Origin of the sequence: Stenotrophomonas sp. GD03930, assembly GCF_029839665.1 — a bacterium.
GTDB classification, from domain to species: Bacteria; Pseudomonadota; Gammaproteobacteria; order Xanthomonadales; family Xanthomonadaceae; genus Stenotrophomonas; species Stenotrophomonas forensis.
The window spans coordinates 1,757,501-1,870,534 of record NZ_JAOCAV010000001.1; the positions used below are offsets into that span (position 1 = coordinate 1,757,501).

Annotated in this window: 99 protein-coding genes and 3 rRNA genes (2 of these 102 only partly in view); 56 read left to right on the forward strand and 46 right to left on the reverse strand. The window is 65.7% G+C overall.

Features of this window, described 5'->3' with window-relative positions:
• The 3 genes from N5C18_RS07870 to rrf (N5C18_RS07880) all read left to right on the forward strand — a co-directional run.
• A 23S ribosomal RNA gene (locus N5C18_RS07870) occupies positions 1-1,119 on the forward strand; it begins 1,761 nt to the left of the window's first position.
• A 125-nt stretch (positions 1,120-1,244) separates the two neighbouring features.
• Positions 1,245-1,359, forward strand: a 5S ribosomal RNA gene (gene rrf / locus N5C18_RS07875).
• A 133-nt stretch (positions 1,360-1,492) separates the two neighbouring features.
• Positions 1,493-1,607: ribosomal RNA gene (gene rrf / locus N5C18_RS07880) — 5S ribosomal RNA — on the forward strand.
• Between the two features lie 286 nt (positions 1,608-1,893).
• On the opposite strand, the gene N5C18_RS07885 is transcribed toward rrf (N5C18_RS07880), so the two are convergent.
• Entirely contained in the window at positions 1,894-3,603 is a 1,710-nt protein-coding gene (locus N5C18_RS07885) for a M28 family metallopeptidase (protein ID WP_279944190.1), read from the reverse strand.
• An 84-nt stretch (positions 3,604-3,687) separates the two neighbouring features.
• Positions 3,688-4,350: a hypothetical protein gene (locus tag N5C18_RS07890; protein ID WP_053448574.1), complete on the reverse strand. Its 663-nt coding sequence runs from the start codon at positions 4,348-4,350 to the stop codon at positions 3,688-3,690.
• 95 nt (positions 4,351-4,445) lie between these two features.
• Here N5C18_RS07890 and N5C18_RS07895 point away from each other — a divergent pair, with 95 nt between their 5' ends.
• Together N5C18_RS07895 and N5C18_RS07900 are read left to right on the forward strand one after the other, a co-directional pair.
• Positions 4,446-5,744 carry a peptidoglycan DD-metalloendopeptidase family protein gene (locus N5C18_RS07895; RefSeq protein ID WP_279944191.1) on the forward strand — a complete coding sequence of 433 codons (1,299 nt, stop codon included), beginning with the start codon at positions 4,446-4,448 and terminating at the stop codon, positions 5,742-5,744.
• Between the two features lie 108 nt (positions 5,745-5,852).
• Complete coding sequence (locus N5C18_RS07900; protein ID WP_053512091.1) at positions 5,853-7,301, forward strand: S41 family peptidase; 1,449 nt, start codon at positions 5,853-5,855, stop codon at positions 7,299-7,301.
• 81 nt (positions 7,302-7,382) lie between these two features.
• On the opposite strand, the gene N5C18_RS07905 is transcribed toward N5C18_RS07900, so the two are convergent.
• Complete coding sequence (locus N5C18_RS07905; RefSeq protein ID WP_004153881.1) at positions 7,383-8,075, reverse strand: rhomboid family intramembrane serine protease; 693 nt, start codon at positions 8,073-8,075, stop codon at positions 7,383-7,385.
• 225 nt (positions 8,076-8,300) lie between these two features.
• Here N5C18_RS07905 and N5C18_RS07910 point away from each other — a divergent pair, with 225 nt between their 5' ends.
• Both N5C18_RS07910 and pnuC read left to right on the forward strand, forming a co-directional pair.
• Positions 8,301-9,653 (forward strand): outer membrane protein transport protein, encoded by a 1,353-nt coding sequence (locus N5C18_RS07910; protein ID WP_053510551.1) that lies wholly within the window; start codon positions 8,301-8,303, stop codon positions 9,651-9,653.
• Positions 9,654-9,760: 107 nt separating this feature from the next.
• Positions 9,761-10,342, forward strand: coding sequence for a nicotinamide riboside transporter PnuC (pnuC, locus tag N5C18_RS07915; protein ID WP_164242719.1), 582 nt, complete (start codon positions 9,761-9,763; stop codon positions 10,340-10,342).
• Between the two features lie 55 nt (positions 10,343-10,397).
• Here the strand turns inward: pnuC and putA are convergent, their stop codons facing one another.
• Positions 10,398-13,616, reverse strand: a complete 3,219-nt coding sequence (gene putA / locus N5C18_RS07920) for a bifunctional proline dehydrogenase/L-glutamate gamma-semialdehyde dehydrogenase PutA (protein ID WP_164242718.1) — start codon at positions 13,614-13,616, stop codon at positions 10,398-10,400.
• Between the two features lie 274 nt (positions 13,617-13,890).
• On the opposite strand from putA, the gene N5C18_RS07925 reads away from it, so the two are divergent.
• The 6 genes from N5C18_RS07925 to N5C18_RS07950 all read left to right on the forward strand — a co-directional run bounded on the left by N5C18_RS07925 (position 13,891) and on the right by N5C18_RS07950 (position 18,750).
• The gene (locus N5C18_RS07925; protein ID WP_004153894.1) at positions 13,891-14,367 is read left to right on the forward strand and encodes a DUF2244 domain-containing protein; all 477 of its coding nucleotides are present in this window, start codon (positions 13,891-13,893) and stop codon (positions 14,365-14,367) included.
• Positions 14,368-14,378: 11 nt separating this feature from the next.
• The gene (coxB, locus tag N5C18_RS07930) at positions 14,379-15,329 is read left to right on the forward strand and encodes a cytochrome c oxidase subunit II (protein WP_279944193.1); all 951 of its coding nucleotides are present in this window, start codon (positions 14,379-14,381) and stop codon (positions 15,327-15,329) included.
• 59 nt (positions 15,330-15,388) lie between these two features.
• Entirely contained in the window at positions 15,389-16,996 is a 1,608-nt protein-coding gene (ctaD, locus tag N5C18_RS07935) for a cytochrome c oxidase subunit I (RefSeq protein WP_004153896.1), read from the forward strand.
• A gap of 110 nt (positions 16,997-17,106) precedes the next feature.
• Positions 17,107-17,274, forward strand: a complete 168-nt coding sequence (locus N5C18_RS07940; RefSeq protein WP_258011031.1) for a hypothetical protein — start codon at positions 17,107-17,109, stop codon at positions 17,272-17,274.
• On the forward strand, positions 17,271-17,861 hold the full coding sequence (locus N5C18_RS07945) for a cytochrome c oxidase assembly protein (RefSeq protein ID WP_053448582.1): 591 nt from the start codon (positions 17,271-17,273) through the stop codon (positions 17,859-17,861). Before N5C18_RS07940 ends, N5C18_RS07945 begins: the two co-directional genes overlap by 4 nt.
• A 13-nt stretch (positions 17,862-17,874) precedes the next feature.
• Entirely contained in the window at positions 17,875-18,750 is an 876-nt protein-coding gene (locus N5C18_RS07950) for a cytochrome c oxidase subunit 3 (protein WP_049457763.1), read from the forward strand.
• Between the two features lie 20 nt (positions 18,751-18,770).
• On the opposite strand, the gene N5C18_RS07955 is transcribed toward N5C18_RS07950, so the two are convergent.
• Positions 18,771-18,989, reverse strand: coding sequence for a twin transmembrane helix small protein (locus tag N5C18_RS07955; RefSeq protein ID WP_008264755.1), 219 nt, complete (start codon positions 18,987-18,989; stop codon positions 18,771-18,773).
• 57 nt (positions 18,990-19,046) lie between these two features.
• On the opposite strand from N5C18_RS07955, the gene N5C18_RS07960 reads away from it, so the two are divergent.
• The 4 genes from N5C18_RS07960 (at position 19,047) to cyoE (ending at position 22,512) form a co-directional block, all read left to right on the forward strand.
• Positions 19,047-19,763 carry an SURF1 family protein gene (locus tag N5C18_RS07960; protein WP_053448583.1) on the forward strand — a complete coding sequence of 239 codons (717 nt, stop codon included), beginning with the start codon at positions 19,047-19,049 and terminating at the stop codon, positions 19,761-19,763.
• 107 nt (positions 19,764-19,870) lie between these two features.
• Entirely contained in the window at positions 19,871-20,440 is a 570-nt protein-coding gene (locus N5C18_RS07965; RefSeq protein ID WP_040009144.1) for a hypothetical protein, read from the forward strand.
• A 10-nt stretch (positions 20,441-20,450) separates the two neighbouring features.
• Positions 20,451-21,614 (forward strand): COX15/CtaA family protein, encoded by a 1,164-nt coding sequence (locus tag N5C18_RS07970; protein ID WP_004153902.1) that lies wholly within the window; start codon positions 20,451-20,453, stop codon positions 21,612-21,614.
• 4 nt (positions 21,615-21,618) lie between these two features.
• Positions 21,619-22,512: a heme o synthase gene (cyoE, locus tag N5C18_RS07975; RefSeq protein WP_164087656.1), complete on the forward strand. Its 894-nt coding sequence runs from the start codon at positions 21,619-21,621 to the stop codon at positions 22,510-22,512.
• A gap of 159 nt (positions 22,513-22,671) precedes the next feature.
• Here cyoE and N5C18_RS07980 read toward each other — a convergent pair whose 3' ends face one another.
• From N5C18_RS07980 to rpsU, 6 genes are all read right to left on the reverse strand, one after another.
• Positions 22,672-23,643 carry a bile acid:sodium symporter family protein gene (locus N5C18_RS07980; RefSeq protein ID WP_053510529.1) on the reverse strand — a complete coding sequence of 324 codons (972 nt, stop codon included), beginning with the start codon at positions 23,641-23,643 and terminating at the stop codon, positions 22,672-22,674.
• Between the two features lie 28 nt (positions 23,644-23,671).
• Positions 23,672-24,172, reverse strand: a complete 501-nt coding sequence (locus N5C18_RS07985) for a protein tyrosine phosphatase family protein (protein WP_053448589.1) — start codon at positions 24,170-24,172, stop codon at positions 23,672-23,674.
• Between the two features lie 27 nt (positions 24,173-24,199).
• A complete protein-coding gene (gene dnaG / locus N5C18_RS07990) occupies positions 24,200-25,939 on the reverse strand; it encodes a DNA primase (RefSeq protein ID WP_053510526.1) in 1,740 nt (579 codons plus the stop codon).
• Positions 25,940-25,999: 60 nt separating this feature from the next.
• A complete protein-coding gene (locus N5C18_RS07995) occupies positions 26,000-26,944 on the reverse strand; it encodes a YihY/virulence factor BrkB family protein (RefSeq protein ID WP_049457757.1) in 945 nt (314 codons plus the stop codon).
• A 103-nt stretch (positions 26,945-27,047) separates the two neighbouring features.
• Entirely contained in the window at positions 27,048-27,491 is a 444-nt protein-coding gene (locus N5C18_RS08000; RefSeq protein ID WP_004153909.1) for a GatB/YqeY domain-containing protein, read from the reverse strand.
• Positions 27,492-27,624: 133 nt separating this feature from the next.
• The gene (gene rpsU, locus N5C18_RS08005) at positions 27,625-27,840 is read right to left on the reverse strand and encodes a 30S ribosomal protein S21 (protein ID WP_002808376.1); all 216 of its coding nucleotides are present in this window, start codon (positions 27,838-27,840) and stop codon (positions 27,625-27,627) included.
• A 166-nt stretch (positions 27,841-28,006) separates the two neighbouring features.
• On the opposite strand from rpsU, the gene tsaD reads away from it, so the two are divergent.
• Entirely contained in the window at positions 28,007-29,032 is a 1,026-nt protein-coding gene (tsaD, locus tag N5C18_RS08010; RefSeq protein WP_133936387.1) for a tRNA (adenosine(37)-N6)-threonylcarbamoyltransferase complex transferase subunit TsaD, read from the forward strand.
• Positions 29,033-29,088: 56 nt separating this feature from the next.
• Here the strand turns inward: tsaD and N5C18_RS08015 are convergent, their stop codons facing one another.
• A complete protein-coding gene (locus tag N5C18_RS08015) occupies positions 29,089-29,748 on the reverse strand; it encodes a hypothetical protein (protein ID WP_279944197.1) in 660 nt (219 codons plus the stop codon).
• 362 nt (positions 29,749-30,110) lie between these two features.
• On the opposite strand from N5C18_RS08015, the gene folB reads away from it, so the two are divergent.
• From folB to N5C18_RS08035, 4 genes are all read left to right on the forward strand, one after another.
• Positions 30,111-30,464: a dihydroneopterin aldolase gene (gene folB / locus N5C18_RS08020; protein WP_005407807.1), complete on the forward strand. Its 354-nt coding sequence runs from the start codon at positions 30,111-30,113 to the stop codon at positions 30,462-30,464.
• 90 nt (positions 30,465-30,554) lie between these two features.
• Positions 30,555-31,826: a mechanosensitive ion channel domain-containing protein gene (locus N5C18_RS08025; RefSeq protein ID WP_053448594.1), complete on the forward strand. Its 1,272-nt coding sequence runs from the start codon at positions 30,555-30,557 to the stop codon at positions 31,824-31,826.
• 128 nt (positions 31,827-31,954) lie between these two features.
• Complete coding sequence (locus tag N5C18_RS08030; RefSeq protein WP_279944199.1) at positions 31,955-34,129, forward strand: glycoside hydrolase family 3 N-terminal domain-containing protein; 2,175 nt, start codon at positions 31,955-31,957, stop codon at positions 34,127-34,129.
• 129 nt (positions 34,130-34,258) lie between these two features.
• Positions 34,259-34,828, forward strand: coding sequence for a hypothetical protein (locus N5C18_RS08035; protein ID WP_271262018.1), 570 nt, complete (start codon positions 34,259-34,261; stop codon positions 34,826-34,828).
• Positions 34,829-34,898: 70 nt separating this feature from the next.
• Here the strand turns inward: N5C18_RS08035 and N5C18_RS08040 are convergent, their stop codons facing one another.
• From N5C18_RS08040 to N5C18_RS08070, 7 genes are all read right to left on the reverse strand, one after another.
• Positions 34,899-36,068 carry a PQQ-dependent sugar dehydrogenase gene (locus tag N5C18_RS08040; RefSeq protein ID WP_279944200.1) on the reverse strand — a complete coding sequence of 390 codons (1,170 nt, stop codon included), beginning with the start codon at positions 36,066-36,068 and terminating at the stop codon, positions 34,899-34,901.
• Positions 36,069-36,213: 145 nt separating this feature from the next.
• Positions 36,214-36,555, reverse strand: a complete 342-nt coding sequence (locus N5C18_RS08045) for a hypothetical protein (RefSeq protein ID WP_180880632.1) — start codon at positions 36,553-36,555, stop codon at positions 36,214-36,216.
• Between the two features lie 108 nt (positions 36,556-36,663).
• Positions 36,664-37,965 carry an amino acid permease gene (locus N5C18_RS08050; RefSeq protein ID WP_053448599.1) on the reverse strand — a complete coding sequence of 434 codons (1,302 nt, stop codon included), beginning with the start codon at positions 37,963-37,965 and terminating at the stop codon, positions 36,664-36,666.
• The gene (locus tag N5C18_RS08055) at positions 37,962-38,723 is read right to left on the reverse strand and encodes a L,D-transpeptidase family protein (RefSeq protein ID WP_279944202.1); all 762 of its coding nucleotides are present in this window, start codon (positions 38,721-38,723) and stop codon (positions 37,962-37,964) included. Before N5C18_RS08055 ends, N5C18_RS08050 begins: the two co-directional genes overlap by 4 nt.
• A gap of 15 nt (positions 38,724-38,738) precedes the next feature.
• Positions 38,739-39,587 (reverse strand): MurR/RpiR family transcriptional regulator, encoded by an 849-nt coding sequence (locus tag N5C18_RS08060; protein WP_053448600.1) that lies wholly within the window; start codon positions 39,585-39,587, stop codon positions 38,739-38,741.
• A 265-nt stretch (positions 39,588-39,852) separates the two neighbouring features.
• Positions 39,853-40,947: a dipeptide epimerase gene (locus N5C18_RS08065; protein ID WP_164242833.1), complete on the reverse strand. Its 1,095-nt coding sequence runs from the start codon at positions 40,945-40,947 to the stop codon at positions 39,853-39,855.
• Entirely contained in the window at positions 40,948-42,384 is a 1,437-nt protein-coding gene (locus N5C18_RS08070; RefSeq protein WP_279944203.1) for an SH3 domain-containing protein, read from the reverse strand. It abuts the gene before it with no gap.
• A 132-nt stretch (positions 42,385-42,516) separates the two neighbouring features.
• Here N5C18_RS08070 and N5C18_RS08075 point away from each other — a divergent pair, with 132 nt between their 5' ends.
• From N5C18_RS08075 to N5C18_RS08115, 9 genes are all read left to right on the forward strand, one after another.
• Positions 42,517-44,007 (forward strand): transglutaminase domain-containing protein, encoded by a 1,491-nt coding sequence (locus N5C18_RS08075; protein WP_279944204.1) that lies wholly within the window; start codon positions 42,517-42,519, stop codon positions 44,005-44,007.
• Between the two features lie 51 nt (positions 44,008-44,058).
• Complete coding sequence (locus N5C18_RS08080; protein ID WP_279944205.1) at positions 44,059-47,058, forward strand: TonB-dependent receptor; 3,000 nt, start codon at positions 44,059-44,061, stop codon at positions 47,056-47,058.
• A 32-nt stretch (positions 47,059-47,090) separates the two neighbouring features.
• Positions 47,091-48,632, forward strand: coding sequence for a serine hydrolase (locus N5C18_RS08085; RefSeq protein ID WP_279944206.1), 1,542 nt, complete (start codon positions 47,091-47,093; stop codon positions 48,630-48,632).
• Complete coding sequence (locus N5C18_RS08090) at positions 48,565-49,278, forward strand: M15 family metallopeptidase (RefSeq protein ID WP_053511219.1); 714 nt, start codon at positions 48,565-48,567, stop codon at positions 49,276-49,278. The genes N5C18_RS08085 and N5C18_RS08090 overlap by 68 nt, the downstream gene beginning before the upstream one ends.
• Positions 49,279-49,345: 67 nt before the next feature.
• Positions 49,346-49,717: a hypothetical protein gene (locus tag N5C18_RS08095; RefSeq protein ID WP_053448606.1), complete on the forward strand. Its 372-nt coding sequence runs from the start codon at positions 49,346-49,348 to the stop codon at positions 49,715-49,717.
• 232 nt (positions 49,718-49,949) lie between these two features.
• Positions 49,950-50,360, forward strand: coding sequence for an EF-hand domain-containing protein (locus N5C18_RS08100; protein WP_004153928.1), 411 nt, complete (start codon positions 49,950-49,952; stop codon positions 50,358-50,360).
• A 95-nt stretch (positions 50,361-50,455) separates the two neighbouring features.
• The gene (locus N5C18_RS08105) at positions 50,456-51,208 is read left to right on the forward strand and encodes an HAD family hydrolase (RefSeq protein ID WP_008264489.1); all 753 of its coding nucleotides are present in this window, start codon (positions 50,456-50,458) and stop codon (positions 51,206-51,208) included.
• A 31-nt stretch (positions 51,209-51,239) separates the two neighbouring features.
• Positions 51,240-51,728 carry a hypothetical protein gene (locus N5C18_RS08110; protein ID WP_279944212.1) on the forward strand — a complete coding sequence of 163 codons (489 nt, stop codon included), beginning with the start codon at positions 51,240-51,242 and terminating at the stop codon, positions 51,726-51,728.
• 161 nt (positions 51,729-51,889) lie between these two features.
• On the forward strand, positions 51,890-53,254 hold the full coding sequence (locus N5C18_RS08115; RefSeq protein ID WP_279944214.1) for a VOC family protein: 1,365 nt from the start codon (positions 51,890-51,892) through the stop codon (positions 53,252-53,254).
• 72 nt (positions 53,255-53,326) lie between these two features.
• Here N5C18_RS08115 and N5C18_RS08120 read toward each other — a convergent pair whose 3' ends face one another.
• Positions 53,327-54,841: an acetyl-CoA hydrolase/transferase family protein gene (locus N5C18_RS08120; RefSeq protein ID WP_053511210.1), complete on the reverse strand. Its 1,515-nt coding sequence runs from the start codon at positions 54,839-54,841 to the stop codon at positions 53,327-53,329.
• A 365-nt stretch (positions 54,842-55,206) separates the two neighbouring features.
• On the opposite strand from N5C18_RS08120, the gene glnE reads away from it, so the two are divergent.
• Positions 55,207-58,002, forward strand: coding sequence for a bifunctional [glutamate--ammonia ligase]-adenylyl-L-tyrosine phosphorylase/[glutamate--ammonia-ligase] adenylyltransferase (glnE, locus tag N5C18_RS08125; protein WP_279944215.1), 2,796 nt, complete (start codon positions 55,207-55,209; stop codon positions 58,000-58,002).
• Between the two features lie 241 nt (positions 58,003-58,243).
• On the opposite strand, the gene N5C18_RS08130 is transcribed toward glnE, so the two are convergent.
• The 5 genes from N5C18_RS08130 to N5C18_RS08150 form a co-directional block, all read right to left on the reverse strand.
• A complete protein-coding gene (locus N5C18_RS08130; RefSeq protein ID WP_049412252.1) occupies positions 58,244-58,804 on the reverse strand; it encodes a queuosine precursor transporter in 561 nt (186 codons plus the stop codon).
• A 75-nt stretch (positions 58,805-58,879) separates the two neighbouring features.
• A complete protein-coding gene (locus N5C18_RS08135) occupies positions 58,880-59,395 on the reverse strand; it encodes a hypothetical protein (RefSeq protein WP_164242891.1) in 516 nt (171 codons plus the stop codon).
• A 35-nt stretch (positions 59,396-59,430) separates the two neighbouring features.
• Positions 59,431-60,282 (reverse strand): DUF2145 domain-containing protein, encoded by an 852-nt coding sequence (locus tag N5C18_RS08140; protein ID WP_279944217.1) that lies wholly within the window; start codon positions 60,280-60,282, stop codon positions 59,431-59,433.
• A 48-nt stretch (positions 60,283-60,330) separates the two neighbouring features.
• The gene (locus N5C18_RS08145; protein ID WP_008266793.1) at positions 60,331-60,558 is read right to left on the reverse strand and encodes a hypothetical protein; all 228 of its coding nucleotides are present in this window, start codon (positions 60,556-60,558) and stop codon (positions 60,331-60,333) included.
• A 154-nt stretch (positions 60,559-60,712) separates the two neighbouring features.
• Positions 60,713-61,672: a mitochondrial fission ELM1 family protein gene (locus N5C18_RS08150; protein ID WP_279944220.1), complete on the reverse strand. Its 960-nt coding sequence runs from the start codon at positions 61,670-61,672 to the stop codon at positions 60,713-60,715.
• Positions 61,673-61,798: 126 nt separating this feature from the next.
• Between N5C18_RS08150 and N5C18_RS08155 the strand changes: the two genes are divergently transcribed.
• Positions 61,799-62,389 (forward strand): malonic semialdehyde reductase, encoded by a 591-nt coding sequence (locus N5C18_RS08155; protein ID WP_049457907.1) that lies wholly within the window; start codon positions 61,799-61,801, stop codon positions 62,387-62,389.
• Positions 62,390-62,464: 75 nt separating this feature from the next.
• Positions 62,465-63,172, forward strand: coding sequence for a YceI family protein (locus tag N5C18_RS08160; protein WP_180880399.1), 708 nt, complete (start codon positions 62,465-62,467; stop codon positions 63,170-63,172).
• A gap of 248 nt (positions 63,173-63,420) precedes the next feature.
• On the opposite strand, the gene N5C18_RS08165 is transcribed toward N5C18_RS08160, so the two are convergent.
• Entirely contained in the window at positions 63,421-63,822 is a 402-nt protein-coding gene (locus N5C18_RS08165; RefSeq protein WP_164242888.1) for a hypothetical protein, read from the reverse strand.
• 150 nt (positions 63,823-63,972) lie between these two features.
• Here N5C18_RS08165 and N5C18_RS08170 point away from each other — a divergent pair, with 150 nt between their 5' ends.
• Positions 63,973-64,803 (forward strand): hypothetical protein, encoded by an 831-nt coding sequence (locus N5C18_RS08170; protein WP_279944223.1) that lies wholly within the window; start codon positions 63,973-63,975, stop codon positions 64,801-64,803.
• Between the two features lie 1,128 nt (positions 64,804-65,931).
• Here the strand turns inward: N5C18_RS08170 and N5C18_RS08175 are convergent.
• Both N5C18_RS08175 and N5C18_RS08180 read right to left on the reverse strand, forming a co-directional pair.
• Positions 65,932-66,729 carry a siderophore-interacting protein gene (locus N5C18_RS08175; RefSeq protein WP_053448618.1) on the reverse strand — a complete coding sequence of 266 codons (798 nt, stop codon included), beginning with the start codon at positions 66,727-66,729 and terminating at the stop codon, positions 65,932-65,934.
• 60 nt (positions 66,730-66,789) lie between these two features.
• Complete coding sequence (locus tag N5C18_RS08180) at positions 66,790-67,350, reverse strand: PadR family transcriptional regulator (RefSeq protein ID WP_279944226.1); 561 nt, start codon at positions 67,348-67,350, stop codon at positions 66,790-66,792.
• A gap of 544 nt (positions 67,351-67,894) precedes the next feature.
• Between N5C18_RS08180 and aceE the strand changes: the two genes are divergently transcribed.
• From aceE to N5C18_RS08200, 4 genes are all read left to right on the forward strand, one after another.
• Entirely contained in the window at positions 67,895-70,582 is a 2,688-nt protein-coding gene (gene aceE / locus N5C18_RS08185) for a pyruvate dehydrogenase (acetyl-transferring), homodimeric type (protein WP_111111222.1), read from the forward strand.
• Positions 70,583-70,694: 112 nt separating this feature from the next.
• Positions 70,695-72,233 carry a hypothetical protein gene (locus N5C18_RS08190; RefSeq protein ID WP_279944229.1) on the forward strand — a complete coding sequence of 513 codons (1,539 nt, stop codon included), beginning with the start codon at positions 70,695-70,697 and terminating at the stop codon, positions 72,231-72,233.
• An 11-nt stretch (positions 72,234-72,244) separates the two neighbouring features.
• Positions 72,245-72,526, forward strand: a complete 282-nt coding sequence (locus N5C18_RS08195; RefSeq protein WP_279944230.1) for a hypothetical protein — start codon at positions 72,245-72,247, stop codon at positions 72,524-72,526.
• Positions 72,527-72,585: 59 nt separating this feature from the next.
• Positions 72,586-73,047, forward strand: coding sequence for a very short patch repair endonuclease (locus N5C18_RS08200; RefSeq protein ID WP_279944232.1), 462 nt, complete (start codon positions 72,586-72,588; stop codon positions 73,045-73,047).
• Here N5C18_RS08200 and dcm read toward each other — a convergent pair.
• The 7 genes from dcm to N5C18_RS08235 all read right to left on the reverse strand — a co-directional run bounded on the left by dcm (position 73,026) and on the right by N5C18_RS08235 (position 84,345).
• Positions 73,026-74,537 (reverse strand): DNA (cytosine-5-)-methyltransferase, encoded by a 1,512-nt coding sequence (gene dcm, locus N5C18_RS08205; RefSeq protein WP_279944233.1) that lies wholly within the window; start codon positions 74,535-74,537, stop codon positions 73,026-73,028. The genes N5C18_RS08200 and dcm overlap by 22 nt on opposite strands.
• Before the next feature lie 383 nt (positions 74,538-74,920).
• Entirely contained in the window at positions 74,921-77,833 is a 2,913-nt protein-coding gene (locus N5C18_RS08210) for a Z1 domain-containing protein (protein ID WP_279944234.1), read from the reverse strand.
• Positions 77,826-78,836: a PD-(D/E)XK motif protein gene (locus N5C18_RS08215; protein ID WP_279944236.1), complete on the reverse strand. Its 1,011-nt coding sequence runs from the start codon at positions 78,834-78,836 to the stop codon at positions 77,826-77,828. Before N5C18_RS08215 ends, N5C18_RS08210 begins: the two co-directional genes overlap by 8 nt.
• A complete protein-coding gene (locus N5C18_RS08220) occupies positions 78,824-80,317 on the reverse strand; it encodes an ATP-binding protein (RefSeq protein ID WP_279944237.1) in 1,494 nt (497 codons plus the stop codon). The genes N5C18_RS08215 and N5C18_RS08220 overlap by 13 nt, the downstream gene beginning before the upstream one ends.
• Before the next feature lie 1,670 nt (positions 80,318-81,987).
• Positions 81,988-82,236 carry a hypothetical protein gene (locus N5C18_RS08225; RefSeq protein ID WP_279944239.1) on the reverse strand — a complete coding sequence of 83 codons (249 nt, stop codon included), beginning with the start codon at positions 82,234-82,236 and terminating at the stop codon, positions 81,988-81,990.
• A gap of 861 nt (positions 82,237-83,097) precedes the next feature.
• Positions 83,098-83,466: a hypothetical protein gene (locus N5C18_RS08230; RefSeq protein ID WP_279944240.1), complete on the reverse strand. Its 369-nt coding sequence runs from the start codon at positions 83,464-83,466 to the stop codon at positions 83,098-83,100.
• 453 nt (positions 83,467-83,919) lie between these two features.
• Positions 83,920-84,345, reverse strand: a complete 426-nt coding sequence (locus N5C18_RS08235) for an energy transducer TonB (RefSeq protein WP_279944241.1) — start codon at positions 84,343-84,345, stop codon at positions 83,920-83,922.
• A gap of 335 nt (positions 84,346-84,680) precedes the next feature.
• On the opposite strand from N5C18_RS08235, the gene N5C18_RS08240 reads away from it, so the two are divergent.
• The 3 genes from N5C18_RS08240 to N5C18_RS08250 all read left to right on the forward strand — a co-directional run bounded on the left by N5C18_RS08240 (position 84,681) and on the right by N5C18_RS08250 (position 88,466).
• Entirely contained in the window at positions 84,681-86,105 is a 1,425-nt protein-coding gene (locus N5C18_RS08240) for a GAD-like domain-containing protein (protein ID WP_279944243.1), read from the forward strand.
• Positions 86,106-86,367: 262 nt separating this feature from the next.
• On the forward strand, positions 86,368-87,513 hold the full coding sequence (locus N5C18_RS08245; RefSeq protein WP_279944244.1) for a YncE family protein: 1,146 nt from the start codon (positions 86,368-86,370) through the stop codon (positions 87,511-87,513).
• 98 nt (positions 87,514-87,611) lie between these two features.
• The gene (locus N5C18_RS08250; protein ID WP_053511361.1) at positions 87,612-88,466 is read left to right on the forward strand and encodes a hypothetical protein; all 855 of its coding nucleotides are present in this window, start codon (positions 87,612-87,614) and stop codon (positions 88,464-88,466) included.
• Between the two features lie 23 nt (positions 88,467-88,489).
• Here N5C18_RS08250 and N5C18_RS08255 read toward each other — a convergent pair whose 3' ends face one another.
• Positions 88,490-88,969 (reverse strand): DUF4440 domain-containing protein, encoded by a 480-nt coding sequence (locus N5C18_RS08255; RefSeq protein WP_279944245.1) that lies wholly within the window; start codon positions 88,967-88,969, stop codon positions 88,490-88,492.
• A 220-nt stretch (positions 88,970-89,189) separates the two neighbouring features.
• Here N5C18_RS08255 and N5C18_RS08260 point away from each other — a divergent pair, with 220 nt between their 5' ends.
• Both N5C18_RS08260 and N5C18_RS08265 read left to right on the forward strand, forming a co-directional pair.
• Positions 89,190-90,002: an alpha/beta hydrolase gene (locus N5C18_RS08260; RefSeq protein WP_279944247.1), complete on the forward strand. Its 813-nt coding sequence runs from the start codon at positions 89,190-89,192 to the stop codon at positions 90,000-90,002.
• Positions 90,003-90,011: 9 nt separating this feature from the next.
• A complete protein-coding gene (locus N5C18_RS08265) occupies positions 90,012-90,185 on the forward strand; it encodes a hypothetical protein (RefSeq protein WP_187299790.1) in 174 nt (57 codons plus the stop codon).
• Between the two features lie 27 nt (positions 90,186-90,212).
• On the opposite strand, the gene N5C18_RS08270 is transcribed toward N5C18_RS08265, so the two are convergent.
• Positions 90,213-90,893 carry a hypothetical protein gene (locus N5C18_RS08270; RefSeq protein WP_279944249.1) on the reverse strand — a complete coding sequence of 227 codons (681 nt, stop codon included), beginning with the start codon at positions 90,891-90,893 and terminating at the stop codon, positions 90,213-90,215.
• Positions 90,894-91,026: 133 nt separating this feature from the next.
• Here N5C18_RS08270 and N5C18_RS08275 point away from each other — a divergent pair, with 133 nt between their 5' ends.
• Both N5C18_RS08275 and N5C18_RS08280 read left to right on the forward strand, forming a co-directional pair.
• The gene (locus N5C18_RS08275) at positions 91,027-91,677 is read left to right on the forward strand and encodes a hypothetical protein (protein WP_279944250.1); all 651 of its coding nucleotides are present in this window, start codon (positions 91,027-91,029) and stop codon (positions 91,675-91,677) included.
• A 41-nt stretch (positions 91,678-91,718) separates the two neighbouring features.
• Positions 91,719-92,687 (forward strand): polysaccharide deacetylase family protein, encoded by a 969-nt coding sequence (locus N5C18_RS08280; RefSeq protein ID WP_279944251.1) that lies wholly within the window; start codon positions 91,719-91,721, stop codon positions 92,685-92,687.
• A 3-nt stretch (positions 92,688-92,690) separates the two neighbouring features.
• Here the strand turns inward: N5C18_RS08280 and N5C18_RS08285 are convergent, their stop codons facing one another.
• Both N5C18_RS08285 and N5C18_RS08290 read right to left on the reverse strand, forming a co-directional pair.
• Positions 92,691-93,533 carry an MnmC family methyltransferase gene (locus N5C18_RS08285; RefSeq protein WP_164242934.1) on the reverse strand — a complete coding sequence of 281 codons (843 nt, stop codon included), beginning with the start codon at positions 93,531-93,533 and terminating at the stop codon, positions 92,691-92,693.
• Positions 93,534-93,610: 77 nt separating this feature from the next.
• Positions 93,611-94,027, reverse strand: coding sequence for a hypothetical protein (locus N5C18_RS08290; protein ID WP_053511353.1), 417 nt, complete (start codon positions 94,025-94,027; stop codon positions 93,611-93,613).
• A gap of 90 nt (positions 94,028-94,117) precedes the next feature.
• Between N5C18_RS08290 and N5C18_RS08295 the strand changes: the two genes are divergently transcribed.
• Entirely contained in the window at positions 94,118-94,402 is a 285-nt protein-coding gene (locus N5C18_RS08295; RefSeq protein ID WP_006437851.1) for a hypothetical protein, read from the forward strand.
• Between the two features lie 88 nt (positions 94,403-94,490).
• Here N5C18_RS08295 and dmeF read toward each other — a convergent pair whose 3' ends face one another.
• A complete protein-coding gene (dmeF, locus tag N5C18_RS08300) occupies positions 94,491-95,474 on the reverse strand; it encodes a CDF family Co(II)/Ni(II) efflux transporter DmeF (RefSeq protein WP_279944253.1) in 984 nt (327 codons plus the stop codon).
• A gap of 51 nt (positions 95,475-95,525) precedes the next feature.
• Between dmeF and N5C18_RS08305 the strand changes: the two genes are divergently transcribed.
• Entirely contained in the window at positions 95,526-95,810 is a 285-nt protein-coding gene (locus tag N5C18_RS08305; protein WP_053511351.1) for a metal-sensing transcriptional repressor, read from the forward strand.
• 219 nt (positions 95,811-96,029) lie between these two features.
• Here N5C18_RS08305 and N5C18_RS08310 read toward each other — a convergent pair whose 3' ends face one another.
• Positions 96,030-96,404, reverse strand: coding sequence for a MerC family mercury resistance protein (locus tag N5C18_RS08310; protein WP_164242707.1), 375 nt, complete (start codon positions 96,402-96,404; stop codon positions 96,030-96,032).
• A 69-nt stretch (positions 96,405-96,473) separates the two neighbouring features.
• On the opposite strand from N5C18_RS08310, the gene N5C18_RS08315 reads away from it, so the two are divergent.
• A complete protein-coding gene (locus tag N5C18_RS08315) occupies positions 96,474-97,799 on the forward strand; it encodes a GTP-binding protein (RefSeq protein ID WP_279944254.1) in 1,326 nt (441 codons plus the stop codon).
• A gap of 103 nt (positions 97,800-97,902) precedes the next feature.
• On the opposite strand, the gene N5C18_RS08320 is transcribed toward N5C18_RS08315, so the two are convergent.
• The gene (locus N5C18_RS08320) at positions 97,903-99,510 is read right to left on the reverse strand and encodes an ATP-binding cassette domain-containing protein (RefSeq protein ID WP_279944257.1); all 1,608 of its coding nucleotides are present in this window, start codon (positions 99,508-99,510) and stop codon (positions 97,903-97,905) included.
• A gap of 163 nt (positions 99,511-99,673) precedes the next feature.
• Positions 99,674-100,573 carry a LysR family transcriptional regulator gene (locus N5C18_RS08325; protein WP_279944259.1) on the reverse strand — a complete coding sequence of 300 codons (900 nt, stop codon included), beginning with the start codon at positions 100,571-100,573 and terminating at the stop codon, positions 99,674-99,676.
• A gap of 229 nt (positions 100,574-100,802) precedes the next feature.
• Here N5C18_RS08325 and N5C18_RS08330 point away from each other — a divergent pair, with 229 nt between their 5' ends.
• Together N5C18_RS08330 and N5C18_RS08335 are read left to right on the forward strand one after the other, a co-directional pair.
• Positions 100,803-101,981, forward strand: a complete 1,179-nt coding sequence (locus N5C18_RS08330) for a serine hydrolase (RefSeq protein ID WP_279944261.1) — start codon at positions 100,803-100,805, stop codon at positions 101,979-101,981.
• Positions 101,978-103,162, forward strand: a complete 1,185-nt coding sequence (locus N5C18_RS08335) for an MFS transporter (RefSeq protein WP_279944263.1) — start codon at positions 101,978-101,980, stop codon at positions 103,160-103,162. Before N5C18_RS08330 ends, N5C18_RS08335 begins: the two co-directional genes overlap by 4 nt.
• A 313-nt stretch (positions 103,163-103,475) precedes the next feature.
• Here N5C18_RS08335 and N5C18_RS08340 read toward each other — a convergent pair whose 3' ends face one another.
• Complete coding sequence (locus N5C18_RS08340) at positions 103,476-105,092, reverse strand: EAL domain-containing protein (protein ID WP_164242713.1); 1,617 nt, start codon at positions 105,090-105,092, stop codon at positions 103,476-103,478.
• 228 nt (positions 105,093-105,320) lie between these two features.
• Between N5C18_RS08340 and cycA the strand changes: the two genes are divergently transcribed.
• Together cycA and N5C18_RS08350 are read left to right on the forward strand one after the other, a co-directional pair.
• Complete coding sequence (cycA, locus tag N5C18_RS08345; RefSeq protein WP_279944267.1) at positions 105,321-106,694, forward strand: D-serine/D-alanine/glycine transporter; 1,374 nt, start codon at positions 105,321-105,323, stop codon at positions 106,692-106,694.
• A gap of 194 nt (positions 106,695-106,888) precedes the next feature.
• Positions 106,889-107,665, forward strand: a complete 777-nt coding sequence (locus tag N5C18_RS08350; RefSeq protein ID WP_279944270.1) for a lytic transglycosylase domain-containing protein — start codon at positions 106,889-106,891, stop codon at positions 107,663-107,665.
• A gap of 7 nt (positions 107,666-107,672) precedes the next feature.
• On the opposite strand, the gene N5C18_RS08355 is transcribed toward N5C18_RS08350, so the two are convergent.
• Entirely contained in the window at positions 107,673-109,193 is a 1,521-nt protein-coding gene (locus N5C18_RS08355; protein ID WP_279944274.1) for a hypothetical protein, read from the reverse strand.
• 165 nt (positions 109,194-109,358) lie between these two features.
• On the opposite strand from N5C18_RS08355, the gene N5C18_RS08360 reads away from it, so the two are divergent.
• Complete coding sequence (locus N5C18_RS08360; protein ID WP_279944276.1) at positions 109,359-111,440, forward strand: gluconolaconase; 2,082 nt, start codon at positions 109,359-109,361, stop codon at positions 111,438-111,440.
• On the opposite strand, the gene N5C18_RS08365 is transcribed toward N5C18_RS08360, so the two are convergent.
• Positions 111,418-111,825, reverse strand: a complete 408-nt coding sequence (locus N5C18_RS08365) for a YciI family protein (protein WP_049428387.1) — start codon at positions 111,823-111,825, stop codon at positions 111,418-111,420. The genes N5C18_RS08360 and N5C18_RS08365 overlap by 23 nt on opposite strands.
• A gap of 707 nt (positions 111,826-112,532) precedes the next feature.
• Here N5C18_RS08365 and N5C18_RS08370 point away from each other — a divergent pair.
• Complete coding sequence (locus N5C18_RS08370) at positions 112,533-112,946, forward strand: YciI family protein (protein WP_053511527.1); 414 nt, start codon at positions 112,533-112,535, stop codon at positions 112,944-112,946.
• A 63-nt stretch (positions 112,947-113,009) separates the two neighbouring features.
• Positions 113,010-113,034, forward strand: partial view of a VOC family protein gene (locus N5C18_RS08375; RefSeq protein ID WP_043403337.1) — the beginning only. 398 nt of this gene lie beyond the right edge of the window; only the first 25 of its 423 coding nucleotides appear in the window; the start codon lies at positions 113,010-113,012; its stop codon lies beyond the right edge, outside the window.

A 113,034-nucleotide genomic window follows, 5' to 3' on the forward strand; every position in this document is an offset into this window, starting at 1 on the left:
AACACAGCACTCTGCAAACACGAAAGTGGACGTATAGGGTGTGACGCCTGCCCGGTGCTGGAAGGTTAATTGATGGGGTCAGCCGCAAGGCGAAGCTCTTGATCGAAGCCCCAGTAAACGGCGGCCGTAACTATAACGGTCCTAAGGTAGCGAAATTCCTTGTCGGGTAAGTTCCGACCTGCACGAATGGCGTAACGACAGCGGCGCTGTCTCCACCCGAGACTCAGTGAAATTGAAATCGCTGTGAAGATGCAGCGTTCCCGTGGCAAGACGGAAAGACCCCGTGAACCTTTACTATAGCTTTACACTGAACGTTGAGTTCGTCTGTGTAGGATAGGTGGGAGGCTATGAAACTGTGGCGCTAGCTGCAGCGGAGCCATCCTTGAAATACCACCCTGTCGTGCTTGACGTTCTAACCTGGGCCCATTATCTGGGTCGGGGACCGTGTATGGTGGGTAGTTTGACTGGGGCGGTCTCCTCCTAAAGAGTAACGGAGGAGCTCGAAGGTACGCTCAGCGCGGTCGGACATCGCGCACTGTGTGCAAAGGCATAAGCGTGCTTGACTGCAAGATCGACGGATCAAGCAGGTAGGAAACTAGGACTTAGTGATCCGGTGGTTCTGTATGGAAGGGCCATCGCTCAACGGATAAAAGGTACTCCGGGGATAACAGGCTGATACCGCCCAAGAGTTCATATCGACGGCGGTGTTTGGCACCTCGATGTCGGCTCATCACATCCTGGGGCTGTAGTCGGTCCCAAGGGTATGGCTGTTCGCCATTTAAAGTGGTACGCGAGCTGGGTTCAGAACGTCGTGAGACAGTTCGGTCCCTATCTGCCATGGGCGTTGGAGATTTGAGAGGGGCTGCTCCTAGTACGAGAGGACCGGAGTGGACGAACCTCTGGTGTTCCGGTTGTCACGCCAGTGGCATTGCCGGGTAGCTATGTTCGGAAGCGATAACCGCTGAAAGCATCTAAGCGGGAAGCGCGCCTCAAGATGAGATCTCCCGGGGCACAAGCCCCCTGAAGGAACCATGTAGACTACGTGGTTGATAGGTCAGGTGTGTAAGTACAGCAATGTATTGAGCTAACTGATACTAATGATCCGTGCGGCTTGACCATATAACCTCAAGTTGCCTTGGCTTTACGACAGCGTCGTAAGAGCATCCAAGTGCACGCTACGTCACAAGAACTATGCGAGGCTGGCGCCTTGTCCCAAGGGACGAGTGCGACTCTCCAAAAGCCTCCCTGGTGAAATTAGCGCTGTGGAACCACCCGATCCCATCCCGAACTCGGAAGTGAAACGCAGCTGCGCCGATGGTAGTGTGGCTCAAGCCATGCGAGAGTAGGTCATCGCCAGGGTTTACACCCAAAACCCCGCTGCTCACGCAGCGGGGTTTTTCTTATTAAGTGAAGGCACTGCATTTTCCGGGTACCTTCCGCCCCACGGGCAAGATCGCGATGCTGGCGCTGCAAGCGCTGCTGCAACCGTCTCCCTGGTGAAATTAGCGCTGTGGAACCACCCGATCCCATCCCGAACTCGGAAGTGAAACGCAGCTGCGCCGATGGTAGTGTGGCTCAAGCCATGCGAGAGTAGGTCATCGCCAGGGTTTACACCCAAAACCCCGCTGCTTGCGCAGCGGGGTTTTTCTTTGGGCGCAGAAAATGCGGGTGGTGGTGCCCGCTGGCCGGCGGATGAGTTGATGCCCCCGCCGCCGTTTGCCGGCCAGCGGCCGGCACTACCAGTAGATCCACGCCATGCGTGGATGAGGCGCCCGCCGTGTAAAGAGGCGCCAACCAAGGTTGGCACCCACCCATGGCGGAGCGCAAAAAAAAGGCGGCGCCCCGTGGGGCGCCGCTTTGACCTCAACGATACTCAGTCGAGCAGGCTCGACTCTACTTGGCTGCGGCCTTGTCCTTCATCATCGCGTCGCGGGCCGCCTTGAAGGGGTTGCCCTCGTACCAGTTCGGCCAACGATCACCGCCGGCCAGTTCCTTGCCGACGCCGTACATCAGCTGCAGGTCTTCGACGGTGCCGTCCAGCTTCCAGGTGGCCGCGTCGAACTCGTCCTTCGGGCCATGGTAGCGGTTGGCACCGTAGTCGGCGGCGGCCTTGCGGCCCGCCTCCACGCCGCCCTCGCGCAGGTCCTCGCCGCCATCGGCATACAGGGCCGGCACGCCGGCCTTGGCGAAGTTGAAGTGGTCCGAACGGAAGTAGAAGCCACTCTGCACCGAGGTCTCACCGTGCAGGGTGCGGTCCTGGGCGGCGGCCAGCGGCTTGAGGATGTCTTCCAGCTCCGAGCTGCCGAAACCGGTCACGGTCACGTCCTTGGCGCGGCCCGCCACCGACATCGCGTCGATGTTGATCACGCCGGCAATCTTGTCCAGCGGGAAGGTCGGGTGCGCGACGTAGTACTTCGAACCGAGCAGGCCCGACTCTTCCAGGGTCACGGCCAGGAACACCACCGAACGCTCCGGCTTCGGCTGCTGGTGGGCCATCGCTTCGGCCACCTCGAGGATGCCGGCCACGCCGGTCGCGTTGTCGACCGCACCGTTGTAGATGTTGTCGCCGGCCTCACCCTCGTGCTTGCCCAGGTGGTCCCAGTGCGCCATGTACAGCACGGCCTCGTCGGCACGCTTGCTGCCCGGCAGCACGCCCACCACGTTGCGCGACTGCTTCTGCGCGATCCGGCTCTTCAGATCAACCGCTGCGGTGGCCTTCAACGGCACCGGCTTGAAACCGCGCTTGCTGGCGTCCTTGTAAGCCTGCGCCAGGTCCAGGCCGGCACCGGCGAACAGCGCCTTGGCGGCCTCCGCGCTCAGCCAGCCCTGCACCGGGATGCGGGCTTCCGGATCATCCTTGGCGGGCAGGTCGTACTGCGGGCCGGCCCAGGAGTTCTTCACCACATCCCAGCCATAGGAGGCGCCGGCGGTGTCGTGCACGATCAGCGCGGCGGCGGCGCCCTTGCGTGCGGCCTCTTCGAACTTGTAGGTCCAGCGGCCGTAGTAGGTCATGCGCTTGCCGTCGAACAGCTTCTCGTCATCGACGTGGAAGCCGGGGTCGTTGACGAACATGACAACCGTCTTGCCCTTCCAGTCCTGGCCGGCGTAGTCGTTCCACTTCTGCTCCGGTGCATCGACGCCGTAGCCGACGAACACCAGGTCGCTGGCATCGACCTTGACCTCGGCCTGGCCGGTACGCGTGCCGACCACCATGTCGGTGCCGAACTTCAGCTCGGTGGTCTTGCCGCCCTGGGTGATCTTCAGCACGGTCGATTCGTCGGCCGTGGTTTCGGTCATCGGCACATTCTGGAACCAGCTGTCGCCGTTGCCGGGCTGCAGGCCGATGCGCTGCATCTGGTCGCGGATGTAGTTGACCGTCAGCTCTTCGCCCTTGCTGCCCGGGGCGCGGCCTTCGAACTCATCCGAGGCCAGGGTCTTGACCATCTCGGCAAAGTCGCCGGCATTGATGTCCGGCGAGAACGAATGGGCGGCGGGCTTGGCGGCCGCAGTATCGGTGGCTGGCGTGGCGGCCGGCGTATCTTCGCCTTTGCAGGCACTGAGCGCGGCCGCGGCGGCCAGGCACAGGAGGAGTTTGCGGGGCATCGTCGATTCCTGGGTAACAAAGGGTGGCCGTACGTTGTGCACGACCGGTTGGGCGAGGATCACCGGACCGAAAGGCGCGGTGGCTCAGTCCGCCGGGGCGGTTTCGGTGTCGAACGGGATCGGCTCGGCGCCGGTGACCGGCCCGATGCGGGCGCTGCGGTGCACGTACAGCACCACCTCGCGTTCGAACTGCAGGGGGCCATTGACCACGGCATTGGGGCCGATGATTACGCGCGGCTTGCGGCTGGCAGTCAGCGAGACGCTGAAATTGGGCTTGCGGACGTGCACACCGCCGTTGACCTGCGAGCCGATCCCCACGGTGATGTCACCGTTGACGGTCTCCACATCCTTGCCGACGCGGCTTTCGACCAGGCCGATGCCACCGTTCACGGTTTCAACGCCGCCTTCGATCTGGCTGCCACGGTCGCTGAAGATGCTGCCGTTGACCGTGCTGACGCTGCCATGCGCAATGACTTCGCGGCCCAGGCGCACGCCGCCGTTGACTGTCTCGATCTTGCCGGTGCGTGCGCGGTCGGCCACTTTCACCCCGCCGTTGACGGTATCGATACTGCTGGTTTCCGCGCCTTCGCCAACGCGGATACCGCCGTTGACCGTATCCAGCTTGCCGTAGCGCTGGCCGGGTTCGGCGCTGATGCTGCCGTTGACCTTGCTGATGTTGTCCTGGGCGCCGGCCGGGCCGGCTGCGAGCAGGACGCCCAACAGCAGCGGAATGGAAAGAGTTTTCATGGGGACCTCGATGGATGTGCGGCTGGCAGGCCGCGTGCGGAGATGTCACCATTCCCCGGTAGCCCCCGCAACTGCCTGAAGTCACTGGAAAGCCCTTGCGCGACAACGCCTTCCCATCACGCCGACATCACATCGCCGCTGCCCGCGGCGGGCGCTGCCTGCTGTTGGCGCTGGCGATCGCGCTGGCCCTGCCACTGCCCGCCGCGGCGCAGAGCACCCGTGAGACCGAGCGCAAGCTGCAGAAGCTGCGTACCGAACTGAAAGGCGTGGCGCAGGAGCGTCGTCAGATCGAAGGCCAGCGCGGCCAGGCGTCACAGCAACTGCGCGAGGCCGACGAGAAGGTGGCCCGCAGCGGACGCGCGCTTGCGCAGACCGAGACCGCACTGCGTGAGCAGAGCCGTGCCCTGGCCGAAGCCGAGCAGCGCCGCAGCAGCCTGCAGAACAACCTGGCCCAGCAGCACCGCGAACTGGCCGGCCTGCTGCGCGCGGCCTATCAGCTGGGCAACCACGCACCGCTGAAGCTGCTGCTGTCGCAGGACACCGTGGCCGATGCCAACCGTGCCCTGGCCTATCACCGCTATCTGCAGCGCGAACGCGCGCAGCGCATCACCACGCTGACCGCCGACCTGAAGGAACTGGAAGCCCTGCAAGCGCAGATCGCCGAACGCCAGCAGAAGCTGCAGGGCGCGCAGCGTGACCAGAAGCAGCAGGCGGCCACCCTGGCGGCCGATCGCCGTGATCGGGCGCAGACCGTGGCCTCGCTGGACGAACGCTTCAAGGACCAGCGCGAAAAGGAACAAGCGCTGGGCCAGGATGCAAAGGCGCTGGAAACGCTGCTGGCCAATCTGCGTGCTGCGGCGGCCCGTGCCGAAGCCGAGCGTCGTGCCGCCGCGCGCCGCGCCGCTGGCGAGAAAGCCGCCGCCGAGAAGGCCGCACGCCAGGCCAAGGCGGAAGGCCGCCCGCCACCGCCGACCAAGGTGCCGCCCGCGGTGGCCTCGGCGCCGGCACCGAAGGTGGGCGGACTGGGCTGGCCGTTGTCGGGCAATCTGCTGGCCCGCTACGGCGGCAAGCTGCCCGACGGGCGCACCAGCAGCGGCGTGCTGATCGGCGCGCCGGCCGGCAGCACCGTCACCGCCGTGGCCGATGGCACGGTGGTGTTCTCCGACTGGATGACCGGCTACGGCATGATCCTGATCGTCGACCACGGCAACGGCTACATGAGCCTGTACGCACACAACGACACCCTGCTGAAGGATGCCGGCGCACGGGTCAGCCGCGGCGATGCGGTGGCCAAGGTCGGCAATTCCGGCGGCCAGGGCGTCACCGCGCTTTACTTCGAGCTGCGCCGTGGCGGGCAGCCGGTCAATCCGGACAGCTGGCTGCAGCGGCGCTGAATCCGGCGCGGTCGGGTGACGGGCGGATTCAACGGGAATTTAGCTGTGCTTCGCGCATAATCGGCGCATGTGCCTTGGGCACGATGCCACCGTCGACAGGAGTGATCCATGCGCGCAGCCCGTACCGCCACCCTCTTGCTGGCCCTGTTGCCAGCGCTGTCCTGGGCGCAGCAGACCGCGCCCGCCCCGAGCCAGGAAACCAGTGGGCAGGCAGCGAACAGCGAGGAGGCGGTGACCTCGAAGGTGCCGCTGGAGGAAATCCGCCGTTTCGTGGCCGTGTACAACGCGGTGCGCGCCGCCTACGTGGATCCGGTGGACGACAAGAAGCTGATGCAGTCAGCGGTGCGTGGCCTGCTGCTCGACCTCGATCCGCACAGCACCTACTTCAACAAGGAAGACGCGCAGGCCTTCGACGAGCAGGCCAACGGCGCTTACGAGGGCATCGGCGTGGAACTGCAGCAGCAGCCGGACAACGCCAGCATGAAGGTGATCTCGCCGATCGACGACACGCCGGCAGCCAAGGCTGGCATCCTCGCCGGTGACCTGATCATCGCCATCGACGGCAAGCCGATCAGCGCGATCGATGCCAGCGAGCCGCTGCGCGGCCCGGCCGGCAGCAAGGTGGTGCTGACCATCGTGCGCGAAGGCAAGCCGAAGCCGTTCGACGTCAGCCTCACCCGCCAGACCATCCGCGTGACCAGCGTGCGCAGCCGCCTGCTGGAGCCGGGGTATGGCTACATCCGCCTGAGCACCTTCCAGGCCGATACCGGTTCGGACTTCCAGAAGCACGTGCAGCAGCTGCAGAAGCAGTCCGGTGGCCAGCTCAAGGGCCTGGTGCTGGACCTGCGCAGCAACCCGGGCGGCCTGCTGACCGCCGCGGTGCAGGTGGCCGATGATCTGCTCGACAAGGGCAACATCGTCAGCACCCGCGGCCGCATCAGCATCAGCGACGCACGGTTCGACGCGACCCCCGGCGACCTGCTGAAGGGCGCACCGGTGGTGGTGCTGGCCGATGCCGGTTCGGCCAGTGCCTCGGAAGTGCTGGCCGGCGCGCTGCGCGACAACAAGCGCGCCCGCGTGGTCGGCAGCCGCACCTTCGGCAAGGGTTCGGTGCAGACCGTGCTGCCGCTGGACAACGGGGATTCGGTGAAGCTGACCACCGCGCGCTATTACACGCCCAGCGGCAAGTCGATCCAGGCCACCGGCATCGTGCCGGACGTTGAATTGAAACCCGCTGCCACGCCGGCCGAGGATGCACTGCCGGCCAGCCTCAGCGACTACAGCGAAGCGACCCTGCCGGGCCACCTGCGCGGCGACGATGAAGGCACCGAGGGCTACCACGCCGGTGCCGTGCTGCCGGGCGATGGCCCGATCAACGATGCGCTGGCCGAACTCAAGAACCCGGGTTCGGTGGCGGCACGCTTGAAGGCCGAAGCCGCCAAGGCGGAGGCGGCCAAGGCCGCGAAGGCCGCTGCGGCCAAGCCCGAAGCCAAGCCGGAACCGAAGGTGGACAGCGCGCCGGAAGCCAAGCCCGCACCGGTCCCGGCCAAGCCTTGATTCTGTAGAGTCGAGCCATGCTCGACTGATCTACGAGCGGGTGAGCGTGGAGCCGGCCAGCGGCCGGCACTACCCGGTAGGTCAGAATCCGTGGCGCTTGCGCAGCCGGCGCGCGATGGCCGCGCGCACGTACACGCCATAGAGCAGGCCGAACACGAAGCCGCCGATGTGCGCCCACCAGGCCACCATGCCGAAGCTGGGGCCGATGTGCGCGAACACCACCTGCAGTGCGGCCCACACGCCGATCAGCAGGTAGGCCGGGGCGCGCACGAACTCCAGGAACAGGCCGAGTGGGATCACCACGCCCAGCCGGGCGCCGGGGAACAGGGCCAGGTAGGCGCCGATCAGCGCCGAGACCGCGCCGCTGGCGCCGATGATGATCTGGTCCGGGCTGCCCATGGTGTAGATCGCGACCAGGTTGGACACCGCGCCGCCGACCAGGAACAGCAGCAGCAACCGCCACGGCCCCAGCACGCGCTCGGCGGGCAGGCCGAAGATCAGCAGGAACACCAGGTTGCCCAGCAGGTGTGACCAGTCCGCGTGCAGGAACAGGGCGGTGAACAGGCGCAGCACGCTGCCGTCCTGCAGGGTCGCCCACCAGTCCAGCGGGTGGGTCAGCCCGGTGGACAGGGCGCCCCAGTCCAGCCAGAGGCTGCCGCGGGCATCGTCCGGGCGCGAGATCGACCACAGGAACGCCAGCCACAATGCCGCAAACAGCACGGGCGTGGCCCAGCGCAGGGCCGCCTTCTTGCGCGACGGGAGGGAGACGAACATGGCATTAGCCTAGCGTGCGGGCGCTTGTGGCGGGGATGGTCCTGTTCAGCTTTTGAGACGAAAAAACCGCCGGCGCTGTTATTGTTTCATTAACAGCTCTGGGTAATACTCGCATACGGCGTCGTATGTCGGGAGGGGAATCCGGCGCGCTCCGAAGGGCCCCAGGGCCGGCCGGGCGCAGGCGCACTCAGAGCACCATCACCGCTTACCGGAGAGAGAACTACGATGCAAACCGCTTCCACCATTGCCCGTTTGACCCTGCTGGCCGTCGGCGTTGCCGGTGCGCTGGCCGCCGCCGATGCCAACGCCGCCGCATTCCAGTTGAAGGAAAACAGTGCCAAGGGCCTCGGCCGTGCGTTCGCCGGCTCCGGCAGCGCCGAGGGCGACGCCTCCATCATCGCCGTCAACCCGGCCGGCATGCGCCAGCTGGACGGCACCCTGATCCAGGGTGACGTGAGCGCCATCAGCTTCAAGGCCGAGTTCAAGGGCCAGGGCCGCAAGCCGACCGGCGCCGCGCAGACCGGCGGTGACGGCGGCGACGCTGGCATGATCGCCCCGGTTCCGGCCGCGTACTTCCACATGCCGATCGGCGAGAAGGCCCACTTCGGTGTGTCGCTGACTGCTCCGTTTGGTTTCAAGACCGAGTACGACAATGGTTGGGTGGGGCGCTACAGCGGCCTGAAGACCGACCTGAAGGCCATCGATCTTGGCTTTGCCGCATCCTATGACGTCAACCCGTACGTCTCGTTCGGCGCGTCGGTGTTCGTTGAACACCTGACCATCGAGCTCAGCAACAACATCGACTTCGGTACTGCGTTGGCCCAGGCCCGCGTGCCGGGCTACGCCCCGGGCAGCGCCGATGGCAAGCTGACCGTTGAAGGCGACAACAATGCCGTGGGCTGGACGGTCGGTGGCCTGTTCTCGATCGATGAGAACACCCACATCGGCCTGAGCTACCGCTCCAAGGTCACGCACAAGATCACCGGCGGCGATGCCACCTTCCTGATGCCGAATGACAATGGCCGCACTGCGACCATCCTGGGTCAGACCCAGCCGGGCCAGTTCGTCAGCACCAGTGGCAAGGCAACCGTGAAGCTGCCGGCGTCGGCGACCCTGAGCGTGACGCACAAGGTCAACGATCGCTGGACCGTGATGGGTGACGTCACCCGCACCGCTTGGTCGACCGCATTCGACTCTGTCACCATCGACTATGCTTCGGCCCAGAAGGACTCTGTGCTGGACTTCGGCTATCGCGATACCACCTTCGTGTCGCTGGGTGCGGACTACAAGCTGAGCGATACCGTCACCCTGCGCGGTGGTGTCGCGCTGGACCAGACCCCGACCACCGACGCTCATCGTGACGTCCGCGTGCCGGATACCAGCCGCAAGTGGCTGTCGCTGGGCGTGGGCTGGACCCCGTCGGCGAACACCGAATACAACTTCGGCTACACCCACCTGTTCACCAGCGACCCGAACGTGAACATCCAGCCGACCACCAACAATCAGGGCAACTCGCTGGCTGGCAAGTACAAGGTCCGTGGCGACGTGCTGGCTGCTTCGTTCCAGTACAAGTTCTGATCCAGGCGTTCGCCTGAAGCAGGACATGGAGGGCCCCGCGCAAGCGGGGCCTTTCCTTTTTCATGGCGTGCCCTCCCTGCAGGGCGCGGATCCATGACAATAGGGCGATGAACCTGTCCGACCCGAACTTCCAGCTGGAGCTGGCTGCCAACATCGCCGTCGCCGGCTCGATCCTGCTGGCCGGCCGCAACAACGTGCACACCTGGTGGCTGGGCATCGTCGGCTGTGCACTGTTCGCAGCAGTGTTCGAACGCTCGCATCTGTACGCGGACATGGTGCTGCAGTTCTTCTTCATCGCCATCAGCGTGCTGGGCTGGTGGCAGTGGCTGCGTGGCGACCATGGTTCGCCGCTGCCGATCACCGCGCTGCGCCCGCGTGCGTGGGCCTGGCTGGCGCCGTTGGCGGTGGTGGCCACCTTCGGTTATGGCTGGATGTTGACCCGCCTGACCAACGCCTACGCGCCGTACATCGATTCGGCGGTGCTGGTGCTGAGCGTGATCGCGCAGATCCTGATGATGCGGCGCAAGCTGGAATCGTGGTGGGTGTGGCTGCTGGTGAACACCGTGGCGGTGCCGCTGTACTACAGCCGTGGCCTGCACTTGACCTCGATCCTGTATGTCGGCTTCTGGATCAACGCGCTGGTGGCGCTGCGCCATTGGCGCAACCTGATGCGCGTCGAAGCACGTTGAGCAACAAAAAACCCCGCTTTCGCGGGGTTTTTCGTTTACCGCATCAACCGGGCGATCAGTCGCCCAGGGTCAGCAGCGAGGCGTTGCCGCCCGCGGCGGTGGTGTTCACCGTCACCGTCTTCTCGGTGGCGAAGCGCAGCAGGTAGTGCGGGCCGCCGGCCTTCGGGCCGGTGCCGGACAGGCCCTGCCCGCCGAACGGCTGCACGCCGACCACCGCACCGATCTGGTTGCGGTTGACGTAGACGTTGCCGACGTGGACACCGTTGCTGATGCGATCAACGGTTTCGTCGATGCGCGAATGCACGCCCAGGGTCAGGCCGTAGCCGGTGGCGTTGATCTGGTCGATCACCGCGTCGAGCTGGTCGCCCTTCCAGCGGATCACGTGCAGCACCGGCCCGAAGATTTCCTTGTGCAGCTGGCCCAGGTCCTTCAGCTCATACGCGCGCGGTGCGAAGAAGGTGCCGTTGGCGGCTTCTGCGGACAGCTCGGCGGCGGCGATCAGGCGTGCTTCGCGGTCCATGCGCACGGCGTGGTCCTGCAGGATCTTCAGTGCATCGGCGTCGATCACCGGGCCGACGTCGGTGGACAGCAGGCCCGGGTTGCCGACCTTCAGTTCCTTCATCGCACCAGCCAGCATGGTCATCACCTTGTCGGCGATGTCGTCCTGCACGAACAGCACGCGCGCGGCCGAGCAACGCTGGCCGGCGGAGGTGAAGGCCGAACCGATGGCGTCCTTGACCAGCTGTTCCGGCAATGCCGAGGAGTCGGCGATGAAGGCGTTCTGGCCACCGGTCTCGGCAATCAGCACGCCGATGGCGGCGTCGCGGGCGGCCATCGCGCGGTTGATCGCACGCGCGGTGTCGGTGGAGCCGGTGAAGGCCACGCCGGCCACGCGCGGGTCGGCGGTCAGCGCGGCGCCGACGGTGGCACCGTCGCCCGGCAGGAACTGCACCACCTCGGCCGGCACGCCGGCGTCGTGCAGCAGCTTCACTGCGTAGTAGCCGATCAGGTTGGTCTGTTCGGCCGGCTTGGCGATGACGCTGTTGCCGGCGGCCAGAGCGGCAGCGACCTGGCCCAGGAAGATCGCCAGCGGGAAGTTCCACGGGCTGATGCAGACGAACACGCCACGGCCGTGCAGCTGCAGCTCGTTGGATTCACCGGTCGGGCTCGGCAGCCTCTCGGCGTGGCTGAACTGCTCGCGTGCCTGCTTGGCGTAGTAGCGCAGGAAATCCACGGCTTCGCGCACTTCGGCGATGCTGTCGGGCAGGCTCTTGCCGGCCTCCTTCACGCACAGCGCCATGAACTCCGGCATGCGCGCTTCCAGCTGGTCGGCGGCGTGCTCGAGGATGGCGGCGCGGCTGGCGGCCGGGGTGCGGTTCCAGGCCGGCTGCGCGGCCACGGCGTTGGCCAGGGCCTTCTGCACGGTGGCGGCATCGGCGGCCAGCCACTGGCCGACCACTTCGCGGGTGTCGGCCGGGTTGGTCACCGGCAGCGCGGCGCCGGCCGGGTTCGCACCCGGTACCAGCGGGGCGGCCTGCCAGGGCTTCACGGCCGCGTTGATCTGCTCGGCCAGGGCGCGCAGTTCGTTGTCGTTGGCGAGGTTGGCGCCCATGGAGTTCTTCCTGTCGTGGTTCTGGCTGCGCAGCAGGTCAACCGGCAGCGGGATCTTCGGGTGGGGGATCGAGGCGAACGAGGCGACCATCTCGACCGGATCGCGGATCAGGTCGGCGATCGGCACGCGTTCGTCGGTGATGCGGTTGACGAAGCTGGAGTTGGCGCCGTTTTCCAGCAGGCGGCGCACCAGGTATGGCAGCAGGTCTTCATGCGAACCGACCGGCGCATACACGCGGCAGGGAAGGCCGAGGCGGTCGGCCGGTACCACTTCGGCGTACAGGTCGTCGCCCATGCCGTGCAGCTTCTGGTGCTCGTACACGCCACCGTTGGCGATGCTGCGCACCGCGGCGATGGTGTGCGCGTTGTGCGTGGCGAACATCGGGTAGATCGCGTCGGCATGGGTGAACAGCCGCTTGGCGCAGGCCAGGTAGGACACGTCGGTGTTCTGCTTGCGGGTGAACACCGGGTAGCCCGGGTAGCCTTCGATCTGCGCGCGCTTGATCTCGGCATCCCAGTAGGCACCCTTGACCAGGCGCACCTGCAGGCGACGACCGGCGCGGCGCGCCATGTCGGCCAGGTGGTCGATCGTGTACGGCGTGCGCTTCTGGTAGGCCTGCACGACCACGCCGAAGCCATCCCAGCCGGCCAGCGAGGCATCGCCGAACACCTGTTCGATGATGTCCAGCGACAGTTCCAGGCGGTCGGATTCTTCGGCGTCGACGGTGCAGCCGATGCCGTAGCTCTTGGCCAGCTGCGCCAGTTCCAGCACGCCCGGCACCAGGTCCTTCAGCACGCGCTCGCGCTTGGCGTGTTCGTAGCGCGGGTACAGCGCCGACAGCTTGATCGAGATGCCCGGGGCGTTGTTGACGTCACCATCCGGACGGCCGCCGCGTGCCTTGTGATCGCCGCCGATGGCGTGGATCGCACGACGGTAGTCTTCCAGGTAGCGCAGCGCGTCCTTCATGGTCAGCGCGCCTTCGCCCAGCATGTCGAAGGAGTAGCGGTAGTCTGCGTTGTCACCCTTGTGCGAACGCGACAGCGCTTCGCTGATCGTGCGGCCCATGACGAACTGGTGGCCCATGATCTTCATCGCCTGGCGCACGGCCAGGCGCACCACCGGCTCACCGACGCGGCCGACCAGGCGCTTGAACGCGCTGGGCGCATCGGCGCGGGTGGCGTCGTTCATCTGCACCAGCTTGCCGGTCAGCATCAGGCCCCAGGTGGAGGCATTGACCAGCACCGAGTCGCTGCCGCCCAGGTGCTTTTCCCAGTCGGCGTCGGCCAGCTTGTCGCGGATCAGCTTGTCGGCGGTGTCCTGGTCCGGAATGCGCAGCAGCGCTTCGGCCACGCACATCAGCAGCACGCCCTCCTCGCTGCCCAGGTCGTACTGGCGCATGAAGGCTTCGATCGCGCCCTGGTCCTTGGCGCGCACGCGGACGCGGCCGACCAGGTCGGCGGCCAGCGCCTGCACCCTGGCCTGCTCCTCGGCGGGCAGGCGGGCCTGCGCCAGAAGATCGCGGACGTGGCTGGCCTCGTCCTTCAACCAGGCATCGGTGATGGCCTGGCGGAACGGGTTGGGGGACGCCGGCAGTTCCGGCGACAGCAGCGCGCCGGGACGCGGGGCGTCGCTGGCGGCAGGGGAAGAGGAGGGTGCGTTCATGCCGGTCCGGCCAGTGGAAAACTTGGCGATTTTAATCATTTTTCCGGGTTCCGGAAGTGCCCCGCAGCTCCCTTCGTGAAGTGCTGATAGCCCCTAGCTGCGGTGGATTCAGCGTGTTCAGCAGGCTCGGCAATATTTGTGCTGAATTCGTCATTCGGGCCGCCGACCTCATGCTGTGTTGCAGCATGGGAAAAAGTGTGAATGCACCCTTGCTACCGGCGAGAGGGCGGGGCTACCATCGAGACGTTTCCCGCGGCAGGAACGCGGTTGCGACATGATCGAGGTGCTTCCAGCTCCGGATGGGTCAGGTACGCAGCTGCGGCTGCGTCCCCCACGGGCGCTCGATGCCCGGCAGTTCGTCCTGTTGTTCACCGTGTTGTCGGGTGCGATGTGGCTGGTGTCCGCCCTCGGGTGGTTGGCCGGCAATGCATTCGCCCCCCTGTTCGCGCTGCTGTACAGCCTGGTGCTGGCGGCGGCGCTGCGTGCCTTGTGGCGCAGCGGAGAACGGCAGGAGGAGATCCGGGTAGTGCCGGCGTACGTGGAGGTCATCCCCGTACCCGGTGGATCGCCGGTGTTCCGGGCCCACCCCCACTGGGTGCGCCTGCTCACCGACGATGAGAGGGTCCGGCTGGCATCCAGCGGCCGGCAGGTGGAGGTGGGGAGTTTCCTCGCGCCGGCCGAACGTCAGACGCTTGCAGAGACACTTGAAAGCTTGCTCGCCGCCAGCGATGGCGGCAACCGACGACGCTAAGGGTCTAGGCAATGAAGCAAAGCAGCAGGTGGGGCACGAAGTGCGTTGCAGCGGTCGCCGCCACGGTGGCCGGGGGACTGGTTCCGGCATTGGCATGGGCCCAGGCGGCCGATCCCAAGCCGTGGCAGCTGAACATGGGCAAGGGGGTGACCCAGACCTCGCGCCTGGCCTGGGAGTCGAACAACCTGTCGTTGATCATCTGCACGGTGATCGGCGTCATCGTGTTCGGGGCGATGGCCTACGCCATCTTCAAGTTCCGCAAATCCAAGGGCGCGGTGGCCGCCACCTTCAGCCACAACACCAAGGCCGAGGTGATCTGGACGGTGATCCCGGTGATCATCCTGATCGTGATGGCATGGCCGGCCACGGCCAACCTGATCAAGATGTACGACACCCGCGATGCCGAGATGACGGTGAAGGTCACCGGCTACCAGTGGATGTGGAAGTACGAATACCTCGGCGAGAACGTCACCTTCACCAGCCGCCTGGACCGTGAGTCCGACCGCGTGCGGCAGAGCGGCATCGTGCCGACCCGCGAGAGCCATCCGCATTACCTGCTGGACGTGGACAACCGGCTGGTGCTGCCGGTGGATACCAAGGTGCGCTTCGTCATCACCTCCGACGACGTGATCCATGCCTGGTGGGTGCCGGCGCTGGGCTGGAAGCAGGACGCCATTCCCGGCTTCATCAATGAAGCGTGGACCAGCATCGAGCAGCCCGGCGTGTACCGCGGCCAGTGCGCCGAGCTGTGCGGCAAGGACCATGGCTTCATGCCGATCGTGGTCGAGGCGGTGTCCAAGGAAGAGTTCAAGCAGTGGCTGGCGCAGCGCAAGCCGGCGCCGGCCGCGCCTGCAACGCCTGCGGCACCAGCAGAACCCGCGGCGCCGGCCGGTGAGGCACCGGCAGCGCCTGCTGCTGCAGAAGCCGGCAGCGCACCTGCCACCGCAGCCAGCGGCGCGTGATGTAAAGCCCGCGGCCGCCTGCGGCTGCGGTGACAACCGATTCTGAGAGGTGTTTTGCAATGGCGCACTCGGCAGTTGGGCACGACGATCACCATCACCAGCAGAGTTTCTTCGAGCGTTGGTTCTTCTCGACCAACCACAAGGACATCGGCACGCTGTACCTGGGTTTCAGCTTCATCATGTTCATCATCGGCGCGGCGATGAGCGTGGTGATCCGCGCCGAGCTGGCGCAGCCGGGCCTGCAGTTCGTCAAGCCCGAGTTCTTCAACCAGATGACCACCGTGCATGCGCTGGTGATGATCTTCGGCGGCGTGATGCCGGCCTTCGTCGGCCTGGCCAACTGGATGATCCCGCTGCAGATCGGCGCACCGGACATGGCGCTGCCGCGCATGAACAACTGGTCGTTCTGGCTGCTGCCGGTGGCCTTCAGCCTGCTGCTGCTGACCCTGTTCCTGCCCGGTGGTGCGCCGGCCGGTGGCTGGACGCTGTACCCGCCGCTGTCGCTGCAGGGTGGCTACAACGTGGCCTTCAGCGTGTTCGCGATCCACGTGGCCGGCATCAGTTCGATCATGGGCGCGATCAACATCATCGCCACCGTGCTGAACATGCGCGCGCCGGGCATCGACCTGCTGAAGATGCCGATCTTCTGCTGGGCCTGGCTGATCACCGCGTTCCTGCTGATCGCGGTGATGCCGGTGCTGGCCGGCGCGGTGACCATGCTGCTGACCGACAAGTTCTTCGGTACCAGCTTTTTCAATGCCGCCGGTGGCGGTGACCCGGTGATGTACCAGCACATCTTCTGGTTCTTCGGGCACCCCGAGGTCTACATCATGATCCTGCCCGCCTTCGGCGTGGTCAGCGAGATCATCCCGACCTTCAGCCGCAAGCCGCTGTTCGGCTACCAGGCGATGGTGTACGCCACCGCCGCGATCGCGTTCCTGTCGTTCATCGTCTGGGCCCACCACATGTTCACCGTGGGCATGCCGCTGGGCGGCGAGATCTACTTCATGTTCGCCACCATGCTGATCTCGATCCCGACCGGCGTGAAGGTGTTCAACTGGGTCAGCACCATGTGGCGTGGCTCGCTGACGTTCGAGGCGCCGATGCTGTGGTCGGTGGCCTTCGTCATCCTGTTCACCATCGGTGGTTTCTCCGGCCTGATGCTGGCCATCGTGGCGGCCGACTTCCAGTACCACGACACCTACTTCGTGGTGGCGCACTTCCACTACGTGCTGGTAACCGGCGCGGTGTTCGCGCTGATCGCCGCGGTGTACTACTGGTGGCCGAAGTGGACCGGGCGCATGTACAGCGAGAAGTGGGCCAAGGTGCACTTCTGGTGGTCGATCGTGTTCGTCAACCTGCTGTTCTTCCCGCAGCACTTCCTCGGCCTGGCCGGCATGCCGCGCCGCATTCCCGACTACAGCGTGGCCTTCGCCGACTGGAACCTGATCAGCTCGATCGGTGCGTTCGGCATGTTCGTTACGCCGTTCATGATGGCGGCGATCCTGCTGTCCTCGCTGCGCAACGGTGAAAAGGCCGAGGCGCGCAGCTGGGAAGGCGCGCGTGGCCTGGAGTGGACGCTGCCGTCGCCGGCACCGGCGCACACCTTCACCACACCGCCGACCATCCGCCCGGGCGACCTGGCACATGACGACATCACGCATTGAGGTGGGGCATGCATAACGAGAGCCCGCTTCCGATCGGTAGAGTCGAGCAAGGCTCGGCTGATGCCTTGGGTAGAGTCGAGCCATGCTCGACTGACGAAAAGCAGCCGAGCATGGCTCGGCTCTACAACAGCGAAGAGCAGCCGACCAGCGGTCGGCTCTACCAGAGCGGGAGCGTCGAGCAGCAGCGCCAGCGTGCCAAGCGTACCGCTGCCTGGGTCGGCGCCATCGCCGTGATGGTCTACGTCGGCTTCATCCTCAGTGGGGTGATCGGCCGATGAGCGACGCACCGGCCAGCACCCCGTCACGCAGCGCCGGGCTGCCGCGCCTGATCGGCGTGGCGGTAGCGGTGTTCCTGCTGACGTTCTCGCTGGTGCCGCTGTACCGCATCGCCTGCGAGAAGGTGTTCGGCGTGCGCCTGGAGCGTGGCCCCGGCAGCGAGGCCAGCGCGGGCGCGGTGGCCGGCAAGCGTACCGTGCGCGTCGAGTTCGATGGCGGCGTCAATTCGCGCCTGCCATGGTCGTTCCATCCCGAGCAGCTGACCATGGACGTGGTGCCCGGCGAGCTCAACGAAGCGCTGTACTTTGCCCGCAACGACAGCACGCAGGCCGTGGTGGGAAGTGCCGTGCCTTCGGTGGCACCGGCACGCGCGTCGGGATTCTTCAGCAAGACCGAGTGCTTCTGCTTCACCGCGCAGACGCTGCAGGCCGGCGAGAAGCGCGACATGCCGGTACGTTTCATCGTCGATCCGGACCTGCCGCCGGAGATCAGGACGATCACCTTGTCCTACACCTTCTACCGCAACGACGCGTTGTCCGATCGGCTGGCCCCGGCCGCCACTTCGGAAGGCGCGCACGCCGCACCCTGACCCGGATACCGACATGGCCCAGACACCGACCGACGCCAACGTGTACTTCGTCCCGGCCCAGAGCAAATGGCCGTTCGTGGGCTCCATCGCGATGATGGTGACCATGGTCGGCGTGGCCAGCTGGCTCAACGATGCCAGCTGGGGACGCTGGACGTTCTACATCGGCATCGCGATGCTGGTGCTGACCCTGTTCTGGTGGTTCAGCGACGTGGTGCGCGAATCGCAGGCCGGCAACTACAACCGCCAGGTCGACGGCTCGTTCCGGATGGGCATGGTCTGGTTCATCTTCTCCGAAGTGATGTTCTTCGGCGCCTTCTTCGGCGCGCTGTTCTACACCCGTAACCTCGGCCTGTCGTGGCTGAGCGGCGAAGGCCGCGGGGTGATGACCAACGAGCTGCTCTGGCAGGGCTATTCCGCTGGATGGCCGACCAATGGTCCTGCGGCGATCGGTGGTGCGTTCCAGACCATCCCGGCCTGGGGCCTGCCGCTGATCAACACGCTGATCCTGCTCACTTCCGGCGTGACCCTGACCATCGCCCATCACGCACTGAAGGCCGGCAACCGCCGCCAGCTGCTGATCTGGCTGGGCCTGACCGTTGTGCTCGGTCTCGGCTTCCTGACCCTGCAGGCAGAGGAATACATCCACGCCTACAAGGAACTGAACCTGACGCTGGGCTCGGGCATCTACGGGTCGACGTTCTTCATGCTGACCGGCTTCCACGGCGCGCACGTGCTGCTGGGCACGATCATGCTGATCGTGATGTGGCTGCGTTCGGCCAAGGGCCACTTCACCCGCGACAACCATTTCGGTTTCGAAGCCGCCGCGTGGTACTGGCACTTCGTCGACGTGGTGTGGCTGATGCTGTTCCTGTTCGTCTACGTGCTCTGACCACGCGCGGATCGGTGGGGTCAGCCACCGATGCCGTGCGGTTTGATCCAGCCCATGTAGATGCTCACGATCACCAGTACGATCAAGGCCACCGACACCGCGATGCGGCGGGTCAGTGCGTTGACCGTGCGCTTGGTCTGGCCGCGGTCGACCAGCAGGTAATACAGGCCGGCGCCCAGATTCCAGACGATGACGATCAGAAACGCGATTACCAGCAGGGTCTTCAGCGAATCACTCATGCGCGGCTCGAGGGCAGGGTGGATGCGCCTATCTGACCGCGTTTGCGCGGACTTGTCATGATGCGCCAGCACACGCGCGTGATCGGATGGCTGCTGGCGGTGCTGGCGATGGCCGGTTTCAGCGCATTGGGACTGTGGCAGCTGCAGCGCATGCATGCCAAACAGGCAATGTTGGATGCGCAGGGTCCAGCAGTGGCACAGGCGTTGCCATTGGCGCAGGCACTCGCGGCGCCCGGTGCGCTGCACGGCGTGGCCGACCACGGCCGCTTCCTGCCCGGCGTGGTGCTGCTGGACAACCAGACCCGGCATGGCCGCGCCGGAGTGAAGATCTATCGCCCGTTCCGCAGTGACGACGGCAGTGTGCTGCTGGTGGATCTCGGTTGGCGCGCGTTGCCACCGGATCGCAGCTTGCCGGATCTGCCTGCACCGCCTTCGCCGGTAGCCGTGCGTGGCTTGCTGGCGCCGCCGCCGTCGGCGGGGTTGGCGTTGGGGCCGGCGTTCTCCGCGACGGGTGAGGCCGGGCGCTGGCTGGCCAGCCGGCTGCCCGCCGAAGGCCTGGCCCGCGCGCTGGGGCTGCAGGCGCTACCCGACCGCGTGCTGCGCCTGGACCCGGCGCTGCCGTTCGGCGATGAGCGCGACCTGGACCTGCTGCCGAACACGCTGCCGCCGCAGCGCCACCTGGGCTACGCCGTGCAGTGGTTCGGGCTGGCCCTGACCGTGCTGGTGGTCGCGCTGGTGCTGGAGCGGCGCAGGAGACGCCCCATCGCCCGGTAGTGCCGGCCGCTGGCCGGCATCCCCGGAATCCTGGATGCCGGCCAGCGGCCGGCACTACCGGGGTACCGCACCCGCATCCCTTTCCCAACCGTGAGAAAATGCCCCGCATGAACACTGCTACGTCCCCGCAGGCGCGCGGCTCCGGCCGCCGGACCCTGGTGCTGCTGTTTGCCGTGTTCTTCGGGGCGGTGGCGCTGGCCGCCGTGCTGCGCTTCTCGGGCTGGCAGCCAACCGGGCACCGCAACGCCGGCCAGCTGCTGAAGCCGCCGGTGGACCTGCGCCAGCAGGCGCCGACCCTGGCCAGCGGCCAGCCTTACCCATGGAATCCCGAGGCTCGTACCTGGCGCCTGCTGGTGGCCCCGGCCGGCGCCTGCGATGCACAGTGCGTCACTTTGTCGCAGGGACTGGGCAAGGTGTGGCAGCTGTTCGGCCATAACGCCGATAATGTCGAGATCCTGTGGCTGGGTACGCCACCGGCGTCGATCGCCTCGCTGCCCGCGCTGCGGCCGCTGGCTCCGTCGCCAGCCCTGCGCGCGGCGTTGCCGGGCGTCGATGATCCGGCGGGACTGCCGGTCTACGTGATCGATCCGAACGGCTTCGTGATCATGCGCCATGCCCCGGGTTCCGACCTTGGTGGGCTGCGCAAGGACATGGCCACGTTGCTGAAACTGAAGTGAGTCCCGTTTGATGAGCCTTTCCGCGCGTCCGGCGCTGCACCGCAATTTCCACCGCCTGGCGTGGTTCGCCATGATCATGACCGCGAGCACGATCATGTTCGGCGCCTTCGTTCGCCTGTCCGATGCCGGCCTGAGCTGCCCGGACTGGCCGACCTGCTACGGGCAGGCCACCTGGCCGCAGCACGTGGAAGAGACCATCGGCCACCCGGCGGCGGAGATCCGCCCGCTGGAGACCCACAAAGCCTGGCGTGAACAGGTGCATCGCTTCCTGGCCGGTGCGCTGGGCATCGAGATCCTGACCCTGGCCCTGCTGGCCACGCGCAAGCGCCGCTTCGGAAGCACGGCGGTGGTGACCGCCTGCGTACTGGTGGCCGCCGGCATACCGCTGTACATGATGGGCTGGCATGGCACCGCCAGCATCCTGGCGCTGATCGGCGAGGCGATCCTGCTGATCGCCGCGCTGCGCTGGAGCAACATCGACCTGGCGCGCGCTGCACTGCTGACCCTGGCGGTGGTGATCTTCCAGGCCCTGCTGGGCATGTGGACGGTAACCCTGCTGCTCAAGCCCATCGTGGTGATGGGCCACCTGCTGGGCGGCATGCTGATGTTCGGCCTGCTGGTGTGGATGGCCTGGCGCGCGACGCACATGCCGATCACCCTGGCCGAAGCGCCGAAGCTGAAGTGGCTGCTGCGCATCGGCGTGGCCGTGCTGGTCACCCAGATCGCACTGGGTGGCTGGGTCAGCGCCAACTATGCCGCACTTGCATGCGGCGGCGGCAGCGCCTCGCTGGACAACTTCCCGCGTTGCGCCAACCAATGGTGGCCGCAGCACAACTTCGTCGAAGGCTTCACCCTGTGGCGTGGCATCGGCGTGGACTACGAAGGCGGCGTGCTGGACGGCGCGTCGCGCATCGCCATCCAGATGGCGCACCGCATGTTCGCGGTGGTGGTGGCCGTCTACCTGCTGTGGCTGGGCGTGCGCCTGTTCCGGTTGCCGAGCATGCGTGGCTGGGCCAGCGCGCTGATCGCGCTGCTGGTGCTGCAGGTCACCCTCGGCATCCTCAATGTAAAGCTGGCGCTGCCGCTGGAAGTGGCGGTGGCCCACAACGGCGTGGCCGTTGCCCTGTTGTTCGTGCTGGTCAGCCTGCTGGCCCGCCTGCGTGCCCCGGACTGATTCCATGTTTTCCAATTACCGCCAGTACTGGGACCTGACCAAGCCCAAGGTCGTCGCCCTGATCGTCTTCACCGCCCTGGTCGGCATGGTCCTGGCCATCCCCGGCGTGCCCAGCTGGGAGCAGGTGCGCGCCGGCGTGCTCGGCTTCCTCGGTATCTGGCTGGCCGCTTCGGCCGCCGCGGCGATCAACCAGCTGCTGGACGCGCACATCGATGCGCAGATGGCGCGCACTTCGTGGCGCCCGCTGGTGGTGGGCAAGGTCAAGCCGTGGCAGGTGCTGGTGTTTGCCGGCGTGCTGATCGTGCTGTCGATGGCCATCCTGGTGCTGTGGGTGAACCTGATCACCGCCGTGCTGACCTTCGCCTCGCTGATCGGCTACGCGGTGATCTACACCGTGTACCTCAAGCGTGCGACCTCGCAGAACATCGTGATCGGTGGCCTGGCCGGCGCGATGCCGCCGATGCTGGGCTGGGCGGCGGTGACCGGCATGCAGGGCTCGTCGGACTGGGCGTATTCGTCGCTGCTGGTGCTGATCATCTTCATCTGGACACCGCCGCACTTCTGGGCGCTGGCGATCTTCCGCCGCGAGGACTACGCCAAGGCCGAGATCCCGATGCTGCCGGTGACCCACGGCGTGGTACACACCCGCAAGCAGATCATGGCCTACTCGGTGGTGCTGGCGCTGGTCTGCCTGCTGCCATACCTGGTGGGCATGAGCGGTGCGTTCTACCTGGGCGGCGCGATCGTGCTCAACGCCGTATTCCTCTGGTACGCCTGGCGCATGCTGGACCCACCGGACGAGCTGTTCTCGATGAAGATGTTCCATTACTCCATCGTCTACCTGATGGCGCTGTTCGCCTTCCTGCTGGTCGATCACTGGATCCTGCCCTGGCTGTAAGGGGCTGATGCATCCACGCATGGCGTGGATCTACTTTCACCGTCCAACGTTCAGCCGAGCATGGCCCGGCTCTATGGCGCCATGATCGCAGCATGCCGTCGCGTTCAGTAGATCCACACCATGCGTGGATGCGTGTCCGGCAACAACCCGCGCGCCCGGTCAGGGCGCGCGCTTGGCATACCGCTGCGCGATCACGCCGCAGACGATCAGCTGGATCTGGTGGTAGATCATCACCGGCAGCACGATGGCACCGAGGCTGCCGCCGGCGAACAGCACCTTGGCGATCGGTACGCCGGTGGCCAGGCTCTTCTTCGAGCCGCAGAACACGATGGCGATCTCGTCTTCGCGGTTGAAGCGCAGGCGGCGGGCGATGAAGGTGATCAGCGGCATGGCGATGCCCAGCAGCACGGCGGCAACCACCGCTACGGCCAGCAGCGAGAGCAGCGGCGTCTTGCTCCACAGGCCCTCGGTGACGGCCTCGCCGAACGCCGAGTACACCACCAGCAGGATCGTGGCCTGATCGGTGTAGCGCAGCAGCGCGCGCTGCCTCTCGACCCAGCCGGCGATCCACGGCCGCAGCAGGTGGCCGGCCACGAACGGCACCAGCAACTGCAGCATGATGCCGCCGATGGCATGCAGCGGATCGTGGATGCCGCCGGAGGTGCCGGCCAGTGCGGTCAGCAACAGCGGGGTCAGGAACACACCGAGGATGCTCGACAGCGAAGCACTGCACACCGCTGCGGGTACGTTGCCGCGCGCCATCGAAGTGAACGCGATGGACGACTGCACGGTGGAGGGCAGGGTGCACAGGAACAGCACGCCCAGGTACAGCTCCGGGGTCAGCAGCCAGCCGGACAGCGGCTTGAACATCAGCCCCAGCAGCGGGAACAGGATGAAGGTGCAGGCCAGGATGGTCAGGTGCAGCCGCCAGTGCAGCATGCCGCCGATGATCGACTCGCGCGGCAGGCGCGCGCCATGCAGGAAGAACAGCGCGGCGATGGCGACGGTGGTGACATCGTCGAGGACGATGGCGGCGGCGCCCTTCATCGGCAGCAGTGAGGCCAGGCCGACGGTGCACAGCAGGGCGATAGTGAAGTTGTCAGGTCGCAGGCGCGACCACCAGCGGGTCATGGTGGGCAGAGTCCTTGGGACGGAGGAGTCAGGGCGAAGCGGCGGGCGCGGCCAGGCGTTGGCGGGTGGCGGCTTCCAGCGACGTCAGGCCGGCACGTTGCCCGAGCTGCAGGGCCTGTTCCGGGCTGGCGTGTTCGTAGCGTGCAGTGACCAGGGCGAGCACGGCACCGGCGCGGTTGCCGGACGCGCAGTGCAGCAGCGCCGGACCTGCGCTTTGCTGCAGGGCCTGGTGCACGGCGCGCAGGTTGGCCGCATCCAGGCCATCGGCCCCGGCCACGGGAATGCGTACGTAGCGCAGGCCCAGCGATTCGGCCATGCCGGCTTCATCGAAGCCGCGGTCCTCATCGGGCTGACGCAGGTCGATCACCGTGCGCACGCCCTGCGCGGCCAACGCCCGCAGCTGCGTGCCGCTGGGCTGGCCGCCGGCATACAGGCCAGGGCGGACTTCATTGAGAGGGGCGTTTTCGGCCAGGGCCGTCAGCGGCAGGCAGAGCGACAACAACAGCAGGCAGGTCAGGCGCAGCAGCATGGTCCTCTCCGGGAAAGCAATCTGCCGCTACAGGCGCAGTCCGGCGCGGGCCTTCAGCAGCTCGCGCAGTTCGTACTTGTCAGTATCGTCCAGACCCTGCTGGCGCTGCTTTGCCAACAACTCCTCCAGACGTTGCACCAGCAGCTGTTTCTCCAGCTGGGCCACGGCGTCGTGCAGTTCCTGGGTCCAGCTGGCTTCAGTGCCAGGCAGCGTCTGCGCCGCCAGCGTATGCAGCGCGGCCTGCTCTTCACGGCCGTCGAAGTGTTCCAGCAGGGCGCCGGTACTGATGTCCGGGCGCTGCTCGACCAACCCCAGCAGTTCCAGCAGCAGCTCCACGCCGGGCAGGCGCAGGCCCTGGAAGTGATGCTTGCCGCCCAGCGTGAGCGCCAGCGAGGGTTGCTGCAGCAGCACGGCGATCGCGCCGCGCACCAGGCTGCGCCTGGCCACCGGCTGGATCGTGCGCGCCGGCTGGCGCTGCGGCATCGGTGCGCGCGCGGACGCGGCATTGCCGCCGAGGCCGGTCAGCTGCGCCAGCTGCTGCTTCATCAGGTCGCCGAAGGCGCCATCGGGAATCTGCGCCAGCATCGGCTTTGCCCGCTCGGCCAGGCGTGCCTTGCCGTCCAGCGTGCCCAGGTTGATCTCGCGGGTGAGTTCGTCAAAGAAGAACTGTGACAGTGGGGTGGCCTGCTTCAGGCGCTCGTTGAACGCCTCGGCGCCTTCCTTGCGCACGATGGTGTCCGGGTCCTCGCCATCGGGCAGGAACAGGAAGAAGGCCTGGCGGCCATCCTTCATGCGCGGCAGCACCGACTCCAGCGCCTTCCAGCCGGCGCGGCGGCCGGCGGCATCGCCATCGAAGCAGAAGAACACGTCCGGCGCGTTGCGGAACAGCAGTTCGGCATGGTCCGGCGTGGTCGCGGTACCCAGCGTTGCCACCGCCTGGGTGACCCCGAACTGGAACAGCGAGACCACGTCCATGTAGCCCTCGACCACGATCAGCCGCTCGATCTTCTGGTTGGCCTGGCGTACCTGCCACAGGCCGTACAGTTCGCGGCCCTTGTGGAACAGCGCGGTCTCGGGGGAGTTGAGGTACTTGGGGCCGTCGTCCTTCTCGAACACGCGGCCGCCGAAGGCGATGACCCGGCCACGGCGGTCGAAGATCGGGAACATCACCCGGTCGCGGAACTTGTCGTAGACGTGGCCGCGGTCGTTCTTGGAGAACAGGCCGGCGCGATCGAGCAGCTTCATGCGGCGCTCGTCCTTGCCCAGCGCATCGCGCAGGCCGCTGTAGCCATCCGGCGCGTAGCCGATCTGGAAACGCGCGCGGTTCTCTTCATCCACGCCACGGCCATCAAGATAGCTGCGGGCCTTGTCGCTGCCCTGCAGGTTGCTCTGGAAGAACCTGGTGGCCGCCTCCAGCGCCGAGTACAGCTCGCGGCTGTCATCCTGCTGCTGGGGGCTGCGCGGGTTCTCGTTGCGCGGCACGTCCATGCCGGCGCGCTTGGCCAGTTCATCCACCGCATCGAGGAACTCGAGGCGGTCGTAATTCATCAGGAAGCTGATCGCGGTGCCGTGTGCGCCACAGCCGAAGCAGTGATAGAACTGCTTGGTGGGCGAGACCGTGAACGAGGCCGAGCGCTCGTCATGGAACGGGCAGCGCGCCGCGTACTCCTTGCCCTGGCGCTTCAACGGCACGCGGCTGCCCACCACCTCGACGATGTCGGTGCGGGCCAGCAGGTCGTCGATGAAAGCGTCGGGGATACGGGCCATGGGCAACAGAACGGGGCGCGGCCGCCAGGGCGCGCTGCGGGGGCGGCAGGTTCCCCTAGTTTACTCGCTGGCGATGCCGGGACCGGCCTGTTGGCCTTCAGCGCCGGCACGGGCCAGCTGCGCCCGTGCATGCTGGCGTTCGTCGATCACCGCGGTCATCAGCGCACCGACGAAGAACACGGCGGTGGCGTAGTAGATCCAGACCAGCGCGATCACCAGTGCGCCCATCGACCCGTAGGCACTGCCCGGGGCCACGGTAGCGATGTAGACGCCGATGCCATAGCGGCCCAGGGTGAAAAGCACCGAGGTGATGGCACCGCCGATGAAGGCCTGGCGCCAGGCCACGCGGCGGTCCGGCAGGTAGTGGTAGAGGAAGGCGAAGGCCAGCGTGTACAGCAGCAACGAGGTCAGGTAGCCGATCGCAGGCAGTACCGAGGGCAGCTGCGCGAACACCACCTGCAGCGCGGTGGTGGCGGTCATCGACAGGATCAGCAGGAAGCCCAGTGCCAGTACCACGCCGAACGAGAACACGCGCTTGCGCAGCCAGGCCTTGATGCCTTCCAGGCGCTGGCCGCTGGTGTGGAAGATCCGGTTCAGCGCGTTCTGCAGCTGGGCGAACACGGCGGTGGCACCGACGAACAGCAGCAACGTGCTCCACAGCCCGGCCAGCGATCCGACGCTGGGCTGGCTGTTGGCGTTGTGCAGCACGGTGTCGGCGACGCTGGCCACGCTGCTGCCGGCCACCGAGCCGATCTGGCTGATCAGCGTCTGTTGCGCGGGCGGGTACAACGAGGCGGTCAGCCACAGCAGCAGCACCAGCAGCGGCGCCATCGACAGCAGGGCGTAGAAGGAGACCGAGGCGGCCTGGGTCAGCACGTCGATTTCGACGAAGCGCTTGGCCACCGCCATCGGGAAGCTGTCCTGCAGGCGATCAGCGTAGTGGCGAAGCCGTGCGGGGATGCCGTGGGGACGCGTGTCGGCGGGGGAGTGCGATGGCTCGACCATGGGGATGTTGTAGCAGCCGGGGGTCGAAGGTGCGGTGAAGCGGGTGCATCGATGGGGTCAGAGCCCTTCCGCAGGGCGAAAGGGATCCGACCCCGGCAATGGCTTACGCCAGCTGCTGCTTGACCAGCTTGGACACCAGGCCCATGTCGGCCTGGCCGGCGAGCTTGGGCTTCAGCGCGCCCATCAGCTTGCCCATGTCGGCCGGACCGGAAGCACCGGTTTCGGCGATGGCGGCCTGGATGGCGGCCACGATCTCGGCTTCACCCATCTTGGCCGGCAGGTAGGCTTCGATGACCACGATCTCGGCACGCTCGATCTCGGCCAGGTCTTCGCGGTTGGCGGCTTCGAACTGGCTGACCGAGTCCTTGCGCTGCTTGACCATCTTGTCGAGCACGGCGATCACGGCGGTGTCATCCAGCTCGATGCGCTCGTCCACTTCGCGCTGCTTGATGGCGGCGTTGATCAGGCGGATCACGCCCAGCTTGTGCTTCTCGCCCGCCTTCATGGCGGCCTTCATGTCTTCGGTGAGCTGCTGCTTCATGCTCATGAGGAACCTCGTGGTGGTAGGTAGGGCGGGGCGGATGCCCGGACCCGGAAACGCAAAAAGCCGGCGACGCTCGCGCGTGCCGGCTTCGGCTCCATCGCGACAGGCAGGCCCGCCGCAATGAAGATGCGTCCGATCAGTACAGGCGCTGACGCTTGGTGACGTCGCGCGACGAGCGGCGCAGCTGACGCTTCACAGCAGCGGCAGCCTTGCGCTTGCGCTCCTGGGTCGGCTTTTCGTAGAACTCGCGCTTGCGGGTTTCGGCCAGCACACCGGCCTTTTCGCAAGTGCGCTTGAAGCGGCGAAGAGCAAACTCGAAGGGCTCGTTCTCGCGGACTTTGACGCTGGGCATGGAATCTCCGGGACACAGTAGAACCGGGTCACGCCCGGCGAGCCGCACATTATAGCGGCGAAACGACAAACTGCAAGCGGCCAACCCTGAATACGGGCCAGAGGTTCGAAAGCAGTGAGACCTGCGCGTCCCCCGAGGAGGCGGCAGGGGCGTCATAATAGCAGGCATGCGAGTCCTTGGCATCGAATCTTCCTGTGATGAGACCGGCGTGGCGGTGTATGACACCGACCTGGCCGGCAGCGCGGCCCTGCGCGCCCATGCGGTCTACAGCCAGATCGCCCTGCACGCCGAATACGGTGGTGTGGTGCCCGAGCTGGCCAGCCGTGACCACGTGCGCAAGCTGCTGCCGCTGGTGCGCCAGACCCTGGCCGAGGCCGGCCTGGGCGTGGGCGACATCGATGGCGTGGCCTACACCGCTGGCCCCGGCCTGGTCGGCGCCCTGCTGGTGGGTGCGGGCGTGGCCCGCTCGCTGGCCTGGGCGCTGGAGGTGCCGGCGGTGGGTGTCCACCATATGGAAGGCCACCTGCTGGCGCCGTTGATGGAGGATGACCCGCCGCAGGCGCCGTTCGTGGCCCTGCTGGTGTCCGGGGGCCACACCCAGCTGGTGGCGGTGGACGCGATCGGCCAGTACCGCCTGCTGGGCGAGACTCTGGACGACGCAGCCGGCGAGGCCTTCGACAAGACCGCCAAGCTGATGGGCCTGCCGTACCCGGGCGGCCCGCAGCTGGCCAGGCTGGCCGAGCAGGGAACACCCGGCGCGTACCGCTTCGCACGGCCGATGACCGACCGCCCGGGGCTGGATTTCAGCTTCTCCGGCCTGAAGACCCAGGTCCTGATGGCCTGGCGCGACAGCGACCAGAGCGAGCAGACCCGCGCCGACATCGCCCGTGGCTTTGAAGATGCCGTGGTCGAGACCCTGTCGATCAAGTGCGAGCGCGCGCTGGAAGCGGCGGGGACCAACGTGATCGTGGTGGCCGGCGGCGTCGGCGCCAACACGCGCCTGCGCGCACGCCTGAAGCAGATGGCCGAGCGCCTCGGCGGCCGCGCCTGCTTCCCGCGCCCGGCACTGTGCACCGACAACGGCGCGATGATCGCCTTCGCCGGCGCGCTGCGCCTGCAGGCCGGCCAGCACAGCCCGCCGAAGGTGGACGTGACTCCACGCTGGGACATGGCGACGTTGCCGGCGGTGTGAACCCCGACCGCCGCGCTCTGTAGCGTCGAGCCATGCTCGACTGCGCGTGATCGAGGCTACGCACGCGCACCCAACGGCGACGCCGCCAGCGCGGTCGTGGCCCGCTCGTGGCGCTGCAGCCACTCCAGCGTATGCGGGCAGCGCGCATGGATCAGCCGCCCGATCGCGGCCAGGTCGGCACCGAGGTCGCGTTCCAGGATCGGTTCGTGGTGCACGATGCGGTTGCGCAGGTGGCGGATGCGCCCGATGTCTGCATGGATGGCTTTCCTGATCACGCTTGGATGAGCTGCAGGCGCATGACGCAGAACCGTCCCGAGCGCCGGTATCCACAGCGTGGCGTCGAAGCGACAGGTGAAGAGCTGCTGCCAGAACACCATCGGCAGGTCGGCGACGATCCTGGGTGTATCGGTTGCGCGGCTGGCGACCTGTTCCAGCGCGGCTCTGGCTGAGGTGGATGAAGAGGCAGGTAGCCTGCGTCTGAAGGCATCGTTCCAAGGCCACCGCGGGCCGTGCTGTCGGGCCAATGCCGAGGCCGCTGCGTTGCGCGTGACCACTTCGCACAGGTGGACCGGCATCATCAACGCGCCGCACATCCGCATGTTCCACACATACAGGGATTCGGCAGTGACGTCTGGGCCGCAGGTTGATGCGATTCTCTCGTAGGTCGACAACCGCTCCGCTGACAACGCGCGCCTCAATGCATCGTATGCAGCCATCGTGATGTGCGGTGGTGAAGGGAAGACGCAGGTTGTCCAGGGATCGAGTCGGCCACCATCAGGAAACCTCCTTGCGTGCGTGGCCTGTTTCCCGCGTTTCGGCCGGGGCGAACATGAGGGTCTGCGTTGTCGGGATTGGCCTTGACCCACCGTTTGATGACTGACTAGTCTGGGCACCTGCGCCACCGGGACTCGCGGCTTGAGAAAGTTCCCCCCGGGGACAAAGGTAGTACCAAAGGGCTCCGCTAGCGGGGCCCTTTGTTTTTTTCGCGCCCGCCTCGGGCGGAGTGCCCACCGCCCGTTCCGGGCAGGCTCACCGCCGTGCCGTTACCATGGTTGCCTGTATTCGGCTGGTAACCGCAATGGACAAGGTTTTCATCGAGGGGCTGACGATCGACGCCCTGATCGGTATCTACGATTGGGAACGACGGATCCGCCAGGACTTGGTGTTCGACCTGGAAATGGGTTTCGACAACCGTCGCCCCGCGGCCACCGACGACATTGCCCACACCCTGAACTACAAGGCGGTCAGCAAGCGCCTGGAGCAGTTCGTGCGCGAGTCGGAGTTCGGCCTGGTCGAGACCCTGGCCGAGCGCTGTGCGCAGATCGTGCTGGACGAATTCGACGTGAAGTGGCTGCGCCTGAAGCTGAGCAAGCCGGGTGCGGTGCGTGGCGCACGCGCGGTGGGCGTGATCATCGAACGCACGCGGGACTGACCCGGCGACGCCGGCTGCGGCCGGCAACCTGGTAGTGCCGGCCGCTGGCCGGCAACCTCAACAGCAAAGAACGAAGCAAGGAGACAACCGATGGTGGACGCGGTGGTGGCGGTACAGTGGCTGGAAAAGCTGCAGAACACACTGGAACCCTATCCCGGCGCCTACCTGGCGTTGATGATCACGGCGCTGCTGGTCGCAGCGGGCCTGGCCAACTGGGTGACCAAGCGCATCCTGCTGCGCGGGCTGCGGCGTCTGCTCAGCCGCCTGCCGGGTGCCGACACAGGCCGTGGCAGCCATCTGATGCGGGTGATCTCGCGCCTGTCCAACGTGGTGCCCAGCCAGGTGATCGCCTCGGGCATCCGCATCGTACCGGACCTGCCGCCGGGTCTGGTCAGCTTCATCATCGGCGCCTGCCAGGCGTGGGCGATCCTGACCGTGGTGCTGGCGATATCGCATGCGCTGGATGCGGCCAACGACCTTTACGAGCGCCGCCCCGAGGCACGCAACAAGCCGATCAAGGGCTACCTGCAGGTCGCCAAGATCGTGATCTTCGTGATCGCCGGGCTGTCCATCGTCGCCACTCTGGCCGGCGTTGACCTGCGCTATCTGGTGACCGGCCTCGGCGCGGCCACCGCGGTGCTGATGCTGATCTTCCAGGACACCATCCTGTCGCTGGTGGCCAGCGTGCAGATCAGCGGCGATGGCCGCGTGCGCATCGGCGACTGGATCGAGATGCCCAGCCAGAACGCCGACGGTGACGTCATCGACATCGCGCTGCACACCGTGACCGTGCAGAACTTCGACAAGACCATCACCACCATCCCGACCAAGAAGCTGGTGACCGAGTCGTTCAAGAACTGGCGCGGCATGCAGGAGGCCGGTGGCCGCCGCATCAAGCGCGCGCTGTACCTGGACCAGCACAGCGTCGGCTTCCTGGACGAGGGTGACCTGGCCTTCCTCGGCGAGTTCGCGCTGCTGCGCGACTACCTGCACGAGAAGGCGCAGGAGCTGGGGCAGTGGAACGGGCGCCTGCGCGAACAGGGAGTGGCCGAGGTCAACAGCCGCCGGGTGACCAACCTGGGCACGTTCCGCGCCTATGTGGAGCGCTACCTGCGCAGCCATCCGGGCATCCATACCGACATGACCCTGCTGGTACGGCAGCTGCAACCGACCACCGAGGGCCTGCCGCTGGAGCTGTACTGCTTCACCCGCAGCACCGCCTGGGGCGAGTACGAAGCGGTGCAGTCGGACATCTTCGACCACCTCCTGGCGATCCTGCCGGCCTTCGGGCTGCGGGTGTTCCAGGCCTCCAGCGATGCCATGTTGATGGCCGGGCAGCGCCAGTTGGCCGGCTCGGAGTAAGCTGCGAGGCCTCCGGCCGGACCGTACGGATCCGGCTGGAGCCTGAAACTGAACGACGAAACCTCTCGCCAAATGGCGCGGGATCGCTAGAATGCCGGGCTTGTAAACGTTTTCATCAAGGACTGCTGGTGGCCTCCGATCGCATCGAATCCCTCATTGCCCAGATGACCGTCGAAGAAAAGGTCGGCCAGCTGGGTGTCTTCGCGGACATGGTCCGCCCGTTCGCCCCGGACGTGAACCCGGAAGCCAACGTGCGCAATGCCGACCAGGTGCTGCAGCAGGTGCGCGAGGGCAAGGTCGGCTCGCTGTTCAATGGTGTCGGCGCCGAGCTGGGCCGCCGCATCCAGCAGGTCGCCACCGAGGAGAGCCGCCTGGGCATTCCGGTCATCCTGGCTGCCGACGTCATCCACGGCATGCGCACCGTGTTCCCGATCCCGCTGGGCGAGGCTGCCAGCTTCGAACCGGAGCTGGCCGAGCGCACCGCCCGCGCCACCGCCATCGAGGCGACTGCCGCCGGCCTGCACTGGACCTATGCGCCGGCCGTGGACATCGCCCGCGACCAGCGCTGGGGCCGTGGCGCCGAAGGGGCCGGTGAGGACGTGGTGCTGGGCTGTGCCTTCGCCGCCGCCCGCGTGCGTGGCTTCCAGGGCAGCGACCTGCGCGCCGACGATTCGCTGCTGGCTACGCCGAAGCATTTCGCCGCCTATGGCGCGGTGATGGCCGGCATGGAATACAACATGGTGGACATCTCGCCGCAGACCCTGCGCGATGTGCACCTGCCGCCGTTCAAGGCTGCCTTCGAAGCTGGCGCGATTACCGTGATGTCGTCGTTCAACGACATCAACGGTGTACCGGCCAGCGCCAACGCCGAACTGCTGACCGACATCCTGCGTGGTGAGTGGAAGTTCCCGGGCGTGGTGATTTCCGATTACACCGCCGACATGGAGCTGGTCGCACACGGCTATGCCGCCGATGACCGCGATGCCACCGCCAAGGCGTTCACCGCCGGCCTCGACCTGAGCATGCAGAGCGGTTTCTACGCCGAGCACCTGCCGGGCCTGGTCGAGAGCGGCGACGTGCCGATGGCGGTGCTGGATGAAGGCGTGCGCCGCATCCTGTGGCTGAAGGAAACCATCGGCCTGTTCGACGACCCGTACCGTTCGCTGGATCCAGCGCGCGAAGCCGATACGTCGTACCTCGCCGCGCATGACGCACTGTCGCGCGATGCCGCACGCCGTTCGATCGTGCTGTTGAACAACCGCGACAACGTGTTGCCGCTGCAGAAGAGCGGGCAGAAGATCGCGCTGATCGGCCCGTTCGTGCAGGACCGCGAGAACATCGAAGGCTGCTGGACGCTGTTCGGCGACAAGCAGCGCTACGTGGACCTGGAAACCGGCGTGCGTGCCGCCATCGGCGACGAGGCGTTGCTGGAGATCGTGCCGGGCTGCGAACTGGAAACCGCGATTCCGGGCGGCACCGAAGCGGCCGTGGCCGCCGCGCTGCGCGCCGATGTGGTGGTGCTGGCGCTGGGCGAGCCGCAGCGTTACAGCGGCGAAGCACAGTCGCGCGTGGAGATCACCCTGCCGCCGGCACAGCAGGCGCTGGCCGAGGCCGTGGCGATGACCGGCAAGCCGCTGGTGGTGTTGCTGCGCAACGGCCGCGCACTGGCGCTGCAGGGGGCGGTGCGCAATGCACAGGCGGTGGCGGTGACCTGGTACCTGGGCACGCAGACCGGCCATGCCGTGGCCGATGTGCTGTTCGGCGATTACAGCCCGTCCGGCCGCCTGCCGGTCAGCTTCCCGCAGGTGTCCGGCCAGCAGCCGTACTTCTACAACCACCCGCGTACCGGCCGTCCGGAACTGCCGACCATGTCGGAGTTCAAGGCGCGCTGGCGCGAGATTCCGAACGAGCCGCTGTATCCGTTCGGCCACGGCATCGGCTACACCTCGTTCGACTACGGCGTGCCGCAGCTGAGTGCCGCCCAGCTGGGCTGGGACGAGACCCTGACGCTCACCACCACGCTGACCAACAGCGGTGCTGTGGCGGGCGAGGAAGTGGTGCAGCTGTACATCCACGACCGCGTGGCCAGCCGCGTGCGCCCGGTGCGTGAACTGAAGGACTTCCGCAAGGTGGCATTGCAGCCGGGCGAGTCGACGGAAGTGGTGTTCACCCTGACCCGCGAGCAGCTGGCCTTCACCGGCCGCGACGGCGTGCTGCGTGCCGAGCCTGGACAGTTCGAGGTGTGGGTGTGCGCCTCGTCGGCCGCTGGCGAAGCGGTGCAGTTCGAACTGCTGAAGGGCTGATCGAAGAAAAAGGGGACGGAGGGAATTAAGTCGTTTGTGCCATAAACGACTTAATTCCCTCCGTCCCCTTTTTGTTGCCATCACTGGCCCGGCGCTACCATCGGGGCCTTGATCCGATGGAGTTCGCGCATGCGCAAGATGGCTTTCCTTGTTCCGGCCCTGTTGCTGGCCGCCTGTTCGCAGCCGGCACCGCCGGCCGAGCCTGCGGCGGATGCGCCGCCGCCGATGACCGGTTCCACCCCGGCCGAAGCGGCAGCCAGCACCACGCCGGACCCGGCCGCTGCGCCGCAGGCAGCGGCAGAGCACGCCAGCGAAAATCCCGCCCCCGCCGCCGCCGAGGAGGGCGATGCACGCGCGCGCATCGACAGCGTGCTGGGCGATGCCGCGCAGTACGAGAAGGTGTTCAACGCGTTCAAGACCGCCGTGGTTGGTGGTGACCGCGCGGCCGTGGTGGAGGAAGTGCGCTTCCCGTTGAACATCGCTGGTGGCAAGAAGATCACCGGGCCGGGCGAATTCCAGCGCAACTACGAGAAGATCATCACGCCGGCGGTGGTCAAGGCGATGTCCGGGCAGGACTTCGGCAAGGTGTTCGTCAACCAGCAGGGTGTGATGATCGGTGATGGGCAGGTCTGGCTGACCGGCGAGTGCCTGGACAAGGCCTGTGCGCGTACCGAGGTGAAGGTCGGCACCATCCAGTGAATGCAAACGGCCCCGTGTACGGGGCCGTTGGGTAGGAGCGATGCCGGCCAGCGGCCGGCACTATCGGGCGTCAGGTCTTCGGGGTGAGCTTCAGCAGGCGTGCCTTGCTGCCGTCTTCCAGCAGCCAAAGCGCGCCATCCGGGCCCTGTTCCACTTCGCGGATGCGCTCGCCCATGTTGAAGCGCTCGGCTTCGCGCGCGCTGTCGCCGTCGAAGGCCACGCGCACCAGCGAGGTGGAGGACAGGCCGCCGATGAAGCCGCTGCCCTTCCACTGCGGGAACAGGGTGCCGCTGTAGATCACGAAGCCGGCCGGGGAGATCACCGGCGTCCAGGTCACCTTCGGCGCGGCGAATTCCGGACGGGTATCGTGGTCGGGAATCGGACGGCCATCGTAGTGGTTGCCATTGGAGACGATCGGGTAGCCGTAGTTGGCACCGCGCACGATCAGGTTCAGTTCGTCACCACCGGCCGGGCCCATCTCGTGTGCCCACAGCTTGCCGTTGGCATCGAAGGCCATGCCGAGGATGTTGCGGTGGCCCAGCGACCATACCTGTGCGGCGATGCCTCCCTGCGAGGCGAACGGATTGTCGGCGGGCAGGCTGCCATCATCGTTGAGGCGGATGATCTTGCCGAGGTTGCCGCTCATGTCCTGCGCCGGATCGAATTTCTGCCGCTCGCTGGAGCTGATCCACAGCTTGCCGTCCGGGCCGAAGGCGAGGCGGTGGCCGTAGTGGCCTTCGCCGCTGACCTTGGGGCTCTGCCGCCAGATCACCTTCAGGTCCTTCAGCTGGCCGGCGCCGCTGGCGTCCAGCGCCAGCGTGGCGCGGGCGACGGCGGCACCGCGGGTATCCAGCGTGCCTTCCTCGGCGTAGCTGAGGTAGATCACGTGGTTGCGGGCGAACTGCGGATGCAGGATCACGTCGCCGAAACCGCCCTGGCCGCCATAGGCGACCTTGGGCACGCCGGTGATTTCATGCTTCTGGCCGCTGGCCAGGTCCAGATGCTGCAGCTTTCCGCGCTTCTCGGTAACCAGCAGGCTGCCGTCGGGCAGGAAGGTCATCGCCCACGGTTGGTCGAAGCGGCTGACTTCGGTGGCGGTGAAGGGACGTTGGTCGGCGGCGGTGGTGGTCGCTGGTGCAGCGGCCTGGCCACCGTTGGCGGCCGGGTCGGCAGCGTTGCAGGCCGAGGTGGCAAGGATCGGCACCAGGCCGAGGGCGAGCAGCAGGGGCGTGCGGGTCATGGGTATCTCCAGTGCGGGGATGCGGATGGCCGGGCTGTCCCTTGTATACCACTGGAGCGGTGACCGTCGTGGCCCGAAGGTCCTGAACAGGTGCATGTCTGGACAGAGCCGGGCAGCACGCGGCTCTGTCGTGGGCGCGGTTCGATCAGGTACCGCGCGGTACGCCCTTGTCCAGCCGCTGGTCGAGGTTGACCGCCTCCTCCCAACCACGGCGCACCGCGCTGCGTGCCTGCGCCCAGTCCAGGCGGCTGCGGCCGCGCTCGCTGGCCCAGCGTGATTCCAGCTCGCCCTCCACTTCCTCGTAGGCGCGGATGATGTCCTGCGCACGCGCCGCATGGCCGATGCGGTAGGCCGGTTCATAGTCCTCGAAGAACAGCTGGTCGTCGTAGTACGGCTCGGCGGTGTAACGCTCGCGCCAGAAGTTGCTGACCGCGTCGCGCGGTGTGCTGTCGTCCGGTACGCGGCCGGGAATCTGGTACTCGGTCATGGAAGGGCTCCGTTGTGGACGAAGCCTGATCGTGCCTGGGGGCGGGTTAACGGCCGGGGCCGGCAGCGTGATCGCCAGATCAATCTGCCGGTCAGGGCACGCCATCATTCACCCGGCGTCAGCGTCCTTGCGCGGCAGTTTGTAGATCACCGCGCCGATGGCGAACGCCACCAGCGCGGCGGCGATGTTCTGCCAGCTGGCACTGGCGAACAGCGCCAGGCACAGCAGCAGCGCCAGTACCGGAATCAGCGGGCCACCGGGCAGTTTCAACGCGCCCGGGCGGTCGGCATAGCGCTTGGCCAGCACCAGCACCGCAGCGGCGGTACCGATGTAGGCGAACAGGCGCGTGGTCATCGACAGCAGCGCCAGCTGCACGAACGAACCGGACAACGCCAGGCCAAGCGCGATCAGGCCCTGGCACAGGATCGACGCGGCCGGGGTATGGAAGCGCGGATGCACCTGCGCCAGGATCTTCGGCCCGTAGCCATCGCGGGCCAGCGCGAACAGGAAGCGCGGACCCATCATCATCGTGTTGCTGTTGGTGCCGAGGATGGAGATGGTGGCACCGATGGTCAGGATCAGCGCCAGCGCTTCGCCACCGAATCCGGCGGCGGCATCGGCCAGTGGTGTCGCCGAGCTGGACAGGCCGGCCAGCGTGCCCTGCGCCACCACCTGCACCGCGCCATAGATGACGGTGACGGTGATGATCATGGTGATCAGCGCGAACGGAATGTCGCGGCGCGGATTGCGGTACTCGCCGGCCGCGGCCGGGATGTTCTCGAAGCCGGCGTAGGCGTAGAGCAGCAGCAATGCGGCCTCGCCCATGCGCTGCAGGTCGTGCGGGTCCGGGCGCTGGCCGGAGAACGCCAGCTGCGGATCGATGTAGAACGCGCCGATGGCCACGAACAGCAGCAGCGGCAGCATCTTGCCGATCACCAGCACCACGCCGGTGCGCGCGGCCGAGCGCACGCCGATGATGTTGACCCCGGTGAGGAAGCCCAGCGAGACCACGATCACCGCGATGCGACCCAGGCCGGCGCCAGCCCACGGCCAGAAGCGTGCGACCGCATCGGCCAGCGCATTGCTGAGCGCCGCGGCCGAACTGATGCGGGTCAGCCAGATCATCCAGCCGATCTCGAAACCGGCGAAACGGCCGAACGCCTCGCGCGCATACAGGTAGCTGCCACCCGGCTCATCGAAGTAGCTGGCGGCCTGCGCGTAGCACAGCACCAGCAGCGCGACGACGATGCCGGCGGCGACCACGCCCCACAGGCTGAAGGGCCCGAGCAGGGCGACGGTGGCGGCCGGCAGCAGGTAGATGCCGCTGCCGATCACATCGTTGATCGACAGGCCGACGATCTGCCAGCGGCTGACCGCGCGCTGCAGCTGCGGTTCGTCCTGCGCGCTCAACGGGCGTCTCCGCTCAGTGCGGGCAACTGCCACTGTGCCTGCAGGCGCTGGTACTCGGCGCGCGGCAGCAGCACGAAGCGCGGCGTGTCCTGCGGCCGCAGCCAGTCCAGCAGCGCCTGCATGCGTGCCTGCGGCATGGCGGTGCAGCCGGCCGTGGCTTCGCCGGGCTGGCGCCACAGGTGGGCGAAGATGCAGCTGCCCTTGCCGGGCTGGTTGTCCGGGTTGTGGGCAATCACAAAGCCCTGCTGGTAGCGCACGTCGCCCTTGTTGTGCAGGTCCAGCCGCATCGGCTCGGTGGAGCCCTTGACCGCTGCACTGCCGACCTTGTTCGCATCGACGATGCGGTTGTAGAACGGCGAGGCGGGCACGTCCATGCAGTAGCTGCTGTCGAGCATCGGCTGGTACGGCATCGCGGTGCCGGGGCGGGTGACGGCGTAGCCGAACGCGCTGCCGAGCGCGAACACACCGGCCGGGCTGCGGCCGTCGCCTTCCTGCTTCTGCGGGCCATCGGCCTGTGCCGGATGCAGGCCCAGCCCCCAGGCGCTGCCGGTGCGGCCCAGTGCCACCGGGAATGGTTGCCCATGCGGGTGCCAACCCTTGCCGTCGCGTACATACGCCTGCAGTTGGCCCTGGGTGCTGTCCCAGCCTTCGCTGGTGACCACGATCAACTGGCGTGCGCCGTCCAGCGGCGCGGCGTGGACGGCCCACGCTGTGGCAAGCAGCAGCGCAGCGGTGGCGAGGCGGACCAGCGATTTCATCAACGTGCGCTCCGGTCAGGAATCCAGCAGGTGGTCGATCCGCTCCAGGTTCACGGCCAGCTGCTGCTGGCGGTCCGGATTGGCGTGGCAGAGCAGCACGAACAGGAAATCCAGCAGGGCGTGCATGGCGCTACGGTACAGCAGCTGCGCCACCTGCGGCGTGCGGTCGTGCGCGCAGACCGCCAGTGCCGCATCCGCGTGCGCGCGCAGCGGATTGGCGGTGTGGCGGGTGATGGAAATCACCTTGCCACCCATGTCCTGGAACTGCCGCGACAGTTGCGACAGCTGGGGCAGGCTTCCGAATTCGGAGAACACCAGCAGCACATCGTTCGGGCGTGCCGCCGACAGGTTGGCCAGCATCAGGACCGGGTCGGTATGCGGCACCACCAGCAGCCCGAGCAGCGACAGCCGCATGGCGAACTCGCGGGCGTACAGGCCGTCATCGCCCAGCCCGTACACGAACAGCTTCGGGGCGTCGTCGAGCAACTGCACGATGCGTTCGATCTCCGCGCGCGGGTTGGCCTGGCGGGTTTCCTCTTCGGCCAGCGCCTTGCTGCGGCGCAGGGCCTCGCCCAGGCGCAGGTAGTCGTCGCCGCTGTCTGGCTCGCTCGGTGCCTGCTGCGGGTCGGTGCCGGCACGCGCGACATCCTGGCCGATGGAGTATTTCAGGTCCGGGTAGCCCTTGAAGCCGAGCTTCTGGCTGAACTTGACCACGCTGGACTGGCTGATGCCCAGTGCGCTGGCCAGCTGCTGGGACGAGTAATCGCGCAGCAGGTGGGCGTTGTCGAGGATGAAGTCGGCGATGCGGCGTTCGATGGCCGACATCTGCCCGCGCTCGGAACGGATCTTCAGCAGGGGCGGCATGCGGGGTGTCCGGGTGTCTGCAAAGGCGTTGCGGTTGGCAGCGTAGAGCGTGTCATGGAATGGGTCGGGCGGGTGGGGATTGCAGGGGACGCCGTGAATCCGTCCATGGAGGCTTGGCCGCCGCATCCATGCGGCGGACACCCCTGCAAGCCCCACCCGCCCGACCCCGGACACATCGCGCGCGTGCCAGCCGCGAAGGGATTACGGGGTAGGGCAGAAGCAAGAGCAGGTGCATCCACGCATGGCGTGGATCTACCGGGTCGGATCAACCCAGCATCTCCAGGCCGCGCACTTCGGTGATGCCCAGGCCCGGAACATCGCTGATGCTGATCTCCGATTCGTTGAAATGCACGCCGCCACTGACCGGATCGAACTGGCCCAGCGACGGGCCGTCCAGATCGACCTTGGTGATCACATCGCTCTTGGCCACCGCCAGGTGCACCGCGGCGGCCACGCTGATGCTCGACTCGATCATGCAGCCGATCATGCACGGCACACCGTAGATGCCGGCGATGTCGGCAATGCGGATCGCGTTGGACAGGCCGCCGGTCTTCATCAGCTTGATGTTGATGATGTCGGCCGCACGCTGCTGGATCAGGTCCATCACCTGGCTTGGGCTGAACACACTCTCGTCGGCCATCACCGGCGTGTTGACGCGGTCGGTGACGTACTTCAGTCCGCTGATGTCGGCGGCCTTGACCGGTTGCTCCAGAAGCTCCAGTACCACGCCGGCTTCTTCCAGCGTACGCATCGCATGCACCGCCTGCTTGGCGGTCCAGCCCTGGTTGGCATCCAGCCGCAGCAGTGCGCGGCCCTCGACGGCGGCATGGATCGCCTTGACCCGCTCGATGTCCAGGCCGATGTCCTTGCCGACCTTGATCTTCAGCGACTCGAAGCCGCGTTCGATCGCCGACAGCGAGTCGGCCACCATCTTGTCGATGTAGTCCACGCTGATGGTGATGTCGGTGGTGATCACCGGGTCGCCGCCGCCAAGCATCTGGTACAACGGCGCGCCATGCAGCTGCGCCCACAGGTCGTACAGCGCGATTTCCACCGCGGCCTTGGCGCTGGTGTTGCGCTCCATCGCGCTCTGCACCAGCCCGCACAGCCGGTTGAGGTTGGCCACCTCCTGGCCGATCAGGCGAGGTGCGATGAAGTGGCGGATCGCTTCGATGATCGAGCCATGGGTATCGCCGGTGATCACTGCCGTGGCCGGCGCTTCGCCATAACCGGTGTGGCCGGTGTCGGTGCGGATCAGCACCACCACGTCCTCCACGGTCTCCACCGTGCGCAGGGCGGTCTTGAACGGCGTCTTCAGCGGCACGCGCAGCATGCCCAGTTCGATGGCGGTGATCTTCATTCAGGGAGTCTTGGCTCGCAGGCGCTGGATGTTGGTGATGCGGTCGATGTAGCGGATGCTGTCGCTGGCCATCATCGGCTCCAGCGGCGTGACCGAAACACCATTGAGATGGGCCTGCACACGCTTGCCGTCGGCACCGAACCAGCTGCCGCCTGCCGTATCGTGGATGACCCAGGTGCGGCCGTCGACGTGGCCGATGGCCATCATCACGTGGCCGGGGATGTAGACCAGGTCGCCCACCTGCAGACCGGTGACGGCGCGGTCGCGCACCGTCTTGCCGTCCTTGCTGGTGAACGGCAGGCGGTCCAACGCCGGGCTGACCGCCTGCGCGCTGGTATTGCGCGGCAGCAGCACGCCGAAGCTGCGGTAGATCTCCGAGACGAAACCGCTGCAGTCGCGGGTGTCGTAGTCGTGGCCCCAGCCGTAGCGCTCGCCGAGGAATTTGAAGGCCTGTTGCAGCAGCAGGCGCGGGGTCAGCGGCAGGTAGTCGGCGGCGGTGTCCTGCGAGCGCGGCAGCAGCGCCGGTACCAGCTTCAATCGACCATCGGCTTCGCGTACCGGTAGCTGCACCACCCACGACGCATGCGCCTGCTGGCCGTTCACCGGCTCGGCGGCCGGCCAGTCGGCCAGCACCGGCAGGCGCACGCCCATGTCCAGCTGCAGGCGCGACACGCGCGGTTCTTCCGGGGTGTAGGCGGTCTGCGCGGTGGCGCCAGTGATGATGCGGTAGGGCCCCTTTGCGCCGTAGCCGAGTACCGTGGCCTTGTCACCACTGGCAATCGCGTCGGCCTCGACCCACGCGCTGTAGCGCTCGCTGTGGACGAACAGCCAGCGGCCATCGGCACTGCGATGGACCACGGCGACCTTGTCGCCGGGGAACAGCGCCGATTCCTGGAAGCGGTCGATGTCGGTGTCACCGACGCTGCTGAAAACGCGCTCGCGGGTGGGGAAGGTGCGCAGCGCGGCACGCTTCACCACCAGCCCAAACTGCGGCGCTACCTGCGCGGGAATCGCCTCCAGCCCGAGGTTGGCTTCGATCGCGCTGCGCAATGCCGGTGTGATGGGCTGGCCCTTGTCGTTGTAGAGGGCGCGCGTGGGCCAGCTCGACAGTGCGGTGATGCTGTCGCGCACCGCGGTTGCATCCAGCTGCGCGGGCAGCAAAGCGATGTCCTGGATGTGGCTGTCCTGCGCCCGCATCCGTGCGTTCTGCGCGTCGATCTGCGCGCGGTCGAGGATCGGCGCATCGGCGTTGTCCAGGCGTGCGGCCCAGTACTGCGGGGTCAGGAACGCCTCGTGCAGGCCGATCACATAGGGCAGTGGTGCGCCGGCATCGGGTGCCGGAGTGGTCTGCGCAAAGGCCGGCGCCGCCAGCAGGCACAGCGCCAGGGTCAAGCGGCGCGGCCAATGCCGGTGCCGTTCGCGGGAAGCCAGGATCATGCGCTGCACACCCTCCTCGAATGCCTGTTGGAATATTTATTCCTTTCGGCTGCGAAATCAAGAATAAATTATTGACCGGCATCCCGGCCCGTGTTACACAGCCGTTACCACCCGCGCTGGGGAAGTGTCGCTGTGGATCCTGCCGTTCGCAAACCGCGTCTGACTGCTGCTGCCGGCCTGGGGGCCGCGCTGCTGCTGTGGGCGTGGTCGGCGGGCGCGGAGCCGCCACCCTCGGCCATCCAGTTCGCGCGCGTCGTGCAGATGATCGACGCGGGACGGTTCTCCCAAGCCCATAGCGAGCTGAATACCTGGTCGGCGGCCGATGCGGCGGAACCGGGCGTCAGTTTCGATGACATCGCGTTCCAGGAAGAACGCATGCGCCGCATCCGCCTGGATTTTTCTCTTGACGAAACCGCCGCCAAGGCTGCCGTGCGGCGCTGGATTCCCGACCTGACCGACGAGGAATTCGCGCGCTGGGATCAGCTCGGCCTGATCGAGCACCTCGATATCGATGGCACGCGCTGGTACTTCAAGCGCGCACCGTCGAACCTGTTCCTGCTCAGCGATGAAGCACGTGCACGCCGCCGTGCGGATGCACCGATGCCGGCACCGGGCCCGAACGAAGTGCTCAACGCCCACCACGCGCGCGTGCTTGCCGCGGCCGAACAGAGCGGCAAGGCCTCCGTGCTGCCGCAGCGCATCGAATTCACCCAGTCGCTCACGGTGAAGGCCGATGTTGTGCCGGCCGGCGAAACCGTACGCGCATGGATTCCATACCCGCGTGAGATTCCCGGCCAGCAGGAACAGGTGCAGTGGCTGGGCAGCACGCCGGGCAAGGCGCGCGTGGCACCGGCAAGCACGCTGCAGCGCACTGCCTACCTGGAAGCCAAAGCCGTAGCCGGCAAGCCGACCCGCTTCGAGGTCCGCTACGCGGTCACGATCTTCGCCCGGCATACCGCGATTGATCCGGCCAAGGTGCAGCCGACACCGGTCGAACCAGCGCTGCAACCCTACCTGTCCGAGCAGCTGCCACATGTGCGCTTCACTCCCGCACTGAAGCTGTTCTCCGACCAGGTGCTGCAGGGCGAGACGCGGCCGTATGAGGTGGTGCGCAAGCTGTTCGCTGCGGTTGATCGCATTCCGTGGGCCGGTGCGCGCGAATATTCCACGATCAGCAATCTCAGCGATTACGCGTTGCGTGCGGGCCATGCCGACTGCGGTCAGCAGACACTGCTGTTGATCACGCTGCTGCGCATGAACGGCATTCCCGCGCGCTGGCAGTCGGGCATGGTGTTCTCCGGCGATGGCAGTGGCTACAACAACCTGCATGACTGGGGGCAGGTCTACCTGGCGCCGTATGGCTGGCTGCCGATGGACGTGACCACCGGCGCACTGGCCAGTGACGTGCCGGCCCTGCGCGACTTCTACCTGGGTGGCCTGGACGGCTACCGCATCGCCTTCAACGATGATTTCGGCCAGGCCCTGGTGCCGGCCAAACAGCACTTCCGCTCGGAAACGGTCGACTCGCAGCGCGGCGAGGCCGAGTGGGCAGGCGGCAACCTGTACTTCGACCAATGGAGCTACGACTTCCAGTGGCGGGTACTGCCAGCCAGGCAACGCTAGCGCGACACATCACACTCCACACCATTCAATTCTTGCAGGAGAGAGCAGGGGATGAAGGCTTACAGCATCAAGCGGGCGGCGTTGTGCGTCGCCCTCGGGGCGTGTCTGGGCGTGATCGCGCCCAGCGCATTCGCACAGGATGGTTCGGTGGTTGGCCGCTTGAGCAGCGATGCCGGCCAGGTACCGGCCGGTGCCACGGTGACCGTACGCAATCCGGCCACGGGCTTCGTCCGTTCGGTACAGGCCGAAGCCAATGGCAGCTATCGCATCCCGCTGCTGCCGGTCGGCACCTACGAGATGGAAGTGAGCTTGCCGGGAGGAGCGGCGAGCCGTGTTGGCCAGGTCACCGTCAGCCTGGGCAGCGCGACTACGGTGAACGTGCCGCTGGGTGCGGTCAGCACGCTGGGCACGGTCGAAGTCCGTGCTCCGCAGGTGGTGTCGATGGTGGACGTGAAGTCCACCGAGTCGGCCACCAACATTACCCGCGAGGAGTTGTCGCGCCTGCCGGTGGACCGTGACATCACCGCCGTTGCCCTGCTGGCGCCGGGTGCCGTGAAGGGCAAGGGCTCACTGGGTGGCCAGGGCATCTCCTTCGGGGGTTCGTCGGTGGCCGAGAACACCGTGTACATCAACGGGCTGAACGTCACCGACTTCTACAACCGGGTTGGCTTCTCCTCCGTGCCGTTCTCGTTCTACCAGGAGTTCCAGGTCAAGACCGGCGGCTACTCGGTGGAGTTCGGGCGCAGTACTGGTGGTGTCATCAACGCGGTGACGCGCTCGGGCAGCAACGACTTCAAGGCCGGCGCCGAACTGGTGTTCGAGCCGCGCGCGTGGCAGTCGCAGGCGCGCGACCGATACGACGGCAGCGGCAGCCGCTACATCACCGCCAGCCGCGACGACTACAGCCGCAGCGCGCTGAACGTGTTCGCCTCCGGTGCGCTGGTGCAGGACCGGTTGTTCTTCTTCGGCATGTACGAAGCCCGCGACTATCGCCCGACATCGACCAACGACGCCGGGACCCGCCTCAACCAGGGCAAGGCCGATGATCCGTTCTGGGGCGGCAAGTTCGACTGGCGCATCACCGACAACCAGATGTTCTCGCTGTTCGGCTTCTCCGATCGCAACAAGACGCTCACCGACGTCTACGCCTATGACTACGAGCGTGGCAGCACCGTGGGTGAACGTGCCAACCAGATCATGAACACCGTGGGTGGCCGCAACTGGTCGGGTACCTACAGCTGGCAGGTGAACAACGACCTGACCATGAAGCTGATGTACGGCGAGAACAAGCGCAACCGCGTGCAGAGCTCGCTGATGGACGAGAACTGCAATCGGGTCTTCGACAATCGTACCGCCAGCCAGGGCGTGCCCACCGCGCTGCAGGGTGATCGCAGCTGTACCAGCAGTTCCCAACTCGAATCCGCGCTGGATACGCGCAAGGCAGCACGCGCCGATTTCGAATGGACACTGGGCAACCATCTGCTTCGCTTCGGGCTGGACCGCGAGGAGAACACGTCCGACTACAGTCGCGCCTATCCCGGCCCGGGCGGCCTGCGCTACGACATCTACGCGCGCACGCCGGGCAGTTCGCTGAACGGCGGCGTGGTGCCGGCCAGTGGACTGGTGGCACGCACCCGCCGCTATGAGGTGGAAGGCGCGTTCGAAACGATCAACTCGGCGTATTACCTGGAAGACAACTGGCAGGTGACGCCGAACCTGCTGCTCAACCTCGGCCTTCGCATGGAAGCCTTCGACAACAAGGGCGGCGACGGCAGCAGCTACATCAAGATCGACAACATGCTGGCGCCCCGCCTGGGCTTCTCGTGGGACGTGCGTGGCGATGGCACCACCAAGGTGTTCGGCAACCTCGGTCGCTACTTCCTGCCGGTGGCCAATGTGATCAACATCAAGCAGGCCGGCGGCTTCCTCGACGAACGCACCTGGTATGAGTTCCTGGGCTACAGCGGCGCGGCCAACAACGTGCCGGTGCTGGGCGCACAGATCGGACCGGTGGACAACTCGCAGGGCGACGGCAGCGTGCCGGACCTGCGTGCCGAAGTGAACCGCGACATGGATCCGGTCTACCAGGACGAAGCGATCCTGGGCTTCCAGCAGATGATCAACGAAGCCTGGTCGATCGGCGCCAGCGTGACCTACCGGCGCCTGCACAACGCCATCGATGACATGAACATCACCGCCACCGGCCAGTGCGGTGCGATTGACAGTGTATGGATCATGGGAAACCCGGGCCGCACCAACACCGTGTGGGGCGATACCGATTGTGACGGCCGCAATGATGGCTGGATCAGCATCGATACCTCGAAGGAAGGCTGGGCGCTGTATGACGACAACGGCAACTATGTTGGCCAGCGCGGCTGGGTGAAGCCCAAGCGCGACTACAAGGCGCTGGAGCTGCAGGTCGATCGTGCCTGGGATGGCAAGTGGGGCTTCAACGCGTCCTACACACTGGCCTACGGCCGCGGCAACGCCGAAGGGCCGGTCAATTCCGATACCGACTTCGCCGATGCCGGACGCACCGAGAACTTCGACAATCCGTGGGTCAACTACGGCGGCTATGGCTACCTGGCCAATGATCGCCGCCACCAGTTCAAGTTCCGCGGCAGCTACGCGCTGACCGAGAACCTGAGCGTGGCCGCGACCCTGGGCGTGCAGTCGGGCAGCCCGATCACCCGCTTCGGCGCAGGCAATCCGTTCGATGCGACCGACTTCCACAGCTATTACGTGTGCGTGTCCAACTGCCAGGCCACGGTGCCGTCCGAACGGGTGTTCGTGCATTCCCCGCGCGGTGGTGATGGGCGCACGCCGTGGACCTACGATCTGGACGTGAGCGTGTCCTACAAGGTGCCGATCCCGACCGACCTGCGCCTGAAGCTGGCGGTGTACAACGTGCTCAACCAGCAGCGCGTGGTGACCGTGGACCAGGACTACGAACCGCAGGACAGCATCGGCACGCCGAACCCGCTGTTTGGCTACGGTACCGGGTTCCAGTCGCCGCGCTACGCGCAGCTGACCGTGACATGGGCGTACTGACGCCCATCGTGCACGCGCGGCGTGGCCTGTGTATGGCCGTCTTGGCAGTGTTTCCGGCTGTGGCAGCGCAGCCGGCCGGCACCGCATCCCTCGATGCCGATGTCGCGGCCGTGGTCCAGCATGAGCATCTGCCCGGGCTGGCCATGGCCGTGGTCGAGCAGGGGCGGGTGATCTACCGGCACGCCGAAGGCAAGCGCGGCGATGGCGGGCGCATCGATGAGGACACGCTGTTCAAGATCGCCTCCAACAGCAAGGCGATGACCGCCGCGCTGCTGGCGCGGCTGGTGCAGCAGGGCAGGCTGCGCTGGGATGACCCTGTGCAGCGCCATCTGCCGGAGTTCCGCATGCATGACGCATGGGTGGGCCAGCAGATGCAGGTGCGCGACCTGCTGATCCACAACAGCGGCCTCGGCCTGGGTGCGGGCGACCTGATGCTGTGGCCGGAGCCGAACACGTTTACCCGTGCCGACATCATCGCGGGGCTGGCGCACCTGAAGCCGGTCAGCAGCTTCCGCAGCCATTATGCCTACGACAACCTGATGTACGTGGTGGCCGGCGAAGTAGCCGCTGCGGCCGGTGGAAAACCCTATGACCAGCTGATGCGCGAACAGGTGTTCGAGCCCCTGGGCATGGCACGCTGCCAGGTGGGGGCGTGGTCGGTGAAACGCGTGGGCAACGTGGCGCAGCCACATGCCTGGCGCGGCGAACGCAACGAAGTCGTGAAAGCCGATGGGGCCATCAGCCCGGACCTGCCCTCGATGGCCGCCGGTGGCATCCGCTGCTCGCTGCGTGACATGACGCGCTGGATGCAGGTGCTGCTGGACCCCGCATTGGCGCCGGATTGGCTGGGTAGTGAACAGCGGCGCACGCTGTGGACCCTGCACATGCCGATGCCGTTGAGTGAACGGCAGCGGCGCTGGGACAACGCGCACTTCTACGGTTATGGCTACGGCTGGCGGGTGTCGGACATGGACGGGCAGTGGAAGGTGGCGCACACCGGCACGCTGTCGGGCATGTATTCGTCGCTGGCCTTGCTGCCCGACCGCAAGCTGGGTGTGGTGATGCTGATCAACGGCGAGGGCGAGGATGCGCGTACCGCGCTGATGCAGGCCATGCTGAAGCGCTTCACCGCACCCGATGAAGCGCGCCCGGCGATGGCCTACCTGGACGAGCTGAAGACTGGCCAGGCCACGCGGGCGGCAACCGGCCATCAGCGGCCAGCCACTTCCGATGCACGGCAGGCATCGGCTTCCGATCTGCCACGCTGGCAGGGCCGCTACAGCGACCCGTGGCTGGGTCCGGCCTCGCTGTGCCCGGGCAGGGACGGCCTGCGCTTCAGCGTGGACAAGTCACCCCGGCTGCAGGCCACGGTACTGCATCGGCAGGGGCGCTGGCTGCTGCGCTGGGATACGCTGGGCGACGAAGCGCAGGCGTGGCTGCAACCGGGCGAAGACCCGTCGCCGACGCTGGACCTGCGCGCCATCGATCCGGACATCGACTTCAGCTATGACTTCCAGGACCTGCATTTCACTCGTACTGGCGATTGCGCTGGCCGCGACCGCCAGCGGCGCTGAGCCGCCGCGCGTTTCAGCGGCCACTGATGCAGCCAGCGCCGGACTGGTGGAGATCCGCACGCTGTCGCCGCATATCGACATGGATATCCGCTACGCCGGCGCGAACAACTTCACCGGCGCGCCGGTACCCGGCTACGAGGCGCCTTCCTGCTATCTGCTGGCACCAGTGGCGAAGGCACTGGCCCAGGTGGAGCAGGATCTGCGCGCAGATGGATGGGGCCTGCGGATCTACGACTGCTATCGACCGGTGCGCTCGGTGCAGGCCTTCATGGCCTGGGTGAACGACCCGCGCGAGCTTTCGCGCAAGGCATTGCAGTACCCGGACCTTGACAAGCCACGCCTGCTGGCCGACGGCTACATCGCCGAGCGTTCCGGCCACAGCCGCGGTGCCACGGTCGACCTTGGCCTGCTGGATTGCCGCAGCGGTACCTGCACGCCGCTGGACATGGGGACGGATTTCGATTTCTTCGGCCCGCGTGCGCATACGCAGGCGAGCGGGTTGAGCGACGTGCAGCAGGTAAATCGACAGCAGCTGGTGCGCGCGATGGCCCGGCGCGGTTTCGTGAATTACCCGCAGGAGTGGTGGCACTACACGCTGCAGCCCGAACCGGACCCCGGCACCGCGTACGACGTCCCGGTGCGGTAGGGGTATCTGCAGGGCGCCGCCCTGCCGATACCCTTACACTGGCCGCCTTCTCATCCCTGCCCACCCGATGAACCTTCCCCTGCACTTCGGCCTGCTCGGCACCCTGGAAGCCGGCGCCATCGCCCTGCTGGTCGGCCTGCTGGTGTACTTCCTGTGGTCGCGCCTGTGCCGGCTGCTGCACTGGTCGGTGGGCCATGCGATCGGCTGGTCGTGCGTCATCTCGGTGGTGATCTCCACCGGCATCGATGCATGGAAGCTGTTCTACATGGGCATCGTGCGGCTGGAGTCGCCGCTGTATGCGCGCCTGTTTCTGTCCACCATCCACGATCCGAACGAACTGGGCAGCCGCGTGGTGCTGGAAATCGCCGGTGCGCTGGCCGGTGTCGCCTTGGGATGGGTGATGTTCAGTTCGCGGTCATTGGAAAAAACCGTCGACTGACGCAGGTTTTTCGTTGCCTGCCGGTTAAATCCTGCTGCGCTGAATGCGCAGCTTATGAGCCGCTCACTCCGCCCTAACCAGCGTGCTAATGCATGCGCGCTGGCCAGTGGTTAATCGTGCGTGTGCACGCACATCGCACCGCAAAATCGATTCAGAAACGCGGTGGCAGGGTAGGTGCCGTGCGGAAACAACACGCCGCGCAACACCACCCAATCGGTAGGAGACACCCCTGATGACTATTCGCAACCGCAAGCCCCTGATCGCCCTGATCGTCGCCGCCGGCAGCGTGCTGGCCATCCCGGCGATGGCCCAGTCGGCCAAGCAGCAGGCCGCGCAGGCGCAGAACGAAGCCGCGCAGGCCCAGCAGGCGGCGGCACAGGCCGGGCAGGCGGCTGACCAGGCCACCAACGCGGCCGCAGCGGCCTCGGCACAGGCCAATGGCGGTGGCCAGACCTGGGCCAGCATCGATACCGATGGCAACGGCACCATCAGCAAGAGCGAGGCACAGGTGAACGCCGGCCTCGCCCAGGTGTTCGACCAGGCCGATACCAACAAGGACGGCGAGCTGAGTGCCGATGAGTACAAGGCCTACGTGGCCGCCCAGCAGGCCGGTGCAGGTGCCGGCGCGGCGCAGGGCCGCTGATCCACACCTGATTCGGGAAAACCGGTGCATGGGGACCCGGGCGGCTACGGCCGCCCGGGTTTTTCCCGTCTGTCGGGCCGCTGTATCCTTGGCGGATGAATACCCCCACGCCTGCGCCGTCGCGCGCCATCGGCCTGGTTGGTTTTGACGGTGACGACACGCTGTGGAAGAGCGAGGACTACTACCGCAAGGCCGAGCAGGATTACCTGGACCTGCTGTCGCGCTATGTCGACGTGCACGACACCCAGACCGCCCGCCACCTGCTGGAAGTGCAGCAGCGCAACCTGGCCGTGTTCGGCTATGGCGTGAAGGGCATGGTGCTGTCGATGATCGAAGCGGCCATCGACATCACCGGCCAGCGCATCGATGCCAAGGACATCCAGCGCATGCTGGACATCGGCCATGACACCCTGCGCCACCCGGTCGAGCTGATCGACGGCGTGCGCGCATCGGTGGCGGCCATTGCCGAACAGTACCCGGTGGTGCTGATCACCAAGGGCGATCTGTTCCACCAGGAAGCCAAGATCAAGGTGGCCAACCTGCGCGAGCTGTTCCCGCGCATCGAGATCGTCTCGGAGAAGGACCCGGAAACCTACGCGCGCGTGCTGGCCGAGTTCGACCTGCCGATGCAGCGCTTCGTGATGGTCGGCAACTCGCTGCGTTCGGATATCGAGCCGGTGGTGACCCTTGGCGGCTGGGGCGTGCATACCCCGTACGCGGTGACCTGGGCCCACGAGACCCAGCACGGCGTGGCCGACGACGAACCGCGCATGGTCACCGCCGATACCGCGCACGATTGGCCAGCCGCGCTGGCGGCGATCGAGGCCAAGGCAGCTGCGGCGGCCTGACAGGGGCGGGCGGCTGCGGCAGAATCGGGGCATGAACGTCCGACTGCGCGCACTGATGCTGTCCCTGCTGCTGGCGCCGGCCACCGTGCTGGCCCAGCAGACCGCCGAGCGCTCGGCGGCTTACACCGTGGAAACCGGTGACAGTTGGGTGGATGCCCAGCTGCAGGACATCAACCATTACGCCGAACGCTATCCCGACGCCTTCCTCGACGAAGTATCGCGCTATGCCGGCGTGCCGCGCGGCTACATCAGCGCCTTGTTCACCATCCACGGCTGGCAGGCCGGGGATATCTATTTCGCCTGTTTCTGGGCCAAGGCCAGCGACCAGACCTGCCGCGACAGCGTGCGCGCCTTCAGCCAGAACCCGGAGGGCGGCTGGGAGGCGGTGGTCAAGCGCATGCCGCGCGCGCCGGACAACCTGCACTACCGTGCGGTGCGCCACGCCATCGTCGCCAGCTATGAGCACTGGGACCGGCCGATCACCCTCGATGCCACCCTGAAGCGCCAGCTGAAGCGGTAGTGCCGGTGGCCGGCAATTCCTGTACTCCAGGCATCCAGAGGTTGCCGGCCAGCGGCCGGCACTACCGATTTCCTTCATGTTGCTCTGCATATCGCCGCCGCCGCGCGCTCCGGCGACAATACGGGTTCGAGCTGTTCCCCGTTCCCGTAATCGAGTGACTGATGAGCGCCTCTTTCGTTTCGCCTGATGTGATCCGCCGCCTGTTCGCCCAGGCCATGTCCCGCATGTACCGCACCGAAGTGCCGCTGTACGGCACGCTGGTGGAACTGGTGGAGCGGATCAACGCGCAGGTGCTGGAGCAGGACCCGGCGCTGGCCGCGCAGCTGCAGCGCAATGACGAGCGCGCGCGCCTGGACGAGGAGCGCCACGGCGCGATCCGCGTCGGCACCGTGCAGGAACTGGCGACGCTGCGCCGCCTGTTCGCGGTGATGGGCATGTTCCCGGTCGGCTATTACGACCTGTCGGTGGCCGGCGTGCCGGTGCACTCCACCGCGTTCCGGCCGCTCACCGGTGCCGCGCTGGCACAGAACCCGTTCCGCGTGTTCACCTCGCTGCTGCGCCTGGAGCTGATCGAAGACGAAGCGCTGCGTGCCGAATCGGCGCGCATCCTCGAACGCCGCCGCATCTTCACCGAGGGCGCGCTGGCACTGATCGACCAGGCCGAGCGTGACGGTGGCCTGCCGCAGGCCGACGCCGAACGTTTCGTCGAAGAGGCGCTGGAAACCTTCCGCTGGCACGGCGACGCCACCGTCGACCTGCCGACCTACCACGCCCTCAACAAGTCGCACCGGCTGGTGGCCGATGTGGTCAGCTTCCGTGGCCCGCACATCAACCACCTGACCCCGCGCACGCTGGATATCGACGCGGCGCAGGCGGCGATGATCGAGCACGGCATGGCCGCCAAGGCCGTGATCGAGGGCCCGCCGCGCCGTGCCTGCCCGATCCTGCTGCGCCAGACCAGCTTCAAGGCACTGGAAGAAGCGGTGCATTTCCCGGACAGCGAAGGCGGTGATGCCGGCACGCATACCGCGCGTTTCGGCGAGATCGAACAGCGCGGGCTTGCGCTGACCCCGAAGGGCCGCGCGCTGTACGACCAGCTGCTGTCGCAGGCACGCGATGCCGGTGGCGAAGGCAGTACCGGTGGCGACTACGGCCAGCGCCTGCAGGCAGTGTTCGCCAGCTTCCCGGATGACCATGACACGCTGCGCCAGGAAGGCCTGGGCTACTACCGCTACCAGCTGACCGACGCCGGCCGCGCCGCGCCGGAACGCGTGGCCGATCTGCCGGCCGAAGTGCTGGTGGCCACCGGCCTGGCCACCGCCGACCCGATCGTCTACGAGGATTTCCTGCCGGTCAGCGCTGCGGGCATCTTCCAGTCGAACCTGGGTGGTGAAGAACAGCGCGCCTATGCCGCCCACGCCAACCGCGAGGCCTTCGAGCAGGCGCTGGGCGCGGCGGTGAATGACGAGTTCGAGATCTACGAGCGGCTGCAGGCCGAATCGCTGGCGGCGCTGCGTACCGCGTGAAGGTAGAGCCGGCCGCTGGCCGGCTGTTCTGGAGAGCCGGCCAGCGGCCGGCTCTACCAGTGTTCGCGGGCCTCAGCCCTTCATCGTGCCGGTATCCAGCCAGCGCTGGTGCCACGACAGTGCTTCCGGCAGCAGGTGCGGGGTGTGCTTGCCGTAGCTCTCGTGGCTGGCACGGTCGAAGTAGTCCTGCAGCTGCGCGCGGAAATCCGGATGCGCGCAGTTGTCGATCAGTACCTGCGCACGCTTGCGCGGGGTCAGCCCACGCAGGTCGGCCAGGCCCTGTTCGGTGACGATCACCGACACGTCGTGCTCGGTGTGGTCGACGTGGCTGGCCATCGGCACGATCGCCGAAATGGTGCCGTTCTTGGCGGTGGACGGGCTTAGGAACGCGGACAGGAAGCCATTACGGGCAAAGTCACCCGAACCACCGATGCCGTTCATGATCCGCGTGCCCATCACGTGCGTCGAATTGACGTTGCCGTAGATGTCCACTTCGATCATGCCGTTCATGCCGATGCAGCCGAGGCGGCGCACCAGCTCCGGATGGTTGGAGATCTCCTGCGTGCGCATGATGATGCGCTCGCGGTAGAAATCGATGTGCTCCTTGAACGTCTCGTTGGCCTGCGGGCTCAGTGCGAAGCCGGTGCACGAGGCGTAGCTCAGCACGCCATCGCGCAGCAGGTCGAGCATGCCGTCCTGGATCACCTCGGTGAACGCGGCCAGGTCGCGGAAACCACTCTTGGCCAGGCCGGCCAGCACCGCGTTGGGGATGTTGCCCACGCCCGACTGCAGCGGCAGCAGGTTCGGCGGCAGGCGGCCCTTCTTCACTTCGTGCTTGAGGAACTCGATCAGGTGCGCGGCGATCTGTTCGCTGGTCGCATCGATCGGGCTGAACGGGCTGTTGCGGTCCGGGCCGTTGGTACGCACCACCGCCACGATCTTGTCCGGGTCGCAGCGCAGCGCGGTGTCACCGATGCGGTCGTTGGCGTTCACCAGCGGAATCGGCTTGCGGTGCGGCGGCAGCGCGGTGCCGTAGTAGATGTCATGCATGCCGTCGACGCCGGCCGGCTGCCATTCGTTGACCTCGACGATCACCTTCTTCGCCAGGTCCAGCCAGGTCTTGTTGTTGCCGACCGAGGTGGAGGGCACCAGCGAGCCATCCTCGCGGATGGCCGACACTTCGATCACGGCGGTATCGATCTCGCCGTAGAAGCCGAACCACACGTGCTGGGCGACGTGGCTGAGGTGGATGTCGATGTAATCCAGCTTGCCCTCGTTGATGCGGTTGCGCGCATCCGGGTCGCTCTGGAACGGCATGCGCATGGCGATGCCATCGGCCTTGGCCAGCGCGCCATCGAGTTCCGGCGCGGTGGAGGCGCCGGTCATCAGCTTGATCTGGAAGGGATTGCCCTGGGCATGCACCGCTTCGATGCGGCGCGCCAGTTCGACGGGAACGGCCTTGGGATACCCGGAGCCGGTAAAGCCGCTCATGGCCACGGTTTCACCGGGCTGGATCAGCGCGGCTGCGGTCTCGGCGGAGACCACGCGGTCACGGAGACGCGCGTTGGCGATGCGATCAACAGACATGACGACAGTGTTTCTGGGGGGAAACCCGATTATCGGCCATCCTCATCCGTACGGGGGGTTCTACCTTCGTGGAATGGCTTTTCCCTACCGGGGTCACCCGTACCGGCCGGTTTTGTTTTGCAGTGCAGCGTGCAAAGTGCTTTCGCAGCCCGCACGATGGCCCTGCATCCCGACGTGGGGGAGGGAGCAGAGCCCGCTGGCAGTTCGCTGCAAGCGGGCTTTTTTATTGCCTGCCGCCCATTATGAATACGCGGCCTCCATTATCGGTAGTGCCGGCCGCTGGCCGGCAACCTCCGCACCCCTGCCGGCCAGCGGCCGGCACTACGGGGTCCGTTGCGCCCCGGCCGGGTCGATACAATCGGGCCATGACCCTCGCCCCCGCTGAACTGCCCGCTACCCTGCAGCCCCTTGTCGACCGTGCCATGGCGCGCCTGGCCCAGGTCCTGCCCGAGCCGATCCCGCCCGAGCTGCAGCCGCTGCTGACCCGGCTGGCGGTGGCCAGCGACTTTGCCCTCGACACCCTGGTTCGCCAACCGGCGCTGCTGGCGCAGCTGGCCGCGCCCGCGTGCCCGCCGATCCCGGCGCCGGTGCTCGACCCGCTGCAGCCCAGCGACTGGCCTTCACAGCTGCGGCGCTGGCGCACGGTGATGTCGACGCGGCTGATCTGGCGCGACCTGGCTGGGCTGGACGACGTGGCACAGACCCTGGCTGGCGCCACCACCCTGGCCGAAGACTGCCTGCGGCTGGCGCTGGACGCGCTGCAGCAGGAATTCGCGCAGCGCCACGGGGTCATCCTCGATGACCACGGCCAGCCCATGCAGCTGGTGGTGTTCGGCCTCGGCAAGCTGGGCGGTGGCGAGCTCAACTTCAGCTCCGACATCGATCTGGTCTACGCCTACCCGCAGGGGGGCGAATCCGATGGCCCGCGCGCGCTGGCCGCCGAGGAGTACTTCGCCCGCCTCGGCCAGCGCCTGGCCAAACTGCTGGACGAAACCACCGTCGATGGTTTCAGCCACCGCGTCGACCTGCGCCTGCGCCCGTTCGGCAGCGCTGGCCGCGTTGCGCTGTCGTTCGCGGCGATGGACCAGTATTTCCAGCGCGAGGGCCGCGACTGGGAACGCTATGCCTGGCTGAAGGCGCGTACCGTGGCCGGCGACATCGAGGCCGGCGAAGCGTGGCTGCAGACCCTGCGCCCGTTCGTGTACCGCCGCTACCTGGATTTCACCGCGCTCGACGGCCTGCGCGAGATGAAGGCGGCGATCACTGCCGAGGTCGCGCGCCGTGAACTGCACGAGGACATCAAGCGCGGTGCCGGTGGCATCCGCGAAATCGAGTTCCTGTGCCAGGCACTGCAGCTGATCCGCGGCGGCCGTGAACCGGCACTGCGCGAGCGTCGCCTGCTGGTGGCGTTGGAGGCACTGGTGGCGGCCGGGCAGATCGCGCCGGAGGATGGCGCCGCGCTGCGCGAGGCCTATCTGTTCCTGCGCAGGCTGGAAAACCGCCTGCAGATGCTGCGCGATGCGCAGACCCACGTGCTGCCCGCCGATGCACTGGACCGCGAGCGCATCGCCGTCGGCCTCGGTTATCCGGATTGGGAGGTGCTGCGCGCGGCGCTGGCCGAACAGCAGCAGCGGGTCAGCACCGAATTCGCCGCGCTGCTGGCACCGCGCAAGGGCCAGGCCGCACCCGATGCGTTGGCCAACTACTGGCGCAGCCTGCCCGACGGCAGCAATGCGCCGCTGCTGGCCGAAGCCGGTTTCCTCGATGCCAACGGCGCCGACCAGTCGCTGCGCGATTTCGCCCAGGGCACGGGTGTGAAGTCATTGTCCGATGCCGCACGTGCGCGCCTGGACCGCGTGCTGCCGGCGCTGCTGCATGCGGCCACGCGCTCGCCGCAGCCCGATGCCGCGCTCAAGCGCGTGCTCGGCCTGCTGCAGGCGGTGCTGCGCCGGACCAGTTATCTGGCGCTGCTGGACGAACAGCCGAGCGCGTTGGCGCGCCTGGTGGACGTGCTGGCGCGCAGTGCGCTGCTGGCCGAGCGCCTGGCGGCCTATCCGCTGCTGCTGGATGAGCTGCTGGACGTGCGCGTGTCCGGGCCGATGCCCGATGCCGCCGGCATGCTGGCCGAGTGCCAGCAGGTGCTGGCGGTGGAAGACCCCGAATCCGCACTGCGCTGGCTCAACGAGACGCGGCTGGCGCTCAGCTTCCGCATGGCGATGGCCACGCTGGATGGTCGCCAGGGCGCGGTGCACAGCACGCGGCAACTGGCCGAACTGGCACAGGCGGTGGTGATCACCGTGCTGGCGATGGCCGAGGCGGACATGCGCGCCGCGCACGGCGAGATTCCCGGTGGACGCTTTGCGATCATCGGCTACGGCAGCCTCGGCGGCCTGGAGCTGGGCTTCGGTTCCGATCTGGACCTGGTGTTTTTGCACGACAACCCGGCCGGCGTGGACGCCAGCGATGGTGCGCGCCCGCTGGAGCCGGGGCGCTGGTACGCGCGGCTGGCACAGAAGGTGATGGCGCTGCTCGGCGCGGTCACCGCCGCCGGGCGCCTGTACGACATCGACGTGCGCCTGCGCCCGGATGGTGGCAAGGGATCGCTGGTGTCGTCGCTGGCCAGCTACACCGACTACCAGCGCGAACGCGCGTGGACCTGGGAGCACCAGGCGCTGGTGCGCGCGCGTGGCGTGGCCGGCGATGTCAGCCTGCTGGCCGACTTCGAGCAGGTGCGTGCGCAGACCTTGGGCCGCGAGCGTGATGCCGGTGTGCTGTATGCCGACGTGTTGAAGATGCGCGGGCGCATGCGCACCGAACTGGACCGCAGCGATGCCGCGCGGCTGGACCTGAAGCAGGGCGCCGGTGGCGTGGTGGATCTGGAATTCCTGCTGCAGACCGGCGTGCTGGCGCGCAGTGCGCAGGTGCCGGCGCTGCTCGAGCCGCGCGACACACCGTCGTTGATCGATGCGCTGGGCGCCGCCGGTTTCCTGCCCGAAGCCACCACGCAGGCGCTGCACACCGCGCACGCGACGTTGTTGGAGGTTGGCCTGGCCTGCACGCTGGATCGGCGGCCACGGCTGGCACCGACCACCCCGGCCATTGAAGAGGCGTGTGCGGCGATCACTTCGGCGTGCGTTGAAGCGAAGCTGCCGTTCGCCTGACAGGCAGCGATAGCTGGGCAATGGCCTGCTTCTGGTGGGTGCCAACCTTGGTTGGCACAGGCCATCAGGGTTCATGACCTCGGCGAGAGCGTGCCGACCAACGGTCGGCACCCACCGGATCAATGATCTGACCGTTGGCCTGCTGTTGGTAGGTGCCAACCTTGGTTGGCACAACCCATCAGGGTTCATGACCCCGGCAACAGCGTGCCAACCAAGGTTGGCACCCACCAGAGAAGTGCGGTCAGCTGGTGGCGCGCAGCGGCGCCATCTTCCACAGCAGCGCGCGGAACGGGGCCAGCAGGCACACGCCGATCGCCAGCTTCACCGCCAGGTCGCCGGCGGCCCAGCTCACCCACGGCAGCGCCGAACCGGCAAACGCGATCGACCAGAAAATGGTGGTATCCACGGTGGCACTGCAGGTGGTTGCCACCATCGGCGCGCGCCACCAGCTGCCACGGCGCAGGCGGTCGAACACGGTGATGTCCAGCAGCTGCGCCACGATGAACGCCGAGCATGAAGCAATGGCGATGCGCGGCGTGGCCACCCAGATCGACAGCAGCACCGCCACCAGGAACCCGATCCACGCCACGCGGCGGGCCGGGCCGGGGCCGAAGCGGCGGTTGATCAGGTTGCTGACCAGGAACGCGACCGGATAACTGAAGGCGCCCCAGGTCAGCCAGTCATTGATCGGGTACTGCACCAGTACGTTGGACAGCAGCACCACCGCGCCCATCGCCAGCACCGCCAGCACCAGGGCGCGCGGGGTCAGCGGGGCAAACACAGGGGCAGGACGCACGGACATGGCGAGCCAGGGGAATAAAGGGGATTGCCCATTATCCGCCCGGCCCGCGGCAAATCCAAAACCGCTCGTTCAGTTTTACAGCGCTTCGCTCATCACATCGCCAGCGGCATACGCGGTCGGCACGTACGCCAGGGTCTTGCCCTGTGCGCTCTTCACGTTCCAGCCGGCGCCAGCCTCGGTGGGGTCGAAATGCACCTGCTGGCCCACCACGAAGGCGTCGGTCGGGTTTTCGCCCTGCGGCTGCACGGTCCAGCGCAGGGTGGCGGTGTGGTCGGCCTTGTCCGGCACCTGCAGCTGCACCTGGCGCTCGCCCTCCGGCGTGGTCTCCACCTTCTTCACTTCCATCGGCGGCAGCGGTACCGCCTTGGTGCGGGTGGCTTTGCCGTTGCGCTCGCTGGCCTTGAACGGCGCCTTGGACAGTTCGGACAGGCCCATCGAGGCCGCCATCGGCAGCGACAGCACCACGAACGAGGTCACGATCACGCTGGCCTGGCTGCTGTTCAACTGCGGCGCAGCGCCCGCATGGACGGTGGGCACCAGCAAGGCGGAAAGCAGCAGGGCAGACGCGGGAACGCGCAGGCAACGGAACATGGGACCTCCTGGTCGCCAGAAAAAGGGGATGAAATTCACGGCATGGCTGCGGCCGCACCGGCCACCGGCACATGGGGAATCACCAGTTCCTGCTGCAGCTGGCTGCGCTGGTGCAGGAAGTCGAACACCGATTCCACCGTCACCACCGAGTAGTTGCCGGAGATGCGTTCGCCGGCCGGATGATCGGTGGTGGTGGCGTTGGCCACGAACAGGCGCGCACCCACGCGCTTGCCCAGGCCGATATGCAGCACGCTGGGCTGGTACTTCTGCAGGCGCAACCACTGCTGCGCCTGTTCGCGCTTGACGATGGCAGGCGCGCCTTCGCTCTGCGCCATCGCCGCGGCCAGCACTTCCAGTACCCACTGGTTGGAGTTCTGGTAGTCGGTGGCGAACGGGTAGGCCACCACGTTGTACTTCGATTCGTGCAGTGCCTTGGGCTGGATCGAGGGCGATACCAGCATCGCCCGCAGTGACGCGCGCAGCGGCGCGGACGGCACGCCGATGCGCAGATCGGTATGGCCACCGCTCTCGCCGACGAAGTTGCCCAGGCCCTCGTGGTACAGCTGCGAACTGTCGGTCTTGCAGCGGTTGAGCAGGTGCATCGCGCGCCAGCGGCCGTCGTCCTCGCGCAGCAGGAAGGCCAGGTGGCTATGGCGCAGGCCGTAGCGGCTCAGGTCCTGGCCACCGCGCGCGGCCACCACCACATCCACGTCGGGCAGCGCATCGAGGCGTTCGGCGGTGGTCCAGGCCACATCCAGCATGGCGGCCTGTGCGGCCACGCTGGGGTAGCGCTCGCGGCATTCGGTGCTGTTGGCCCACGCCGGTGCGGTCGCCAGCAGGCAGGCGGTCAGCAGCGCGGCGCGCGGCAGGCGATAGAAACGATCCATGTCAGTACCTTCGACGGCGGTCAGGGCCGCGTGCCGATCATACGCCGGTCAGCGCAGCGGGCGGTCCACGCCCTTGCGCTTGAGTTCCTTGTCGCAGGCGTCGCTGATCGGTGCCACCGGCAATGGCGGGCGCTGGCCCTTCGGGTCGCGCAGCGCGGGTTGCTCGCGGTACGCATCCAGCTGCTGCTGGCACTGGTAGGAGATCGGGTCCAGCTCGGTGGGCGATGTGGAGCACGCGGCGAGCAGGGCCAGCGGCAGCAGGAGCAGGGTGCGCATGGAGGCGTTCAGTCCGATCGGAAACACCGGACTCTAACCGTGCGGCCCAATCGAGATGTTCAAAAATCGCTGAGCGATCGGGTAGTGCCGGCCGCTGGCCGGCAACTGCAGGGTATTTGGTAATGCATACCGCGCTGCCGGCCAGCGGCCGGCACTACCTTGATGCCAGGCGCTGCTTCACCTCGGCGGCGATCCGCGCGGTTTCGCGCAGCGGTTCGATGCGGTCGTACTGCCAGTCCAGCCAGCGCTCCTGCAACCGCCCGCGTTCGCGCAGCTGCTGCTGGAAACGTGCCAGCCGTCCCTGTGCGGTACCCGCCAGCGCCACCCTCACCGGCATGCGCGTGGCGCAGGCTTCAGAGAGCAGGTTCACCGAATCCGGCGAGACCACCACACGGTTGGCCCAGCCGAGCAGGCCGCCATACGGATTCACCCCGTCGCCGCCATCGCCCCAGATCACGTGTGGCAGGTCGGCGAAGGTCGCGCGCAGGATCTCGGCCAATGCGGGCGGCGTGCGCCGCGAGGTGGTGGCCAGCAGGCTGCCTCCCTCGCTGCGGATCTGCTCGGCCAGGGCGCGGAACACACCCACCATCGCCGCCTCGTCCCACGGCGCCAATGGCGTGGGCCCGCCCACCAGCAATGCAGTGCGTGGGCCGGGCAGGGTGCTGAAGCCGGCGAACGCGGCGCGGCCCCAGGCCAGCCAGTCGTCGTCCACCGGGTTGAGGCTGCCGAGCAGGGTCAGCACGTTGCTGCCGCGCAGGGTGTCGTGTTCGGGCACCACCACCACATCCCAATGGCGGGCACTGATACGCGGATCGAGGATCTGCACCACCTGGCTGCCGCGCGCACGCAGCACGCGCAGGGCACCGGCGGCCTGGCGGCCACAGCCGATCGCCAGCGCCGGGGCCTCGGCGGCCAGTGTCGCGAAGGCCTCGCCGTAGCCGTTCACATCGCCGGGCAACCGCCGCGGCGACAGCCAGCGCCACGGCGCGCGAGGCTGCAGCACCAGCGGCCGATGGGTGCCCTGGCGCAGCGCCGAGGCCAGCGCAACCGCCTGGCGGACATTGCCCGCGCGGCCGTCCGTGACCGTCCAGGGTGCGCTCGATCGTTTCACCATTGGCATTAATTCGTTTCAGCCCTGCTGGGTGTTGCAACAGTCGCGACACTCTACACTGCGGCTCGTCGATTCGCCCCGCGCCGCCCGCGGGCACTGACTTCCCTTCGCCGCCCTGGAGATCCACCGATGTCCCACGCGCTCGACGCTGCTGCCCTCGATCAGCTGTTCCGCACTGCCCGTACCCAGAACGCCTTCCTCGACAAGCCGGTCCCGGCCAGCCTGCTGCAGGAACTGTACGACCTGGTGAAGTGGGGCCCGACCGCGGCCAACACCACGCCGGCCCGCTTCGTCTTCGTCACCTCGAAGGAAGCCAAGGCCAAGCTGGCCCCGGCCCTGTCCGAAGGCAACCATGACAAGACCATGGCCGCGCCGGTCACCGTCATCATCGGCTTCGACCTGGACTTCCACGAAAAGCTGCCGTACCTGTTCCCGCACACCGATGCCAAGGCCTGGTTCGACGGCCCGCAGGAAGGCCGCCACGAAGCCGCCATCCGCAACGGCAGCCTGCAGGGCGCCTACCTGATCCTGGCTGCGCGCGCGCTGGGCCTGGATGCCGGCCCGATGTCCGGCTTCGATGCGGCCAAGGTGGACGAAGCCTTCTTCGCCGGTACCTCGATCAAGTCGAATTTCCTGGTCAACCTGGGTTACGGTGACCCGGCGGGCCTGTTCCCGCGTCTGCCGCGCCTGTCGTTCGACGAAGCGGCGCGCATCGCGTAAGTCGCTGTATCGGTTTCGGGCCGTCACCTTGGCGGCCCCTGTTGCACCCACCCTACGATCCGGAGAGTTCCTGAGATGAGCGCCACCCGTAAACTGCTGCTGCCGCTGGCCCTGACCCTGGCCATCGCCGCCTGCTCCAAGCCGGCCGACACCGCTGCCCCGGCCGCGGATGCTGCTGCCCCGGCCACCACCGAACAGGCTGCTGCCCCGGCCGCTGATGCCGCTGCTGCCGCGCCGGCGGCCGAAGCGATCAAGATCGCCTCGGGCACCTACAAGCTGGACCCGAGCCACACCGACGTGCTGGCCCAGTGGAGCCACTTCGGCTTCTCCAACCCCAGCGCGCACTTCGGCAACGTTGAAGGCACGCTGGTGTACAACGCCGAAGACGTGACCAAGTCCACCGTGGAAGTGAAGCTGCCGCTGAGCGGCCTGAACAGCTTCACCGCCAAGTTCGACGAGCACCTGAAGAGCGCCGACTTCTTCGACGCCGCCAAGTTCGCCGATGCCACCTTCAAGAGCACCAAGGTGGAAGCGGCCGGCACCAACAAGCTGACCGTCACCGGCGACCTGACCATCAAGGGCATCACCAAGCCGGTCACCCTGGACGTCACCGTCAACGGCGGCGGCGAGCACCCGATGGCCAAGGTTCCGGCTGCCGGCTTCGATGCCACCACCACGCTGAAGCGCAGCGATTTCGGCGTCGGCGCCTACGCCCCGAACGTCAGCGATGAAGTGAAGATCCGCATCACCACCGAAGCCACTGGCGAAAAGCCGGCCGCTTGATGCACCCCGCTCACTCGTCGTGAGAAGGCAGAAGGCCCGCTGCAAAGCGGGCCTTCTTTTTTGGGTTCCGGTAGAGCCGGCCGCTGTCCGGCTGCACGCGAGGAACCCGATGCCGATGGGGTTGCCGGCCAGCGGCCGGCACTACCGGTAGGTGCCCGATGCCGATGGGGTTGCCGGCCAGCGGCCGGCACTACCGGTAGGTGCCAACCTGCATCGGGTGGGTGCGGACCGTTGGTCCGCACGATCCCTCAGCGCAACGCGCCCAGCCACGCCACGCACGCCTCGCTCGGGCTCTGCTTGGCTTTCACCGCCAGCCCGCTCACGCGCACGAAGGTCTGCGCGGCCTGTGCCACCACCTGGCGTGCGATCAACGCGGCCTGCTTGGTGGCGGCCTGCTGCTTGCGCAGCTGCACGATGTTGATCGAAGGCCGACCGACCGGTGCGTACTTCTGGTCGCGGCGCAGCACATCAGCCACCTGCGCCACTTCGAATTCGGCCTGCAGGTAGCGGTGCTGTGCTTCCACCAGGTCGCGCAGCGGCGCACGCACGGCCGCAGCGTCGGCGAAGGCGGTCAGCGCGGCATCGCAGGCGGCGTCATCGGCGAAGCGGGTACGCAGCGCATCCACGCTGGCCAGGGTCAGTTTGGCCATGTGGGCCTCGTTGCTGCAGGAAAGGAGCGCGATTGTCGCATTGCTGGCCGGCTCGTGCGGACCAACGCTCCGCACCCACCGAAGGCGGAGCCGCCGAGCATGGGCTCGGCTCTACAATGGTGGGCTGTATCACCCACGGAAGGAAGACCCATGCAGGACGCGCAGTACTGGTTGAACGAATTCTGGACGGGCCTGAGCGTGCTCGATCTGCTCGGCGGCAGTGTGCTCGGCACGCTGCTGGGCCTGGCGCTGGGCATCCTCGGCTGGCGCTGGCTGCACCGCCGCGGTTGGCTGCAGCGGCGCACGCGCTGGCATCACTGGCTGCTGGCCAGCTATGTGGTGCTGCTGCCGCTGGCCACCGCCTTCTTCGGCCTGCAACTGGGCTTCACTGCCGGTGCGCACCGCGCGCTGTTCAAGCAGCTCGATCATTTCCAGCCGCACCTGCAGACGCTGGTGGAAGGCTGGAGCGAAGGCTTCACCGATTCACTGGATGACCCGCGCATGCGCGAGGCATTGCGCAGCCAGGGCACGGTGGGCGATGTTGCCGACACCATCGCCTCGGCCTACCTCAGCGAACACCCGCTGCCCGGCCTCGACCGCCTTGGCAACGGCCCGTTGGCGCGCGGCACCGGCTGGGTGATCGGCAAGGTGCGCGAAGGCCTGCTGCGGGGCATGGTGGAAGACACGCTGGTGGACAAGGCTGGCACGCTCGGCCTGGAGCCCAAGGTAGTGCGCGAGGCGTTGACCATGCACGTCGATGAGCTGCTGCACACCCGGGGCGTGCTGCGGCTGGTGAAGGCGCAGATCAACGGCATGATGCCCGGCGTGTATTTCGGGCTGCTGCTGCCGCTGCTGGTCATCGCACTGTTGATAGCGCTGGAGATCTGGGCCGCGCGGCGGTTCGGGTGGACGCGGCAGGTGCCATCCAGCGCGGTAGTGCCGGCCGCTGGCCGGCAGCTGCAGGTTCCTGCCGAAGGTTGATGAGGTTGCCGGCCAGCGGCCGGCACTACCCCCAGGCGACCGCCGATGGCCCCCTGTAGAGTCGAGCCACGCTCGACTCATCGCGCGCAGCGCGATGCGTGCGGGTTTGGGGCAGCTGCCGCTGCTGATCATCGCGCTGCAGGTGGCATCCAGCGTGGTAGTGCCGGCCGCTGGCCGGCAGCTGCAGGTTCCTGCCGAAGGTTGATGAGGTTGCCGGCCAGCGGCCGGCACTACCCCCAGGCGACCGCCGATGGCCCCCTGTAGAGTCGAGCCACGCTCGACTCATCGCGCGCAGCGCGATGCGTGCGGGTTTGGGGCAGCTGCCGCTGCTGATCATCGCGCTGCAGGTGGCATCCAACGTGGTAGTGCCGGCCGCTGGCCGGCAGCTGCAGGTTCCTGCCGAAGGTTGATGAGGTTGCCGGCCAGCGGCCGGCACTACCCCCGGGCAAAAAGTGCATGACCGCCGATGGCCCCCTGTAGAGTCGAGCCACGCTCGACTCATCGCGCGCAGCGCGATGCGTGCGGGTTTGGGGCTGCTGCCGCTGCTGATCATCGCGCTGCAGGTGGCATCCAACGTGGTAGTGCCGGCCGCTGGCCGGCAGCTGCAGGTTCCTGCCGAAGGTTGATGAGGTTGCCGGCCAGCGGCCGGCACTACCGATGGCTCCCTGTAGAGTCGAGCCACGCTCGACTCATCGCGCGCAGCGCGATGCGTGCGGGTTTGGGGCTGCTGCCGCTGCTGATCATCGCGCTGCAGGTGGCATCCAACGTGGTAGTGCCGGCCGCTGGCGGGCAGCTGCAGGTTCCTGCCGAAGGTTGATGAGGTTGCCGGCCAGCGGCCGGCACTACCGATGGCTCCCTGTAGAGTCGAGCCACGCTCGACTCATCGCGCGCAGCGCGATGCGTGCGGGTTTGGGGCTGCTGCCGCTGCTGATCATCGCGCTGCAGGTGGCATCCAGCGTGGTAGTGCCGGCCGCTGGCCGGCAGCTGCAGGTTCCTGCCGAAGGTTGATGAGGTTGCCGGCCAGCGGCCGGCACTACCGGTCAAAGGGCGTGCGGACCAACGGTCCGCACCCACCCAGGGAAGTCAGCAACCACCCAAGGGAAGTCCGCACCCATCCTGGTGCATGGCTCAATCGCCGTCGGTTTCGTCCGGGTGGGCCTTCCAGTAGCCGGTCGAGCGGATCCAGTCGCGCGGCACGCCCAGGTGGCCTTCGATGAACTTGCGCATCATCCGTGCGCGACGCGATTCGGTGGCGATCCAGTAGAAGACATCGCCGTCCGGCGCCTCGAAGTCGGTCAGCATGTCTTCCAGCAGCGTGCTGCTGGCCGCCGGGAAGCCGTTGCGCTCCAGCCAGTGGATGCGCACGTTCTCGTACTGCGGCAGGTCCTGGCGCTCGGCCTCATCGCTCACTTCGATGAAGGCCTGCACCTCGGCGCCGTCCGGCAGCACGTCCAGCCAGCGGGCGATGGCCGGCAGCGCGGTTTCATCGCCGATCAGCACATAGGCGTCGTAGCTGTCGGCCACCACGAACGAGCCGCGCGGGCCGCCGATCACCAGCACGTCGCCGGCCTGCGCCTGCTCGGCCCACGGCCCGGCAATGCCCTGGTCGTGCAGCACGAAGTCGATGGCCAGCTCGCCGGTTTCGTGGTCCCACCAGCGCGGAGTGTAGTCGCGGGCCGGCGAGGGCTCCTTGCCTTCCGGGTAGCTGCGGCCTTCGGCGGTCAGCACCGGCAGCACCATCTCGCCGCTGCTGTTGGGGAAGAACAGCTTGATGTGGTCGTCGGCGCCAGGCGAATCGAAGCCGGCCAGATCGTCGCCACCCAGCACCACGCGGCGCATGTGCGGGGTGACTTCCTCGGTGCGCAGCACGGTCAGTTCACGGAAGCGCACATCCAGGCGCAGGCGCGTGTTGTTGTGTTCGGTCATGGGGATACCTGTAAAAGGGTCGCGCGGGGGCGCGCGGCATGGGGGAGGACCTGGCTGGAGTCAGTCTGGCTGGGTCGTTGAAAGCGGTGATGCCTCGTTACCGGCGGTACCGTTCAGCAGGACCGAGGCCCGCGTCAGCAGCGCCGCCACCTCGTCCGCCTCGCCCTCGGCCCAGCGGCCGTGGTGGTGCACCAGCGCCCGCTTGAACTCGCGCAGGGCGCTGGCCAGCGGCGGCGGCAGCGAGGCCTTGGTGATCTCGCGGGCGCGGTCGAAGGCGCGTCGCTGCGCCAGCCGCACCTGGGTGCGCTGCACCTTCAGCTCGAACTCGCCGGCGGCGGTGATGCGGAAGATCCGCTTGCCATCCACTTCCTCGGCCTCGATCCAGCCGGCCTGCTCGAAGCTGGCCAGCAGCGGGTACATGGTGCCGGCGCTGGGCGTATAGGCCTGCATGAACTGGTTGCTGATCAACTGCATCAGCTCGTAGCCATGGCGCGGCTGCTCGCCGATCAGCGCCAGCACCAGCAGGCGCAGGTCACCACGGCTGAGCACCCGCGGCTGGCCGTTGCGGCGCGGCACCGCCGGATCGGTGGAACGGGCTCTGGGAGAGGGAGTGCGGCTCATTTCGATATATCGGTAAACGAGTGTGCAAACGATATATCGATATATCGAAGCCGGCAATCATCGATCCGGCCACAAGCAGCTCCGTTTTGGGCCACGGCCGGCCGCGCGCACAGAAAAAGGGGCGCCCCTTGCAGGGCGCCCCGGCGGTACTGTGGAAGGGAGCAGGGCGCCAGGCCCATCACTCGCGACCCACGCTGGGCCCATTGCCAGCGCCGATCCAGAGGCGGCTGCGACATGTTGTCGCCGGTTCAGAACCGCAGCCCGCACCGCACCTACCGTGGCTCCAGAATTGCCCTACAACCGTCATCGGCAGCGGTAACACTGCGTCCTGCACATGGCCGCAGCGGCCCGCAAGCGACAGCCCGCGCAGCCGCCAAGGCCCGCCGCAGGGCCATCACGGGCCCTTGCAAGCCCCTTGCGGACACTGGCCGGTTGCATCCATACGCCTGCGTAGCCAAGTGACGAAAGCCCTTGGTGCGCTACACTTTGCGGTCTAGAAATCTATACAACAGTCGCGCGCGTGCGTGCGGTTATGGGAGCGCTAATGAACTGGTTGAACGAGGTGCTGAACAACGACCCGAATCCTGTGGAAACCCAGGAGTGGATCGAGTCGTTGAAGGCCGTTATTGATGTCGAGGGCTCCGAGCGCGCGCATCAGCTGCTGGAAGGCATGGTGGAACTGACCCGTCGTTCGGGCGCCTACCTGCCGTTCTCTCCCACCACCGAGTACGTCAACACCATCGAGCCGCAGCTCGAGGCCAAGAGCCCGGGCAATGCCGAGCTGGAATGGCGCATCCGTTCGATCATCCGCTGGAACGCGATGGCCACCGTGGTGCGCGCCAACCGCAAGCCGGGTGACCTGGGCGGCCACATCGCCTCGTTCGCCTCCGGCGCCACCCTGTACGACGTGGGCTTCAACCACTTCTGGCGCGCCCCCAGCGAGAACCACCCGGGCGACCTGCTGTTCATCCAGGGCCACAGCGCCCCGGGCATCTACGCGCGTTCCTTCCTGGAAGGCCGCATCAGCGAAGAGCAGCTGGACAAGTTCCGCATGGAAGTGGACGGCGGTGGCCTGTCCTCGTACCCGCACCCGTGGCTGATGCCGGACTACTGGCAGACCCCGACCGTGTCGATGGGCCTGGGCCCGCTGGCCGCCATCTACCAGGCGCAGTTCATGCGCTACCTGGAAAACCGTGGCCTGATCGAGAAGTCCGACCGCAAGGTGTGGTGCTTCATCGGCGACGGCGAGAGCGACGAGCCGGAAACCCTGGGTGCCATCGCGCTGGCCGGCCGTGAAGGCCTGGACAACCTGATCTTCGTGGTGAACTGCAACCTGCAGCGCCTGGACGGCCCGGTGCGCGGCAACGGCAAGATCATCCAGGAACTGGAAGGCGTGTTCCGTGGCGGCGGCTGGAACGTGATCAAGCTGCTGTGGGGCGGTTACTGGGATGCCCTGCTGGCCAAGGACAGCGACGGCGTGCTGAAGAAGCTGATGATGGAAACCGTCGACGGCGAATACCAGAACTGCAAGGCCTTCGGCGGCGCGTATACCCGCGAGCATTTCTTCGGCAAGTACCCGGAAACCGCTGCGATGGTCGCCGGCCTGAGCGACGACGACATCTGGCGCCTGAACCGTGGTGGCCACGACCCGCACAAGGTGTACGCCGCCTACCACCAGGCCGTGAACACCAAGGGCATGCCGACCGTCATCCTGGCCAAGACCGTGAAGGGTTACGGCATGGGCAGCGCCGGTGAAGCGCTTAACCCGACCCACCAGACCAAGAAGCTGGACGACGAAGCGGTGCGCCACTTCCGCGACCGCTTCAACATTCCGGTGACCGACGCGCAGCTGGCCGACGGCCAGGTGCCGTTCTACCACCCGGGCCCGGATTCGCCGGAAGTGCAGTACCTGCAGGAACGCCGTGCCGCGCTGGGCGGTTACCTGCCGCAGCGCCGCCGCAAGGCCGACAAGACCTTCGTGGCGCCGAAGCTGGAAGCCTACGACCGCCTGCTGAAGAGCAGCGGCGAGCGCAGCTATTCCACCACCATGGCGTTCGTGCAGAGCCTGAACATCACCCTGCGTGACAAGGAACTGGGCCCGCACATCGTGCCGATCGTGGCCGACGAAGCCCGTACCTTCGGTATGGAAGGCCTGTTCCGCCAGATCGGCATCTACGCGCCGTTCGGCCAGAAGTACAAGCCGGTGGACGCCGACCAGCTGATGTTCTACCGCGAAGACCAGAGCGGCCAGGTGCTGCAGCAGGGCATCAGCGAGCCGGGTGCGATCAGCTCGTGGATGGCCGCCGGTACCAGCTACTCGGTCAGCAACGTGCCGATGCTGCCGTTCTACATCTACTACTCGATGTTCGGCTTCCAGCGCGTGGGCGACATCGCCTGGCAGGCCGCCGACATGCGTACCCGCGGCTTCCTGCTGGGTGGCACCGCCGGCCGCACCACGCTGAACGGTGAAGGCCTGCAGCACGAAGATGGCTTCAGCCATCTGGTGGCCGGCGGCATCCCGAACGTGCGCAGCTACGACCCGACCTTCGGCTTCGAAGTGACCGTGGTTCTGCAGCACGGCACCAAGCGCATGATGGAAGACCAGGTGGACGAGTATTACTACGTCACCCTGATGAACGAGAACTACACCCACCCGGAGATGCCGGAAGGCGCGGCCGAGGGCATCGTCAAGGGCATGTACCTGCTGACCGACGCCGGCAAGCCGAAGAAGGGCGAGCTGCGCGTGCAGCTGCTGGGCTCGGGCACCATCCTGCGCGAAGCCATTGCCGCCGCCGAGCTGCTGGACAAGGACTTCGGCGTGACCGCCGACATCTGGAGCTGCCCGAGCTTCAACGAACTGCGTCGCGATGGTTTCGACGTGGAACGTGCCAACCGCCTGCATCCGGAAGGCGAGCAGCGCAAGGCCTACGTGACCGAGCTGCTGGAAGGCCGCCAGGGCCCGGCGATTGCCGCCACCGACTACGTGCGTGCCTATGCGGACCAGATCCGCGCGTTCGTGCCGATGTCGTACACCGTGCTGGGTACGGATGGCTTCGGCCGCTCGGATACGCGTGCGAACCTGCGTAGGTTCTTCGAGGTTGACCGGTACTACATCGCGCATGCCGCGATTGCGGCGCTGGCGAAGGAAGGGAAGATGACCGCGAAGGATGTGGCCCGGGCGATCAAGCAGTACAAGATTGATCCGGAGAAGGCTAATCCTGTTGGGGTTTGATCTGGCTGTCTTTGGTTAGATGTGATTTAGCTGGGGCGGAGAATTATATTCTCCGCCCTTCTTTATATCAAAATGCGAATTGACAATGGATCGTCTATACAAAGAAGCAGTTTTGAACGCTGGTAGTCACGGTGCGGTTTTATCGTCGCCAGCGGATGTGTTCGCCGTATGCGCTAAAGTCGCAAAGGCAACTGGTTGCTATCTAACGTACTCGACAAAAACGAAGAAAAACATCGTCCCTTCTGCTCAATGCAAGGCTGATGGAGAAGCTTGGCTAACTTCGCTGCAAAGCGCGAACCACATGCAGCTTGGGGCAAACTTTCTTGGCTCGGTCCCCTCTCGAGTAATTGATAGCTGGGACAAGGTTTCTGAGTGGATTCGGTTTGCAGCGAAAACACCGTTGAACGCGGAGCACAAGCCAGTTCCCCAGAAAGTAATTTCGAGTGTCCTTTATTTGATCGCTGCGAGTGATGAGGCTTGCGGCGGCATCGGGTTGCCCGACGGTGGGGACACTGGATTTTTCGGGCTGGTCTCTAACTGGAGGCTGATTCGTAGGGGTACGCTTTGCAGGTTTCTGGATTCGAATGTTGTCCGCGTGCTACCCAAGCAACATACGCCAAAATTTGGCCTTAACATCAGAAATCTTACGCATCACTTGGCCTTTATTGAGAATTCGGAAGTCGGCGTTCGGTGGAATATAAACCCGATCTTGGATAAGAAAAGAGCCTCGTTCAACATTCTTTTGGTCCCTTGGCCATTCGAGGTCTTGCCTTCGGACATCCAAGCGTCCGTTAGAGAAAGTGGAACAAGTAATATGGGCTACTTTGACTACGTCCCGAAAGCAGATGTGGATGTAATTGGTAGCGTAAGTAGCCTTATCGAGCGAGCTCAAAGCATGGGTCAGCGTGTCGACCTAGTCGTGCTTCCCGAATGTTCAATCAATGAGTCTCAGTGGAAAGCGCTTTCTAAAGTGCTTCTTCTGAAGAAAGTCTCTCTCTTGGCAGGGGTGGCGGGGCGGGGTGCACAAGGTGTGGCGACCAACTCGGTGAAGCTGAAAGTTCCAGGCAATCCAGGCGATCTCCTATCTCAGAACAAGCATCATCGATGGAAGATTGAGAAGAATCAGATTCAGAGTTACGGGCTTGGCGGTACGCTTTCCTGCCAGAGTGAGTGGTGGGAAAACATCGAAATCAAGCCGAGAGAGGTGAACTTCTTTGCTTTCACGGATGATCTTGTAGTTTGTCCCCTCATCTGCGAGGACTTGGCTCGGCAGGATCCCGTTGCTGACGTGGTTAGATCAGTCGGTCCAAATATGGTCATCGCTCTTTTGATGGACGGGCCGCAGCTCTCTAACCGATGGTCCGCGAGATATGCGTCAGTGCTAGCCGACGACCCAGGGTCGTCAGTGCTCACCCTTTCTTCGCTCGGGATGGTTAATATTAGCCGACCTCCACGGGGAGCCGATCGCCGTCAGGTCATTGCTTCGTGGCGAGAGGCCCAAGGAGGATTTGTTGAAATTGATCTTCCGCCGGGCACCCACGGCGCACTATTGAACGTACAGTTCGTGCGTGAGACGGAGCAGACAGTTGATGGTCGAGGCGACTCGGGAGTCGCAAGTTGCCCTACATTAACTGGAATTCACTACGTTTAGTTGAGGTTTTTATGAAGATTGATGCGGATAGCCTCAATAAAATTGATTCTCTGAATATTAGTAGAGAGGACAAGAGCTTTCTTTCAGTGCTTGCGCGCTACTTGGGAAAGGTGAATCCAGATACTCTTACAACCATGTCGCGTGAGACGTTAAGCGGAGATGCGCTTGACGTGGCTGAACTATTGATCGAACAGTATGGGGTCGCAACTGCAAACGACAAGAAGAAGAATCTATCCGAAGGCGTTGGTGAGTTTGCAAGAGTTCTAAAGGCCTGGGCAGAGAATTCGGATTGAGAATCTAATCTGTCGCAGGTTGGGCCGGCTTCTTTCCAAACAATGGCGGTGTCCGAGCTATGGTGGATGTTGTTTCGAAGGAAGTTAGGCAGAGGATGATGTCAAAGATTCGAGGCAAGGACACCGGGCCTGAGCTTCTGGTTCGACGGTTCTTGCACTCGAATGGATTTCGCTATTCTCTGCATAAGAAGCAGTTGCCGGGGACGCCTGATCTCGTGCTGAGGCGCTATCATCTGTCGATCTTTGTCCATGGGTGCTTCTGGCATCACCACTTAGGATGTAGATACGCGACTATTCCCCAGACAAGAACGAAATTCTGGTTGGAAAAGTTGAACGCGAATCGCAAGCGCGACGAGCTTGCTCAGATCGAACTACAGAAGATGGGGTGGCGCAGCGCAGTCGTATGGGAGTGCGCCCTTAAGAAATCGCCGCAGGATACTCTGCGGCGTCTAAAAGAATTTGTAAGATCTAGCGAAATTGTCCAAGAGTTTACGCTGGATCAACGGACGAGTGTTGAATAGACCACGTCGGCAATCTGTTTCGCCATCCACGGCGGTACTGCGTTGCCCACTTGCCGGAATTGAGCGCCACGAGAGCCCTCAAAGAAGTAGTTGTCGGGGAACGTCTGCAGTCTCGCGGCCTCACGAACAGAGAGGCTTCTCAGTTGCGTCGGGTCTGGGTGAATGAAGTAATGGCCATCCTTCTGAAGGTGGCTTGTTACCGTGGAGCTTGATTCATCCCTGCGCTGGACCTTAAAACGGTCAACGAATTTCCCGCTTGTCCAGTTCTCATGATCTGGATGCATGGCCTCAGGGAATTCGCCAGAACCACGCGGCGACCTGCCATAAACCTTAGTGAAGGCGGATGCGTAACCATAGCGGATGAGATCCATCCACATATGAGGGCGAACCTCATGATTCAGAATGTAGCCGAGGCGCTCGTCCAGCAACCATGGCTTGAGATGCTCTGGAACCTCATCCACCGTTCTCGTCCAAGGCCTGGCCCTGCCGCCAGCGCCAGCATCCAGAGCAGGTACCAGTTTCGCTTGGGTGCGTAGTTCAGCTGAAACCTGCGCATCGTCAGACAACTGTGCCGCACGGAGCAGAATCTCCCTAGCGGCATCGGGCCAATTCTCGAAATCGACATTGGTGATTCCGCTCCTGAGGTGAGGCATTCCGCCGATCACTTCGCCCACGCTGTACTTGGTCGGCGCGCGACGGATCTGGCGTAGCGATGAAACGTCAACATCCTCTCGGACACCGAAAAGGACCACGCGGTGCCGTGCCTGGGGAACACCAAGTTCCTCGGCCTTCAGGATGTATCGGCGTCCATCGTCGTCGTCGAACAGACCACTCTGGTCCTCTACCAAAGGAATAATTCGGTAGCGCGGGCCGTTCCGACCACCAGGAGCTCGAAGGTCCGCGAGAATGCGCGGGAACATCAGCTCACCACCTACTTTCGAGGAGAGAATGCCCTTGACGTTCTCCATCACAAACGCGGCGGGTGAGTACTTCTTGATGATCTTCAAGTAGTGCTGGTAGAGGAAATGACGCGGATCCTCCTCTGCCTTGTAGCCCACTACGCCGCGGTTTCTGGCACGCCCGACTAAGGAGTACGCCTGGCAGGGAGGTCCACCAATCAGAACCCATGGGTCTTCCTGCGATGCAACTTCGCGAATGCGGGCATGAAGCACCTTGTCGTCTTCGGAATCGCCGAGCTTCAACTGCCTCGCCTCATGGCAAGCATTCTCCCACTCAGTCTTGGTCGCCTCCGTCCAAGGCCGATCCCCCCGTCCTGCCACGTAGTCGTAGTAGCTATCCGGCACCTTGTGGGGTGCGAATTGGCGATAGAACGCGCGAAGTCGAAGCGTCTTGGCTGCATTGACCTCCATTTCGGCCGAAATGGCGATCTTGAACGGGCGTGACTTCGAAGAGCGGGAAGGGGTGTAAGCGGAGAACCCTTCGCCCAGCCCACCGGGGCCTGCGAAGATGTCGACGACTGGGATGTGCATGCCTATTTTCACAATTATAAATAGAGGCGCAGGTGCGCCCTTCTAGCGCCGCCAGGATGTCATGCCCTAGCGCAATTTTCAATAAGAATTGCGCCCAAACGACCTAGGAATGCACCGTGACCTCAGATACTCGGGCTACCAAAGTTCAAGCAGTTCAGCGCGTAAGCATCAAGCCCAAAAGCTAATGGCTAGAAAAAAAGAAATTGATAGCTAAACCAAGCCGGGAGCGACAATGCCTTCAGCGCACGGGCGTCATAGAGACGGCGGAGGATGCTTCCGCCGTACCCATCTTTAGTTCATGGCCCTGAACGAGAAGCTCGTTGTTAAAGGACACAGATATATTGCTTCCAACTGCGTGAAGTCTACCCCTAGCGAACCGAAAGTCAGCTCACCAGGTCAACTGTAACGTCGGCTGGGCGGTCCTTGGATTGAACGCCATACCTAATGCGACGTCGCATCTTGTTATTTGGAAATAATAGCGAGAAGCCCATGGTAGGAATCTGACCTTGTTCAATCTCTGAGCTAGATAATACCGGATAGAAGAGCATTGCTGCGGTGCCCGGCAGAAGCAGTCTTTGTGTTGAAAGGTTGGATGGTTTCGCTGACTTCGAGATTCCAGTTAGCACCTTCGCAGCGACAACATGCCGTGACTCAGTGAAGACGTTGTACCGCTTCTGCCCGTCGCCGACCCGCTCGCGGCGCCGAATCGAGAAACCCCCAACTCCTGGAACGAGCCACGACCCATTGCTCTCCCCGACAGACTGCGGAGAGATGACAAGCCACCTTTGGATCTCCGGATCTCCATGAATGCCACTAATGTACTCCAAGACAAGTGAGAGGTCCTTTTGATCTTTGGCGGTTGGGCCAAACTTGTAGGAGAGCAAGAACTTGACCATATCACTAGGATTCGCAGCTCCAACAAATGCGCCGAATGAGAACGAGTCCCCGTCGCTATCAATGGCTATATTCGTTTCGGTCGGGTCCGCTCGCTGAAGAAGGGCTTTCATGGCCTTCTCATTGGCCCGCCTGATGCCGGCATCCGTTGAGGCAATTGTACTTTGCTTCTGATCACCACCGAAGTTCAAGAACAAAATTTTCGCGTTGTACATCTTGTTTCTTGAGGTTGGCATGAGCATGTGACTGGGAACCAGCGGTGGTATCTGCTTCGGTGTCAGTCGCTCATCCCCTTGGAGTCTAGAGTAAGCCTTGAGTTGAGATCTAAACTCCTCTTCATCATCGCATACACCACGGAACGCCTCGTAGAGATCAATATTCTCCTTCTTTCCCTTCGGCTCGTGAGTTCCGATGTAAAGGCGCACCAAATCCCGATACCCATCGCGATAGCCAAACCAGCGTCCCATCTGCATCAACGTGTCTGCTGCTCCAGCGACTCGTCGATAATAGCTAATGGTTAATCCCTCAACTGTATATCCGCGAGATAGCTTTGCACCGCCAACAATGATCTTCCAGACACTCGATTTGTCGAAGTCGGGAGCATTTTCGCTATCATCCCCATTCAGAACAAGTGTGGGTGGGCCGTCTGAAACTATCTTGGAGACACACGCGCCAATAAATGGCTTTAGTTCTTGAAAATCTATAGGGATGGCTCCGTCGGCGTGGCGCCCGCCATTGCAGATAGTTTTATAGTCCGCCTCCCATAGTTCCTTGAGCCTCATAAATCCATTTCCGCCAGTCGCGTATGCGGCACTGGAGAACAGGGTATCTATTTGGCCCTTGAGAAGCGCGTGATCCTTGACGCTTGTCGTGAGATGTACGAGCATCGTGTGATGCTTGTACTTTACGTTATTCCTATCTTCGCGGAAGAGTTTAATGGCGCCCGAAAGGACAAAGGCGTCAATCGCACGCGGAAGATTCTCCGGGAGATCGTTTTCTCCTTTGACCGGGCGGACGTAAGAGCCGTAATTGCTACTCGGGTCTGGCGTGCTCTTTGTAATCTCAGGTGGGTCGTAGAAGTCTTGAACTCCCATGTATCCATCGGGGCGTGGGAGCGATGTTATGAAGTTTGACGGGAACAAGTCTTCTGCATCATCGGGATTTACAAATACATTTGCAAATGGCGTAGCAGTATATCCAACATACTGTCCTCGCTTCAGGATGGATAGAATGTCGACAATGAGTCCGTTAATGGCTGTGCGCTCCTGCTGCTGAGAGCTCGCCGGCTTCTTTGAGTTAAGCGACGCCTGATCCGACTCATCGTCAATAATTAACGACGGGACTTCAGCCCAGGATGTGCCGGCCTTCTGTGACTTTTCGAGCGCACGCAAGAGGTTGGTTAACGGAGTTTTGTTTTTCTTGATGACAACAAGCTTGGCTGGGTGCCTTGCCAAGTTCGTTGGATCATTAAAAGGCAGCGAAGGATTTGACTTGAGAAAGCGTAGTCTGGAAAGGTCTCCCATCGGATTACGGAAATCTTGTGAGCTCGTTGTCAAACGGTCTATATAGAAAGAACCAAGCTTGTCGGGCATCGAGCCGTGCATGTTGAAATCTGACCAATCGCTATCCGCAGTGTACTCATCCGTACTCGCTTCCAAGGTCTCTCTGCCTACAAGCTCCTTGTCGATTCGTCGCTGAGTCTGGCTCCGTAGAGTATTCTGCAAACCTCCAAGAACGATCACCAAGCGATAGCCTGCATCCAGTGCTTTAGCGATGACGCCCGTAAAGTTGGCCGTCTTCCCTGACTGGACATATCCCACTACGAGCCCGCGTGTCGTGCGTGCTTCAGCGCTTAGCGGATCGCAAAGATCTGCAACAACGTCTGTACTTGTCGAATCGAGAACAGCAACGTTCTTTGGTGTCCAACCCTTTTCCTGCAATAGATACCGCTCGTAGCTCTTCCAGTAGAAAGAGCTTTGATCACGTCGCTGCTCGTTGTACCAAGACGTAGTGCCCGGCTCCTCTGCGGAGATTCTGATTGGCTGGTCGATCTTTGGATACACCGGGAAAATCTGCGAGACCAGCTCCTCCTCTTGCTCCGAAAGATGAAGAAGAGAGCAAATTAGGTGCCTCCTGGCCTCGGAGCTCGGTGCGGTGCCGTTGCTCCAGTCGAATTCTTGGCGATAGTCCCATTGTGAAATCATTCCGTGAAAATTCTGCCGCACATAAGGTTCATGCGCTGCCGGCTGAAGCCAGCCCAAAAATTCTTGAACAGATATTGGGTCGTCGAGGTCCTCCTTCTTCGACCAACTTGCTAGCGCTTCCACCAAGCTAGCTGGTCGGCCAGTCAAGTCTTTGATCTCTCGAATAGCTTTGAGGGCAACGGTAGGGCGATCAGGCATAAAGATCCTTATTATCCGGATGACGGAGTGCCTCGGGCGACCCTGCCTGGTCTAGGGGGAAGCCCATATCGTCGAGGTTGACGATGTAAGTAAGCTTGGTAATACGTCGTAGGGTCGAGCTTGGGAGACTTGAAGAGAGTGTCTCCATGGTGATGCATGGGAAGTTCTTGTCGACCCTCACAATAGTTGGCGAAGTTCGAAGACAGTATCTTGCCAAATATCGAGGATCGTCTTCATGGCGATATCCGATGGTTGCCAGCTTGTCGTTGAATTTCTTAAGAGGCACTGGATGATCAGCTAAGTTTAAGCGAATTTTCTTGACCGCCTCCCCTAGGTTCGCGCCCGGTCCCTCACCCGCCGGCTTCAGTTGGATGGAGACCACGGAAAGCGAGCGCTGATGATTAGTGGTCAACTGATCCAAGCTGCTAATCGTGTGGTCGCGCGAGTGCGACAAAGTCGTCTTTACCTCAATATCGTCGGTCGACAGTCGGAAGTCATGTTGTTCACGGGCCGGACCAGTCCAAGAGTCAATCGCCGTGGCGCCAAGGTTTTCCAAGACTCGCCATAGAACGAAGAGCTCGCCGAGAAGGCCGATTGCCTGATTTCTGTCTAGGTGATCTGGTACACGAAGAAGCGCTTCCCAAGCGGCAAGTTCGCTCGCGACGACGTCTTGGAAAGAATCTTGGGAGATCTCTGCGCGATGAACAATTCCACAAAGGAAGTAATAGACCTCTCGGAAGAGTGGGGGGAATTGTGATCCAATTTGGTAGTAATGGACGTGTCCGATTCGTCGGGTCGACATCTCTATGACACTGGTCGTGGATACCGTGGAAAGTGCCTTTCCGTCTGCAGGGTAGAGTAGCCACAGTGCGCCATGTTCGGGCTCAGTGATCAGGCTAACCTCTCTCGATGTCTTTAGCCCAAACCTGCGTGGAGCTTCCGTTGCCAAAGCTGCTTCAATTTCATCAAATGGAGGCAGTCGATAGTCATCTATGCCTGACATTTCAATGCCTCAAGAAGAATTCGATTAAGCATATCAACACGATCCTTCAGCCTCTTCGACATCCGACCGGCTGCAGGCAGATCCCGTAATGAGAAAAAGAGCATGATCTTGAACAAGGGAGCGTCGGCTGAGGAGTTCTTCCCGCCTGTGATTGCGCTTCGGAAGACTGAGTTTAGAATTAGTGTCTGTTCCGTGGGCTCGTATCGGAAGACGAGGTCGGTATCCATTCTTTCCCACCTAAAGTCTATAGGATGCGTTGAGGCGCTCTCCGAGCTGCCCGCAAGCAAGCGAGCGACTCTCTTTGCTAGCCCGCTGGGAATTCCCGATTTTGGATAGAAGACAATTTCCTCTGCTTCCGGTACGTTCCGATAGACGTCCTGGGCGGCTTTAAGGTACTCAGGAAATGTTGTGTTCCCCGCCTTGGATGCCCGGACGGCATCAATGAACTCCGCCGGCACATTAAAGTCGTTCTTCTGTACTGAAAGGCGAAAAGTCGAATCGAGCTCCGGGGGCATCTCAATTAGCACGCGTGCCAAAGACGAGTGCGGCTCAGAGTCCGATTGGAGGTTGTGCCAGCCTCCAGCCTTGATGAGGCGGTTATTCCTATAGAAATAGAATCCTTGACGTTCAGCGACCTTGCCCGTACCAAGTTTGTAATTGGAATCCTTTGACTTAGGCGGCCAAATATGCGCCACGGCTTTGACGTTCTCCGTTCCCACCTGCAACTCGAAAGTCGCCGGATAGCCCTTCCGGCCTGACTTTGGGTATCTGAACGGATCGAGGGGCTCCACATGAAACTGGGTGTCTGGCAGCTTTCCCAAGCCGTTAGTTACGTCAATAACAATTCGCAGTTGCCTGGAGTCCAAGAAGCGGTGAAATCGTATGCCGAGGTCAACCTTCAGTTCTACGATCGTTTTCTGCAGATTCTTGCTAAAGTCGCTCATGGAAGACTGGAGTGAGTCAAGCTTATCGAGGACTACTGCGGTCCCAGAGATCGCTAGCTCGGCGGGCTGCCAGTCGAGATCCAAGATCCTGCCGGCTTGATCCGGATCGAGTTCCTCGAGGCGCCAGTCGTCCTTGATCGATTCAATGGTCCAGCGGCGCCCAGAGCTTTTCTGCGCCTTTCGGCTCAGTACCGAGAGTGACTTGCATTGACTGAAGGCAGCGGCTTTCAGTCCAATTCCGTACTTTCCGAGGTCCTTTTCTTTATGATGCTGTCTCACACCATACTGCATCGCGGCATGCAGCTCATCGGGAAGCATCCCATGTCCATCGTCGACGATGACGATTTGATTAATTCTATCGCTGCCGCAGACGAATCTAATTACAACTGCCTTTGCTCTAGCGTCTAGGGAGTTGTCAATTATGTCTGAGAGGGCTTCTTCCAGTGAGTAGCCGATTCGACTCATGAAAGCTGCCGTTCCTTCCGGATCTGGCGCAAGCCTCTTGCTGGCAACTGAGTCAGGAAGAGTAAGGGACACATGGTTCTCCATAGGACAAGCGGCTCCTTGCAGTAAGGCGGTACTTAAATCAATTGCGGCGCAAAAACTCTCGTAGGATACCGCCTCGTAAGGCGGTACGCGATGGGTCTGAGTTTGGCCTATTTTTTGCATAGCCCTGCCGATCAAGCTGCCATCGGATGCTTAACAGGGCGCGAGCACTTCGATCCTATTGATTCATCACCGAAGTGGTGTCGGTCCGAATGACTTCTGTTCGCATCATGTGCGCGGGAAGTGTTGTCCGAATTCATCGCGGCCCAGTAGTCGATCGTCAGGCTGGGTGCCTAGTCGCGTGTTGGACCGCTCTGCGCGTTAACGCGCAGAGCGCAGCGTGTTTGATTATGGGCGTTGTCCAAAATGCAGGTGCGAGCGGCAGAAAGCGGGCCTTCTCATCAGCGAGCTCGCTCATGTTCATCTTCTAGGCTCGCTTATTGATTGACGCTATAGCGGTGAATAAGTTCTCGTACCGTAGCCGCCAAACGTTGCCGGTCGCTTAGTAGCACGCGGGCGTGACTCGTCGGCCCTACGCGTGCATCTACTCCATTCACTGCACATCCCCCGCGAATCGCACTTCTTAGACGCAGGCGTCCACAGCCGCACCACCTGCACCGTAGGTCAGCAAATCGGCATGGAAGACCGTGCCACCGGCGGACGGTACTGTTGCAGGCGCCCTCTCTGGAAGGCGCGTTCGCTGCCGCGCGCGTGTCCGCTTTCTGCCAGCGCTTGTCCTGCCGGCGTGGAAGATCAGAAGCCGGGCGCGTTCGGGTCATCCGTGAGCGGCTTGTCGCCCGGTCTAAGGAGGGAGATGCCGTGATAGGGAACCTTCATGCCGCCCGCCAGACCGCCATAGCTAGCGTGGAACTCATAGCAATCGGCCACCGGCTGATTCCCGGCCTCTCCGCCAGGACGCCCTAGTTCGAACGGCGTTAGCGTGACTTTCATTCCATTTGAAAACGCATCTTCCGACGCATCTGCGGTTTCACGAAGGGAGGCGGTATAGGCGATCAGGCGGTCTTGCAGTACACCTGAATCCAGTGGCTCCCCCGACGCTGGCCCTTCAGCCGGCCGTTTGTCTGCACCGCTGGCTCCCGTATCAGCCGCGGGCGCGCACGCGGTGAGCGCTGCTGGTCATCCCGAATCGTTCAGCGTCCATCAGCGCGTTGCTTGCAATGGTCGCCATAACTATAGGCGGCACGCATCAAGTGATTCCAGCGCAGCTAGGCCAAGGAAACCTCCTCATACTTGGGATCTGGACCGCTGAGTCAGCGCCCCAACCACCCCATCCAAACGTTCCCAGTCCACCAGCAGCACCCGTGTATACGCCAATTCCATGGCAATCCCTCGGTCCAGATCCAACATCAAATGCCGGCACATCGCCACTCGGCCCCCACTAAACCGCACAAGCTTCCCACCCTCCATCAGTACCCCCATCCGGCATGTACTCCCAAGGGTCACAGCTGACGAACGTCCTCACCCGTCCGTCCCCAACGCGCACCACATACCAGTCCGGCGTCACCTCCCGCACATCGCGCACCACCATCGACCGGTCCGCCGCATAAGGCGTCAGCCGCCAGCGCGGCGTCAGCGCCACGCGCTCGCTCAAATCCTGCGCCAAGTAATCAGCCGCCTTCCCGCCCCCCACATACCGCAGCTCAATCGAGACCTGCCGGTGCCCATGCTCCACCGACCGCAGCGGCTGATCCCCCGACGGCGCGGCATCGAAGTCCGGCCAGAACACCGCCACCGGCAAACAGGCCGATCTGGTTGTAGTAGATATACGCCGGGAACATCAAACAGTGCGGGCCCAAGTTGGCCTCCATCGGCTGCGCCGTGTAGGTGGGGCAGCCCATGGTGCGGAGGCTGTTGGTGCGCCCGAGCCTATCGGCGATATCGTCATCCAAACCCGTGGATGGTGGCGCAGTCCAGCCGGCGTGCCGGTGTGCTGGTCATGGCGAAACACCTTGCGCGTGATCGAGGGGATACTGGGGCAGGTGCTCATCGTTGCCCCCGCACCCGCTCGCTCGCCATCAAAGTCAGCGAAAGTACCGCCATCAGTTGCCCCCCATCTGCCGGTCGCCCAGACGCTGTTCGGGTCCGCCCTTCTGCCGCGTGAGCTCCTCAGCCAAGGCCATTCTGACCGGGCGCCTAGGGTGCAATTGGTGCCCGCCAACTGCATGCGGACGACGAGAGTGTGCAACACCAGATTTAGATGCGGGGCACAGTGGTGGGAGATGGTCGTATCAGAATGCGGGCCTTACAGAGGTGGTCCAGCGTGGCCTCCCATCCCGCTGTATTCACATTCGTTATGCGCGCGCTCGCTCCTCCACAAGGCGCCACTCCAATGCGACAGAAGCGGCACAACGCAGGGAACATCAATCTCCCTGCTCGCATACAGCACAATCACAAGCTGCTCCAAGGAGTTGTCCACCACCATCACGGGCTTGCCGTCGCAACTGACCTCGAAGTACCTCGCACCCAGGTGCCGCGCGTCCTGTACCAGGCCCTCGCGCACAAGCCGAACGGCCTCCTCGCGCATGACAGCAAACTCAGCGTCGGAGACTTTCCGAAAGGTCCGCAGTTGCAGGCCAGCGTTGGGTACATGACAGCTGGCGATCGCCGCACACAGCGCCGCCAACAGGACGGCGCCATAGATTACAGGCCTCATTGGACGCTCTGCAGATGGGGGGGCTGGAAAGAGAACGGTCGGCCAATAATGCGTGGAGAGCCTGCAATCACGCGGCAGATGGCTAAGTCAAACTGGACTACTTCTGCCCCTGCACCCGCTCAGTAGCCATCACAGTCAACGCCACACACGCCATCTTCAACCCCTCCATCACCCGGTCCCCCACATACTCTTCGTCGGTGCCGTTCTGCCGCGTGCGCTCCGCTGCCAGCATCAGCTCCGCCACCACGCGCAAGCCGCCCAGCGCGCAGTCCGCATCGGCCATCTGCATGCTGCGCCCGAGGCTCAGATTGCGCTCGGGCCAGGGCTGCCCATCGGCAGCGGCGCCCGCGCCAATGCGATGCAGGTTGGCGACAAATCCGAGGGGATAGGGGGAGGGCTCTTTCTCGTGATCGGCGTTGGCCGGATCGCGGCGGGTGTTCACACCGGGTAGCTTCGTTGCGCTCATGGCAGTGCTCCGTACAGGACAGAAAGCAGGGCCACCGATAAAGGTGGCGGACGGTGCGGGCTCGAAAACCGGTAAGTACCAGACCGGCGGGTCCGAAGACCCCCACGCACCGCCCGCCATGGAACGCGAACGGATTGCCAGCCGACGCCACACAAAGGGTGACGCCGGCTGGCAAAGCGCATACAGCTGGTACAGAAACGGGTTTTCGAGTCCCGCGCCACCCTTTTTCGGTGGCACGCCAAGAGATACCCGCGCAGCTGCCAAATGCCAAGAAACTGCAGAACCGGCGATTGCCGGTCCTGACGCTTTCGGCATTGTCGCACAGGGTGTTAAGCCAGCAAGCGATTGCGCCGCAATGGTCTTGAAGGGCTTGGCGTTTTTGACCCCAAGCACAGAAATGCCTGCAGCGAGGGCCGCGATATAGGGCCAGTTGCGACAGGCTGGATCAGCGGTTCAGGCGGCCGGCGCCTCGGTCTCCGGCGTAAAGATCAAACGCACCCGAACCCGCGCATGCTTCGCGACGCCCTCAATCACGACCGGATCGAAGCGCCACTCATCCACCGCATCAAGCGCCGCACGATCAAACTCCCGCCGCCCGCTGGACCGCGCCACCATCACGTTGGACACGTGACCCAGCTCATCCAGCTGGGCCACCAACAGCACCTGCAGGGGAAACTGCGGCAACGTATCGGCGGCCGTGACCGGTGCCGTTGAATACACCACCGCAGGCGCCTGCTTCAGCTTGAAGGTGGGGTTGTCCCCGGCCTCTACAAACACCTCCGTGGAAATGCGTGGGTCTGTATCCATGGCAATGGCAGGCAAAGCGCCCAGCAGCATCAGAACGAGGGTCAGTGCCAGGGCGACGTTCAAACGGGGCATGCGTGGTTTCCATTCCGGTGCGGTTACAGGATAGCGTCCATTGCCTGGCATCAGCGGCCGCTAAGTGGAGGCCCCGCTTGCTGCTGCACGGCTCACACAAGCATGTCCAGCCCGGGATGACGGAGTGCCCACGCCGGTGTTCCCAAGTTGATTCGCTTTCCAGCCATGATCGAGGAGTCTGGTTGGCAGACCGCTGTCATCAACACCGTCACCCCTCAAGGAAAATTGCAGTGGCACTTCATGGGAATCAGGTCTAGAGATGGGCCTCCTCGAGATGGAAATGAACGATCCTGGCTTGCTGGCCGTTATCGATCCAACGACATAGGAACACTTGCATGATCTTTCTTCGCCGCCTCGCCCTGCATCGCTTCGTAAATACCCATCCTCCATCACGACAAGTTTCCCCTGCTCCCCGTGAGCTTGTTTCCGCTTATGAGGGTGTTCTTCCTGAAAGCCTTCTCGATCTGTGGCGCCGAAAAGGTCTCGGATTCTACGGCGACCTTCAACTCGCCCCGATCGATCCCCGGCCATGGCAATCCGTGCTCGATCGGTGGATCGTCTCGCCGCCCGGAGCCGTACGGCGCGTTCCCATCGCGCTGACGCCTTTCGGCACACTTCTCTACTACCGAAAGCTGACGGAAACTAACGAGGACGTGGCCTACGTCGATCCCGTGTCAAAGAAGACGGGTGATCTGGCGTGGAGTCTCGATGACTTCTTCAACACGTTCCTTTGCGAGCGAGAAGCACTCGAATCGCTCATTCCAATGGCCTTGGTTCGGTCCGCAAGAGAAGAGTGCGGAGCACTTGCCCCCGGCGAGGTCTACGAAGTCGATCAGATGCTGTTCTCCATGCAGATGCTGCGGATTGCGAAAGTGGATGCACTCGGCAAGCATCGGCGTCTTCGCGACGCCGTTGATCCGCCCACGCCAACGGCCGAAAAGCCGACGACAGTAGCTAACGCGCTGCCGGTCGAACATCGCTCCATGTTCGAGGGCATTGCAACAGGGCCGGGACTCGCCGGCCTGTATCTGTCTTCCTACATCGACTGGCATCGGCTGCTGGCGCTGCAACCGAACGGCCAGTACCGTTTGCTGTTCTGGCGCATTCATCACACGACCTTCGAGCGCACGGAAATACGTGCTTACAGCGGCGCCTACGCGATCTTCGCCAACTCCGCGGGGGATGACATCGTCGTGCTCGACGTCACCCTGCGGGAGGATTCGTTAGGCAGTGACGCGAACGATGAAGAACTGGTGGTGATGCATGCAGAGGAAGCGACCTTCCTGCTTCGCAGCGAAGCGTTGGAGGACATGGCAACTGCCATCGGCGGTCGTGACGTAATGGGACGGAGTGAACACTATTTCCGCCGCGTTACGTTGGATGACCCCTTCGTGGAGGAGCCTGGCGATGGCCGTGCAGTACCATCGTTCATGAATCTGCCACATGCGCTGCAGGAGCTGATTCATGTCGACCATCTCCTTGCGACCATTACCCATGTAGGCGATCCAGATCCCGACGAAGCGCATGAAGGCGAGGGTACCGTCATGTGCACGCTTGATCTGGGCGAGGATGACGGGTTGCGCATGAACATGCCGCTCTATTCGCCTGAAAGTGCCAGTCGCCAACTCCACGGATGGGTTTGGGATATGGCACCGCGTGCCTGCAAGGCGGGCATCGGGTATCGGCGCGGAGCAGACGGTGTCATTGAACATGGACCTGTGGTCGGGGACGTGTTGACGACCCGTGCTCCGGACTTCTAGGCGGGCGGCAGGGCCGTGAGTTCCAAGCGGCAACCTTACGGGCCTGCAACGCCCCCTCGTTGGCACGACGCGGCTGCGGATGGGCGTTTGGCAGGGGTGGCGCGGGCGCACAGTACCGGAGATCGCCCCCGCTCGCTGTCTCCTGTTAACATTCCCCCCGCAACCCAGCCAGCCCACCCCGCGCAAACCGCGCCGGAGCGGGCCGTCGCAGTACGGCCCAGCGAGCCAGGACACCCTCCCGTGCCCTTTCAAGGATGCTCGCATGTTCCGTCATTCCGCTCTCCGCTCGGCCGCCCTGGCCCTTGCCGTCTCGCTCTGCCTTGGCGTGCCGTCCGCGTTCGCCGATAACGCCCCCGCCGCCAGTGCCAGCACCGCCGTGCAGCGCGAGGCCGTGGCCAAGGGCCTGTACGAACTGGCCTACAGCCCGAAACAGAACGCCGTGTTCGTGGCCTCGTCCGGTGGCTTCGGCGATGACGCCGGCCCGGCCCAGGTGCTGCGTTTGAACCCGACTACGCTGGCGGTGGAAACCCGCATCCCGCTGGAGCGCAAGGCGTTCGGCGTGGTGCTGGACGACGCCCACAACCGCCTGTACGTGGGCAACACCGTGGACCTGTCGGTGACCGTGGTCGATACCGCGCAGAACAAGGCCATCGGCACCATCCAGCTGATGGAGAAGAAGACCGGCAAGGACGGCAAGGCCGCCTACACCCACGACCTGCGCGAGCTGGTGGTGGACAGCGCCGGCAACCGCCTGTACGTGACCGGCCACAGCAGCCAGCCGGACGTGAGCAGCGTGCTGTTCGTGATCGATACCACCACGCTGAAGGTGATCAACACCATCGACGGCCTGGGCAACGCCAAGGCGCCGGGCCTGGCGCTGGATGCGGCCAACAAGCGCGTCTACACCAGCAACCTGCTGGCCGACCTGGTGGTGGTGGGCACCGATTCGAACAAGGTGGTGGCCCAGCACAAGATCGCCGCCGAGCAGCCGATGAACATCGCGCTGGACCCGGCCGGCAAGCGACTGTTCGTGACCGACCAGGGCTCGGAATTCCTGCGTGGCTACCAGGCCAAGAGCAGCGGCCTGGTCAGCAAGCACCCGGGCCAGCGCGTGCTGGTGCTGGACCGCAGCACCGGCAAGGAACTGGCCAGCATCCCGACCGATGCCGGCCCGCTGGGCATCCTGCTGGATGCACCGCGCAAGCGCCTGTACGTGACCAACCGCGAAGCGGGCACGGTGACGGCGTACAACAGTGACAGCTACCAGAAGGTGGCCACCTACAAGGTGCCGACCCACCCGAACAGCCTGGCGCTGGATGCGAAGAACAACGTGTTGTTCGTGAGCATCAAGAACGGCGAGAAGGACGACAAGGGCGCTGACGAGAGCGTGGCGCGAATTCAGTTGTAAGCAATGTGGAATGGCCACCAGGGGAGCCGCGTTCCCTTGGTGGCCAATCTGAAGTCAATGCAGCAAAGTAGCGACTGCCCATCCACGCATCTGGCAGCATGTTCGAGACAGGACGTTACATCGAGAAGTTCAAGAGTCTCAGCAAGGAATTGAAGCTGTACGCGGTGGGGCTGCTGCCTCTGGCAATCGGATCGTTTGGGCCCTTGCTGGGGATGCATGCAGGCTGGTGCCTCGCTCTTTTGGCAGTAGGCTGCCTCTGCATGGCGATCGGCTTGCTGTTCCGACTGGTACCCCTGTGCAGAACCGTGTGGGAGAAGCCTGCGGTTCGAAGAATTGTTCTGCTCTTTCATCTGGGCGTACTGGTAGTAACGGCCGCGGTGGCTCGTAACATCATGACGTCGGCAACTGGCTTGCCGGGGCAGGACTTCACCCTGGCGACCAGCGCGCTCGCACTACCACTCTATCCACTCGTTTGGCTGTGGTTCGTTGTACTGGTCATGGGCGTTACCGTCGTTGCCCTGCAATTGGTACTCGGGCTGGTGGCAATCGCGCAGTTTCTCCTGTCCGCACACGTGCCGTCGGTTGGCCGCAAGGTCAGGTCGCGCATTGGTGGAAGTCTCTACGTTTCTACGATGCGCATGATCGGTCTCGCCGTGCTGTTTGTTGCCCTGACGATTCCCCTCCATTTTTCCCCTTCATGGAAGCCAAGCCTCGAGCGGCTGGGCAGATGGGCTGCGTTCTATGGGGATTATCAGAGCGCGCACCGGTATCCTGGAATTCCCTTGGATGCTCGGGTTCTGATGCACGCCAACGGCGTCTATTCGACTGCGCATCGCCAGCCGCGAGGTGAGATATCCATTGATGTTCACTACTGGCGAGGGCCTGATAGCGCAGCGAGCGATCCGAATGCGCAGAGCAGAATCCCGACCGGAGCCGACGGTGGCGGACCGTAGTCGGGGCGGGAGGCTCATCTCCCTCAATCCGCCGGCCGATGGTCATAGCTGATCACCCGTTCCACCTGCCACTGCCCATCCACCCGCCGCCAGACCTGGATGAAGCGCGCCTGGCCGGTCCAACGCTCCACACCCTTCGCATCGCGCTCGTGAAAGCGGTGGTCGCCGATCTCCAGCGCCCGCTCGTCGTGCAGCGGAAACACCTGCAGCGAACTCTCCACCAGCTCACGCCGCAGATGGGTGTGGTTGGCGCGGTTGCTCTCGCACAGGGCGGCCACGCTGCGCCGGAAGTCGTCGCGGTTGCTGGCGGACTTGCCGGCCTTGTCATGGAAGAACTCCATGTCTTCGGTGGTCATCGACGCGGCCTTGTCGGCGTCGCAGGCATCGAACGCGGCGGCGAACAGCTGCGTATCGGCCTGGCGGATCTGTTCGCGCAGGCTGTCGGGCGAGGTCGGGGCGGCGGCAAGGCCGGCGGCCAGCAGGGGCAGGGTGAGCAGCAGCATGGCGAATCTCCCGGAAGTGGTCCGCGCAGGCTGGCACGGTCCACCGCACCCTGCCGCTATGCTGCGACGAAACCGGCGCTGGACGCGATGAAACGGGAGTCTGGCGGGGCGGGCGTCCCTTCAGCCTGTGCACGCCGTGTCACAGCGCGCCGCGATTCCCTCACGGGCGGTATAGGGGCGGGGTTCTAGCCTGCAACTCTTCCCTTCCACAGGAGCCCCCATGCCTGCCTCCCGCATCCGCCTGCACGTTGAAGACACCGGCGGCGACGGCCGCCCGGTCATCCTGATCCACGGCTGGCCGCTGTCGGCCGACGCCTGGAAGACGCAGGTGTCGATCCTGCGCGATGCCCAGTACCGGGTGATCAGTTATGACCGACGCGGTTTCGGGCGTTCCGAGAAGCCCGCCGACGGCTACGACTACGACACGCTGGCGGCGGACCTGGCCGCGCTGATTGAAGAACGCGATCTGCGCGACGTAACGCTGGTCGGCTTCTCGATGGGCGGTGGCGAGGTGGCGCGCTATGTGGCCAACCACGGTGAGGACCGCTTGCACAGCGTGGTGTTCGCCGCGGCCGTGCCGCCCTACCTGCTGCGCAGTGACGACAACCCGGACGGCCCGTTGACCCAGGACAAGGCCGATGAGATGCGCAGCGGCCTGGAGAAGGACCGCGAGAGCTTCTTCGATGGCTTCACCCGCGACTTCTTCAGCGCCGATGGCAAGTTGATGGTGACTGAGGAGCAGCGCCAGGCAGCGATCGCGCTGTGCCACCAGTCCGACCAGACGGCAGCGCTGGGCTGCATGCAGTCCTTTGCCACCACCGACTTCCGCGACGACCTGAAGAAAATCACCGTGCCGACGTTGATTCTGCACGGCGACAGCGATGCGATCGTGCCGTTCGAAGGTTCGGGCCAGCGCACGCACCAGGCGATAGCGGGCAGCGAGGTGGTGATCCTGGAAGGCGCGCCGCACGGCTGCAACACCAGCCATGCCGATCACTTCAATCTGGCGCTGCTGAACTTCCTGAAGAAGTAAGCTGGCGCCATGCGCAAGACCGAAACCCCGCCGTGGAAGAAGCCCAACCCCAAGGGCCAGAAATCCCAGCCGCTGTCGCCTGCCCAGAAAGAGGCGGCGCGGCAGCGGGCGGAGGAGAATGGTCGCCCGTACCCGAATCTGGTCGACAACATGTGGGCGGCCAAACTGCCGCGCGAGGTGTAAGCCTGGCAGCCGAGCGCGGGCTCGGCTCTACGGGTCGCCCAGCGGTTCCCAGCCGGCGTCCATCCAGGGCGCTACCTGCGCCTGGCGCATCGAAACCGCACCGGCTGGCAGGCCCGCCCGCTGTGCCAGCTCGGCCTGCAATGCCACCGCATCCACGGCGGCAGGAAGGGCCACCTGCAATCGATCGTCAAGGTGGCGGATCTGCACGGGTAGCAGGGCGTGCGCTTCATGGTCGCCGCCGAAGCGGCCGATCGGATAGCGCATCGTTACCGGGCGCGCCAGCGGCGCAAGCGAGGGTCGCCATCGCTGCAGCACCACGGCCTGTGCCGCCGCCGGAACGCGGACTTCAGCCAGCGTGACCGGGTAGCCACGCACGCTCTCGACCATTACCTGGAAGCGTGCGCCGTCGGGCATGACCACCACTGTGGCGGCCAGCGCAGCGATCGCCACCATCACGCCCAGCAGATGCCAGCTGCGCGGTGCGCTGGCGGGGCGGGTTGCGGTGCGCAGGCTTGGCCGGCGACGCAGTGCACGTGCGTACAGGCGTCGGTCCTTCTTGCGCGGGCTGCTTCTGTGCGCAGGCAGGTTCAGCGGAACCGGCGGCAGGCGGGCAACGCGCGCCTTGATCAGGCGTGACACCGCCCATGCCACCAGTGCGAATGCCAGCAGTGGCAGCAGAGTTCGCACCACCAGGTACAACATCACCATCCTGTGCACGTCCTCACATATGCATCCACTTCGATCGACATCCTACCGATAGGCGCCAGCTGTTGTCGTATCTGCCAGCCGACAGCGGTGGTGCGGCTGGATAGCATGGCGCGTTGTTGTCATGGATGAATCGATGCGCTCTGCTGTTTCCCGCCTCGGCCGCCTGTTCGGACCGGGGGTGATGGTGTTTCTGTTGCAGCTGGTGGCGCTGCTGTCGCTTGGCCTGGGGGCCGGCTACTTCCACTCCCGCGTGGATCTGCTGCTGGTGCCGGTGGTGGACGGCTGCGGTGGTCCCGATCCGGTAGCGCGCCTGCGCGTGGCCGAGCAACTGCTGGCGCGCGCCGAAGCGCTGGATGATTGGCAACCACTGCGCTGGATTCCGCTGGTGGGCACGCTGCTGGCGCTTCTCGGCGCGGCAACGGTCTGTGCGCTGCGTGCCATGCCCCAACAGTACCGGCTGGGCAGGCTGCGCCGGGCGCTGGTGGCGCTGCATGTGGGCGTGCTGGCGTTGGCAGGGTGGACGCTGCACCTGTACGAGGATGCGTGGAGCAGCGTGGCAAGACTGTCGCCGGCGGCCTGCCTGGTGGACCTGACCGAGCAGGGCCGGGTGCCGTTGGCACAGGCCCAGCAGGTGGTGCTGCACGTGCTCACCCGCGAGTACGCCCCGTTGCAGCGCAATCCGGATGATCTGGCGATGATGGCGGTATCGCTGCTGGTGGCCGCGATGGTGGCCAGCATCGTGTTGTGGCGTGCGGCGGCCAAGGGTATGCGGACGCCTACCTGATCGCGTTACAGTCCACGCATTGCCCCGACAAGGAAGTGCTGATGCGTGCGTTGTTGCGAGCCCTGCCGTTGCTGTTGCTGTCGCTGGCGGTGCAGGCGGCCGAGGTGGATCGTCGCATTGCGGTGACCATCGATGACCTGCCCTGGGCGCGAGTGGACGAGATCGTGCCGGCAGACCTGCAGGCGCGGCATGCCGCGTTGATGGCGCAGCTGCGCCAGGCGGATGTGCCGGTGGTGGGCTTCGTCAACGAGAACAAGCTGGAAGTGGACGGGCAGGTGCAGCCTGCGCGCGTGCAGATGCTGCGCGACTGGCTGGACGCGGGCTATGTGCTGGGCAACCACACGTATTCGCACATGGACCTGAACGCCAAGGGCGTGGCGGCGTTCCAGCAGGATTTCCTGCGTGGGGAGACGGTGCTGCGGCCGCTGCTGGCCGAGCGTGGGCAGGTGCCGCAGTGGATGCGCCATCCGTACCTGCGCGCCGGGCGTACCGCGGAAGAGCGCGTGCAGATGGACGCGTTCTTCAAGCAGCACGGCTACCGCGTGGCGCCGGTGACGGTCGACAACGGTGAGTGGGTGTGGGCGTTCGCCTATGCCAACGTGATGAACGAGCAGCCCGATTCCGCCGAGCGCGAGGCGACGCTGGCACAGCTGCGCAAGGGCTATGTGCCGTACATGCTGAACAAGCTGGACTACTACGAAAAGCAGTCGCAGGCATTGCTGGGCTATGCGCTGCCGCAGGTGTGGCTGATGCACGCCAACGAGCTCAACGCGGCCACGTTTGCCGAACTGGTGGCGGCGACCCAGCGGCGTGACTATCGCTTCGTGTCGCTGGACGAAGCGATGCGCGACCCGGCTTACGCGCGTGGCGCCGAAGGCTACAACGGCCGCTACGGCCCCAGCTGGCTGCACCGCTGGGCGATGGCGGAGAAAAAGCCGAAGGACTTCTACGCTGGGGAGCCGGTGGTGCCGAAGTGGGTGATGCAGTTGGCGAAGGTGGATTCGGAGTGAGGCTCAGCGCTTGACGGCCAGTACGCCGTCCAGCGCCAGCTCCGCCTTGAAACCGGCCTTTTCCAGCCGCTTGGCCACTTCGCGCGGAACATCGCGCCCGCTGGTCAGCTTGTTCGGCGCGCCGGTGTAGTGGAACAGGCGGCCGCCCTTGCGGATGACGCGGGCGAGATGGTCGTAGAACACCTGTGAGTACAGCTCGCCGGCAATGCCGAAACGCGGCGGGTCGTGCAGGATCGCGTCGACGCTGTTGCTGGCGACCTGTTCGATCTGCTGCGAGACGTCGCCGTGGCTGAACTGCAGGCGGCCCCCGGCGGCGGCCGAGTCCGGGTCCGGCGACCACGGGTTGAGCGTGCGCAGCCACATCACGTCGGCGTTCTTCTCGAACGAGCGGATCTGGCCGACGCCGGCCTCCAGCGCGCAGGCGGCGAAGTAACCGAGGCCGCCGCAGGTATCGAGGATGACCTTGCCGGCCGGCGCGACCAGCTCGACCTTGCGGCGTGCGTCCTCGAACGGCGACAGCTTGGAGGTCGGCAGCATCTTGATGCCGTCGATCTCGAAGGTGGGCGCGCCCCACTCGGTGGGCACCAGCTTGATCAGCGAGCCGCTGTAGCGCGAGATCGGCGCGAACTCCTCGCCATCCCAGTAGTAGAGCGTGCGGTCCTTCAGCTTGCCCGGCCACGGGTAGGCCTGGCCGCGGAAGTGGAAGCCGTCCGCATCCAGTGCCACGGTGTCCTGGCTGCGGCCGAGATCGAGCGAGCCCTGCCAGTCGCCAGCGCCCTTGTCATGGGCACGGCGCAGGGTGTCGGCGCTGTCGCGGGTCAGCAGGGGGCCGGTGTAGTGGGGCACGGCGGGTACCGGGGCGGTTCGGGGGAGGGCATGGTACCGCAGCTGTTGTAGTGCCGAGCCGTGCTCGGCTCCCCCGCTCAATCGCACTTCACCGCATACACCGGCCCGGCGCCGATCAGCATCAGCGCCATGTAGTCGCTGTCGCTCGCCTTGCCCTTCAGCGTGGCGCCCTTATTGAAATGGAAGATGCCGAAGCCCCCGGCCATGCGGATCAGCGCGCTGTCGATCTGCGCGGCGTCATCGCGGAAGTAGCGGCTGATCTCGCTGTTGCTGGCCTTGTGCAGGGCATTCGGCTCGCGCTGCCACTGGCCGTCGCGGTTGAAGGAGACGAAGTACTGGCCCCCTTCCTTCTCGATGCGGAAGTCGGCGGGCTTGCGCGCGCTGGTGGCGAAACAGCCCTGCAACGGGTCGGCGGAGAAGGGAAGCCCGGCATCACCGCTACAGGCGGTGAGCAGCAGGAGGGCACCGGGCAGCAGCAGGCGGAGCGTGCGCATGGGATGTCCCTACGGGGCGGGTGCGGCTAGTGTAGGCAGCACGCGGGCACGGCCCGTACAGGAATTCGGCAAGAGAAGAGGGGTTTTCGGATGGCGCAGGGCAAGGCACCGTGGTGCGGCGTGGCCAGTTGGCTGGGCATGGTGGTCGGCTGGGGCGCGGGCACAGTGGCCGCACAGGCGGCGGTGGCGGCCGGCGGCAATGGACTGGCCGCGGGGATGGGCGTGGCGGTGCTGGGTGCGGCGCTGGTGGGTGCCGGCTTTGCCGTGGCATCGCGCGTGCGCGGCGAGCGTTGGCCGTGGATCGGCATTGCCGGCGCGGTCGTGAGCGCGCTGCCGCTGCTGATGTACCTGCTGCGGATGATGCTGAAGCTGTAGTGGTAGTGCCGGCCGCTGGCCGGCACCTGCAGGTTGCGTGCGGAGTTCATGGGGTTGCCGGCCAGCGGCCGGCACTACCGGATAGGGGTCAGGCGCTGCGGCGGATCTCCACCGTCACGTGCACCAGTTCTTCATGGATCGCCAGCGCATCGCGCACGGTATCGGCATCCAGGCGGGCATCACTGGTGACCACGCTGGCGCTGACCGCGTACTTGCCGCGGCCGACCTGCCAGACGTGCAGGTCGGCCAGGCGTGCCGGCCACGGGCCCTGCTCGATCACGTCGCGCACTTCGGCCACCACCGGCGCGTCCATCTGCGCGTCGAGCAGGATACGGCCGCTGTCGCGCAGCAGGCCGATTGCCCACACCGTGACCAGCACTGCGCCGACCAGGCCCATCACCGGGTCCAGCCAGGTCAGGCCCAGCAGCTTGCCGCCGAGCAGCGCGACAATGGCCAGCACCGAGGTGGCGGCGTCGGCCAGCACGTGCACGTAGGCCGAGCGCAGGTTGAGGTCGTGACCGTGTGCGTGGTCGTTATGGTCGTGATGGTCGTGATCATGCCCGTGGTGTTGGCCATGATCGTGGCCGTGCCCGTGGTGGTGATGCGCATGGCCCGGGCTATCGTGCAGCCACCACGCGCACAGCAGGTTGACGCCCAGGCCGACTGCCGCGATGGCGATGGCTTCGTTGTAGTGGATCGGTGCCGGCACCCACAGCCGTTGCAGCGATTGCACAGCCATCAGCGCCGCAACACCGAGCAGTGCGATGGCACTGGTGTAGCCGGCCAGGATCTCGATCTTCCAGGTGCCGAAGGCAAAGCGCGGGTCGTGCGCGTAGCGGCGTGCACAGCGGTAAGCGAACACCGACAGGCCCAGCGCGAGCGCGTGCGAGCTCATGTGCCAGCCATCGGCGAGCACGGCCATGGAGTTGAACCACCAGCCGCCGACGATCTCCACCAGCATCATGCCGACGGTGAGCCACAGGGCGCGGCGGGTGTTGCGTTCGGCCAGCGGGTTGCCGTCGTCGAAGCGGTGTTCGTGACGGCGGGCGGCGGCCAGGGTGTCCAGGTGCATGTCAGACCCGAGGGGTGGAGTGGATACCCCCATAGGGTATATGATCCAGCCATGGCGCATGTACACAAGAACCGAAAGCAGCTGCTGACCCGGGTGCGCCGTATCGGCGGCCAGGTGGCGGCGTTGGAGCAGGCGCTGGACCGGCCCGAGGGTGAGGCGGGCGACTGCGCGGACGTGCTGGTACAGGTCGCTGCGGTGCGCGGCGCCGCCCACAGCCTGCTGATGGAGCTGCTGCACGAGCACCTGCAGGAGCACGTGGTGGGCGCGGAGGATCCGCAGCAGCGCGCGGCCGAGGCCGAAGTGCTGGTGGAGCTGCTGCGCCGCTACGGTAAATAGCCGGGTAGTGCCGGCCGCTGGCCGGCAACGTCAGGTGGTGGTGGGGTTAATGCGATTGCCGGCCAGCGGCCGGCACTACCGGGTATGTCCGGGGTTCATGCGGTTGCCGGCCAGCGGCCGGCACTACCGGGTATGTCCGGCGTTCATGGGGATGCCGGCCAGCGGCCGGCACTACCGGGTATGTCCGGTGTTCATGGGGATGCCGGCCAGCGGCCGGCACTACCCTGCGTGCCGGTGCCGTGCGTTCCACAGATGCGTTGCGGCCAGCAGCAGGCTGCCGGTGACGGTCAGTCGCGTTTCCCAGCCGTGCGAGGGCAGCGCCAGCGCACCGGCCAGCAGCAGGCCCAGCCCCATGCCGGCGGTGGCCCAGGCCAGTACCGGCAGCGGCCGACGGCGCTCGGCCCGCCACAGCGCATAGCCGGTCAGCGGCAGGGCGATGGCCACGAACAGCAGGTGCACCCATTCTGCTTCGGCCCAGGCGCCGAACAGCGGCAGCGCGGCCGCGAGCAGGGGCAGCGCCAGGCAGTGCAGCAGGCACAGGCTGGACAGGGCGACCGCGCCGGCATCGAGCAGGGCGGCAGAGGGCGACTTCATCGGGGGAGGTTCCTTGCGCGACAAGTGTTATACAGTAACATTTAAGTTCCGCAGCCAACCCGCTCCGACATGAACACTGTTTCCCGCGCCGACCGTCGCCTTCCGGTCACCGTGCTGTCCGGCTTCCTCGGGGCCGGCAAGACCACCCTGCTCAACCAGATCCTGCGCAACCGCGAGGGCCTGCGCGTGGCGGTCATCGTCAACGACATGAGCGAGGTCAACATCGATGCGCAGCTGGTGCGCGAGGGTGGCGCCGAACTGCGCCGCACCGAAGAGACGCTGGTGGAGTTCAGCAACGGCTGCATCTGCTGCACGCTGCGCGATGACCTGCTGCAGGAAGTGCGGCGCCTGGCCGATGCCGGCCGCTACGACTACCTGCTGATCGAATCAACCGGCATCGGCGAGCCGATGCCGGTGGCCGCCACCTTCGCGGTGCGCGACGAGCACGGCTTCAGCCTCAGCGACATCGCGCGGTTGGACACGATGGTGACGGTGGTCGATGGCAGCGCGTTCCTGGCTGACTTCGGCTCGACCCTGCGCCTGGCCGAGCGCGGCCAGCAGGCCGGGCCGGAGGATGACCGCGGCGTGGTCGACCTGTTGTGCGAGCAGGTGGAATTCGCCGACGTGATCGTGGTCAGCAAGGTCGACCAGGTGGACGACGAATTACTGCAGGACACCCTGGCGGTGCTGCGCGGGCTGAACCGCGATGCCAAGCTGCTTTTGTCCAGCTTCGGTGACGTGCCGCTGAGCGAACTGCTGGACACCGGTCGTTTCGACATGGAGCGTGCACAACGCGCGCCCGGCTGGGTGAAGGAGCTGCGCGGCGAACACACGCCGGAAACCGAGGAATACGGCATCGCCAGCTTCGTCTACCGTTCGCGGCGTCCGTTCCACCCCGCACGCTTCGCGCGCGCGCTGCAGTCGGGCATGCCGGGTGTGATCCGCAGCAAGGGCTGGTTCTGGCTGGCCAACCGCATGGACTGGGTGGGCGAGTTGAACACCGTGGGTGCGGCGACGCGCACGCAGGCGGCGGGTTTCTGGTACGCCGCGCGCGAGCGCGTGCGCGCCGGGCAGGAAGACACCACGCCGCTGCTGCCACCGACGCCGCTGCCCTACAGTGACCTCGGCTGGGCGCGGCAGCAGGCCGAGTGCTGGAGCGCGCCGCTGCCGGGCCTTGAGGAATTCCCGGACATGGCCGCGCATTCGGCGATGCAGCGCCTGTGGCACCCGCTGTGGGGTGACCGCCGCCAGGAGCTGGTGGTGATCGGGGTGCACATGGATGAGCGCGCGGTGCGAGCAGAACTGGACGCGTGCCTGCTGAACGACCAGGAACTGCGCGCCGGCCCGCTGCTGTGGCAGCAATTGCCGCAGGCGTTCCCGGTGTGGAAGCGGTGAGCGCGCATTGACGGTTGGTGATGTGCCGGCCAGCGGCCGGCACTACCCCGGATTGATACGCCATGCGTGGATGAGCGCATGGCGGAGTCGAGCAAGCTCGACTCTACACTGCGTCGCGCCAGTGCCAGCCGTCGGTGGTCACCTGCAGCACCTGCGTGGGCCGCAAGGCCTGCAGCAGGTGCCGGTCATGGCTGACCATCATCAGGGCACCGGGCCAGGCCACCAGCAGTTCTTCCAGCGCCTGCAACGCGCCCAGGTCCAGCGCGTTGCCGGGCTCGTCCAGCAGCAACAGCTGGGGTGCCGGATCGGCATACAGCACGCTGGCAAGGGCGCCTTTCACCCGTTCACCATCGCTGAGGCTGCTGGCCCGTCGCTGGATGCGCTGTGCGTCCAGCCCGAGCAGGGCCAGGCGCGTGCGCAGTTCAGCGGGATCGGCCGCCGGGTTGGTGGCCTGCACGGTATCGAGGATGCTGTGCTCGCCGGACAAGCCCAGCAGCTGCTGGTCGAGCAGGGCCAGCGGCGCATGCCGCTGCACGGTGCCCGCGCGTGCAGGCAGCTGGCCGGCCAGCACGCGCAGCAGCGTGGACTTGCCGCTGCCATTGTCACCCACCACCGCGATGCGCTGCCCGCGACGGATCTCCAGCTGTAACGGGGCACTGCAGCCATGCGGCAACACCAGCGATTGCGCCTGCAGCAGGCGCGCGCTGCCGCGTTCCCCTTCACCGGCAAACAGCGCCAGTTCCGGCGTGGCATGAACCGCAGCGGCCGCCGCGCGCAATTGATCGGCACTGGCCTGCAGTCGATCGGCCTGCACCTGCTGTGCGCGGCCGTGGCTGGCCTCGGCGCGCTGCTTCTGCCGGCCGAGCAGGATCGGTGCCTGGTTGGCCTGCTTCGCATCGCGGTTGCCACGCGCCTGCCGCTGTTGCTGGCGTTCGTGCTGTTCACGCGCGCTGCGTTGCTGCTGCCGGTGCTGCGCGCGCGCATGGTCGAACTGGGCGGCGGCGGCCTCGCGTTCGGCCGCACGTGCGTCGGCGTAGTGCCGCCACGGTCCGCCATAGCGGTGCAGCCCACGCGCATCGAGTTCGACGATCTGCTGCATCTGTTCCAGCAGCTCGCGGTCGTGGCTGATCGCCAGCAGGCCGCCACGCCACTGCTGCAATTGTTCGTACAGCTGTTGGCGATGGCGCGTATCGAGGTGGTTGCTGGGTTCGTCGAGGATCAGCCAGTCGGCACCGCTGGCCCACGCCCCGGACAGCGCGACCTGCATCGCCTGGCCACCACTGAGTCGCGCGGCGGGCTGGGCGGGGTCGAGGTCGTCGGGCAGGCCCACTGCCTGCCATTGCTGCTGCAGGCGTTCGCGCAGGTCCCAGCGGTCACCGACGCAGGTGAAGTCGGCCTCGTCCACGCTGCCGGCTTCGATGCGCGCGAGTGCGGCCAGTGCTTCACCGACACCGGCCAGTGCGCCAACGGTGCCGGAAGGTGGATAGCCGGGTGTCGGCAACAGGAACACGCGGCCACTGCGGCGCACCTGGCCGCTGTCGGGTGACAGGTGGCCGGCCAGCAGGCGGGCGAGCACGCTCTTGCCGGTGCCATTGGCACCGACCAGGCCGGTGGCGACCGGTTCAAAGGAAAACGACAGATCGGAAAACAGCGGGCGGCCGTCGGCCAATCGGTACGACACGCGATCGAGCGTGAGGGAATGCGGGGTCATGCGACCTCCATGGATGCCGGGTTCTCCCCTGCGCGCAGGGGCGGGAAGAGTCAGGCCGTCTGATGGGAAGACGGCGGCATCAATGGCGCATTGGTCGCGAGCCTCTGGGAGGAATGAGGGGACAGTATAGCGGGGGTGGCTGAATGGCCGGGATTGATCGCGGCTACGGCACGGTTTCCAGGCGTGCGCTGACGAAATCGATGAACACCCGCAGCTTCGGCAGCACGTGGCGGCCGGAGGGCCACAGCAGGTGGAAGATGCCGCAGGAATGCACGTGTTCGTCCAGCACGGTGACCAGCCGGCCGTCGGCCAGCGCATCGCGCACCGAGTGCACCGGTACGAACGCCACGCCCACGTGGCGCAGCGCCAGCGCCACGCGTGCTTCGATGGTGTTGGCCACCATGTGTACCGGCAGCTCCTGCGGGGTTTCATCCTCGGGCCAGTGGATCGGCCACAGCTCCAGCTTGCCGGTGCTGGGGAAGCGGTAGTGCAGCAGCGTGTGCTGCATCAACTCGGCCGGCGTGCGCGGAACACCGCGCTGCTGCAGGTAGCCGGGCGAGGCGACGATGCGGCGCGGAAACACGCCCAGGCGCCGCGCGTTCATGCGCGAGTCGCTGGGCTCGCCAACCCGCAGCACGGCATCGAAACCTTCCTCGATGACATCGACCAGCCGATCGCTGAAATCGAGATCGAGGCGGATGTCCGGATAGGCGGCCATGAACTCGGCCATCAGCGGCAGGGTCAGGTCACCGACCAGCGGCAGGCCGATGCGCAGCGTGCCGCGCGGCGTGGCGTGTGGTTGCGCCAGTTCGGTGCGCGCGGCATCGCGCTCGTCGAGGATGCGCCGGCAGCGCGCCAGGAACAGCTGGCCCTCGGCGGTGAGGGTGATGCTGCGCGTGCTGCGATGGAACAGTCGCACGCCCAGCGCGTGTTCCAGCCGGGCAACGCACTTGCCGGCGGCCGAGGCGGAGATGCCCTGCAGGCGCCCGGTCTCGACGAAGCTGCGGGTGTCGGCGGCGTGCACGAAGGTCTGCAGGTTGGCGAGGTTGTCCAGGACGGTCATGGGCGTGCGGGCGATGAAAGCGGCAGGGTAGAGGGGCGCGCTGGCGGCGGTCGGCGCCGCCCTCGCAACACTGTGGTGCGAGGCCGGGTTGTGGGCGGTTGTGGCCTTGCAGTTCCGGCCATGATGCCGATTGCGGACTGCACGGTCCATGATGCCCGGAGCGGAAACCGGCTTTTTGCGCGGCGACGGGCTGCCTAACGTGGCGGGCCTCTCCCCACGGATGACTGCGATGAATGCCGCTCTTTCCCTTGAACCCGTACCGACGCTGCCGTCGGTGCAGCGGTTGCTGCAGCAGGTGCATCCGCTGCGCCTGGTCGGCGCGATGGTGCTGGTGCGCCAGCACGGGGTGCTGCGCCACGCCAGCGCCAGCGGCCTGGCGGACCGCGAATCGGCCACGCCGATGCAGCGCGACCAGCTGTTCCGGCTGGCCTCGGTCAGCAAGCCGCTGCTGACCACGGTGATCATGCGCCTGGTGGCCGACGGCGTGCTGGACCTCGATGCCCCGGTGCAGCGTTGGCTGCCGGACTTCCGCCCGGCACTGGCCGATGGCAGTACGCCACCGATCAGCCTGCGCCAGCTGCTCAGCCACAGCAGCGGGCTGGGCTACCGTTTCCTGGAAGCCGATGCGGACGGCCCGTATGCGCGGGCCGGCGTCAGCGATGGCATGGATGCCAGCCCGGTGTCCCTGGCCGAGAACGTGCGCCGCATCGCGCAGGCGCCGCTGCTGTTCGCACCCGGCAGCCAGTGGCTGTACTCGCTGGGCGTGGATGTGGCCGGTGCGGCGGCCGAGGCCGCAACCGGTGAAACCCTGCAGGCGCTGTTCGCGCGCCTGCTGGCCGCACCGCTGGGCCTGCGCGATACCGGCTTCGCCACCGCCGATGCAGCGCGGCTGGCCACGCCCTATGTGAGCGACATGCCGCAGCCGCACCGCCTTCAGGAAGGCGAAGTGGTGGCGCCGTTCGAAGGCACGGTCGGCATCGAGTACAGCCTTGCGCGTGCCACCGATGCCAGCCGATTCGCCTCTGCCGGCGCCGGTCTGGTGGGCACCGCCGATGAGGTGATGGCGGTGCTGGAGGCGCTGCGCGATGTGCGGGCGTCGGGCCTGTTGCCGCCCGCACTGGCGGCGCAGATGGCGACCCCGCAGGTGGGCGAGCAGGGCCCGCCGGAACCGGCCGGCTGGGGCTTCGGCCTGGGCTTTGCGCTGCTGCGCGATGCCTCTGCCAGCGGCACGCCGCAGTGCGAAGGCACCTGGCGCTGGGGCGGCGCGTATGGCCACAGCTGGTTCGTCGACCCGGCGCGTGGGCTGAGCGTGGTGGCGCTGACCAACACCCTGTACGAGGGCATGGATGGCGCCTTTGTCGATGCGCTGCGCAATGCGGTCTATGCCGATCTGGAGGGCGCCCGATGAGCGGCCATTCGATCGATGCCGGCAGCCCTGCGGGCGAGGCGACGCGCCTGCCGTGGGCCGGTCTGCTGGCACTGGCCGGTGGTGGCTTCATCACCCTGCTGACCGAGACCCTGCCGGCCGGCGTACTGCGACCGATGGGCAACAGCCTGGGCGTGAGTGATGCGGCGGTGGGCCAGCTGGTGAGCGTGTATGCGCTGGGCTCGGTGATGGCTGCGCTGCCGATGACCGCGCTGACCCAGCGCCTGCCGCGGCGTCCGCTGCTGCTGGCGGCGATTGCCGGGTTCGTGGTGGTCAATACGCTGACCGCGTTGAGCAGCAGCTACGCGCTGATCCTGGCCGCGCGCTTCCTGGCGGGGGTCAGTGGCGGCCTGCTGTGGTCGCTGGTGGCCGGTTACGCCGCGCGCATGGTGGTGCCTTCGCTGCAGGGGCGGGCGATTGCCGTGGCGATGGTGGGTTCGCCGCTGGCGTTGTCGCTGGGGGTGCCGGCCGGCACGTTGTTGGGCCAGCAGATCGGCTGGCGCTGGGCGTTCGCGTTGATGAGCCTGCTGGGCGTGGGACTGCTGGCATACGCGCGCTGGGCGTTGCCCGCACTGCCAGCGGCGGCGACCGGCCAGCGCATGTCGCTGCGCACGGTCTGGCGCATGCCCGGCGTACGCAGTGCGCTGCTGGTGATGGTGCTGTACGTGCTGGCGCACAACGTGCTCTACACCTACATCGAACCGTTGGCGGTGGAGGCCGGTGCAGGGGGCTGGCTGGACCGCCTGCTGCTGGCGTTCGGCATCGCGGCGATTGCTGGCATCGGTATTGCCGGCTGGGGCGTGGACCGTCATCTGCGCGCGCTGGTCTGGGCGGCGGTGGTCGGCTTCCTCCTGCCGGTGCTGGCGCTGCTGCTGTGGCCCGGCCAGCCGACCCCGCTGCTGCTGGCGACGATCCTGTGGGGCGTGGCCTTCGGTTCAGTGGCGACCCTGTTCCAGACCGCGTTGGCACGCCGCGCGGGTGCCGCTGCGGATCTGGCGCAGTCGATGCTGGTGACCGGCTGGAACCTGGCCATTGCCGCCGGTGGCGTGGCAGGCGGTGTGCTGCTGCAGGCGCGCGGCGCCAGCCAGCTGGGATGGTTGCCGTTGCTGTTGCTGGTGGTGACGGCAGCGTGGTTGCTGGCGCGGCCGAAGGCGTGGGAATAGGCGGCGATCGGTGAGGGCACAGTGCCGGCCAGCGGCCGGCACTACCGGGGTCCACGCCATTCACGCATGACGTGGATCTACCGAGCGCAGCGACCCGCGTTTGCCTTTGATTTTTCTGTTGATTCCGTGGTGGGACGCCGCCGGAACCTGTCAGAGGCCGGGGCGGTCGGGTTCGCGGGGGTGTCCGCGGCATGGATGCCGCGGCCAAGCCCCCATGGATGGGTTTACGGCGTCCCCCGCGAACCCGACCGTCCCGGCCAACTCTGGGATAGCTGTACGCGACCCACCACGAGGGGCCTCGCCGTTCGCCGTCCTACTCCACGCCCTCACGCTCGATCGGCACGCTGCGCGGATTCTGCATGTGCTCGCGTGCCGCGCCGTAGCGCTGCTGGCGCTTGTTGTGGAACGCCACGAACTCGTCGCGCGGCAGCGGCCGCGAGAACAGCCAGCCCTGCCCGAACTCGACGTGGCGGCTGTGCAGGTAGGCCAGCTGTGCCTCGGTTTCCACGCCTTCGGCCACCACCCACAGGCCCAGCTCCTTGGCCATGTCGATGATGTGCGGCGTGACCGGGCTGGTCGCGCTCTCGGTGCCGATCGCATCGATGAACGACTTGTCGATCTTCAATGCATCCAGTGGCAGCTGCTCCAGGTACTGCAGGCTGGAGAAGCCCACGCCGAAATCATCGATGGCCACGCTGTGGCCGGCGCGGCGCGCCTGCGCCAGCATCGTGCGGGCGCGGTCCAGATCGAGGAAGCCGCGCTCGGTGGCCTCCATCCAGATCTGCTGCGGCAGGATGCCGCTGCCGGCCATGTGCTTGGAGATCATCTTCAACGCACGCCCACTGCTGATGTCCTCGGCGGCGAGGTTGATCGCGATGTGCGCGCTGCGGTCGGCCACCAGCAGCTCACGCATGTCGCGCACCACGTTCTCGATCACCAGGTCGGTGACGTCGGCGATCATGCCGGCCTCTTCGGCCAGCGGAATGAACAGGTCCGGCCGCACCTGGGTGCCGTCCGGGCGCTGCCAGCGAATCAACGCTTCGGCGCCGACGCAGATGCCGGTATCCAGCTCGATGATTGGCTGGTAATGCAGGTACAGCTCGCGGCGGCGGATGGCGGTGGCCAGCTCGCCGCGCAGCGACAGCCGGCGCCGGGAGAGCCAGATCACCAGGCCGGCACCCGCGGCCGCCAGCAGCAGGCCCAGCGGCACGAACAGCCAGGCCTGCTGGCGGAAGGTGGCGGCCAGCGCGGTGCGTGGCGTGGTGGCGATCGCCAGCCATTCCTCGTTGCGCGCGGTGGCATACAGCGTGTCCTGGTCCAGCCCCTCGCCGGGATTGCGCAGCAGGTTCTGCAGCAGGACCGGGTCCATGCCGTCCTGTTTGGCCAGCAGACGCCCATCCGGGCTGGCCAGCGCAAGGCGCACATTCGGATCGGCGATGACATCGACGAAGCGGCGCGGATCGACCAGTACGTCGTGGGAGCCGTACAGGATCGCCAGCACCTGGCGACGGCCGCTGGTTTCGGGACGCACGTCCACCGCGATGCCGGCGCCGTCGCTGGTGACATGGTCGGCCCTGGGCTGGTTCACGTCCGAGTGGAACGGCCCCCACGAGGTGCAGCGCAGCTTGCCCCCTTCGAAGTAGCCCATCTGGTCCGCCGACGGCGTGGTCATCACCAGCGTCTGCATGCGCCGGATGTGGTCCTCGTCGCAGCCGGAGGCGGTACCGGCTTCTGCCGACTTCAGCGCGGCCAGCGCCTCGTGGTAGGACAGGTCGGAGCGGCGCAGGGTGCGCAGCGCGATGTCGTGCAGCCGCTGCTGTTCGACCGTGACCGCGCGGTCCCAGGTGGCGTAGGCCATCACCGCGATCGGTAGGGCGGCGGCCAGCAGTGCCAGCGCGGTGCCGCCGATGATGACACGCAGCCGGCTCATGGCCGGAGCTCCAGCGGGAGGGGCAGGGCAGAGGGCATGGGCGGGCCGGTCCTTGGGCAGATGCGGCTATCTGAGCATGGCGCCGGGCCGGGCGGAATGGGCGTAATCCGGTATTTCGTCACATTGTGATGAAAGCGGCCAAGATTGACGGAATCAGCTCGTCCGGTGCTGGCGCTCCTGCCCGCAGAGGACTACCGTCGAACGCTTCGCCCGCCCCTTTCCGCGCCCATGACCGAGCCCGCAACGCCCCCCGAGCACCTGCGCCGCAGCCTGTCCAACCGTCACCTGCAGCTGATCGCCATCGGCGGTGCCATCGGCACCGGCCTGTTCATGGGATCGGGCAAGACCATCAGCCTGGCCGGCCCGTCCATCGTCTTCGTCTACCTGATCATCGGCGCGATGCTGTTCTTCGTGATGCGCGCGATGGGCGAGCTGCTGCTGTCCAACCTGCAGTACAAATCCTTCATCGATTTCTCCACCGACCTGCTCGGTCCCTGGGCCGGCTTCTTCTGCGGATGGACGTACTGGTTCTGCTGGATCGTGACTGCCATCGCCGATGTGATCGCGATCGCCGCCTATGCGCAGTTCTGGTTCCCCGGGCTGGATGCATGGATACCGGCACTGGCCTGCGTGCTGCTGTTGCTGGCACTGAACCTGGTGACGGTGAAACTGTTCGGCGAAATGGAATTCTGGTTCGCACTGATCAAGATCGTGGCGATCTGCGCGCTGATCATCACCGGCGCCGGCCTGGTCGCGTGGGGCTTCACCTCGCCCAGTGGCCACACCGCAGCGCTGTCGAACCTGTGGAATGACGGCGGCATGTTCCCGATGGGCCTGGTCGGCTTCTTTGCCGGTTTCCAGATCGCGGTATTCGCCTTCGTCGGCATCGAACTGGTGGGCACCACCGCCGCCGAAACCGCCGACCCCGAGCGCAACCTACCCAAGGCGATCAACTCGATTCCGGTGCGCATCATCATCTTCTACGTGCTGGCGCTGATCGCGATCATGGCGGTCACGCCGTGGCGCCAGGTGGTGCCGGACAAGAGCCCGTTCGTGCAGTTGTTCGTGCTGGCGAGCATTCCCGCTGCGGCCAGCCTGATCAACTTCGTGGTGCTGACCTCGGCCACGTCCTCTGCCAACAGCGGCATCTTCTCCACCAGCCGCATGCTGTACGGCCTGGCCGAAGAGGGCCACGCACCGCGCGGGCTGTCGCGGCTGTCGCGTGCGGCGGTGCCGGCGCGCGGCCTGCTGTTCTCGTGCCTGTGCCTGCTGGGCGGCACCCTGCTGATCTACCTGATTCCCAACCTGGTGACCGCCTTCACCCTGGTGACGACGCTGGCGACGGTGCTGTTCATCTTCGTCTGGTCGCTGATCCTGGTGGCCTACATGGTCTACCGCCGTCGCTATCCGGAGCGCCACGCCGCCTCGATCTTCAAGATGCCCGGCGGCGTCGCCATGTGCTGGGCCTGCCTGGTGTTCTTCGCCGGCGTGCTGGTGCTGCTGAGCCTGCAGGGCGACACCCGCCAGGCGCTGATCGCCAGCCCGGCATGGTTCGTGCTGCTGGGGGTGGGGTATTGGATGCGGCGGAGGACTGCGAAGTAATCCGGCGTTTCCGTTCCATTGATTGATCCAGAGATCTTTCTGGAGTGGGGTCAGAGCCCGTTGCTCAGCATCGGCCGTTGCCGTTGCTGTTGAGGTTGCCGGCCAGCGGCCGGCACTACCGCAGGTGCAGGGCGCAGCCCTGTCGACCCCCATTCACCCAACATTAGCGGGCGCGGCCGGATCATCCGGCCGCCATGATCTGTCGCCCGCTCCTGCTAGTGCTGTTGCTGCTGCCCGGCCTGTGGTCCGGGCTGGCCAGCGCGCGCACGGTCTACCGCTGCGTGCAGGGCAACACCGTCAGCCTGGCCACCGCACCGGAACCGGGCTCGCGCTGCACGCCGAAGGAGATCGACGACAACGCCATCCAGACCCCGAACCTGTGGGGCAACATGGGCGTGTTCAGCGGTGTGCTGTACGAGCGCGAGCAGGACGGTGCGCTGGTCTACTCGACCCGCAACCTGCCCGGCTCGCGGGTGTTCCTGAAATTCACCGTGGCCACGCCGCCGGGCGAGCCGGCCCATGAGGGCCTGGGCAAGGTCGGCACGCCGCAGCTGGCGCAGCACGCCAGGCAGTTCAAGGCCGCCGCCAAGGCCACCGGCGTCGACGATGCGTGGCTGCGTGCGATTGCCCATGCCGAAAGCAACTTCGATGCGCTGGCGGTGTCGACCAAGGGCGCACAGGGCGTGATGCAGCTGATGCCCGATACCGCGCAGGAATACGGCGTGCGTGATCCGTTCTCGCCGCAGCAGTCGATTGATGGTGGCGCCCGCTACATGCGCGCGCTGCTGCGCCGCTACAACGGCGACCGGCCGCTGGCGGCGGCCGCCTACAACGCCGGCATCGGGGCGGTCACCCGCTACAAAGGCGTCCCGCCGTATGCCGAAACCCTGGCCTATGTGGACAAGGTGATGGCGCTGTACGCGCGCTACCGCGAAGCGATGGGCATCCGTACCGAGGTACCGGCGCGCTAGGCGCTGCTCAGCGCGAGGTGCCGCTGCTGACCAGCGCGTAGCGCTCGATGCGGCCGACGCGTGCGACCTCGGCCTGCACGTCGGCACGCTGCTTGAGCGCACGCCATGCCGCATCGATGCGTACATCGCCCGGCAGCGACGGATAGGTGCGCATGTCCTGCAGGCTGGCCAGGGTCTCGCCGCGATCGACCGGCGAGCGCAGCTGTTCGATCAGCACCGCAGCCGCGCCGTCCAGGTCACCCTGCTCCAGCAGCATCTCGCGATGGAACAGGGGGGCATCGTCGCGCTGGGCGAGAATCACCTCCCGTGCAGCCTCCATTGCCCTGGCATCGCCCTGGCCGCGGGCGGCGGCGAACTGCACCAGCGCCTGTGCGGCCTTGCCATAGCCGGCCAGGCCCTGGATGCCCTGCACCGCCTGCGCCGCCTCCTGCGGGCGACCCAGCGAGATGAACAGGAAGCCGATGTTCAACTGGTGCTCGATGCTGTTGGGACCGAGTGCACCGATGCGCGTGGCCTGCTGCGCGGTCGCCAGTGCGTCGTCGAGCCGGCCCAGCCGCCGCAGTGCCGTGAGCCGGCTGTTGAGCAGCCACCCCACCCATTCGGCGTCGGTGGCCGAAGGCGACTCACCTGCGGCGGCCGCACGGGCCATGCCGTCGGTCAGCGCCAGCACTTCCTCGTTGCGGTCCAGCATCAGCAGCGTGCTGCTGAATTCGGCCATGCGCGCGTCCAGTGCGCGATCGAGCAGGCCCGACACACGCAGTTCGTCCAGATGCTTCTGCGCGGCCTGCACCGGATCAAAGTGTGGATCGCTGCGGTCGACATAGCGGTCGAAGCGCTTGTCGCTGCGCAGCCGGATGATCTCGGCGGGGCCCTTGATACGGGCCAGGGTGGCCGGGACGTCATCGCTACGGCCGTTCTCGGCCTGCAACGTGGCCAGTGCCAGCCACATGCCGGTCGGTTCCAGGCCGCCACTCTTCCAGCCGTTGTCGAACAGCGCCTGCAGCAGTTCCATGCGCTGTTGCGGCTGGTCGCGCAGGCGGTACTGCAGGTACCTGACCGTGTCATTCTGCAGCGGCAGCGGCGCGTCGGCATGCTTCAGCGCCCGCACCAGGTACTTCGTGGCCGGTGCGGGCTGGCTCTCGGACAGTTCGAGCGAGACCAGGGTCAGCAGGATCTGCGCGTCGTCCGGCAATGCGTCCACGGCGCGCTGCAGGTAGCGGCGCGCCTGGACCGGCTTCTTCTGCACCATCGCCGTCCAGCCGGCCACCTGCGAGGCACGGCCCTGGCGCTCGGCGTCGAAGTCATCCAGCAGCGGATCCTCCATCAGCTGTTCCATCGTGATCAGCGCACCCAGTGTGTTGCCACTGCGCGATTGCTCGATCGCGTCATCCCAGCGCTTGGCGTAGGCCATGTGCACGGCATCGCTGGTGACCGACGGCTTCTGTGGCGCAACTGTGATCGAGGCTGAAGCGGGGGTGCCTGCCAGTGCGGCCAGCAGGACGGCGGCGAGGAGGAGGGTGCGGGGCATGGAGGATCTCCATCCGTGGGGACAACATTGAAACCGCTGCCGCCAGCGAGAACAAGCGCGATGCATGGAACTCTGGCGTCCGACGGTACGATTGGCCGTGGCGGATCGCCTGTGCAGCGTCTATTGTCGTTGCCTCTTCAGGCAACAGGCAGGCAGCGCAGCGCGATGGCACGGTGGCAATGGATGGCAGCAGGCGTGGCAGTGGCAACCGCAGTGGCATTGGCTGCAACCTGGTGGGAGACGCCGTTGCACACGCTGGCTGAACCGGCAGGCCCGGCGCCCACGCCGTTGGCCTGGACCGCACAGATCGAGCCGTTGGCCGGCGACGGCCATCCGGGTGATCGTGACGGTGCCTCGGCACAGGCCCGCTTTGCCGATCCCTATGCGTTGCTGCGCAGCGCCGATGGCAGCGTGTATTTCACCGATGCCGGCGACAACAACCGCATCCGCCGCCGCCTGCCCGATGGCCGTGTCGAAACCGTGGCCGGGCAGGGTGAAGGGCGCATCGATGGCCCGGCGTTGCAGGCCAGCTTCAACACCCCATCCGGCATTGCCGCCGATGCGCAGGGCAACCTGTATGTGGCCGACACCGGCAACCATGCGATCCGCCGCATTGGCATTGACGGCCAGGTGACCACGCTGGCCGGGGGCGCGCAGGGCCATGCCGATGGACCGGTCGCGCAGGCGCGCTTCGATGCCCCGATGGGCATCGCGGTGGATGCGCAGGGCCAGGTCTACGTGGCCGATACGTTCAACGATCGCATCCGGGTGATCGGCACCGATGGCAGCGTGCGTACGCTGGCCGGCGGTGGGCGTCCGGGGTTGGCCGACGGCGTGGGCGATGCGGCGCGCTTCGATACGCCAGTGGCACTGGCCTTCGACGCGCAGGGCGCGCTGCTGGTGGCCGACCTGTTCAACAATGCGGTGCGCCGCGTCGGCCCCGATGGCACGGTCAGCACGGTGGTGGCTGCCGGTGGCGTGATCAACGGCCCGCTGTCGTTGGCCACCACCCACGACGGCGTGCTGTACGTGGGGGATATGGATGGCCGGATCGTGCAGGTGACACCGCAGGGCCATCAGATCGCGCTGGTGGGCAACGGCCGCCTGCCGCGCCTGGCCCGCCCCAGCGGGTTGGCGATGGATGCCGATGGCAGTGTGCTGGTGGCCGACGCCGCCAGCTACCGCCTGCACCGGCTGCGTCCGCTGCCGGTGGGGGACCTGCCGGCGCCGGCGCTGGTCGGCCCCGCCGCCGATGCCGCGCTGCCGGACACCGGCGGGCGCTGGCCGCTGGCACCGCAGGACGGTTGGCACGAAGTGGTCGGCACGCTGGGCGAGGTGCGCGGCAACTTCAAAGGCGAGAGCCGCCACCACCTGCACGGCGGCTTCGATGTGCGCGGCGATGTCGGGCAGACCGTGCTGGCGATCGCCGAGGGCAAGGTCAGCAGCCCGATGGCCGCCTGGAGCCTGGGCGAGCAGGCCGAAGGCCTGTCGGTGGATCGCCTCAAGTACATCCACATGCGGGTCGGCCGCACGCCTCGCGATGCACCGTTCGACGCGCGCTGGCAGGCGCTGTACGACGAGCAGGGCACGCTGCAGCGGATGCGCGTGCGACGTGGCATGCGCATCCACGTGGGTGATCGCCTGGGCAGCATCAACAACCAGGCGCACGTGCACCTGGCGGTGGGTAACGGTGGCTTCGAGACCAACGCGGTGGCGCTGGGCTTCCGCAACTACGCCGATCACTTCGCACCGCGCATCACCGGTGTGGCCCTGCTGGACGACAACGACCAGCCGATGGCCGCAGGTGGCGATGGCGTGGTGATGGTGGCGCGCCAGGGTCGCGGCGTGCAGATCGTGGTCGAGGCCTGGGACCAGGTTGACAACAACCTGCCGCGCCGCCGCCTGGGCATGTACCAGGTGGGCTACCAGATCCTCGATGGCGCTGGACAGCCGCTGCAGGGTTACGAGCAGCCGCGCTGGAACATCGTGTTCAACCGCATGCCGCCGCAGAAGGAAGCGGTGCGCGTGGCCTATGCACCGGACAGTGGCATTACCGTGCACGGCAGCGCGGTGACCCGGTTCCGTTACCTGGCCACCAACACCGTGCGTGACGGCCTGATGGAAACCGGTCGCTGGCAGCCGGCGGCGCTGCCGCCGGGCGAGTACATCGTGCGTGCCAGCGTGCGCGACTACAGCGGCAACGAAGGCATCGGCCCGCGCGAGATCAGGGTACGGCTGCTGCCATAGCGGCGGCGGGGGCGCCGCAGCGTTCGCGCTCGGCGTCCATGTCTTCGAGTGGACGCACCTCGATGCTGCCGAAGCGTGCCCACGGGAAGTCGCGGGCGATGCGCATGGCTTCATCGCGGTCGCGCGCCACGATCAGGTTGAAGCCGGCCAGCAGTTCACGGGTTTCGGCAAACGGGCCATCCAGCACGCGGCTGTGCCCATCGCGCACGCGCAGGGTCTGCGCGGTATCGACCGGCTGCAGCTTCTGCGCGACCAGCAGCGTGCCTTCGGCCTGCAGTTTGTCGGCGTGGGCGAGGCAGTCGCGCATCAGCGCGTTGAATTCTTCGGTGGGCAGCGCCTGCAGCAGGGCAGGCTCGATGTAGATCAGAAGCAGGTACTGCTGCATGGCACGGTCCTGGCGCGGGCGGGGTGCCCATGATGGCGCAGGATTGCGCGTGGGCATGTTGCAGCGCGGGAGGCGCGCCTTCGGCGGGGATCGGCGAACGGCGAGGCCCCTCCGTGGTGGATCTACAGCGTGATTCTTGGGCTTGGCCGGGTGGGTAGGCGGGCCGGGGGACGCCGTGAACCCGTCCATGGGGGCTTGGCCGCGGCATCCATGCCGCGGACACCCCCGCCCCGCCTACCCACCCGTCCCTGGACAGGTTCCTGCGGCGTCCACCACGGAAAATCACAAGCAAGAGCAGAAGCGGGTCGCTTCGCTCGCAAAGCGGTGGCCGCCAGCCAATCGCTGTTGCTGTTGCTGTTGCTGTTGCCTTTTCCTTTGATCTTCCCGTGGTGGTTCGGTCACCGGAATCTGTCTGGGGCCGGGCGGGTGGGGTTGGCGGGGTATCCGCGCCATGGATGGCGCGGCTAAGCCCCCAGGGACGGGTTTACGGCGTCCCCGCCAACCCCACCCGCCCGGCCCACCCCCAGGAAACCAGCTTTCAGCGACCCACCCACCCCACCACGGAGGGGCTCCGCCGTTCGCCGGCTCCCGCCGAAGGCGCGCTTTCCACGCAGAAAAAAAATTTCCAGAAACGTGTCGATTCCCATCGCCCTGGTTCGTTGTACCCAGTGAAGGGCACGCACCACGCGTTCCCACGGGAGACCGCAATGAAAGTGATGGTGATCGTGAAGGCCAACGCCGACTCCGAAGCCGGCCGCATGCCCAGCCAGCAGGAGCTGTCCGAAATGGGCGCCTTCAACGAACAACTGGTGGCCGCCGGCATCATGCTGGCCGGTGAAGGCCTGCACGCTACCCAGCGTGGTCGTCGCATTCACTTCGGTGGCACGGCACCCACGGTCGAGGCCGGTCCATTCGGTCCCGCCAGCGAACAGATCGCCGGGTTCTGGCTGTGGGACGTGCGCTCGCTGGACGAGGCCGTCGAGTGGGCCAGCCGTGCGCCGTTCGGCAGCGGCGGCACGCTGGAACTGCGCCCCCTGATCTCCGCCGAAGACTTCGGTGAAGCCTTCACCCCCGACTTACAGCAGCAGGAACAGCGTCTGCGTGCACAGCTGGAAGGCTGACCCGACTCACTCCACGCCGGGCGCGGCCTGGCAACACCCTGTATCAATCAACGGAGCAATGCCATGAAACTGATTCCCTTCCTCGGCT

What these genes read in the sequence shown, in the direction of transcription:
- N5C18_RS07885 (WP_279944190.1), bottom strand. Translation starts at nt 3,603, where the DNA reads ATGCCCCGCAAACTCCTCCTGTGCCTGGCCGCCGCGGCCGCGCTCAGT.
- N5C18_RS07890 (WP_053448574.1), bottom strand. Translation starts at nt 4,350, where the DNA reads ATGAAAACTCTTTCCATTCCGCTGCTGTTGGGCGTCCTGCTCGCAGCC.
- N5C18_RS07900 (WP_053512091.1), top strand. Translation starts at nt 5,853, where the DNA reads ATGCGCGCAGCCCGTACCGCCACCCTCTTGCTGGCCCTGTTGCCAGCG.
- N5C18_RS07905 (WP_004153881.1), bottom strand. Translation starts at nt 8,075, where the DNA reads ATGTTCGTCTCCCTCCCGTCGCGCAAGAAGGCGGCCCTGCGCTGGGCC.
- N5C18_RS07910 (WP_053510551.1), top strand. Translation starts at nt 8,301, where the DNA reads ATGCAAACCGCTTCCACCATTGCCCGTTTGACCCTGCTGGCCGTCGGC.
- pnuC (WP_164242719.1), top strand. Translation starts at nt 9,761, where the DNA reads ATGAACCTGTCCGACCCGAACTTCCAGCTGGAGCTGGCTGCCAACATC.
- putA (WP_164242718.1), bottom strand. Translation starts at nt 13,616, where the DNA reads ATGAACGCACCCTCCTCTTCCCCTGCCGCCAGCGACGCCCCGCGTCCC.
- N5C18_RS07925 (WP_004153894.1), top strand. Translation starts at nt 13,891, where the DNA reads ATGATCGAGGTGCTTCCAGCTCCGGATGGGTCAGGTACGCAGCTGCGG.
- coxB (WP_279944193.1), top strand. Translation starts at nt 14,379, where the DNA reads ATGAAGCAAAGCAGCAGGTGGGGCACGAAGTGCGTTGCAGCGGTCGCC.
- ctaD (WP_004153896.1), top strand. Translation starts at nt 15,389, where the DNA reads ATGGCGCACTCGGCAGTTGGGCACGACGATCACCATCACCAGCAGAGT.
- N5C18_RS07940 (WP_258011031.1), top strand. Translation starts at nt 17,107, where the DNA reads ATGGCTCGGCTCTACAACAGCGAAGAGCAGCCGACCAGCGGTCGGCTC.
- N5C18_RS07945 (WP_053448582.1), top strand. Translation starts at nt 17,271, where the DNA reads ATGAGCGACGCACCGGCCAGCACCCCGTCACGCAGCGCCGGGCTGCCG.
- N5C18_RS07950 (WP_049457763.1), top strand. Translation starts at nt 17,875, where the DNA reads ATGGCCCAGACACCGACCGACGCCAACGTGTACTTCGTCCCGGCCCAG.
- N5C18_RS07955 (WP_008264755.1), bottom strand. Translation starts at nt 18,989, where the DNA reads ATGAGTGATTCGCTGAAGACCCTGCTGGTAATCGCGTTTCTGATCGTC.
- N5C18_RS07960 (WP_053448583.1), top strand. Translation starts at nt 19,047, where the DNA reads ATGATGCGCCAGCACACGCGCGTGATCGGATGGCTGCTGGCGGTGCTG.
- N5C18_RS07965 (WP_040009144.1), top strand. Translation starts at nt 19,871, where the DNA reads ATGAACACTGCTACGTCCCCGCAGGCGCGCGGCTCCGGCCGCCGGACC.
- N5C18_RS07970 (WP_004153902.1), top strand. Translation starts at nt 20,451, where the DNA reads ATGAGCCTTTCCGCGCGTCCGGCGCTGCACCGCAATTTCCACCGCCTG.
- cyoE (WP_164087656.1), top strand. Translation starts at nt 21,619, where the DNA reads ATGTTTTCCAATTACCGCCAGTACTGGGACCTGACCAAGCCCAAGGTC.
- N5C18_RS07980 (WP_053510529.1), bottom strand. Translation starts at nt 23,643, where the DNA reads ATGACCCGCTGGTGGTCGCGCCTGCGACCTGACAACTTCACTATCGCC.
- N5C18_RS07985 (WP_053448589.1), bottom strand. Translation starts at nt 24,172, where the DNA reads ATGCTGCTGCGCCTGACCTGCCTGCTGTTGTTGTCGCTCTGCCTGCCG.
- dnaG (WP_053510526.1), bottom strand. Translation starts at nt 25,939, where the DNA reads ATGGCCCGTATCCCCGACGCTTTCATCGACGACCTGCTGGCCCGCACC.
- N5C18_RS07995 (WP_049457757.1), bottom strand. Translation starts at nt 26,944, where the DNA reads ATGGTCGAGCCATCGCACTCCCCCGCCGACACGCGTCCCCACGGCATC.
- N5C18_RS08000 (WP_004153909.1), bottom strand. Translation starts at nt 27,491, where the DNA reads ATGAGCATGAAGCAGCAGCTCACCGAAGACATGAAGGCCGCCATGAAG.
- rpsU (WP_002808376.1), bottom strand. Translation starts at nt 27,840, where the DNA reads ATGCCCAGCGTCAAAGTCCGCGAGAACGAGCCCTTCGAGTTTGCTCTT.
- tsaD (WP_133936387.1), top strand. Translation starts at nt 28,007, where the DNA reads ATGCGAGTCCTTGGCATCGAATCTTCCTGTGATGAGACCGGCGTGGCG.
- N5C18_RS08015 (WP_279944197.1), bottom strand. Translation starts at nt 29,748, where the DNA reads ATGGCTGCATACGATGCATTGAGGCGCGCGTTGTCAGCGGAGCGGTTG.
- folB (WP_005407807.1), top strand. Translation starts at nt 30,111, where the DNA reads ATGGACAAGGTTTTCATCGAGGGGCTGACGATCGACGCCCTGATCGGT.
- N5C18_RS08025 (WP_053448594.1), top strand. Translation starts at nt 30,555, where the DNA reads ATGGTGGACGCGGTGGTGGCGGTACAGTGGCTGGAAAAGCTGCAGAAC.
- N5C18_RS08035 (WP_271262018.1), top strand. Translation starts at nt 34,259, where the DNA reads ATGCGCAAGATGGCTTTCCTTGTTCCGGCCCTGTTGCTGGCCGCCTGT.
- N5C18_RS08040 (WP_279944200.1), bottom strand. Translation starts at nt 36,068, where the DNA reads ATGACCCGCACGCCCCTGCTGCTCGCCCTCGGCCTGGTGCCGATCCTT.
- N5C18_RS08045 (WP_180880632.1), bottom strand. Translation starts at nt 36,555, where the DNA reads ATGACCGAGTACCAGATTCCCGGCCGCGTACCGGACGACAGCACACCG.
- N5C18_RS08055 (WP_279944202.1), bottom strand. Translation starts at nt 38,723, where the DNA reads ATGAAATCGCTGGTCCGCCTCGCCACCGCTGCGCTGCTGCTTGCCACA.
- N5C18_RS08060 (WP_053448600.1), bottom strand. Translation starts at nt 39,587, where the DNA reads ATGCCGCCCCTGCTGAAGATCCGTTCCGAGCGCGGGCAGATGTCGGCC.
- N5C18_RS08065 (WP_164242833.1), bottom strand. Translation starts at nt 40,947, where the DNA reads ATGAAGATCACCGCCATCGAACTGGGCATGCTGCGCGTGCCGCTGAAG.
- N5C18_RS08070 (WP_279944203.1), bottom strand. Translation starts at nt 42,384, where the DNA reads ATGATCCTGGCTTCCCGCGAACGGCACCGGCATTGGCCGCGCCGCTTG.
- N5C18_RS08080 (WP_279944205.1), top strand. Translation starts at nt 44,059, where the DNA reads ATGAAGGCTTACAGCATCAAGCGGGCGGCGTTGTGCGTCGCCCTCGGG.
- N5C18_RS08085 (WP_279944206.1), top strand. Translation starts at nt 47,091, where the DNA reads ATGGCCGTCTTGGCAGTGTTTCCGGCTGTGGCAGCGCAGCCGGCCGGC.
- N5C18_RS08090 (WP_053511219.1), top strand. Translation starts at nt 48,565, where the DNA reads ATGACTTCCAGGACCTGCATTTCACTCGTACTGGCGATTGCGCTGGCC.
- N5C18_RS08095 (WP_053448606.1), top strand. Translation starts at nt 49,346, where the DNA reads ATGAACCTTCCCCTGCACTTCGGCCTGCTCGGCACCCTGGAAGCCGGC.
- N5C18_RS08100 (WP_004153928.1), top strand. Translation starts at nt 49,950, where the DNA reads ATGACTATTCGCAACCGCAAGCCCCTGATCGCCCTGATCGTCGCCGCC.
- N5C18_RS08105 (WP_008264489.1), top strand. Translation starts at nt 50,456, where the DNA reads ATGAATACCCCCACGCCTGCGCCGTCGCGCGCCATCGGCCTGGTTGGT.
- N5C18_RS08110 (WP_279944212.1), top strand. Translation starts at nt 51,240, where the DNA reads ATGAACGTCCGACTGCGCGCACTGATGCTGTCCCTGCTGCTGGCGCCG.
- N5C18_RS08115 (WP_279944214.1), top strand. Translation starts at nt 51,890, where the DNA reads ATGAGCGCCTCTTTCGTTTCGCCTGATGTGATCCGCCGCCTGTTCGCC.
- N5C18_RS08120 (WP_053511210.1), bottom strand. Translation starts at nt 54,841, where the DNA reads ATGTCTGTTGATCGCATCGCCAACGCGCGTCTCCGTGACCGCGTGGTC.
- glnE (WP_279944215.1), top strand. Translation starts at nt 55,207, where the DNA reads ATGACCCTCGCCCCCGCTGAACTGCCCGCTACCCTGCAGCCCCTTGTC.
- N5C18_RS08130 (WP_049412252.1), bottom strand. Translation starts at nt 58,804, where the DNA reads ATGTCCGTGCGTCCTGCCCCTGTGTTTGCCCCGCTGACCCCGCGCGCC.
- N5C18_RS08135 (WP_164242891.1), bottom strand. Translation starts at nt 59,395, where the DNA reads ATGTTCCGTTGCCTGCGCGTTCCCGCGTCTGCCCTGCTGCTTTCCGCC.
- N5C18_RS08140 (WP_279944217.1), bottom strand. Translation starts at nt 60,282, where the DNA reads ATGGATCGTTTCTATCGCCTGCCGCGCGCCGCGCTGCTGACCGCCTGC.
- N5C18_RS08145 (WP_008266793.1), bottom strand. Translation starts at nt 60,558, where the DNA reads ATGCGCACCCTGCTCCTGCTGCCGCTGGCCCTGCTCGCCGCGTGCTCC.
- N5C18_RS08150 (WP_279944220.1), bottom strand. Translation starts at nt 61,672, where the DNA reads ATGGTGAAACGATCGAGCGCACCCTGGACGGTCACGGACGGCCGCGCG.
- N5C18_RS08155 (WP_049457907.1), top strand. Translation starts at nt 61,799, where the DNA reads ATGTCCCACGCGCTCGACGCTGCTGCCCTCGATCAGCTGTTCCGCACT.
- N5C18_RS08160 (WP_180880399.1), top strand. Translation starts at nt 62,465, where the DNA reads ATGAGCGCCACCCGTAAACTGCTGCTGCCGCTGGCCCTGACCCTGGCC.
- N5C18_RS08165 (WP_164242888.1), bottom strand. Translation starts at nt 63,822, where the DNA reads ATGGCCAAACTGACCCTGGCCAGCGTGGATGCGCTGCGTACCCGCTTC.
- N5C18_RS08170 (WP_279944223.1), top strand. Translation starts at nt 63,973, where the DNA reads ATGCAGGACGCGCAGTACTGGTTGAACGAATTCTGGACGGGCCTGAGC.
- N5C18_RS08175 (WP_053448618.1), bottom strand. Translation starts at nt 66,729, where the DNA reads ATGACCGAACACAACAACACGCGCCTGCGCCTGGATGTGCGCTTCCGT.
- N5C18_RS08180 (WP_279944226.1), bottom strand. Translation starts at nt 67,350, where the DNA reads ATGAGCCGCACTCCCTCTCCCAGAGCCCGTTCCACCGATCCGGCGGTG.
- aceE (WP_111111222.1), top strand. Translation starts at nt 67,895, where the DNA reads ATGAACTGGTTGAACGAGGTGCTGAACAACGACCCGAATCCTGTGGAA.
- N5C18_RS08195 (WP_279944230.1), top strand. Translation starts at nt 72,245, where the DNA reads ATGAAGATTGATGCGGATAGCCTCAATAAAATTGATTCTCTGAATATT.
- N5C18_RS08200 (WP_279944232.1), top strand. Translation starts at nt 72,586, where the DNA reads ATGGTGGATGTTGTTTCGAAGGAAGTTAGGCAGAGGATGATGTCAAAG.
- dcm (WP_279944233.1), bottom strand. Translation starts at nt 74,537, where the DNA reads ATGCACATCCCAGTCGTCGACATCTTCGCAGGCCCCGGTGGGCTGGGC.
- N5C18_RS08210 (WP_279944234.1), bottom strand. Translation starts at nt 77,833, where the DNA reads ATGCCTGATCGCCCTACCGTTGCCCTCAAAGCTATTCGAGAGATCAAA.
- N5C18_RS08215 (WP_279944236.1), bottom strand. Translation starts at nt 78,836, where the DNA reads ATGTCAGGCATAGATGACTATCGACTGCCTCCATTTGATGAAATTGAA.
- N5C18_RS08230 (WP_279944240.1), bottom strand. Translation starts at nt 83,466, where the DNA reads ATGAGCGCAACGAAGCTACCCGGTGTGAACACCCGCCGCGATCCGGCC.
- N5C18_RS08235 (WP_279944241.1), bottom strand. Translation starts at nt 84,345, where the DNA reads ATGCCCCGTTTGAACGTCGCCCTGGCACTGACCCTCGTTCTGATGCTG.
- N5C18_RS08240 (WP_279944243.1), top strand. Translation starts at nt 84,681, where the DNA reads ATGATCTTTCTTCGCCGCCTCGCCCTGCATCGCTTCGTAAATACCCAT.
- N5C18_RS08245 (WP_279944244.1), top strand. Translation starts at nt 86,368, where the DNA reads ATGTTCCGTCATTCCGCTCTCCGCTCGGCCGCCCTGGCCCTTGCCGTC.
- N5C18_RS08250 (WP_053511361.1), top strand. Translation starts at nt 87,612, where the DNA reads ATGTTCGAGACAGGACGTTACATCGAGAAGTTCAAGAGTCTCAGCAAG.
- N5C18_RS08255 (WP_279944245.1), bottom strand. Translation starts at nt 88,969, where the DNA reads ATGCTGCTGCTCACCCTGCCCCTGCTGGCCGCCGGCCTTGCCGCCGCC.
- N5C18_RS08260 (WP_279944247.1), top strand. Translation starts at nt 89,190, where the DNA reads ATGCCTGCCTCCCGCATCCGCCTGCACGTTGAAGACACCGGCGGCGAC.
- N5C18_RS08265 (WP_187299790.1), top strand. Translation starts at nt 90,012, where the DNA reads ATGCGCAAGACCGAAACCCCGCCGTGGAAGAAGCCCAACCCCAAGGGC.
- N5C18_RS08270 (WP_279944249.1), bottom strand. Translation starts at nt 90,893, where the DNA reads ATGGTGATGTTGTACCTGGTGGTGCGAACTCTGCTGCCACTGCTGGCA.
- N5C18_RS08275 (WP_279944250.1), top strand. Translation starts at nt 91,027, where the DNA reads ATGCGCTCTGCTGTTTCCCGCCTCGGCCGCCTGTTCGGACCGGGGGTG.
- N5C18_RS08280 (WP_279944251.1), top strand. Translation starts at nt 91,719, where the DNA reads ATGCGTGCGTTGTTGCGAGCCCTGCCGTTGCTGTTGCTGTCGCTGGCG.
- N5C18_RS08290 (WP_053511353.1), bottom strand. Translation starts at nt 94,027, where the DNA reads ATGCGCACGCTCCGCCTGCTGCTGCCCGGTGCCCTCCTGCTGCTCACC.
- N5C18_RS08295 (WP_006437851.1), top strand. Translation starts at nt 94,118, where the DNA reads ATGGCGCAGGGCAAGGCACCGTGGTGCGGCGTGGCCAGTTGGCTGGGC.
- dmeF (WP_279944253.1), bottom strand. Translation starts at nt 95,474, where the DNA reads ATGCACCTGGACACCCTGGCCGCCGCCCGCCGTCACGAACACCGCTTC.
- N5C18_RS08305 (WP_053511351.1), top strand. Translation starts at nt 95,526, where the DNA reads ATGGCGCATGTACACAAGAACCGAAAGCAGCTGCTGACCCGGGTGCGC.
- N5C18_RS08310 (WP_164242707.1), bottom strand. Translation starts at nt 96,404, where the DNA reads ATGAAGTCGCCCTCTGCCGCCCTGCTCGATGCCGGCGCGGTCGCCCTG.
- N5C18_RS08315 (WP_279944254.1), top strand. Translation starts at nt 96,474, where the DNA reads ATGAACACTGTTTCCCGCGCCGACCGTCGCCTTCCGGTCACCGTGCTG.
- N5C18_RS08320 (WP_279944257.1), bottom strand. Translation starts at nt 99,510, where the DNA reads ATGACCCCGCATTCCCTCACGCTCGATCGCGTGTCGTACCGATTGGCC.
- N5C18_RS08325 (WP_279944259.1), bottom strand. Translation starts at nt 100,573, where the DNA reads ATGACCGTCCTGGACAACCTCGCCAACCTGCAGACCTTCGTGCACGCC.
- N5C18_RS08330 (WP_279944261.1), top strand. Translation starts at nt 100,803, where the DNA reads ATGAATGCCGCTCTTTCCCTTGAACCCGTACCGACGCTGCCGTCGGTG.
- N5C18_RS08335 (WP_279944263.1), top strand. Translation starts at nt 101,978, where the DNA reads ATGAGCGGCCATTCGATCGATGCCGGCAGCCCTGCGGGCGAGGCGACG.
- N5C18_RS08340 (WP_164242713.1), bottom strand. Translation starts at nt 105,092, where the DNA reads ATGAGCCGGCTGCGTGTCATCATCGGCGGCACCGCGCTGGCACTGCTG.
- cycA (WP_279944267.1), top strand. Translation starts at nt 105,321, where the DNA reads ATGACCGAGCCCGCAACGCCCCCCGAGCACCTGCGCCGCAGCCTGTCC.
- N5C18_RS08350 (WP_279944270.1), top strand. Translation starts at nt 106,889, where the DNA reads ATGATCTGTCGCCCGCTCCTGCTAGTGCTGTTGCTGCTGCCCGGCCTG.
- N5C18_RS08355 (WP_279944274.1), bottom strand. Translation starts at nt 109,193, where the DNA reads ATGCCCCGCACCCTCCTCCTCGCCGCCGTCCTGCTGGCCGCACTGGCA.
- N5C18_RS08360 (WP_279944276.1), top strand. Translation starts at nt 109,359, where the DNA reads ATGGCACGGTGGCAATGGATGGCAGCAGGCGTGGCAGTGGCAACCGCA.
- N5C18_RS08365 (WP_049428387.1), bottom strand. Translation starts at nt 111,825, where the DNA reads ATGCAGCAGTACCTGCTTCTGATCTACATCGAGCCTGCCCTGCTGCAG.
- N5C18_RS08370 (WP_053511527.1), top strand. Translation starts at nt 112,533, where the DNA reads ATGAAAGTGATGGTGATCGTGAAGGCCAACGCCGACTCCGAAGCCGGC.